Below are 115,343 nucleotides of genomic sequence, written 5' to 3' on the forward strand. Positions count from 1 at the left end.
GCAGCACGGAACTGTTCGGATTTGGTCCAGGCCTCAAAATCTTCGCGGCTGTCCCAGATCACATGGCTGGAATAGAGATGGTGGTCTGCGCCTTCCGGGCCTTTCAGCAGGCGGAATTCGCGGAACCCCTTCAGCTCTTTCAGGCGGCTTTCCCGCTGTTTCCAGATGGTCTCAAAATCGGCTTCGCGGCCCGGGCGGATCTTGAAACGGTTCATGGCGATGTAGCTCATGCAGGAGCCTCCTTGTCGGTGTGGTGAAATGCAGGGAGGCTGGCGCAGGCGAGGGGCCGGCGGGCTGGCTTGACGATGCAATAACGGTTTTTCCCGCTGCCGGTCAATCGGGGAGGGCAATCGGGCAGGTCAATCCAGCAATCCGGACCGGTTCAGGCCGGATCGGCGGCATAGCTTTGCAGAATGCTGAGCGGCACAATCTCCAGTGCCTGCTGATGGGTGGCTTCCAGATGCACCTTGGGGGCGCAGCCCTCATCCGCTGCCTGCAGGAATCGTGCCGCGCACAGGCACCAGCGGTCGCCAGGCTGCAGGCCGGCAAAGCCGAACTCGGCCCGCGGGGTCGACAGGTCATTGCCGACGTATTTGCTGAACGCCAGGAATTCCGCAGTCATCACCACGCAAACTGTATGGCTGCCCTGATCCTCGGCGCAGGTGTTGCAATGCCCATCGCGGAAAAATCCGGTCACCGGCGCAGTGGAGCAAGGCGCCAGCGGGCCGCCCAGAACATTGATGCTGTCGTCTTTTTCCATGAGGTCCGTCCTTGGCGCGTTCAGGGTTAAGGATAGCGCGTTTGCGCCGCCGGTCCCGTAGGTTCCGGCTTGAAATGCCTGGTTTGCACAGGATTGCCCCAACTGGCTGTAAAACGCAAACCGCCCGCCAGACGGGCTGGCGGGCGGTTGAAAATCAAGGCTGCAATCCCCGGGTTACTTGCTGAACAGGAAGTGCAGCACATCGCCGTCTTTGACGACGTAGCTTTTGCCTTCCGCCCGCATCTTGCCGGCTTCCTTGGCGCCTTGCTCGCCATTGCAGGCGATGAATTCGTCATAGGCGATGGTCTCGGCGCGGATGAAACCCTTCTCGAAATCACCGTGGATCACGCCGGCCGCTTGCGGCGCTGCGGTGCCGCTGCGGATGGTCCAGGCGCGGGCCTCTTTCGGGCCGACAGTGAAATAGGTTTCCAGGTGCAGCAGCTCGTAACCTGCGCGGATCAATCGGTCGAGACCGGCCTCGGCCAGGCCCATCTCCTCCAGGAACATCTGGGCTTCGTCGGCGTCCAGCTGGCTGATCTCTTCCTCGATCTGGGCCGAGATGATCACATGGGAGTTGCCCTGCGCCGCGGCCATTTCGGCCACTTTGGCAGAATGCGCGTTGCCCTCAACCGATTCCGATTCGCCAACGTTGCAGACGTACAGCACCGGCTTTGTGGTCAAGAGCTGCAGCATCTTCCAGGCCTTAGCGTCATCGGCGTCAACCTCGACCAGACGGGCGGGCTTGCCGTCTTCGAGCATCGCCTGGGCCGCAGCCAGCAGCCGGTCCTGCTGCAGTGCTTCCTTGTCGTTGCCCTTCAGCTTGCGCACCAGATTGGCGCGGCGTTTCTCGATGCTTTCAAGGTCCGACAGCATCAGCTCGGTCTCGATCACTTCGGCGTCAGCAACCGGGTCGACACGGCCTTCCACATGGGTCACGTCGCCGTCTTCAAAACAGCGCAGCACATGGGCAATTGCATCTGTTTCGCGGATGTTGGCCAGGAACTGGTTGCCCAGGCCCTCGCCCTGCGACGCGCCCTTGACCAGGCCGGCGATGTCGACAAATGTCATCCGGGTCGGGATGATCTGCTTGGAGCCGGCAATCGCCGCCAGCTTGTCCAGACGCGCGTCCGGCACGCCGACCTCACCCACATTGGGCTCAATCGTGCAGAACGGAAAATTGGCCGCCTGCGCCGAGGCGGTTTTGGTGAGCGCATTGAACAGCGTCGATTTACCCACATTGGGCAAGCCGACGATTCCCATCTTAAAGCCCATACCGGCCTCCTGATACCACTTGGGAGCTGCTTCTAGGCAGCATTGAGCCTGCACGCAAGGCAAGGATGGCTGACATATGTGCCACAATCTCTCTCTGTGCGGGGTCGCACAGTGAACCCTCATATTGCTTTTTCGTGAGGTGACTAGGAAAAGCAGCAAATTAAAATATCTTGGTGCAAAGAAAATAATTCTGCGAGGGGCTAGAAATGAAACAGACAGCTATGCTGGCAGCCGCGTTTTGTGCTGCCGCAGCCATGCCTGCCGCCGCCCAGGAAGTGACGCTGGGGCTGGGCTATTCCAATTATTCCCGTGCGGGTTCCGAAGACAGCGCGCTGTTTGCAGCGGAGTATCTGCATGCGCCGTTCCACGAGGGGCGGCTGCTGTCGACCCGGTTCGGCGCGGTGCTGGAGGTGCAGGAAACCGGCGATGTGTTCGCAGGCGTCGGCATCAGCGGCGTGGTTGACCTGAAGAACAACTGGTTCATTGAGACCAGCGTGATGCCGGGCGCTTATCACGAAAGCTCGCTGGGTAATGATCTGGGCTCTACCTTTGAAATCCGCAGCCTGCTGGCGGTTGGCAAGCGGTTTCACAATGGCAAGGCGGTGTCGCTGGCGCTTAGCCACAAATCCAACGCCTCGACCGCGGACCAGAACCCGGGCGTGAATTCGCTGACGCTGCGCTGGCACATTCCGCTGAACCGCTGACCGGTGCATTCCCGGGCCTGCGCGCGGCCCGGGATTGATTTCCCGCGCAACATTCGGCACACCATGGCGGAAACCTGAATAAAAGGCCCGCCCATGACCCGCATTGATGCCAAATTCGCCGACCTGAAAGCCGCCGGAAAGAAAGCCTTTGTCACCTATGTGATGGCGGGCGACCCCGACTATGACACCTCGCTGGAAGTGGTCAAAGGGCTGCCGGGCGCCGGTGTGGACATTATCGAGCTGGGCCTGCCGTTCACCGATCCGATGGCTGACGGGCCGACCATCCAGCTGGCGGGTCAACGCGCGCTGGACGGCGGTATGACGCTGGAGAAAACACTGCAGCTGGCGGCAGATTTCCGCAAAGGCGACGACACCACGCCGATCGTGCTGATGGGCTATTACAATCCGATCTATAACCGTGGCGTGGATACCTTTCTGGAAGACGCCAAGGCGGCCGGCATAGACGGGCTGATCGTGGTGGACCTGCCGCCGGAAGAAGATGACGAGCTGTGCATCCCGGCGCAAAAAGCGGGGCTGAACTTCATCCGCCTGGCCACCCCCACCACCGATGACGCGCGCCTGCCCAAGGTGCTGCAGAACACTTCGGGCTTTGTTTATTATGTGTCGATCACCGGCATCACCGGCGCGGCAGAGGCCGAGGCCACCGACGTCGGCCCCGAGGTTGCCCGCATCAAGGCGGCCACCGATCTGCCCATTATCGTGGGCTTTGGCATCAACACGCCCCAGAAGGCGCAGAACATCGCCACGATCTCGGATGGCGCCGTGGTGGGCAGCGCCATTGTCAGCCAGATCGGCGCAGGCAAGTCGCCGGATGAGGTGCTGGCATTTGTGAAGTCCCTCGCGGATGGTGCGCATAAAGGCTGAGGTTCTGCAGCAAACAGGTTTGAAAAGCCGCGCCTTCGGGTGCGGCTTTTTGCGTCTCAAGGGGTGCGGCAATCGCGGCGTTGCCTTTGCTTCGACGAATTGGTAAGAAAACTTTACCACATGAGATCGGGAGAGAATCCAGTGCCGGTGATCACAAATATCAACGACCTGAAGCGCATCTATGAACGCCGTGTGCCGCGGATGTTCTTTGACTATGCCGAAAGCGGCAGCTGGACCGAACAGACCTTCCGCGAGAACACCTCAGATTTTGAGCAGATCCGCCTGCGCCAGCGGGTGGCGGTGGACATGACCCGGCGCACGACCGCGGCCCGGATGATCGGCCAGGACGTGGCGATGCCGGTGGCCTTGGCGCCGGTGGGGCTGATGGGGATGCAGCACGCCGATGGCGAGATCAAGGCGGCGCGGGCCGCCGAGGCATTCGGCGTGCCGTTCACGCTGTCCACCATGTCGATTAACTCGATCGAGGAAGTGGCGGAAGCGACCTCCAAGCCATTCTGGTTCCAGCTTTATACGATGAGGGACGAGGACTATATCCGCCGCCTGATCCAGCGCGCCAAGGATGCCAAATGCTCGGCGCTGGTGATCACGCTGGACCTGCAAATCCTGGGCCAGCGCCACAAGGATCTGAAAAACGGGCTGTCGGCGCCGCCCAAGCTGACCCCCGCGACCATCGCCAACCTGATGACGAAATGGACCTGGGGCTTGCAGATGCTGGGTGCCAAGCGGCGCAATTTCGGCAATATCGTCGGCCATGTGCACGGCGTTTCCGACACCTCGCAGCTGGGCGCCTGGACGGCCGAGCAATTCGACCCGGCGCTGGATTGGGGCAAGGTCGAAAAGCTGATGGAGCTATGGGGCGGCAAGGTGATCCTGAAAGGGGTTCTGGACGCCGAAGACGCGAGGATGGCCGCCAAACTGGGCGCCGATGCCATCGTTGTGTCGAACCACGGCGGGCGGCAGCTGGACGGCGCGCTGAGTTCCATCCGGATGTTGCCGGAAATCATGGATGCTGTGGGCAGTGACGTCGAGGTGCATCTGGACAGCGGCATCCGCTCTGGCCAGGACGTGCTGAAGGCACTGGCGCTGGGCGCCACGGGCACCATGATCGGCCGCGCCTTTGTTTACGGCCTGGGGGCAAGGGGCCAGAAGGGCGTCACCGAGGCTCTGGAAGTGATTCGCAAAGAACTGGACACCACCATGGCACTGTGCGGCGAACGTTCAGTTGATGGTCTGGGGCGTCATAATCTGCTGGTGCCGCAGGATTTCGGCGGGCGCTGGCAGGAATAACGCGGCACCGGAACCGGGCAGGGGGCTTTGCCCCTTCCCAAATTGCCGCAAGCGGTCTATAGGCACGGCTTCACGCGGGGTGACAGCCTTGGAGGCACTCCGCCCTAGATACATTGGAGAATTGACATGGCAAAAGAGATTCCTGATCTCGTCGCCGAAGTACGTGCGGGGACGGGCAAGGGCGCCGCTCGCGCTGCGCGCCGCGCAGGCATGGTACCGGGCGTTGTTTACGGTGGTGACGTGGATCCGGTTGCGATCCAGATCCCGTTCAACGTTCTGCTGAAAAAGCTGAAAGCCGGCCAGTTCAAGTCCACCCTGTGGAACCTGAAGGTCGAAGGCCAGGACGACGTGCGCGTGATCTGCCGCGACGTTCAGCGTGATGTGGTGAAGGACCTGCCGACCCACCTCGACCTGATGCGTCTGCGCCGCACCTCGAAAGTCAACCTGTACATCCCGGTTGAGTTCATCAACGAGGACGAAGCACCCGGCGTTAAAAAAGGCGGCATGCTGAACGTGACCCGCCCCGAGGTTGAGCTGGTTGTGACCGCTGGCGACATCCCCGAGAAGCTGGTTGTCGATCTGGCAGGCCTGAACATCGGCGACGTTGTCACCATCTCGTCGATCGAGCTGCCGGCCGGCGCCAAGCCGACCATCGACCGCGACTTCGTGATTGCCAACATCGCATCCCCGGGCGGCCTGACCGCTTCGGATGACGAAGAAGGCGAAGAAGGCGAAGCCGAAGCAGTGGCTGCCGAAGAATAAGAACCGCGCCCATCCGGGTTTGGTTTGCGGGCTCCCATCTGGGGGCCCGTTTTTGTTTGTCCGCCCCGCGGGCAAGTGATTGACTTTTCCCTGCGCCACTGCCCCATTTCCGCCCGAGGACAGGGGAGGGACGGGCATGGCGGATTTTGACATTGCCATAGCGGGCGCAGGCGCGGTGGGGATGAGCTGTGCGCTGTGGGCGCAGATGCGCGGGCATAAGGTGCTGCTGATGGACCCGGAGCCGCCCGGATCCGGCACCAGTTACGGCAATGCATGCACCCTGGCGACCTATGCCTGCCTGCCGGTGAATGACCCGTCGGTGCTGACCAGCCTGCCGCAGCTGATGTTCTCCAGGGACAGCCCGCTGTCGTTGTCTTATGCCCATGCGCTGCGCAATCCGCGTTGGATGCTGTCCTTTCTGGCCAATTGCCGCGCCGCACCTTCGCGCCGGATAGCGGGCCATCTGGCGGATCTGCTGGCCCATGCCGATGCCGGAATAAACCCGCTGATCGAGGCCGCAGGCGCCGGCGATCTGGTGGTGGAGCGCGGCCAGCTGTCGGTGTGGTCCGCGGCAGCAGCGGCTGATGCTGCCACAGCAGGGCTGGAACGCCGCCGGGCGCTGGGCGTGCCCTGGCGCGAGGTTGACCCGGAAGAAGCGCTGGAGATGGAGCCGGGCCTGCACCTGCCGGTCAAACGCGCGGTGCATTTTCACGCCGCCCGGCACTTGCGCGATCCGCTGGAATTCATCACCCGGATGCATCGGGCCTTCACGGAACTGGGCGGCACCACGCTGCGGGCCAAGGCGGAGATGGTCCGGGCCTCGGACACAGGGGTGGAACTGCAGGCAGGCGGGCAGAGCCTCACCGCCGGCCACGCGGTGATTGCCAGTGGCGCGTTCTCCACACAAATCAAGGGCGCGGGTACGCAGAAACTGCCGCTTGGCACCGAGCGCGGCTATCATGTGATGTATGAAAGTGAGGGGCATCGGGTGACGCGACCCGTCGGCTGGGGTGAAGCCGGGTTTTATGCGGTGCCGCACGCGGAAGGTTTGCGGCTGACCGGCACGGTGGAGATCGCCGCGCTGGACGCGCCTGCAAACCCGCGCCGCCTGGACTATCTCGTCCGCAAGGGGGCAGAGATGCTGGGGGAGCTGCCGGACCCGGACAGCGACTGGCTGGGCTACCGCCCGACCATGCCGGACTCGCTGCCGGTGATTGGCCGCAGTCCGCAGTCGGACCGGGTGATCCACGCCTTTGGCCATCAGCACATCGGCCTGACCCTGGGCGGCATCACCGGGAGGCTGGTTGCCGATCTGGCGGAAGGCCGGCAGCCCAATATTGATCTGGCGCCATTCGCTGCAGACCGGGCCTTTGCCTGACGCTGGAGACCACTGGATTCCGGGCGTCAAATAGGGCATCAAACGGGTCTACTGAAACGCAGATCGGGCAGAACCCATGAAACTCTTTGTCGGCCTTGGCAATCCCGGCCCGAAATACGAGCGCAACCGCCATAACATCGGCTTTATGGCGCTGGACAATATTGCCGGCGATCACGGGTTCAGCCCCTGGAAGTCGAAGTTCCAGGCGATGATCTGCGAGGGCAATCTGGGCGGCGAAAAAGTGCTGCTGCTGAAGCCGCAAACCTTCATGAACCTGTCCGGCCAGTCGGTGGGCGAGGCGATGCGGTTCTATAAACTGACGCCTGCCGATGTGGTGGTGCTGCATGACGAGCTGGATCTGGCGCCGGGCAAGGCGCGCATCAAGCAGGGCGGCGGCCATGCCGGCCACAATGGCTTGCGCTCGATCCATTCGCATATCGGCGCGGACTATGCGCGGGTGCGGCTGGGGATCGGCCATCCGGGCCACAAAGATGCGGTGGCGGGCTATGTGCTGCGTGACTTCCCCAAAGCGGATGAGGGCTGGCTGGACGATGTGATGCGCGGCATCTCGGACGGCGCGGCGGACCTGGCCCGCGGCGATGGCGGCAAGTTCATGAATGCGGTGGCCCTGCGCGTGGCGCCGCCGCGCAGCTCCACCACCAAGCCCAAGGCGGAGGCGAAACAGCCCGCCAAGGCAGAGCCGGCGCCCGACACCCGCTCAGCGATGGAAAAGCTGATGGACAAGTTCAAGTAAGCCGGGAGGCAAGCAGATGGTGAAACTGATTATCGACACCGATCCGGGCATCGACGATGCGATGGCGATCTTCTATGCCGCCGCGGCGCCGGATATTGATCTGCTGGGTCTGACCACGATCTTTGGCAATGTCACGACCGCCACCGCCACCCGCAATGCGCTGCGCCTGCTGGAGGCCGCCGGGCTGGATGTGCCGGTGGCCGGCGGCGCCACCACACCGCTGGTGCTGCCGCCGTTCAAACCCTCGGCCTATGTGCATGGCGAGGAGGGCTTTGGCGATATCCCCGCCGCCGAGCCTGAGGGCCGGGCGCTGAACGAGGAGGCTGCGGATTTCCTGTGCCGCATGGCGCGCGAGCACAAGGGCGAACTGGTGGTCTGTCCGATCGGACCGCTGACGAACATTGCGCTGGCAATGCAGCGCGACCCGGAGTTCATCGGGAACGTCAAATCCATCGTGGTGATGGGCGGCTCGCTGGAAGAGGGCGGCAATATCACGCCCCACGCCGAGGCCAATATTTATCACGACCCGCATGCGGCGGACGTGGTCTGCCAGGGCGGCGCCAAAGTGGTCTTTGTGGGGCTGGATGTTACCCACCGGATCCTGTGCCGGCCGGAGGATTTTACCGCCATCGCCGCCAAATCTCCGGACCTGGGCGGCATGCTGCAGCAGATGTCGCATTTCTATATCAAGTTCTACAGGGAGGTTGCGGGCCTCAACGGCTGTTCGCTGCACGACCCGGCGGCGGTGATTGCCTGTACCCACCCGGATCTGTTCGCAATGCGCGACGTGCCGCTTGAGGTGTCCTGCGAGGGCGAAACCTCCGGCGCGACCCTGGCTGCACCGGACAGCGGACGGGCGCCGGTCAAGGTCTGCATGACGGTGGAGGCGGATGCGGTGAAATCACTGTTTCTGCGGCGCCTGGCTCTGTTGCCCTAAGCAGGGACCGGACCGGGGGGAACTCCACTGTTGGGCTCTGCCCCCTGAAAACTGGACCGTTTAAAGCTGGAGTTTCCCGAAGAGAACCCCCAGCTGGGAGAGTGAGGCGGATCAGGAAACAGTCCAGAGGACTGTTTTCCCGCTGAACCGGAAACGCCTGAAGGCATCAAAGTTCACGGACGCGCAGAAGGCGTTCATCATCAAGCAGACGGAGGACGGCAGGCCCGTTGCCAAGGTTTTCCCAATATCGATGCAGGCCCTCGGCCCGATTGAAGGCGCGCTTCGGTACTCTGTGTGGCCACCGGCCAGAGCTGCCTGGAATCTGCTGAAAACCCAAAACGCTCGACAGCCTTGCGGTTTCAGATTGCCGTTCCCTCAGATTGGTGTTCGAGGCCAACGTATGCCCCCTCAAGGGCGCGCACCTGCCAGTTGCTGACTGTGACGTTTGATCGTTGATGCTCATAACCAGCCCTCCGTTCTCTGTCTTGCCATCCGTGTGGATCGCAAGCTGAACTCAGGCACCGTCATCGATGTCTTGAGCGGCCTGTTCATTCTGCGCGGGGTGCCGTCGTTCATTCGTTCAGACAACGGTCCGGAGTTTGTTGCTCAGGCCGTCCAGAACTGGACCAAGGCTGTTGGCGCGAAGACCGCATACATCGAACCAGGGTCTCCATGGGGGAACGGATATTGCGAGAGCTTCAACGCACGGTTCAGGGACGAGTTCTTGAACGGCGATATCTTCTACAGCCTGCGCGAGGCGCAAATCCTCATCGAAGAATGGAGGAAACACGACAACACCAAACGCCCTCATAGTGCTCTGGGCTATCGCCCACCGGCGCCGGAAACCATCGTCCAGATGCTCCTGGCCGGTTATGCTGCAACGGCGTAAGATCTCACGCCGCCTCTCAGCGAAAACAGCATCCGTTCTTGCATGTGGTAAAAGAGCCAAGGTGAAGCGTGATGAGATCACCGCGCTCGCCGATGCCCACCAACGTGGTGTCGAGGATCGCGAGCGCTTCTTCCATGGCAGCGCTCGCCTTGGCGGCTCTCATTACGGCTGGAGCAGGGGGAATCAATTTCAGGCCGGTTGCCGTGAACATCATGCGAACACGGCAGCACGGGTTTTGCACGCGAATCACGTGCAGTTCCGTAAAAGTTCCCGGAAAATCGGGGAAATCTCCCTGTTTTTCTGGCGTGGCAAAAATTTAAAAAAACGCCTTGTTTCTCTAGGCTCTGGCAAATATACGGGTCAGCGGAGACGTGGCCGAGTGGTCGAAGGCGCTCCCCTGCTAAGGGAGTAGGCCCGGAAGGGTCTCGAGGGTTCGAATCCCTTCGTCTCCGCCACTTACGAACAAAAGTGGGAGCTGTGGAAGCGATCGCTTCGCCGCTCACTATGGCTCGCTCAAATTGTGACCTGCGACCCAAAATCGTAGTTTGATCAGCACCTACTTTGATCTCGTCAATGATCGCCCGAAGGAATCCCCGCTTTCCTGCTATTGATGGCTGCGCAAGGGCCTCCTGGATCCCGGAAACAAACGCTGAGACCTTTTGATGGCTGACGCGAGCGTCAGGAGTGAGCTCAGCGGCGACCTGATCCCGTTCCCTTTGGGCGCGCAGGTGATGTTCCTTCGCTGACAGGAACCTTTGCTTGAAGTCTTCTTCGGCAAGGTCAACCAGCCCGTGCCGGATCATGTCGTACAAGGCGTCGAGGCTCTTCTTGGCCGCGTGTACTTCGGTGTCACGAGTTGCCAGCCGCTCCGCTTGATCCACTTCGGCTTTCTCTTGGCGTGTGCGCAATGGGCCGAGAAGTGCGTTCGCCTTCTCGGAGGTAAGCAGATCTTCTCGAACATGCTGAAGAACCAGTTCGTCAAGAGCGCCCATAGGTACACGATGCCCTCGGCACCCGGTTTTCCCTGATCGCATATGATTGGAGCAGGAATAATAGCGATAGCGACCGCCCTTTCCTGTTTGCGTGGTCATCCCATTGCCGCAATGCGGGCAAGCAACGAGACCCGTAAGAAGGACATCTCCGGTCACGACTCTCGGCGGGGTCTTCTTCGGATTCCTGGCATCAAGGAAATCGCGCAACTGCAGGAATTCATCTTCGGATACGATGGGCGGCACCCGCAGTGGGATTTCAACCCCACCGTTTTCTCCGCTGCGGAACGTAAACTCACCCGTGTATGTCCGATCGGTAAGGTGGCGATGAACACCGCTCAAGGCCCATTTCTTACCTCTTCTCGTGCGATACCCTCTTTCATTAAGCCAGCAAACGATTGCCTTGATGCCCATGGGTCCGGAAGACCCGTCACCCTTGTGGGCAAGATCGAACATGCGGCGCACCACGATTGCATCGGGTTCATCAATCACTAAGCCCCTTTTCCGGGTCTTTCCGCGCCGTTCGACTTCTACAACTTTGTACCCGAAGGGCGTGCTGCCGCCGTTCCAGAAACCTTGCAGGGCGTTTTCGTGGAGGCTGCGCCTGACATGTTTTGCTGTTTCGAGTGATTGATATTCATCGAAAATAGCCAGGATGCGCCGCGTCAAATTGCCTTCAGGGCTTTCATCGGTTTGAACCGCACCGGGTTTGCCGGAGACTGATTTCAGTTAGTTACGCGGCAATGTCCTCAGTTTCCAGAGCGGCGTAGAAATGGGCCTCTGCTTCTGCCGGCGGGATGTGCCCAATGGGTTCAAGCAGGCGGCGGTTGTTGAACTGAACCAATCCACCCATCCGAGCGTTGCGTATTCCACGTCTTCGAAGTTGCGCCAAGGGCCGCGGCGGTGAATGACCTCGGCTTTGAACAAACCGTTGATCGTCTCGGCCAGGGCGTTCTGCGCCTTCAAATGATCCCCCGGATCATTTGATCCGCTGCGCGGATCTGCTTGAACTCATAGCTGTCTCCGACGCTGCCCGCAGAGGGCTCGATACCAGCTTCGCCCAACCGCTCTGTGTATTTGATCGAAAGGTATTGGCTGACCCACTGCGTGACAGGCGATGCCAGCATCGCCGAGAACGGCGGCCGGAGTGATGAACAAGCCCCATCGCCTTTGCCGGCCGCCGCTCGTGAACAGCCTGCTCCAGAGCATCCATTGCCCGGCAGGCGCATGCGAAGCATGCTGCCGAGAGGGGAGAACGAACCCGGCATGCGCCGAGGTGCTGACACGACCCATTGACCGGCAGGCGATTTGGCAAAGCCAAATCTGCCGAGAGGGGGCCAACGATCTTGCGGGCATAGGCATCGATAAGCGAGCCATTGAAGGCGCCATTGGTTCGAGCCCAATGGCGAGCGGCGACATAGGCGAACCCTTTCCAGGTGGCAACATAGGTGAAATCGCTGACCCAGAGCATGTTGGGCGCGGGGACACGGAATTGCCGGTTTACCTTGTCCATCCACTGCCCGGCAGCACATGCGCAGCATGTGCGAGAGCGGGCACGGGGCCTTTTTGCCGGGCATCGTGGTTTTGTGCGGCTTGCCCCGGAGCGAGCTTTTGTCCGCCATTGGTCCGAGGACAATGGCGAGCGCCTTGAATACCCATGCTCTTCATCAGCCGGGCGACCGTGCAGCGGGCAACAGTGAGACCCTCCCGCTGCAATTGCCGCCAGATCTTCCGCACGCCATAGACCCGCCAGTTCTCTTCGAAAACACGCAGGATCCCGGGCCGCAATGCCGCGTCACGCCGGGCACGGTCCGGCAACCGGGCCGGATCGGCCTGCTGCGCCAGATGCTCGTAATACGTGGAAGGGGCAATCGGCAGGAATGAGCCATGTCGCGCCATTGGTCCGAGCGGCAATGGCGAATGCAGATCGGCTCGACCCCATGCTCACCGCGATGCATGTCCCCTCTCGCGCATGCTGGCATGCGCTGCCGGGCAGCGGATGAATGACACCATCCCTTCGACCGGCGGCCGAGCTCCGCCATCGCAAAGCTGACCGTAGGAACGCCACTGGTCCGGGTGACAAGGTCAACGCCGATGCCTTGCGGAGAATCTCGTTCACCTGGCGCAGCTCGCGGTTCTCCCGCTCAAGCGCCTTCGTTTGGGCGGTCAAATGATCCCCCGGATCATTTGACCGCTGCGCGAACGACCCGCACTGCCGGCGGCATCAGTTGGAACACCCGCCCGCTTGCCGCTGTCGACTTCCGCCTTCTTCACCCACTCATTCAGCCTGTGCGCCGAACAGCCGATCTTCGCAGAGATCGGCATGATTGCCTGCCAGCGGGAACTGTACTGGCCGTTTGCCATTGGGCTCGGACCAATGGCGCCTCCAATGGCTCACTTGTCCAGCACCAGACGCACCGCACGCTCGCGGACCTCAGGAGAATACTTGTTGGTTGTCTTGCTCATGGTGACTTCATCCTACTCAGGAGTTGAAGCCTCCGGCAAACCCGGTGCGGTTCAGATCGGATGCTGATCCATGTTGAGCGCGGCAAGGGCGGCAAGGATCGCGACGTGATGCTGGGGCAGCACCGCGGCTTCAGGGCACAGGCCTCACAGTCTGGTTTGCGGGCCCGGTAGCGCAGGGTGCCGTCCTTATTGTCGCCTGATCTGGGTGTCGTGAACGCGCGCCGGTATTGCTTGAGCTCCTTGCCGCCAGGGCAGATGCAGGCGTCGTTCCCGGCATCGTAGGTGAAGCCGGCCCTTTCAAAGGTGCCGTCCTTGCGCCCGGACTTGTCCCCTCTCTGGACATTGCTGCGCAATGCCCTGCCGGGCAGTGGATCACCGGGATATGCGGTGCGATCCCGCGCTGCCGGTCCAGCCAATCGAGCATTTCGCCCGTGCCGTAAGCGGTATCGGCGATCAGGCGGCCAGGTTTCAGGTCGAAGGCATCGCTCACCCGATCCACCATTGTCCGCACGGCACCGGCCCCGGCTTGCCGGATCGAGCGGGTCGCCTCGACATCAAGGATCACGCCATTGCCGGTGTCGATCAGGTCGTTCGTGGAATAGGCAAAATAAGCGGGTCCACCCCGTGCGCCGGTCCATTGCGAGGCCGGATCGGAATGCGAGGTGAACTTCGGCTTTACCGGGCTGGCCGCGCCGAAGGCCGCATCGCCGAGCGCCGCCAGATCCTCCCTGACAGCGCGCGGCGCGTTCTCGGGGTTGATCTTCTCGGGGGCCCAGTCCGCTTGCGGCGGCGAGTTCTGCCGGTTGGCATCTTGGCATCGGCCTGGATCAGGCTGGCATCCGCCGCAAAGCGCTGACCACTCGCCAATCCTTCCTCGATGCAGCGCGCGGCCACCGTCTCGAACAGATGCCGCAAGAGATCGCTATCGCGGAAACGGCCGTGCCGGTTCTTTGAGAAGGTCGAATGGCCGGGCACTGGGCCGGTCAGATCAAGGCGGCAGAACCAGCGATAGGCGAGGTTGAGATGCACCTCCTCGCAGAGCCGCCGCTCCGAGCGGATGCCCATCGTGTAACCGGCCAGGAGCATCCGGATCATCAGTTCCGGATCAACCGGCGGCCTGCCGGCCGAACTGTAGAAAGGAGCCAGGTGCCGCCGGATGCCAGACAGGTCGACGAACCGATCTATCGCCCGAAGCATGTGATCCTGCGGGACATGATCCTCGATCGGGAACTCATAGAACAGCGCGCCCTGCGCTTCCTGCCGTGGCCCCATCATTGCCACGCACCTCCGCTTGCCTCGCGGAAAGTGAATCAGCACTCAACACCCAAAACAACCCGGGTTTTTCAACAGAACAGGCCCATGGCATCTTGATCCCGGATGAGGCCTGTGAAAGCAAAGTTGACCCCATGATAATGGCTGCCTTATGTGAAACCCTGGTCCACCTTAAACAGGCTGCAAACAGGTCAAAAAAGCGGGGCCATTTCTGGACGCAAGGGTTGCAGAAAACCGTCCACTCCGAGGTTCCGCGCAGCTTTGGTTGACACCGCTGCGCGGAAGGGCTCCAGGGCCTTTGCTGCCGGGGTCAGAACCGCAGGGACAGGCAGGACATGCCGCCGTCCAGTTTGGCGCAGTCGGTGTTGTCGATTTCAACAATCTGGTAACCCGCCTTGTCGAGCATGTCTGCAGTGCGCGGGAAACCTGCTGCCATCAGCACCAGATTGTTGAACCTGATGGCATTTGCCGCCGCTTCCTCACCTTCGGCCACATGCAGCACACGGTAGCCTTTGAAGCAGCCGGAGGCGTCAAGGCGCTTGGTCGACAGTATTGTCTCGGCATCCATCAGCGAACAATCGGTCTTGAAGTGCAAGACGCCTTCCGGGGTGAAGACTTCGCGCAGTGTATGGCCCCAACCGGCGGCGATTTCAGCAAGTTCGGCTACACCTGCGGCGTCGGTGCGGTCGGAGCGGCCAACCAGGATTTCCTTGCCGGTCACCAGGATGTCGCCGCCTTCAATATGGCCGGGGCCTTTGATTTCGCGGATGTCTCCGTAGCAGCCGCGCAGGGTGGGGGCCATTTCAGCCACTTCACCCAGCCGCGACGGAGCACCGGGGTGCATCAGGATGGCGCCCTGCGGCAGGCACAGGGCGGTGTCCTCGACAAACTGCGCGTCGGGGAAGGCGTCCAGCGGATCCAGTTCGATCACCTCGGCGCCGGTGCTGCGCAGGGCCGTGACATAAGCCGAATGGGCAGCCAGCATGCTGTCCAGATCCGGGTTGCCGATGTCCTCGGCGCGCAGCCCCTTTGCAATGGAGGCGGCGGGGCGGCGGGTGATGGCGCGGGTGAACTCAAATGTGGGGTTTTGCATGGGGGTTACTCCTGTTCCGGAACGGGTCCGGTAATGTCGATTTCAAGAAGGGAGGGGGCGCCACGGCTGCTGGCCTCGCGGAGTGCGGCGGCAACGGTTTGCGGATCCATCGAGACGCGGGTGAAGGGGATGCCAAAAGACTTGGCGGCGGCCTCAAAATCCGGCGGAGTCGGGTCGCAGCCCACCACCGGAACGTCCACGGCTTCCATTGAGGTAGCGATTTCGCCGTAACCGCGATTGTTCCAGAGGACAAAGGTGATGGGCAGGTCCTCGTCCACGGCGGCCATGATCTCGGGCAGGGAGAATTGCGCGCCGCCGTCGCCGGCAATGCAGATCACTGGTGTGTCCGGCGCGGCGATGGCGGCGCCGATTGCAGCGGGAATGCCAAAGCCAAGCGCGCCGTATCCGGTGGCGGCATTGAACCAGCCGCCGGGACGGTCGTGGTCGTAGTAGAGGTTGCCGGCATAGATCGGCTGGGTGGAATCGCCGACCATCAAGGAGCCCGGAACCGCGGCGCGCATGGCGTTCAGCACCTCGACCTGGCGGCGGTAGTCCGGTCCGATTTCCTCATAGGCAGCGGCGCGGGCGTGTTGTGCACGTTCAGCGCCCTGGCCTTGTTTCGCCGGTCCGGGCAGGGCGGAGAGAAGTGCCTCGGCGGCGTCTTCTGCGCGGCCCGTGATGTCCAGCGCGCTTTCATGCCGGGCAAGCTGGTCGGGGCAGATATCCACCCGGATCAGCCCGGCCATCCGGGGCATGCTGCCGGTGGCGTACATGTCATAGTCGGTTGGTCCCAGCTCGGTTCCCAAGGCAAGCACGCAATCTGCGTCCTCGATCAGGGCGCGGGTGGCTTGCAGGCTGGGACTGGCTGGAACGGTCAGTGGGTGGCCGTGCATCAGGCCGCGGGCGTTAACGGTTTGCACGACGGGGGCGTCCAGTTGTTCGGCCAGGGCCTGGAGGTCTGCATCCGCCGTTTTTATGCCGCCGCCGGCTAGGATCACGACATTTGCTGCCGCGGAGAGCCGGTTTGCGGCTTTGGTGATCAGGTCCGGGTCCAGCTGCGGCGGCGCGGGAGGCAGTGCATTTGCGCCGTCGTCTGATGCGGCGCCTGCGACGTCCAGCGGGACCTGTATGTGCGTGGGGCCGGGGCGGCCGGCGGAGAAGGGGGCAAAAGCGTGGTCCAGCGCTGCCTCCAATCCGGCAGGGTGCGCCACGTGTTCTGACGCCAAAGCCACGGTTTTTGCCAGGGCGTGCTGGTCTGGCAGCTCATGCAGGTGGCCGAGACCCATGCCGAGGGCGCCGCTGGCGTTGACGCCTGAGACCACCAGCATCGGCACCGAGTCCGCCCGAGCCTGGGCCATCGGGGTCAGCGTGTTCGTAAGGCCGGGGCCGGTGATTACAAAGGCGACGCCCGGCTGGCCGCAGACGCGGGCATAACCGTCAGCCATGAAACCTGCGCCTTGCTCGTGGCGGGGGGTGATGTGGCGGATGCCGGAATCTGCGAGGCCGCGGTAAAGCTCGACCGTGTGAACGCCGGGGATGCCGAACACGCAGGTCACACCGCGTTTCTGCAGCCCTGTGACCAGGGCTTCACCCACTGTTTTTGCGGTCATGCGACGCTCCTTGCCTTGCGGTTTGCGTGGGCAGCGATCCGATCCAGCGCGGTAGCAAAGCTGCTGTCGTCGATTGTAAGCGCGACGCGCACCCAGTTTTTGAGGCTGCCGCCAAAGGCGGAACCGGGCATCACGGCGACGCCGCTGTCCAAAAGGTCCCAAGCGTAGGCATCACCGTCCAGGCCGGTGGCCGAGACGTCGATAAGGGCAAACATGCCGGCTTCGGGGCGGTGGACGCGCAATTCGGTCTCGCCGTGCAAGCGCTGGACCAGCAGATCGGCGCGGGCTGCAAAACGGGCGGCCATGCCAGGGGCCACGGGGGAGCCATCGCGCACGGCTTTTTCGGTCATGTCGGCGATAAAGGGCTGATTGCCGAACAGCATGGTTTCCGATACCGGCAGCAGCGCGGTGCAGAAGGCCGCAGGCCCGGCGCACCAGCCGCTGCGAAAGCCCGGTGCGGCGTGGGATTTGGAGATCGAAGAGACCGCAATCACCCGATCCGCCAGGGCAGGATCAGAGAGCGGCGAGATGAACTCTGCGCCTTCGAAAATCAGATGCTCGTAGACTTCGTCAGAGATGATCCAGAGGTCATGCTTGATTGCCAGCGCGCCGATGTCGCGCAGGTCATCACCCGTCAGGATGGCGCCGGTGGGGTTGTGCGGGGTGGTCAGCAGGATCGCGCGGCTGCGGGGTGTGATGCGCGCGGCGATGTCGCTGGCCTGCATCCGGAACCCGGCCTCAGGGCGCAGCGGCACCGGAACCATATCGGCACCGGAAGCGCGGACCACGCCCTCGTATGTCGCATACATCGGGTCGCCGACCAGCACCTCGGTGCCGGGTTCCGCAACACCCTGCAGAACGGCATAAAGCGCTGTCTGGGTGCCGGGGAAGCAGAGGATGTTCTCCGGCCCGAAATGACGCCCGCGGCTGGCAGTATAGGCACCGGCCAGCGCGGCGCGCAGGCGGGCTTCGCCGCGCCCGTCGGAATAGCCGGTGCGGCCGGCCTGCATTGCCTGCGCGGCGGTCTGGATCAGGTCCGGCGGGGTGGGCACGTCAGGCTCGCCGATGGTCATCTCAACCAGATCGGCACCGGCTTCGGCCAGTTGGCGCGCCTTCAGGTGCACTTCCCATTTGCCACCGCCCAATCCGGCGAGCCGCTCGGTGATTGCTGTCAGCTTCATGACGTTCCCGCCCCTTGTTCCAAATCAAGTCCTGTCATTGCGGCAATTGATTGCCGCCCGATTTCTGCCAGTTCCCCCGGTGCAAAAGCATCGGGCAGGGCACCGCCCTCCAGCCACAGCCCGTCAATCAGCGCGTTGCAGGCAATTGCCAGCTGGCGCAGCCGTGCGGGCGGGGCCGGGCGGCCGGCTTCGGCCAGCGCGGCGGTGATCAGCGCCTCCAGCTGGTCGCGGAAATAGGCATAGGTGCGTTCGTGCGTCGCCTTCATCTGCGGATCCTGCTGCACCTTGTTGAGGAAGCTGGCCCAAAGCGCGATGGCGCGCGGGTCCACCACCGGCGGTGTCAGCGAGGCATTCACAAAGGCGGCGAGCCGCGCCAGTGCAGACCTCTGAACGTCCGATGCCGGGGCAAAAGTCTGGTCGGTCATGAAGGTCATGTGGTGTTCATAGGCGGCGGTGATCAGCTCTTCCTTGGAAGTGAAATAATGCCGGATCAGCCCCTGGGTCACGTCGGCGCGCTCGGCAATGCCCCGCACCGTAGCCCCGCGCACGCCGTTTTCCGCCACCAGTTCCAGTGTGGCCAGAATCAGCGCTTCCTTCCGGGATTCGGCGGATTCACGTTTGAATTTGCGGCGCTCGTCGGTCACCTCAGCTCCTGTTATTTGCCTGGCATAGAAATTATACGCTTGCATAATTACGCGAGTCGCGGCTTACTGCAATCGGAAAATTCGGGAAGACGCAACTATGGACACAGCCGCTGCCGCCTCATCAGCTTTGGAAACTGACGCGCGCCGGGAGGCGATCCGGGTTGAGGATCTGCACAAGTCGTTCGGCACTCTGGAGGTGCTGAAAGGCGTGTCGCTGACCGCCCATCAGGGCGATGTGGTGGCGATCATCGGCGGGTCCGGGTCGGGCAAGTCCACCATGCTGCGCTGCATCAACTTTCTGGAGACGCCGAGCTCGGGCAAGATCGTGATCGGCGGCGAGGACGTGGCGATGCGGGGCGACGGCACCCCGGCCAATCAGAAGCAGATCGAACGCATCCGGACCAAGCTGGCGATGGTGTTTCAGCAGTTCAACCTGTGGACTCACCGGACGCTGCTGGAAAATGTGATCGAGGTGCCGGTGCATGTGCTGAAAGTGCCCAAAGCCGAAGCCATAGAGCGTGCCCGCGAACTGTTGGAGCGGGTAGGGCTGGGCGGCAAGGAAGACACCTTTCCCGCCTATCTGTCCGGCGGCCAGCAGCAGCGGGCGGCGATTGCGCGGGCGCTGGCAGTGGACCCGTCGGCAATGCTGTTTGACGAGCCGACCTCAGCCCTGGACCCCGAACTGGTGGGGGAGGTGCTGACGGTGATCCGCGATCTGGCCGCCGAGGGGCGCACCATGCTGCTGGTCACCCACGAGATGAAATTCGCGCGCGAAGTCGCAAACCACGTTGTCTATCTGTACCAGGGCCGCATCGAAGAGCAGGGACCGCCTGCCGAGGTCTTTGGCAATCCGCAATCAGAGCGGCTGAAGCAATTTTTAAGCTCGGTCGCCTGATCCACTACCACTACAATAATAATCAACTGGGAGAGAAAAATGAAACTGAAAGCATTGCTTGCCGCGGCCACCGCAGCCGCCGCCCTGACTGCTGGCGCCGCTGCTGCGGAACAGGTAAAGATCGGCATCGCCGCCGAGCCTTATCCGCCGTTTGCGTCGCTCGACAGCTCCGGCAACTGGGTCGGCTGGGAGGTCGAGATGATCGGTGCGGTTTGCGCCGCGGCTGAGCTGGACTGCGTGATTACACCTGTGGCCTGGGACGGCATCATTCCGTCGCTGACCGGCCAGCAGATCGACGCCATTATGGCCTCGATGTCGATCACCGAGGAGCGGCTGAAGACCATTGATTTCAGCGATCCTTACTACAATACTCCGGCGGTGATCGTGGCGGATAAGTCGATGGATATCGAGGCGACCCCGGACTCGCTGGCGGGCAAGATCGTTGGCATTCAGGCCTCAACCATTCATCAGGCCTATGCGCAGGAATACTTCAAGGACGCCGAGCTGAAGGTCTATCAGACCCAGGATGAGGCCAATCAGGATCTGTTTGCTGGCCGTATCGACGCAACCCAGGCGGACAGCATTGCAATGGCGGACTTCGTGGGTTCGGATACTGGCGGCTGCTGCGAGATCAAGGGAGCGGTTGCTGATGATCCGGCGATCCTGGGCCGCGGTGTCGGCGCTGGTGTGCGGCAGGGCGACGATGCGCTGCGCGAGGCGCTGAACAAGGGTATCGCCGCGGTTCTGGCCGATGGCACCCATGAGAAGATCACTGCCAAGTACTTCACCACCAGCATCTACTAAGCTGCTGAGATGACCGGACTGTTCGAATTACTGGGCCTCGGCGCCAGCGCAGAGCTGCTGTCGCTGTCGGGCTGGGGAGGCAACCTGCTGCGCGGGCTTGCCAATTCCTTGCAAATCGCCATTGGCGCCTATGGGCTGGGGCTGGTGATCGGGCTGTTCGGAGCCTATGGCAAACTTTATGGCGGGAAGGTCACGCGCGATCTTCTCGCCATTTACACCACGGTGATCCGGGCAGTGCCGGAACTGGTGCTGATCCTGATCCTGTATTACGTGGGCAGCGATATCATCAACAAAATCTCCGAAGGTTTGGGCGGCGGCCGGGTTGAGATCAACGGTGTTGCCGCCGGCATCTGGGTTTTGGGCGTGGTGCAGGGGGCCTATGCCACCGAAGTGCTGCGCGGCGCCATCCAGGCGGTGCCGGTGGGGCAGATAGAGGCGGCGAAATCCTATGGCATGCCTGCTTTCATGATCATGCGGCGGGTGACGATCCCGGCGATGATGAGCTTTGCTGTGCCGGGGCTGGCAAACCTGTGGCTGATCGCCACCAAAGACACCGCGCTGTTGGCGGTTGTCGGCTTTAACGAGCTGACACTGGAGACCCGCCAGGCGGCCAGCAGCACGCGGGCTTATTTCACCTTCTTCCTGGCGGCCGGGTTCCTTTATCTGATGGTGACGCTGTGTTCCGGCGCGGTCTTTGCGCGGATTGAAAAATGGGCGCGGCGCGGCCAGCCCTCGCTGAGGGGGGGCACGTCATGACCGGCCTCAGGGACCTGATGCAGCCGCACCGTATTGTGATGATGCTGATCTTTGCGGCGCTGGTGATCTGGTGCGCGGTTTCGCTGCGCTGGGATTGGTTGCCGAAATATGCGCCGCTGGCGCTGGAAGGGCTATGGACCACAATCTGGATTCTGGCGGCATCCCTTGTCATCGGGTTCCTGCTGGCGGTGCCGCTGGGGTTGGCACAGGCCGTTGGCCCCTGGTATCTGTCTATTCCTGCGCGCACCTTCTGCACCATCATTCGCGGCACGCCTTTGCTGTTGCAGATCTGGCTGCTGTATTACGGGCTGGGCTCGTTGTTTCCGCAGTTCCCTTGGATCCGCTCGTCTGAGCTGTGGCCGTATCTGCGCCAGGCCTGGCCCTATGCGGTGCTTGCGCTGTCGCTGTCTTATGCGGGCTATGAGGGTGAGGTCATGCGAGGCGCGTTTTCCAGTGTTGCCAAGGGGCAGCTGGAGGCGGCGAAATCCTTTGGCATGCCGCGCTTCACCATGTTCCGCCGGATCTGGCTGCCGCAGGCGATCCGCAATGTGCTGCCTACGCTGGGCGGTGAAACCATCCTGCAGCTGAAGGCGACACCGCTGGTGGCGACAATCACGGTGGTCGAGATCTACTCGGTATCCTCCCGCGTGCGGTCCGATACATTCATTGTCTATGAGCCGTTGTTGCTTCTTGCCGTGGTCTATATGGCGATTGCGGGTGTGATAACCATGGCCTTCCGGCGGTTCGAGAAAGGCTGATCTGCCGGGTGGTTAGCCTGTCTTCCGGACCGTGGCCAATCGGTCCGGAATCTCTGATTTATCTGACATACATCAAATAACGGCACGGAAGTTACCTCTAGTGTCAGCGGCGAATGCAGCAAGAGAATCTTGTAACAGATGCCGCGCCCCTTTTTCATATCGTTCGTCTGCCGCGCCGGGTTTCTCCGGCGGCTGACGGGGCTGTGCGCCATCTTCATGCTTGTTCTGCAATTTACCTTTCCGGGCGCTGGGCAGGCTGCGGCGGGCGGTGATTGGATTGAGATCTGCGGCGAATTCGGCGTGGTGGAAATTCAGATCGCTTCCGTGGACAGCAGCAAAACGCAGGATTGTCCCAAATGCAGCACCTGTCCGCTGTGCGCTGCTGAAAACGGGGCGGGGCCTGCAAGCGTCCTGCGCTCTGGCATCAGCCGGGCTGCCGACTGCGGCGTGCTGCTGCCTGCGGGAATCGCGGTGCAGCCGAACCCGGCGCAATACTGGCATGAGGGCCGCGGGCCTCCGTTGGTTACAGAAATAGATTCCGAACGCGCCCTGCGCGCGTCCGTGGCAGCCACTCTAACGAAAGGAGAGGCGCCATGGTCCTGACACGCGCCTTCCGGGGCTGGATATCAGCCCTTGTAATGACATTAGCCGCCGTTTTTTCCGCGGTGGGTGCTGAGGCAGACAGCCTCGACTCTTTCCTGACAGAATTGACACCTGCAGACTTGGTGCCTGGCGCTGAGGCGTTTGGTCCGGTGCGCAGCGATGTGCCGGTGGCGCCGGTGCTGAAGGCGGGCGAAACAATCGCCTATGCCTTTCTGACCTCGGATTTTGTCGGCACCACAGGCTACAGCGGCAAGCCGATCCATGTGGTGGCCGCGATTGACACCGACGCGCTGCTGACCGGCGTTAAGCTGGTCAAACACTCGGAACCGATCGTGCTGATCGGCATCCCGAACGCCAAGATGGTCAAGCTGACCGAAAGCTACGCCGGGCTGGACCTGAAGGCCGAGGCGGCGGCGGGCGGCGATGCCCATGATCTCGACATCATCTCGGGTGCGACGGTGACCATTATGGTGATCGACGACAGCCTGGTGCGCGCCGGGATCAAGGTGGCGCGGGCGCTGGGGCTGGGCGGGCTGTCGCCGGTGCAGGCGGACGGGCCGAAGCGCGAGGTCGATATGGCCCGCGCGGAAGTCGCGGATTGGACCGCGCTGGCAGGCGACGGCTCGGTCCGGCGGATGACGCTGGACGTGGGCCAGATCAACGCGGCCTTTGAGGCCACCGGCGACCAGCGCGCGATCAAACGGCCTGAGGCCGGAGCGCCGGACGATACTTTCATCGACATGCAAATGGCGCTGGTTTCGGTGCCGTCGATCGGCAAGTCGCTGCTGGGCGAGGCCGAGTACCGGAACCTGAAGGCCTGGCTGAAGGAGGGTGAGCAGGCCCTTCTGGTGATGGGGCGCGGCAGTTACAGCTTCAAGGGGTCAGGCTATGTGCGCGGTGGCATTTTCGACCGGATCCAGCTGATCCAGGGCGATGCCTCGGTGCGGTTTTTTGACAAGCAGCACAAGCGGCTGGGGGGATTGGCCACTGGCGACAGCCCCAGCTTTGGTGAACTGGACCTGTTCAAAATCCCGGCGGATGCGGAATTTGATCCGGCCGAACCGTTCCGCCTGCAGCTTTTGGTGCAGCGGTCGGTGGGGGCGCTGGAGCGGGCGTTCCTGACCTTTGATCTGGGCTACAAGCTGCCGGAGCAATATCTGCTGCCTGCCGCGCCTGCACCCAAGATGGTGGCGGATGACACCGGCGAGGCTGCGGCAAAGGCAGCCCTGTGGCAGCGGATCTGGAAAGACCGCACACTGGAGATCGGGGGGCTGGGTGTGATGCTGCTGGTGCTGACAGGGGTGTTCTTCTTCCAGTTCCAGGCCACCGCGAATGCGCGTGTCTTTTACTGGTTCCGCATCGGATACCTGACCGTCACCCTGGTGTTTCTGGGCTGGTACGCCAATGCGCAGCTGAGCGTGGTGAACCTGATGGCGCTGGCAGGCTCCTTGCGGAGCGGGTTTTCCTGGGATGCTTTCCTGCTGGATCCGCTGGTGTTCATCCAGTGGTTTGCCGTGGCCGCCGCGCTGTTGTTCTGGGGGCGGGGTGCCTATTGCGGCTGGCTGTGCCCGTTCGGGGCGCTGCAGGAGCTGACCAACAAAATCGCCCGTGCGTGCCGTGTGCCGCAGATCACTTTGCCCTGGGGCCTGCATGAGCGCCTGTGGCCTGCAAAATACATGATCTTCCTTGGCCTGTTCGGCGTCTCGATGGTGTCGGTTCCGCTGGCGGAAACCTATGCCGAGGTGGAGCCGTTCAAGACCGCGATCATCCTGAAGTTCGTGCGCGACTGGCCGTTTGTGGTCTTTGTGCTGGTGCTTCTGGGGCTCGGTCTGCTCGTTGAGCGGTTCTATTGCCGCTACCTGTGCCCGCTGGGGGCAGCTTTGGCGATCCCGGCGCGGGTGCGGATGTTCGACTGGCTGCGCCGCTACAAGGAATGCGGCAGCCCCTGCCAGACCTGCGCCAACGAATGCCCCGTTCAGGCCATTCACCCCACCGGTGAGATCAATCCGAACGAATGCGTGGACTGCCTGCATTGCCAGGTTCTGTACCAATCCGAAACCAAATGCCCGGTTGTGATCAAACAGCTGAAACGCCGGGCAAAAACCGGCAGCCCGGCCCCCGACGTTGTTTTGGGCCAGCCGCCGGCCAACCACCCCAACGCGAACAGGACAAAAGTTTCCTGAAGGAGGACATCATGTCTGAAGAACTGAAAAACAAAATGCCGGTGACCCGCCGCGGACTGCTGGGGGCCACGGCAACCGGCGCAGCCCTTGCCGCAGCCGGCGTGGGCACCTCGCTGCTGGGCGCAGGTCCGGCAAAGGCGGCCAGTGATGGTATCAACCTGGCCCCCGGCGAGCTGGATGAATATTATGGCTTCTGGTCGTCCGGCCAGACCGGCGAAATGCGCATCTTGGGCTTCCCGTCCATGCGTGAATTGATGCGGGTGCCGGTGTTCAACCGCTGCTCGGCCACCGGTTGGGGCCAGACCAACGAAAGCCTGAAGGTGCTTACCGAGGGCTTGCAGCCCGACACCAAGGAATTCCTGGCCAAGCGCGGTCTGAAAACCTATGACAACGGCGACCTGCACCACCCGCATATGTCGTTCACCGATGGCACCTATGACGGCCGTTATATCTTCATGAATGACAAGGCCAACACCCGCGTTGCCCGGGTGCGCTGCGATGTGATGAAATGCGACAAGATCACCGAGATCCCCAACGCCAAGGCAATCCACGGGCTGCGTCCGCAGAAATTCCCGCGCACTGGATATGTGTTTGCCAATGGCGAAGATGAAACACCGCTGATCAACGATGGCTCGATCCTGGATGAGCCTGATAAGTATGTGAACATCTTCTCGGCGCTGGACGGCGACAGCATGGAAGTGGCCTGGCAGGTGATTGTCTCGGGCAACCTGGACAATTGCGACTGCGACTATCAGGGCAAATATGCCTTCTCGACCTCCTACAACTCGGAAATGGGCATGAACCTGGCCGAGATGACCGAAAACGAGATGGATCACGTCGTGGTCTTCAACCTCAAAGAGATTGAAGCCGGGATCGAAGCAGGCGACTATCAGGAGCTGAAAGGCGTCAAGGTTCTGGACGGCCGCAAAGGCCAGAACAAGAACTATACCCGCTACATCCCGATCCCCAACTCGCCGCACGGCATCAATACCGCGCCGGACGGAAAACATGTCTGCATCAACGGCAAGCTGTCACCCACCGTGTCGGTGATGGATGTGACCAAACTGGACGCGCTGTTTGACAGCGATGCCGATCCGCGCTCCTGCATTGTGGCCGAACCCGAACTGGGATTGGGTCCGCTTCACACCGCCTATGACGGCAAGGGCTTTGCCTATACCACGCTGTTCCTCGACAGCCAGATGGTGAAATGGAACATCGCCAAGGCGGTCCAGGCCTATGCGGGCGAAGATGTGGATCCGATCGTGTCGAAGGTCGACGTGCATTACCAGCCGGGCCACAACCACAGCACCATGGGCGAAACCAAGGAAGCCGATGGCAGGTGGCTGATCTCGCTGAACAAGTTCTCCAAAGACCGGTTCCTGAATGTGGGTCCGCTGAAACCCGAGAACGAGCAGATCATCGACATCTCAACCGATCAGATGAAAGTGGTGCACGACGGTCCGACCTTTGCCGAGCCGCATGATGTGATCATGGTCCGCCGCGATATCGTCAACCCGGTCAACATCTGGGACCGCAATGATACGATGTGGGAAGATGCGCGCAAACAGGCCGAAGCGGACGGTGTGGATCTGGATGACTATCAGGACACTATCATCCGCGACGGAGACAAGGTGCGGGTCTATATGTCCAGCCAGGCGCCTGCGTTCAGCCTTGAAAAGTTCACCGTCAAACAGGGTGACGAGGTCACGGTTTATGTCACAAACCTGGATGACATTGACGATCTGACCCATGGCTTCTGCCTGGGCAACTATGGCGTCGCCATGGAGATCGGCCCGCAGGCGACTGCCTCGGTCACCTTTACCGCCGACCGTCCCGGCGTGCATTGGTATTATTGCCAGTGGTTCTGCCACGCGCTGCACATGGAAATGCGCGGCCGGATGCTGGTTGAGCCGCGGAGCGCGTAACCGATGAAACGGCTCCTGCCTATAACTCTGGTTGCGGCCCTGACCGGCCTGGCGCCCGCGTGGGCGGCGGATTGGGAGGTGCCCAACCGGGCAGGGGCCATCGCTGAAACCCTGGCGCAGGCGGCGGATGGCGACACCCTCCGCCTCGCCCCCGGCGAATATGCCGAAACGCTGGTTCTGGGCCGTCCCGTCATCCTTGACGGGCAGGGCCATGCCACACTGGACGGCCGGGGGCTGGGGTCGGTCATCACGGTGACCGGCCCTGGCGTTACTGTGCAAAACCTGACTGTCATTGGCTCCGGCTCCTCGCATCAGGAGATTGACAGCGGCATCAAGCTCACCAAGACGGCGAAGGCGCCGCAGATCCTGAACAACGTGCTGCTGGGAAACCTGTATGGCGTGGATATTCACGGCGCCAAAGACAGCCTGGTGCAGGGCAACCGGATCGAAGGCCGCTTGGACCATCACATGAATTCCCGCGGCAATGGCGTCTATGTCTGGAATGCGCCGGGCGCGGTGGTGGATGGCAATGACATCCAATACGGGCGCGACGGCATTTTTGTGAACAACTCCAAGAAAAACACCTTTCGCGATAACCTGTTCCGCGATCTGCGTTTTGCGGTGCATTACATGTATGCCGACAATTCCGAGGTTTCGGGCAATGTCTCGGTCGGCAACCACCTTGGCTATGCGGTGATGTTTTCCACCCGGGTCAAGGTGACGGGAAACGTCTCGCTCAACGACCGTGATCACGGGATGATGCTGAACTACGCCAATCAGGGCGAGTTCCGCGGCAATTATGTAAAGGGCGCCAAGGGGAAATGCACTTTCCTTTACAATGCGCACAAGAATGATTTCTCCGGCAATTGGTTTGAGGGCTGCGGGATCGGCATTCATTTCACCGCGGGCAGTGCCGGCAACCGGATGGTCGGCAACGCCTTTGCCGGCAACCGGCATCAGGTGAAATTCGTCTCCAGCAAATGGGTGGAATGGAGCGAAGACGGGCAAGGAAATTACTGGTCCGATTTCGCAGGTTTTGATGTGGACGGGGACGGCATCGCTGACGCGCCGTACCGCCCGAATGACAGTATGGATCATGTGCTGTGGACCCAGCCGGCGGCGAAGCTGCTGATGGGATCACCTGCGGTGCAGCTGGTGCGGTGGTCGCAATCGGCCTTCCCGGCGCTGTTGCCGGGCGGGGTGATCGACAGCCACCCGCTGATGCGGCCGGAACGGCCAGAGGCCGCCAGAAAGGTTGAACAGGATGGATGACGCAAACAGCCCGCTGCAGATTCGCGCGCTGGACAAGTTCCGCGGCAAAACTCAGGTGCTGAATGGCATCGACCTGGATATCGCACCGGGCGAGCGGCTGGCTTTGCTGGGCCACAACGGCGCCGGTAAGTCGACGCTGATCAAAGCGGTGCTGGGCCTGATCCGGCATGAGGGCGGCAGCATCCGCATCTGCGGCGCAGCACCCGGCAGTGCGGCAGCGCGTTCCGCCACCGCCTTTCTGCCCGAGGCGGTCAGCTTTCACCCGGCACTGACCGGGCATGAGCAGCTGTCGCTGTTTGCCCGCCTGACCGGGGAGCGTGCGGATATTGACGGGTTACTGGAGCGCGTTGGATTGGGTGAGGCCATGCACCGCCGCATCGGTGCCTATTCCAAGGGGATGCGGCAGCGGCTGGGTTTGGCACAGGTGCTGCTGGGCCGCCCGAAGCTGGCGTTGCTGGATGAACCGACCAGCGGTCTGGATCCGATCTCGCGCCAGGACCTCTATGCCATCATCAATCAGCTGGCAGAACAGGGCGCCGCAGTGCTGATCGCCAGCCACGCGCTGACCGAGGTGGAGGCGCGCACCGACCGTATCGCCATTCTGCGCAAAGGGGTGAAAGTGGCGGATGACACGCTGGCAGGCCTGTCGGCGCAGGCCGGGCTGCCGGTCAAGCTGCGGGTGCAGGCGAGCGCGTCGCAAGCGGACCGGATCGCAATTGAAACCGGCGGGCGCCGTATCAATGGCGCCTCGGTCGAGATCCTGTGCAACCCGCAGGACAAGATGGCCGAGCTGCGCAAGATTGCGGCCATGGGCGATGCAGTGGCGGATATCGACATGGTGCCGCCGCGGCTGGAAGACCTTTATCGCCATTACTCAGGGGAGGACCGCAAATGAGACGCGCCTTTGCCATTGCCCGCGCCGAGATGCTGATCCTGCGCCGCAACCGCTGGCTGTTCATGGCCACGCTGATCATGCTGGCCTTCGCGCTGGCGCTGTCCTTTGCCGGCTCGGCGCCGACGGGGACGCTGGGAGTGGATATGCTGACAGTGTCCGTCGCCTCAATGACCACGCTGTCGGTCTATCTGGCACCGCTGCTGGCGCTGATGATGGGGTTTGATGCGGTGGCCGGAGACCGGGACAGGGGCAGCCTTGGGCTGCTCCTGGCCTATCCCGCGGGGCGGGCAGAGATCCTGTTGGGAAAGCTGATGGCGCATCTGGCTGCGCTGGCGATTGCGATGATCATCGGTTTTGGCGCGGCGGGGGCTGTTGCCGCCTGGTTCGGCGGCGCGGGGCCTGAAAGCCTGCTGGCGCTGGGGCGGCTGGTGCTGACCTCGATCCTGCTGGGAGCCGTGTTCCTGGTGCTGGGCTATGCGCTGTCGGCGCTTTCCAGCGGCGCCACTGCCGCGGCTGGCCTGTCGGCGGGCGTGTGGCTGGTGTTTGTGGTGCTTTATGACCTCGGGCTTCTGGGTGCCGTGGTAATGGACAGCGGCGGAGTGTTCACCCAGAAAATCTTTCCTTGGGTGATGGTCGCCAACCCGGCGGATGCGTTCCGGCTGTGGAATGTCGCAGCCTCGGAAAGCGTCGCGCTGTCCAGCGGCATGGCAGGCGCTGCCAGTGCCTTGCCCGGTTGGGCGGCACCGCTGTCATTGCTGCTGTGGCCGGCGCTGGGCTTCGGTCTGGCCTGCGCCGCGTTCCGAAGGGTGGAGCCATGAGACACCTGATCCTGGCTGCCGCGCTGGCCCTGTCCGCCTGCCAGGAAGAGGAGGCCAAGGCGCCGCCCGCGCCGGTGGAGCTGACGGAGGTGGCGCTGAGCTATTTCTGCCAGATGAATGTGTCCGAACATGGCGGACCCAAAGGGCAGATCCACTTGGACGGCTTTCCGGCTCCGCTGTTTTTTGCCCAGGTGCGCGATCTGGCGGCCTATGTCAAAAGCCCGGAACGGGATGCAGAAATCACCGCCATCTATGTCAGCGACATGGGTGCTGCGCCCAGCTGGGCGCACCCCGGCACCATGAACTGGATAGATGCCAAGGGCGCGCATTTCGTCGTAGGGTCGAATGTGGCTGGCGGCATGGGGGCACCGGAGGTGGTGCCTTTTGCCGCGCCTGAGGACGCCGCCCGGTTTACCGAGCGTTATGGCGGTACTGTCGCCGGGTTTGAGGCCATTCCCGACGACGCGGTGATGGGGCCGGTCGATCTGGACCGGCAACTGGAGACACCTTCCTGAACGCAATGTGCCCCTATGCTGGATAACTTCAGACCGTTTCCGGCAGCAGCCGCAGTTCGGCGGCGATGGCATGGCCCTCCATGCCTTCCATCCGGCTGATGCGGGCGGTGCGCTGGGCCAGCTCATGCGAGGCGGCGGCGTTGCAGCGCTGCCAGGTCACCGTCTTGGTGAACTTGTGCACCGACAGCCCGCCAGTATAACGCGCGGCACCGCTGGTCGGCAGCACATGGTTGGGGCCTGAGGTCTTGTCGCCAAAGGACACTGTGGTCTCCTTGCCCAGGAACAATGAGCCATAGGCCGACAGGCGGTCCAGCCACCAGCCAAGATCTTCCGCCTGCACTTGCAGATGCTCGGGGGCGTAGCGGTCGGCCACCTGCGCGGCCTCTTCGCGGCTATCGCAGAGGACCACCTCGGCGCGTTCGTGCCAGGCGCGGTGGGCGGCAGAGAGATTGGGTTCAGGCAGTTTGTCGATCAGCGCTTGCACCCGGGCTATGACACCCTTGGCCAGGGCCTCATCGGTGCTGACCAGCCAGACCGGGCTGTCTGCGCCATGTTCGGCCTGGCTGACCAGATCCCAGGCGACGGTTTCCAGATCGGCGGTGTGGTCCGCAATCACCAATGAATCGGTAGGGCCTGCAAACATGTCGATGCCGACCTCGCCGAACAGCATCCGCTTGGCCTCGGCCACATAAGAATTGCCGGGGCCGACCAGAATGTCGGCGGGCTGGGCGCCGAACAGACCCTGGGCCATTGCTGCGATACCCTGCACGCCGCCCAGGTTCAGGATCAGATCAGCGCCACTAAGGTCCATTGCATAAAGGATCGCATCGGGAATGCCGGTGCCGGGGCGGGTTGGCGAAACCGCCGTGATGTGGGGAACGCCGGCCACCTTGGCGGTGGTGATGGTCATCAGGGCGCTGGCGATATGGCTGTAGCGGCCGCCCGGAACATAGCAGCCGGCACTGGAAACCGGGATCTGCTTCTGGCCCGCGATCAGACCTGGAATAATCTCTACCTCGCATTCGCCCATGGTGGCCTTCTGCGCTTCGGCAAAGCGGCGGACGTTGGCATGGGCGAACTGGATGTCCTCTTTCATCTGCTGTGAAACCCGATTGCAGGCCGCGCGGCGCTGGGCGCCGGTTACCACAATGGGGCCGGTCCAGCCGTCCAGCTTTTCCGCGTAGCGGCGCACCGCGTCTTCGCCTTCACGTTCGATATTGGCCAGCATCCCGGCGACTGTATCGCGGATACCGCTGTTTTCGGCAGCGGGGCGGGGCTGGGCCTGCTTGAGGTAGGTGATTGCCATTGGGGTCAGCTCATTTCCATTGGAGGGCCGCCGGATATGCCGGGGCAGCACGGTGCGGGTTGCGCCTAAAACAGCGCCGTGCCGGCCGCTCGGTCAAGCTGCGGCTTGCAGGTTTCGAAAAACACGAATGTTTGTTTCTAATTGCCGGACAGCCTAATTCCCTTTTGCAGGGAGGGTGCGGAATTCCTCGGCCAGCCAGGGGAAGCGTGCGCTGATAGGATCTGTAAAATGGTGGCGCAGGGATTTCTGCAAGGCCTGGTGGATCAGTTGCGAAGTGGCCGCAGGATAGACGCTGGTAGTGAACAGCGACACCGTGCGGGCAAAGCTCTTACCGGGGAAGCGCACAACCTTGACCTTGCCGTGAAAGCGCTGGGCGCGGTGGTAACTGGCAGCGGTGGTGACGGTCCAGCCGCTGCCCTCGGAGACCAGACCGACAATCGACTGGTTGCACTCCAGCTCAAACCGGTTGGGAAGAGAGATCTTGAGCCGGGTCAGCTGGGTTTCAATCTGTTTGCCGATGGTGTGATCGCGGGAATAACGCAGGAAGGGCAGAGACGCATCGGCTTTGGTCAGTTCTTCGACGCTGCCGGAATACCCGGTGGGGACCACCAGAATGAAGGGATCGCGCATCAGCGGGTATTCGATCAGATCCGGCAGCAGCCCGGCCGGGCGGGTGGCGACGCCAGCGTCCAGTTTCTGCTCCTGCAGCTTTTCAATGATCTCGTGGCTGGGCCGGGTGTAGTGGCGGAAGCTGCAGCGCGGCAGCGCGGTAGACAGGAACTGAAACAGTTCCGGGCCGACCTCGTTGTCGAAATCATCAAGCAAAGCCATCCGCAGGTCGGTGGCATGCTGCCAGCTGCCGGAGCGGATTTCCGCCTCGCCGCGTTTGAGAGTCATCAGCCCGTCAAATACGTAGCGGGCATAGACAACGCCTGCAGGCGTCAACCCCATTGGACGGCGGGTGTGGTCCACCAGATCAACACCAAGCGCGCTTTCCAGGCTGCGCAGGTGATTGGACACGGTGCTGATCGACAGGCCGGTTTCCGCGGCGGCCTTCTGTATTGATCCCGATTTGGAGATCAGCTGGAACACTTCCAGCCAGCGTAGACTCAGCGTCTTTTGCATATGCCGTCCTCCCTTGCGCTTTGCATATGCTATCCACAGGTTTGCGCCAATATATCCGTAAAAATCAAATCTAAGTTTTACTTTGGTCGCAAGAGTAATTTTCTGCTATAGCGAAGCGGCTTCCCGGATATGGTTTGCCGTGTAAAAATCAAAGCCATGAGGCCCGCAACGAACGGGCCCGGCGAATTAACTGGGAGACCTTATCAATATGATCAAAAAGTATCTGCTTTCAACAATCTGCGCCGCCGCCGCCTCCATCTCTGCTGTGAATGCCTCTCATTTGGATGAGATCACCGTGGCCTATTTCCTGGAATGGCCAATGCCTTTCCAGTTTGCCAAGGCCAATGGCACCTATGAGGAGGAACTGGGCGTCAAGATCAACTGGGTGTCGTTCGACACCGGCACCGCAATGTCGGCGGCGATGGCATCCGGCGATGTGCAGATTGCCGTGAGCCAGGGCGTGCCGCCATTTGTTGTGGCAACGTCCGCCGGGCAGGACATTCAGATTGTGGATGTGGCCGTCAGCTATTCCGACAACGACAATTGCGTGGTGGCTGAGGCGCTGGAGATCGACAAGACCAGCGCTGGTGAGCTGGCCGGCAAGAAAGTGGGCGTGCCGATCGGCACCGCTGCGCATTACAACTTCCTGTCGCAGATGTCGCATTTCGGTGTTGATATCGGCTCGATGGAAGTCGTCGACATGGCGCCCGCGGACGGTGCCGCAGCTTTTGCCCAGGGCAACCTGGACATGGTCTGCGGCTGGGGCGGCGCGTTGCGGCGGATGGTGGAGCATGGCAATGTGCTGCTGACCGGCGCCGAGAAAGAAGAACTGGGTATTCTGGTGTTTGATGTAACCAGCGCACCGGCGGGGTTCATCGCTGAGGACAGCGAACTGCTGAGCAAATTCCTGAAAGTGACGGCAGATGCCAACGCCATGTGGAACTCGGGTGATCACAAGGACGAGATGCTGCCGGTGATTGCCAAGGATGCCGGTATGGACTTGGGCGATGCCGAGGCCACAATAGCCACCTTCAACTTCCCCTCGGCCGAGGATCAGCTGTCCGAAAAATGGCTGGGCGGCGGCGCTCAGAACTTCATGAAGGGCGTGGCGGATGTGTTTGTGAATGCGGGCAGCATCGAAGCGGCGCTGGAGTCCTATGACGGCGCCGTGGACAGCGCACCGCTGGACGCCGCTCTTAACTGAGCCGCAACTGAATAACTGAGATGAGCGGCCCGGTTACCGGGCCGTTTGCATCCGCGGCTGAAGCAGGAAGGGGGAGAGATGTCAGGATTGGACATCAAGGGTGTCTCTATGCGTTTTGATCTGCCCAATGGCAGTTCGGTACAGGCGCTGAAAGACGTTTCATTGAATTTGAAGGCGGGTGAGCTGATGTCGGTGCTGGGGCCTTCGGGCTGCGGCAAGACCACTCTCTTGAATATTCTGGCCGGGTTTTTGGCCCCGACGGAAGGGGCGATTGAACTGAACGGCCATGGTGTCACCGGGCCGGATGCCGAACGCGGCATGGTGTTCCAGAAAGGCGCGCTGTTTGAATGGATGAACGTGCGCGACAACGTGGAATTCGGGCCGCGCATGAAAGGCATGGCGCGGGCGGAACGGGAAAAGATATCTGACCGGCTGCTGGATATCGTCGGCCTGCAGGATTTCAAGGAAAAGGCGGTGTATGAGTTGTCGGGCGGGATGCAGCAGCGTGTCGCCTTGGCCCGCTGCCTGGCAAATGAGCCGGACGTGATCCTGATGGACGAGCCGCTTGGCGCGCTGGACGCGCTGACGCGGGAGAAGATGCAAGGCCTGGTGCTGAAGCTGTGGAAAGAGACCGGCAAAACCATCATTCTGATCACCCACTCGGTGGAGGAGGCACTGCTGCTGGGCGAGCGTTTGATCGTGATGGCGCCGCGCCCCGGCCGCATTCACCGCGAATACCAGCTGCCTTTTGCGGAACGCGGCGTGAATGCCGATCTGCGCGATGTCAAGAAATCCGAAGGCTTTGCCGAGACCCGAGATGAGATCCTCTCGATGATCTGGGAGATGGAAGAGGAGATCATGGGCCGGACGGAGCAAGTGGCATGACGGTACTTCTGTTCTATATCGCGCTGTTTGCCGGTGCTTTCTTTCTGGTTCAGCTGATCCGCAAGGGGATGCAGTCGCAGCAGGATTTCACCAGTTTGAAAACGGTAACGTTTGGTGATGAAAGTGCCGTGACGCCGGACCGGGCGGCCTCGATCATCTCGGTCCTTGTGATCTTTGTGATCTGGGCGGCCTTTACCGGCTCCAAGCTGCTTCCCATTCATGTGCCGGGGCCCTTCACCGGCGAAACCGCATTCACCTACACTTTGGAGAATGCCGACGGGGCAACTGATGACGCAGACATCACAGTCAGGGTGGCCGGGTTTGGCGAGGAAAGCCCCAAGTTTGAGGTGGAGCCGGGCGACGGTTTTGCCAAAAACGATGCCCTGGCGGCACAGGCCGGGCGCTCCACCACTCTGATTTTTGACCGTAATGACGAGGTCAAGCGCAAGGAAGGCGCAAGGATCGTCGCAATCAATGGCAAACCCATCGGCCCCGGAACACAAGTGGACGCAGGCGACGGGACGGTGACGCTGACCGGCAAAGGGGCGATCAGTTTTGCCCCGCATAGCGGGCTGCAGATGAACCCGATCTGGCTGCCAGCACCGGAAACGGTGGTGGCGCGGTTCTTTGAGATTGCCTCGGAAGGCTATCAGAACTTTTCGTTGTGGCAGCATTTGGGCTGGTCGCTGACACGGGTGATCGTGGGTTTTGTGACCGGGGCGATTGTCGGCATTCCGCTGGGCTATGCCATGGGCCTGTCCGGCTGGTTCCGCGGCTGGTTCGACCCGATTGTCGAGTTCATGCGTCCGGTGCCGCCCTTGGCGCTGATCCCGCTGGTGATCATCTGGTTCGGCATCTGGGAAACCGGCAAGATCGTGCTGCTGTTCCTGGCTGCACTCTGGATCATGACGATTGCGGCGCGGGCGGGGGTTTCCGGGGTGAACATCTCGAAAATCCACGCTGCCTATTCGCTGGGTGCCTCCAAGTGGCAGATTATGCGTCATGTGATCGTGCCGAACTCGCTGCCGGAGATCTTTACCGGCGCGCGGGTGGCGATGGGCGTTTGCTGGGGCACCGTTGTGGCCGCCGAACTGGTTGCTGCGCAGAAGGGCGCAGGCATGATGATCATTGCCGCCTCAAAGTTCCAGCTGACGGATATCGTAATCATGGGGATCGTGCTGATTGGCATCATCGGCTATGGCATCGACATTCTGATGCGTATGGCCGAGAACTGGCTGGTTCCGTGGAAGGGCCGCAGCTGAACCTGTGCCGTGCCGCGCAAAAAGAGACGCCCGGGGATTTCCCCCGGGCGTCTCTTTTTGTTTGGGTGTGGCGGCGGGCGATGCGTTATCCGCGGATGCGGGCAAAGTCCGGATCATAGGGGGAGGGGGCGATGACCCTTGCCCCCACCAGATCGCCGTACATGTCGATCTGCATTGCGCTGTCTTCCTCTGCCAGTTCCGGCTCGACAAAGGCATAGGCCAGGTTCATGCCCACCCGGTGGCCCCAATCGCCGGACGTCACGGTGCCCACGACCTTGCCATCTTGCATCAGCGAGGCGCCGCCATGGGCCGGGGCGTGGGTGGCGTCGATCTGCAGCGTGACCAGCTTCTTGCGCAGCCCTTCGGCTTGACGCCTCAGCAACGCCTCCTTGCCGATGAAACCGCTTTTTTCCATCTTCACGAAACGGTCCAACCCGGTTTCAAACGGGTCGAACTCGGTGATCAGGTCGGCTTTCCAGTGCAGAAATCCCTTTTCCATCCGCATCGACTCGACTGCGCGGGCGCCAAACAGCTTCAGGCCGTGTGCCTCGCCCGCCTTCCGCAGCGCCAGGTAGGCCGCATAGAGCGAGGCGTTGGGGACGTGGATTTCATAGGCCAGCTCGCCGGAGAAGCTGACGCCCATCACCGCGGCAGGCGCAAAGCCGATGAAGCATTCGCGCACCGACAGCCAAGGGAAGGCGTCACGCGACCAGTCGCCCCGGGCGCAGGCTGAGAGCACGTCCCGCGCCCGGGGGCCGGCCAGGACCAGGATGGTCTGGTCGTTGGTGAGAGAACGGATCTGCACGTCTTCATCGCTGCGGATGTGCGCCTGCAGCCAGTCCATGTCATGGTATTCGCTGGCCGCCGCCGAGCCGTACCAGACCCGCTCCGGCCCGCGGTCCGAGGCAGGGAGGTTGGCCACTGTGGCTTCGCCCTTGATCATGCCGTGGTGGTTCAGCAGGTATCCAAGCCCGACCCGACCCGCGCGTTTGGTGACGGTGCCGCAGAACATCCGGTCAAGGTAGCTGTGGCGGTCAGCGCCGGTGATCTCGAACCGGTTGAAGCCGTTGACCTCGGCAAGGCCGGCGTTGTCCTGAACGTTCCTTACTTCCGCCGCGATCACCTCGAAGGCTTCGTCAAAGTTGAAGGACAGTGAAGGATGGAAGTCTGGTGCTGGCTTGATGTAGTCGACACGCTCCCAGCCGTTCACCACGGTGAACTCGGCGCCTTCGGCCGCCATCACCGGGGTCAGCGGTGTGGTCTTGGCCGGGCGGCCCGCCGGGCGGTGCTCATGCGGGAAGTGGAAGCGGAATTCGTTCTGGTAGTCTTCGATCGCCTTCAGCGCGGTCAGCTCGACATTGGTGTGGCCCGTGAAGCGGCGGGGATCAATGCACCAGGTGTCGTACTGCGCCTCGCCATGCACGATCTGCTGTGCCAAAAGCCAGCCGTGGCCGCCACCTTCGCCCAGGCCCGCCCGCAACCCGATTATGCAGAACGCGTTGCGCTTGCCTGGAATCTGTCCGACCAAGGGTGCCCCGTCGATGGTATAGGTGATCGGGCCGTTGACCACGGTATGGATGCCGGTGTCCATCAGCGCAGGCATCCGGGCAAATGCGCCCTCCAGCACATCCGTGACCCGGTCCAGATCATCGGGGCAGAGCGCGTTCACAAAGTTCGGATCAATCCCGTCCAAACCCCAGGTTTTGCAGTCCTGTTCGTAGAAACCTACCAGCAGGCCGTTCTTTTCCTGGCGGCAATAGTAATCGCTGATCGGGCAGCGCAACAGCGGCATCCGGTGTCCTGCGTCCTTGATCGCGGGGATCTCCTCGGTCAGGAAATACTGGTGCTCCATCGAGGCAACGGGGTGGTGCACGCCCATCATGGCGCCGACCTCGTTCACCCGGTAGCCGCAGGCGTTCACCACGATGTCGCAATCGATATCGCCGTGTTCTGTATGCACCGTCCAGGTGTCGTCCTGGTGCTGGGTGAGGGCGGTCACCGGCGTGTTGCGGTAGACCTCGGCACCGGCCTTGCGGGCGCGCCGCGCCAGCGCCTGGCACAGCTGGGCCGGGTCAATGTCGCCATCCAGCGGGTCCCACAAGCCGCCGATCAGATTGCCGGTGGAGATCAGCGGATGGCGGCGGGCGCATTCCTCGGCGTCGATCACCTCGAACGCCACATCCATACCGCGCGCCATGGAGGTAAAGTGGCGGTAGCCCTGCATCTGTGCTTCGGTATTAGCCAGACGGATACCGCCGTCGCCGTGGTGGTAGTTGATCGGGTAATCCGGGTCTTCAGCCAGTTCCTTGTACAGGTTGATCGAGTGGGTCTTGAGGCCGACCATGGTCTGGTTCATGCCGAAATTCGTGACCTGGGCCGCTGAATGCCAAGTGGTGCCGCTGGTCAGTTCGTTGCGTTCGACAAGAACGACGTCGCTCCAGCCTTCCTGAGTGAGGTGGTAGAGGGTGGAGCAGCCTGCGATGCCGCCGCCGATCACCACAACCTTGGTGCGCGATTTCATGAAAGGGACCTCCCGATGGATTTTGCATGACTAAGCGCCCAGTCAGCGCAGGCTGCAATGCAGGGGCCTGTCATTCTCAAAAATTAGAAAACTTTGTTGAATAAATTGGGAGTATTGATCCGCTGATTGCCAGCCTGCGGCTGTGGCGGGATCATTGGGGCAAGGTTTACCTCAGGAGGTCACACTAATGGCAGAGCAGCGAGCCAAACGGGGCGGGCGCCGGGAGCGTTTGGCGCTGAGGGCGGCAAAGCCTGCCGTGGATCCCTGTCCGCCGGGCCAGATCGGCGGAGCCTATAAGCCGCTGACGCCTGAGGAACTGGAACGGGTTTACTCCACAGCACTGGAATTGCTGGCCAAGCTTGGCATGGGGGAAGTTCCGCCCCGGCTGCACGCCGATCTGCTGGCGGCAGGGGCGCAGGACAACGGTGCCGGGCGGGTATTGTTCCCGCCGCAACTGGTGGAACAGGCGATTGACCAGGCTGCCAAAACCTTTGTTCTGCACGGGCGCGATGACAGCCGCTCAATCACGGTGGGCGGCAATGCGGTGCATTTCGGCACCGGCGGCGCGGCGGTGCAGACGCTGGATATGGAAAGCGGGGTGTACCGGCCTTCGACCCTGGCTGACCTGCATGACTTTACCCGGCTGCAGGACACGCTGGCCAATGTCAGCTGGTTCACCCGCTGCTGCGTGGCGACAGATGTGCCGGATAATTACGATCTGGACGTGAACACGGTCTATGCGCTGCTGAAGAACACCACCAAACCGGTGGCGACGTCGTTCACGCTGGCTGAGCATGTGGCGCCGATTGTGGAGATGCTGGATATCGCTGCAGGCGGTCCGGGGGAGTTCTCCAAACGCCCTTTCGTCAAGGCGCATATCAGCCCGGTCATCTCTCCTATGCGGTATGGCGAGGATGCGGTGGACGTTGTCTATGAATGCATCAGGCACAACATTCCAATGTCCTGCATAACTGCGGCCCAGGCGGGGGCAACGGCGCCTGCTACATTGGCGGGATTTCTCGCGCAATCGCTGGCCGAGACCCTGGCCAGCCTGGTGATGGTCCACGCGATCCAGCCGGGTTTCCCGATGGTGTTCTCCAACTGGCCTTTGGTGATTGACCTGCGCACCGGGGCGTTCTCTGGCGGCAGCGGCGAGACGGCGGTGCTGAATGCGGCGTCGGCGCAACTGTCGAACTGGCTGGGTCTGCCCTCGGGCGTGGCATGCTCAATGACCGACGCCAAAGCGATTGACGCGCAATACGGGGCTGAAAAGGGGCTGACCTCGCTCGCAGCGGCGCTGGCCGGGGGCAATCTGATTTATGAAAGCTCGGGCATGACGGCGTCGCTTCTGGGGGTAAGTTTTGAAGGTTTCGTGCTGGATGACGAGATGCATTCCCACACCTACCGCGCCCTGCGCGGGATTGAGGTGAGCGAGGAAAACCTCGGGTTCGAGGCGATCTGCGCGGTGGTGCTGGGCGAGGGGCATTTCCTGGGCGGTCAGCATACTTTGGCGGCGATGGAGCGGGATTATTTCTACCCGGCGATAGCGGACCGGGATGAGCCACGCACCTGGGCGGAAAAGGGCGGGTTGGATGCCTGGGCACAGGCACGGTTGCGGGCGCAGGAAATTCTGCGGACCCATCAGCCCGCGTATCTGACTGCAGAGCAGGACCGGGAGATCCGGGCGCGGTTCAAGATCTATTAAGAGGCCGGGCGGTCAAGAGATCAGGGTGAAACTGTCCGCAAGCCAGGGCGCGCTTTGCTGGAACGGTTTGATTGCGTGGTCAGCAATCAGTGTGCGCATCCGGCTGTCGACCAGATCAAGGATCGAGCGCGAGCAATCCGGCGTCGAAACGATGGCCAAAGTGCGCGAGAAGCTTTTGCCCGGAAAAGCGACCATGCTCAGCTTGGGCTGGAACAGCTTGGCGCGGGAAAACAGCAACGGCGTGGTGATCGTCCAGCCGGCACCCGCTGCCACCATGGCCATCAGTGTCTGATTGCTGGCGCATTCGAACCGGTGCGGCAGCGACAGGCCCATCCGCCGCAACTGGGTTTCGATCTGGCGGGAAATGATCTGGTTGCTGGCAAAGCGCAGGAAGGGCAGCGTGCTGCGGCCTTCGATAACCTCCTGCAGCATGGGTTCGTCTGATTTGGACAGCACCGCAACAAAGGGATCGCGCAGCAGCGGCCTGTCCTGCAGATCGCGCAATCGCTCAGACGGGGTGGTGGTGATACCCAGATCCAGCTGCCGGTCGCGCAGCATGGCCAGGATCGCATGGCTGGAATCGGTCTGATACATGAAATCGCAGCGCGGCATGCTGGTCGACAGGTATACGGCCAGCTCAGGGATGATGTCGCTGTCAAAATCCTCGATCGTGCCAAGCCGAAGGTAGCTGGCCTCGGAAATGTTTCCGGCAGAAGCCTCGGCCTTGGCCTTGCGGATCGTGTGCAGCGCATCGCCGATGCTGCGCAGGAAAACCTGGCCTTTGGGTGTCAGAACCATGGGGCGGCGGCTGTGGTTGAACAGCTCCACACCCAGATGATCCTCAAGATTGCGCAGATGGTGCGAGATGGTGCTGACCGACAGGCCGGTCTCCTCGGAGACTTCCTGCAAAGACCCTTTGCGGGCGGTGATCTGGAACAGTTCCAGCCCTTTCAGGCTCAGATCTTTGCGGGTGGAGTGGCTGGGCATCGAATATGTCTCCCACAATTCCGCGGCTGCGTCATGAGGGGTTTTTCAGATTTCCGCCAATTCTTGCCAATAACCTGGACACTATAGCCGGGCCGGATGCGGTTGGGCCGTTACGCGGGCAAACCGCTCCTTGCGCAGCTGCTTCGTGCGCCCGCGCGGGAAATGCCGCTGCCTTGTAAAGGGTTTATGAACATTGACGCCTCGCGCCGACGAGCGCACACTGCAGCCACAGCGATGGTTTTTCAGCCGATGCATTGTCGTGGAGGATATTTAACTGCACCGAAACTGGCGTTATGCAAAGCCGGATTGCGAAAGTTCTGGCCTTATCAGTTTTGGAAACTGTCACTGTAGGCGGGGCGCATGACTCCGCAAGGTTTCACGGTTGAAACAATAAGAACAACAAACAACAGTCCAAAGGGAGATAACTGGATATGACAGCAAAGACTTCAATCAGCCGCCGCACGGTGCTCAAAAGCGCAGGTGCTGCGGCACTGGCAGCGCCGCTTTACTCAAAAAGCGCGCTGGCGTCTTCCGGCGAAGTGAACATTCTGATGTGGTCGGACTATCTGCCGCCGGAGTTCATTTCGGGTTTCGAGGCCAAGACCGGCATCAAGGTGAATTACACCGGTATCGGTTCCAACGAAGAAATCATCAACAAGATGAAGGCCACCAAAGGCCAAGGCTTTGACATCGTTTCACCGACCAACAACCGCTCGCTGCAGTGGGGGCCGCTGGAACTGCTGAAGCCGTTCGACATGAACAAAGTCAACGTTGACGCGGTGAACCCGGCGATGGCCAAGATCGGCACCGACGCCTGGAACTTTGGCGGTTCGGGCGTGCATTGGCTGCCGCATATCTGGGGCACCGAGGGCATTGCATACCGCACTGACAAATGGCTGCCGGCGGGCGACGCGCCGTCTTATGGCGACGTCTGGTCGGAAGAAAATGCCGGCAAGACCATGGGCCGGGCGCATTCGATGATGCTGGGCGCGGGTCTTTACATGGAAGCCTCGGGCGAGATGGAGCCTGGCTCGATCTGGGCGGCTTACGACGACGAGGAAACCATGCGCAAGGTCTGGGGCCAGGTCACCGACTGGTGTGTGGCGCGCAAGAACCGGATCAAGCTGATCTGGAACGATGCGGACACCCAGAAAAACGGCCTGTTGAACGAGGGTGTTGTGGTCGGTCAGACTTGGGACGGCCCGCCGCTGGCGCTTAAGTCCGCTGGCGAACCTGTGCACTATCAGGCACCGGTCGAAGGCTCGATGGCTTGGGTCGACGGCATCTCTATGCCGGTTGGCGCCAAGAACGAAGAGCAGGTTTATGCCTTTGTCTCTTACGCTTACGAGCAAGAGCCGGCAGGCAAGGCAATCGACAGCCATGGCTACAACTCGCCGGTTCTGGGCGCCGACAGCCACTCGGGCGATGTCTACAAGAAGAACTTTGCCGAAGCCTATCCGGGCAACTCGCTGGCCAATCTGAACCCATGGCCGGCCGAGGCGCCGTGGTATGCGGACGTGCGGACCGAGTTCGTCAACAAGTTCAAAAGCGCCTAAGCGAAGCGCCTGATCTTGCGGGCCTCCGGGAGATCTATCCCGGGGGCCGGTTTCGTGCCGCTGGCAGCCAGCCGGAACGGCGCAATCAACAATAATACAAGGGAAGCAGGTCTTGCGGGGCCGGTGGAGCGCCACCGGAATGGGGATCTGCACCCTGGGGAGAAGCCAAATGAGTGCTGGGGTCGGCGTTGATCTCGAGAATCTTTGGATCCGGTTCGGTGACTTTGTTGCCGTGCGCGATGCCAATGTGAACATCAATGGAGGGGATTTCTTCTCCTTCCTGGGGCCCTCGGGCTGCGGCAAAACCACCATCCTGCGGGCGGTCTCAGGCTTTCTTGAGCCAAGCGATGGCCGGGTGCTGATTGGCGGCAATAACATGAAGGGGATCGGACCGAACAAGCGCCCGACTGCGCTGATCTTTCAGAATCTGGCGCTGTTCCCGCTGATGAAGGTCTGGGAAAACATCACGTTCTCCATGGAGATCAAGGGCGCCTCGGCCAGGGAACGGCGCAAGCGCGCGGATGAGCTGTTGGACATGATCGCGCTGCCGGGCCAGGGCGACAAACTGCCCTCCGAATTGTCTGGCGGCCAGCGTCAGCGGGTAGCGATTGCGCGCGCCTTGTGCGCCGAACCGGATGTGCTGCTGCTTGATGAACCGCTGTCGGCGCTTGACCTCAAGTTGCGCCAGCACATGCGCACCGAGCTGCGCGAGATTCAGCAGCGGGTCGGCATCACTTTTATCTACATCACCCACGATCAGGGCGAGGCGCTCACCATGTCCGACAATATCGCGGTGATGAAGGCCGGGGTGATTGACCAGATCGGTGATGGCAAAACCATCTATAACGATCCGGCCACCGCTTTTGCGGCGTCTTTCGTGGGCGAAAACAACGTCTTCCGCGGCAAGGTGAAACGGGTGATGGGCGACGAGGCCCTGATCGCCACCAACCGGTCAGGCGATCTGGTGGCGCGGGTTTCCACCGCCAATCAGGGCCGCATGAAAGAAGGCGACGAGGCGATGATGTTCATCCGTCCCGAGGCCTTTGCGCTGGCGCCCGAGGGCGCGGCGGGCGACCATTTCGTGACTGCGCGCGTCAACCACGAGGAGTTTGAGGGCAATAGCTTCAACATCTTCATGGAAGGCGACGGCGGTAAGGAGCTGAAGGTCTCGATCCCCAATCTGGGTCAGTCTTTTGATGACCACACCGGTCAGAACATCACCCTGGAATACCAGACGAAAAACGCCGTCTGTGTTCCGGCTGGTGAGCTGGCCGCAGAATGAGGAGGCCCACGCTATGCCAAGCTTCCTGAGGGAGTTCTTTAAACGCAACGGTGTCGGCATGGGCAGCCTGATGCTGGGCCTGGTCCTGTTCTGGACCATCGGCCTGATCATCCTGCCGCAGCTGTCGATGCTCGACTTTTCCTTCCGTCCCAACCTGCCGCCGCCAGAGATCGGCGGCCCCAAGGACGTCTATACGGTCGAAAACTACAAATATCTGGTGTTCGGACCGGAAGGCGGCAGCCAAAGCTACAACGCCGTCGACCTCAATGTGTTCTTCCGTACCCTGGTGGCAGCGGTCTGCGTCACTATCTTCAACCTGATCCTGTGCTACCCGATCGCCTATTACCTGGCCCAGACCAAAGGCAATCACATCCGCATCTTCGCGTTGATGCTGATCATCCCCTACTGGATCAACGAGATCCTGCGGGCCTTTGCGCTGCGCATCATCTTCGGCGAGACCGGGGTCCTTAACAACTTTCTGGTGGGGCTGGGGGTTTTCGACACCCCGTTTGACTTTATCCGCAATGACATCGCGCTTTATGCGGGTCTGGGCTATGCCTACATCCTCTTGATGATCTTCCCGATCTACAACGTGATCGAAAGCCTCGACCGCAACCAGATTGAGGCGGCGCGGGACATGGGGGCAAGCTGGACGAAGATCCACCAGCGGGTTGTGATCCCTTACGCCAAGCCGGGCATTTCCTCGGGCTGCACCATGGTATTCATGCTGTCCGCCGGTGCGTTGGCGGCGCCGCAGATCCTTGGCGGACCGTCTTCCCTGTGGTTCACCCAGCTGATCTATCAGCAGTTCAACGACAACTCCGACTGGCCGCAGGGCGCCGCTTATGCGGTGGTTCTTCTGGTCACCTGTATCCTGCTTGTTTTGGCGATCATGCGCCTGTTCAAGGTGAACATGGGGGATATCGGCAAATGAAGAACTTCTCCTTTATGCGCGTAAGCCTTTGGGTCTATCTGGCGATCTTTTTTGCCTATCTGCTTGGCCCGCTGGTGATCATGTCGGCGACCGCATTCAACTCGCCTTCGTTCCCGCGGATGACCCCTTGGGAATGCCTGACGTTTGAATGGTTCTCGGCTCTGTTCCAGGACGAGCGGATCCTGAACGGGATCTGGAACTCGGTCCTGGTGGGGGCGGGCACGATTGTGCTGTCGGTGTCGATGGGGCTGGCAGGGGCGCTGATGCTGACCCAGATCTGGCCGAAATTGCGCGCGACCTATTACACCATCATCATCGCGCCGATCCTGATCCCCGGCGTGGTCATTGGCATCTCGACCCTGGTGTTCTGGGACCGGATCAACCGGATGCTGGGACTGGGCGCGGACAGCTGGCTGTCGAACGGTCTGTTCCTGACCATCATCGGCCAGTCCACCTTTATCGCCAGCTACTGCATGCTGGTCTTGGTGGCGCGTCTGCAGCGTTATGATATCGCGCTGACCGAGGCAGCGCTGGATCTGGGCGCCACCCATGCCCAGGCTTTCCGCAAGGTGCTGCTGCCGTTCATGCGGCCTGCCATCGCTTCGGCCGCGGTGCTGGCGTTCCTGGCCAGTTTCGAGAACTACAACACCACCACCTTCACCTTCGGCGAATACCCGACGCTGACCATCGAGCTGGCGCAGAAGGTGCGCTATGGCATCACCCCGGCGATCTCGGCGCTGGCCTTTATCATCGTGGTGCTGACGGTGATTGCGGCGCTGTTCAACGAGGCCGGCATCCGCCGCCGCGAACTGGTGGCGGCGGCGCGCAAACAGGCCACGGTGGAGGAACTGGAAAGCGGCAAGCTGCGGCTGCCGGGGTTCCTCAGCTCCAATGTTGCAGCGGTGGGGCTGGTGATAGTGGCCTGCGCGACGGTGGCGGTGGTCGGCACCGCGACGGTCTACAGTCCGGCGCAATGTATCGCGAACGTTCAGGAGCAGAAGCAGCTGGAAGCCCAGGAACGCATCCAGGAGCTACGCCGCCAGCGGGATCTGCGCCGTCAGCAGCAGCAAGAGCAGCAGGGCGAAACCCCTGCGCAAACTGCGCCTTCAGGTAGCAACAACTCCGGCTTTGGCGGCGTCTTTGCGCCGGGCAGCCTGTCGGGGGATGAAGAAGATGGCGCGGAGGCAGAGCAGGAGCCGCAGGGCAACAGCTCCGGTTTCGGCAATGTTTTTGACCCCGGTGCCCTCTCCAACGACGGCGAGGAAAGCGGATCAGACAACTGAACCAGCTCCAAACAAACAAAAGGCGGCTTTAGGGCCGCCTTTTTCATGAATGACCCAGTTTGTCTTCAGGCGGCGGAACCTGCCGGGTGGCTGTCCGCGTAGTATTGTTTGCGGAAAGCCTGCGGGCTGGTCTTGTATTCCCGCTTGAACCATTCGGTGAGGTTGCTGCGCGAGCCAAATCCGGTAGCGGCGACAATCTCGGCCAGCGGCAGGGTGGTGTGCAGCAGCAGCTGACGGGCCTTCTCAATCCGCAGCTTGCGATAGGCAGCCAGCGGGCTGGTGCGGGTCTTTTGCTGAAAGCGGCGCTCCAGCTTGCGCGGAGAAACGCCGGCCTGCTGGGCAATGTCGCGGATCAGCAGCGGCTCTTCCAGGTTCTGTTGCATCAGGTCAAGGATCTTGACAATCAGCGCGTCGCCGCCGGCGGTCTGGCGCAGTTGCAGCGATATTTTTGACTGTTCCGATGCCGGGCCAAAGGCCAGGCCGAGGTAATCACAGACCGCATCGGCGATGAACGGTCCACGGTCGGCGCGCAGGAAACCGGCCAGCAGGCGCAGGGCGGCGAAACTGCTGACGGCAGTGTTGATGCGTCCGGCGGCAGTTGTCAGCGTGCCTGCCGGGGCGCAGGTCAGCTGCTCTTCCTCTGCGGCGGCAGCGAAATTCGAATGCACGGCAGTCTCGAAGGCCGCCTGCAGCCCGGACTCGGCCAGCAGAAAGATGGCACTGCCGGCAAACAGGCAGCGTTGGGCCTGGCGGCAGATCCGCTGCAGGCTGGCCTTTTCACCTGAGTTCAGCGGCCAGCGGCTGGAGATACCGCCGAGGAAAATGACGGTTTGCGGTTTCCACCCCGCGGGCACGGCGCGCATTTGCGAGCTGAGGTTGCGCACGGCAGTGCGGTATCCGCTGTCGGGAAACAGATCATTGGCGGCGCGGAAAACTTCGCAAATCATTTGCGCCGCGGCAGGGGGTTCTGACTGCGGCAGGATGATTTCGACGTCGTGGAAGCGGGCGTGTGCCGCGCTGTCAGCAGAGCGCTGGAAAGCTGGCACGGTCAGCGGTTCGAGACGGGACATCATTCTCTCCTCTGAGCGGGTCATGCGGGGGTGCCCTGCCGGGCGGGGCCGGCAGGGCACGGAGCCTGAAAAAATCAGGCTTCGTTTTCTTCGTAGTCCGACATCGGCGGGCAGGTGCAGATCAGGTGGCGGTCGCCATAGGCGTTGTCCACCCGGTTCACAGCCGGCCAGTATTTGTCGACACCAAGGTTGCCCGGAGGGAAGCAGGCCTGTTCGCGGCTGTAGGGACGGTCCCATTCACCCACCAGGTCGCGCACCGTGTGCGGCGCGTGCTTAAGCGGGTTGTTTTCAGGATCGATCTTGCCGTCGATGATGTCCTGCGCCTCCGAGCGGATCGACAGCATGGCCTCGCAGAAGCGGTCCAGCTCGTCCTTGGGCTCGGATTCAGTCGGCTCTACCATCAGCGTGCCGGCCACCGGCCAGGACATGGTCGGGGCGTGGAAGCCCGAGTCGACCAGACGCTTGGCGATATCGTCCACGGTGACGTGGCCTTCCTCATCCAGCGGGCGGGTGTCCAGGATGCATTCATGCGCCACACGGCCCGTTTCCGAGGTGTAGAGGATCTTATATGCATCCTTGAGGCGCGCTGCGATGTAGTTGGCGTTCAGGATCGCAACCTTGGTCGCCTGGGTCAGGCCCGAACCGCCCATCAGCAGGCAGTAGGCCCAGCTGACCGGCAGGATCGAGGGCGAACCGAACGGAGCCGCCGAAACCGGCCCCACGGCAGTGCCGTATTCCGGGTGGCCTGGCAGGTGCTCGGTCAGATGCGCCTTGACGCCGATCGGACCCATGCCGGGGCCGCCGCCGCCGTGCGGAATGCAGAAGGTCTTGTGCAGGTTCAGGTGCGAAACGTCGCCGCCGATTTTGCCCGGCTGGGCCAGGCCCACCATGGCGTTCATGTTGGCGCCGTCGATATAGACCTGGCCGCCGTGATCATGGGTGATCTGGCAGACCTCCTGCACGGTTTCCTCGAACACACCGTGGGTCGACGGGTAGGTGATCATGCAAGCCGCGAGATTGTCGCTGTGCTGCTCGGCCTTGGCACGGAAGTCGGCGACATCGATGTTGCCGCTATCGTCCGCTTTGACCGGGATCACCTTGTAGCCCACCATCTGCGCCGACGCCGGGTTGGTGCCGTGTGCGGAGGTCGGGATCAGGCAGATGTTGCGGTGCGCTTCGCCGCGCGACGCGTGGTAGCTGCGGATGGTCAAAAGGCCCGCATATTCGCCCTGCGCCCCGGAATTCGGCTGCTGGGAGATCGCATCATAGCCGGTGATCTGGCACAACTTGTCGTTCAGATCGTCGATCATCTGGTGGTAGCCCTGCGCCTGGTCTTCTGGGCAGAAGGGGTGCAGGTTGCCGAATTCCGGCCAGGTGACCGGGATCATCTCGATGGTCGCATTGAGCTTCATGGTGCAAGAACCCAGCGGGATCATCGCACGGTCCAGCGCCAGATCGCGGTCGGCCAGGCGGCGCATGTAGCGGGTGATTTCAGCTTCGGCCCGGTTCTTGTGGAAGATCGGGTGGGTCAGATATTCGCTTTCGCGCAGCGCATAATCGGGCAGGCGGTAGGCGCGGTTTGCGACGCTATCGTCTTTCTTGTCGATGCCAAAGGCCGCCCAAACGGCTTCGATGGTCCCGGCGCGGGTCTGTTCGTCCAGCGAAATGCCGATGCGGTCTTCACCCACTTTGCGCAGGTTCACGCCGCGGGCGACAGCCGCTTCCATGACGGTTTTCTGCAGCGGGCCAACGTCGACGGTGATGGTGTCGAAGAAGACTTCCGGTTCCACCTTGAAACCGTTCTCCTCCAGGCCGGCGGCCAGGCGCGAGGTCTTGCGGTGCACCGACTGGGCAATCGCCTTGATGCCGTCGGGGCCGTGATAGACCGCATACATCGACGCGATGACGGCCAGCAGCGCCTGTGCGGTACAGACGTTGGAGTTGGCTTTTTCGCGGCGGATGTGCTGTTCGCGGGTTTGCAGCGCCAGGCGGTAGGCCTTGTTGCCGCGCGCATCCACGGACACACCAATAATGCGGCCGGGCATGGCGCGCTTCAGCTTATCGGTGGTCGCCATATAGGCCGCGTGCGGGCCGCCGTAGCCCATCGGAACGCCAAAACGCTGGGTTGAGCCGATGGCGATATCCGCACCCATTTCACCGGGCGATTTCAGCAGCGCCAGCGACAGAATGTCGGCGGCGACAACGGCGATCCCCTTGTGCTCGTGGATGGCTTCGATTTCCGATGTGAAATCGCGCACATGGCCGTAGGTGCCGGGATACTGGAAGATGGCGCCAAAGACTGCGCCGGGATCCAGATCATCGGGATCGGCAACCACCACGTCGATGCCCAGAGGCTCGGCGCGGGTCTGGATCACGGCGACGGTCTGCGGGTGGCAGTTCTTGTCGACGAAGAAGGCGGCGTTGTTGGCCTTGGAGCGCGAGCCGCGGTGCGCCATCGACATGGCTTCGGCGGCGGCGGTGGCTTCGTCCAGCAGCGAGGCGTTGGCGATGTCCAGGCCGGTCAGGTCGCTGACCATGGTCTGGAAGTTCAAGAGCGCCTCGAGACGGCCCTGGGAGATTTCCGGCTGATAGGGCGTATAGGCGGTGTACCAGGCCGGGTTTTCCAGGATGTTGCGCAGGATCGGCGCCGGAGTGGTGGTGCCGTAATAGCCCTGGCCGATCAGTGTGGTCAGAACCTTGTTTTTGGAGGCGATCTCTTTCATGTGGAAGAGGGCGTCGCGCTCGGTCATTGCCGGGCCCCAGTCCAGCGCCTCTTTCTGGCGGATGGCGGGCGGCACAGTGGCGTCGATCAGCTCGTCCAGGGTTTTGAAGCCGATCACCTGCAGCATGTCGGCCATCTCTTGCGGAGACGGGCCGATGTGGCGCCGGTTGGCGAAGTCATAGGCTTCGTAATCGGTAAGTTTGAAGGCCATTTCATAGGTCCTTGTCTGGGGCAATGGACCCCGCCGGGGGTGCCGGCGGGGAGGGGGTGCTTAACCGATCAGGGCTTTGTAGCCGTCCAGATCCATCAGATCGTCCAGCTGGGACGCGTCCGACAGTTTGATCTTGTAAATCCAGGCGTCGGCTTCCGGGCTTTCGTTCAGAGCGCCGGGGTTGTCGGCCAGGGTTTCGTTCACCTCGACCACTTCACCGTCCAGCGGCGCGTAGATTTCGGAGGCTGCTTTCACCGACTCGATCACACCGATTTCGCCGCCTTTTTCGAACTCGTCGCCGGTTTCGCGCTGCTCGACAAAGACGACTTCGCCCAGCTGATCGGCGGCGTGCTGGGTGATGCCCAGGGTTGCCACATCGCCTTCAACGGTGATCCATTCATGGTCTTCGGAATAATAGGTGGCCATTTTGACTCTCCTGATGATGTCTTAGCGTTTGTAGTTCTGTGTGACGAAGGGCAGGGCGACGATCTCAGCCGGCTGTGCCTTGCCGCGGATGATGAGGTTCACCTTGGTGCCTGCCGCGCTATGATCTGCCGCAACATAGCCCATGGCAACCGGGCCTCCGACGGTGGGGCCGAAGCTGCCCGAGGTGATGGCACCAAGAGTATCGCCGCCTTCGCTCTGGACTTCCACGCCCTGGCGGGCCGGTGCACGGCCTTCGGGTTTGATGCCGACCAGCTTTTTGGCCGTGCCTTCGGCCAGTTCTTTCTGGATGCGGGCCGCACCGGGAAAGCCGCCTTCTTCGCGGCGGCGCTTTTGGATGGCCCAGTTCAGCGAGGCCTCGATCGGGGATGTCGACTGGTCGATGTCGTTTCCATAGAGGCACAGACCGGCTTCCAGGCGCAAGCTGTCGCGGGCGCCAAGGCCTGCGGGTTCGCAGTCGTCATGGGCCAGGAACAGTTTGGACACACGGATGGCGTCTGCTTCGGGGATCGAAATCTCGTAGCCGTCTTCACCGGTGTAGCCGAGGCGCGAGATGCGGCATTCGACGCCGCCAATATCGGCCAGGACAGTTTCCATGAACTTCAGATCGCGGGCAGCGGGGCACAGTTCGCCCACCACGTCCTCGGCCTTGGGGCCTTGGACGGCAACCAGCGCGCGGTCGAAGATCTCGGTTACCTCAATGCCGTCCAGGTTGGCCTGCATGTGCGGGATGTCCTGGTGGCGCAGGGCGGCGTTCACCACGACAAAGTAGTGGTCACCGGCATTGGAGACGATCAGGTCGTCCATGATGCCGCCATCATCATTGGTGAAGAAGCCGTAGCGCGCCTTGCCCTCTTTCAAAGTGGCAAAAGCCTGCGGGCAGAGCGTTTCCAGCTTCTCGCCCACATTGTCGCCGCGCAGGATCACCTGACCCATGTGGGAGACATCAAACAGCGCGGCTTTCTCGCGGCACTGCTTGTGCTCACCCATGATGCCCATGGGGTACTGAACCGGCATTTCCCAGCCGGCGAAATCGACGATCTTGCCGCCAAGCTCGACGTGCAGGTCATAAAGCGGGGTGCGTTTGGGTGCATCGGTCATAGTCTTGAGCCTTTCAAGCGGGATCAGTCGCGGACAACCATAACGGTGCAATGCGCATTGCGCACCACACGAGCCAGGTTCGGGCCGATTTCATAGTTCGGGAAGTCGCCCTTGGCCGAGGCCATGACGATCATGTCAAAGCCTTCTTTGTGGGCAAGCTTGAGAATTTCGCGGTAAACGCTGCCTTCTTCGATATGCACCGGCACATCGGAAGCGCTGGCGTTGTCCAGGATCGCCTGCACGGCCTTGCGCACATGGTCCTTGGCGCCGGCGCCATAGTTGGCGGGCAGGTTGGGCAGTTGAATGATCTCGGGGATGACCGAAACAGCGTGCAGCTCCGCGCCGTAGAACTTGGCCTGCTCCAGAGCAAGCGGAAGCGCCTTTTTCCAGGACCGGTCATCGTTGTGATCAAGTGTCAGCAGGATTTTCGTGGCCATCTGTCATCACCTCAGGTGGTAAAATGAGTGCAAGGGGCTGGGGGGCCGTTACAGCCCCCCAAGGAGGTCGGTTACTTGGCAGCTGTGCCAGTACCTTCGGACGCGCCGCCCGAGGCAAAGAACGCTTTCGTCAGTTTGAAGACGATCGGGCTCAGCAGGGCCAGGGCGATCAGGTTCGGAATGGCCATCATGGCGTTCAGCGTATCCGCCAGCAGCCAGACAAAACCGAGGTCCGCAGTTGCGCCAAAGTAGATCGCAACGATCCACAGCACGCGGTAGGGCATCAGCGCTTTGGCACCAAAGAAGAAGCCCACGCATTTCTCGCCGTAGAAAGACCAGCCGAGGATGGTAGTGAAGGCAAAGATCGACAGGGCAACTGCGATCAATGCTCCGCCAATTCCGGGCAGGGAGGTCTCAAAGGCCAGCGAGGTCAGCGCCGCACCGGATTCACCGGACGTCCAGGCACCGGATGCGATGATCGCCAGACCGGTGATCGAGCAAACGATGATGGTGTCGATGAAGGTGCCGAGCATGGCAACCAGACCCTGGTTCACTGGGCCGGCAGTCGAGGCTGCAGCATGCGCAATCGGGGCAGAGCCCAGACCGGCTTCGTTCGAGAACACGCCGCGGGCCACACCAAAGCGGATCGCCGCCCAGACCGCCGCACCAGCAAAACCGCCTTCGGCAGCAGAGGGGGTGAAGGCATGGGTGAAGACCAGGCTCAGCGCGTCGCCGATAGCGCCTGCGTTGATCAGCAGAACCAGCAGGCCGGCGATGATGTAGCTGACGGCCATGAAGGGCACCAGTTTACCAGCCACAGCACCGATGCGGGTGATGCCGCCCAGGATCACGGCTGCGGTCAGAACCATCAGGATCACGCCGGTCACCGAGGTGTTCACGCCAAAGTTCGAGTCCAGAACCTGCGCCACGCCGTTGGCCTGCACACCGTTGCCGATGCCGAAGGCTGCGATGGCGCCAAACAGCGCAAATGCACCGCCAAGCCAGGCCCATTTGGCGCCAAGGCCGTTCTTGATGTAGTACATCGGGCCGCCGACGTAGTTGCCCAGCTCGTCCTGCTCACGGTATTTCACCGCCAGAACAGCTTCGGCGTATTTGGTGGCCATGCCGACCAGAGCGGTCATCCACATCCAGAACAAAGCACCGGGACCGCCCAGGAAAACGGCGGTCGCAACACCGGCAATGTTGCCGGTGCCGATTGTGGCCGACAGCGAAGTCATCAGCGCGTTGAACGGGCTGATCTGGCCTTCACCGCTTGCTTCACGGCCTTTGAACAGCAGGCTGAAGCCCATGCCCAGTTTGAGGATCGGCATGAATTTCAGGCCGACCTGCAGGAAAAAGCCAACGCCCAGAATGAGAACCAGCATAAGCGGCCCCCAAACAATCCCGTTGATCCAGCCTACTGCATTACTTAACGCTTCCATGGGTCTCCTCCCGATAACGTCTTGGTTAAATGCCCTTCGCCAAGGCCATCTGACGGGCCTCTTTCAGGGCGGCAAAGTCTTCATCCGCGTGGAACGAGGAACGGGTCAGCGGCGTGGCCGACACGTGAAGAAAGCCCTTGGACCGGGCAATCTGTTCCAGCTGCGCGAATTCTTCCGGCGACCAGAAGCGGTCGATCGGGTGATGCTTGGGGGTGGGCTGCAGGTACTGGCCCACGGTCAGGAAATCGACCTGTGCCGCACGCAGATCATCCATCACCTGGCGCACATCGTCCAGTGTCTCGCCAAGGCCGACCATGATGCCCGACTTGGTGAACAGCTGCGGGTTGGCGCGTTTGGCGTCGTCCAGCAGCCGCAGCGAGGTATAGTAGCGCGCACCGGGACGGACGCGCGGGTAGAGGCGCGGTACGGTTTCCAGGTTGTGGTTGAACACATCAGGCGCTGCTTCAAAGACCGTATCCGCCGCTTCACCCTTGCCCAGGAAATCCGGGGTCAGCACCTCGATTGTAGTGCCCGGGTTCTGATGGCGGGTAGCACGGATGGTCTGGGCGATATGTTCAGCGCCGCCGTCGGCCAGATCATCCCGGTCAACTGAGGTGATCACCACATGGCGCAGGCCCAGCTTTTTGACGGCCGCCGCAACCCGGCCCGGCTCAAACGCGTCCAGCGTGTCCGGCCTGCCGGTGGTTACATTGCAGAAAGAGCAGCCGCGGGTGCAGACCTCGCCCATGATCATCATGGTGGCGTGGCGCTTGGACCAGCATTCGCCGATATTGGGGCAGGCGGCCTCTTCGCAGACGGTTGCCAGATCGTGCTCCCGCATCAGCTTGCGGGTTTCATAGTACTCAGGCCCTTCGATCTTCTTCTTGCGGATCCACTTCGGTTTGCGCGGGATCGCGCTGTCGGCCTTATGGGCCTTTTCCGGGTGGCGGGGTCTTAGCTGGATCGTCATCTGGCATATCCCTCCGGATCAGGCGTGGATGGCGCGGCCAAGTGCATCAAGGCAGGCTTCTTTCACCGCCTCACCCATCGCAGGATGCGCATGGCAAGTCCGTGCAACCTCCTCGATAGTAGCACCTTTTGTCATCGCAAGCACCAATTCGGCAATTAAATCACCGCCATGCGCGCCGCAGATATGGGCGCCCAGGACCTTGCCATCGGGCGTGGCCAGCACTTTTACTGCGCCGTCGGTCTCGCCGGTGGAGCGCGCGCGGGAGTTGGCCATGAAGGCAAACTTGCCTGTGATGTAGTCGGTGCCGGCCTCTTTCAAGGCCTCTTCGGTCAGACCGACCGAGGCAACTTCGGGATCGGTGTACACAACGCCGGGGACGGTGTTGTAATCCACATGGCCATGCTCGCCGGCCAGGAGTTCCACACAGGCAACGCCGTCTTCCTCAGCCTTGTGGGCCAGCATCGGGCCGGGCACGCAGTCGCCGATTGCAAAGATGCCGGGCACTGAGGTCTGGAACGTTTCATCCACCTCGACAAAGCCGCGGGCGTTGATCGAGACACCGAGGTCTTCCAGACCCAGACCGCGGGTCACCGGGCGGCGGCCGATGGCGATCAGTACTTTGTCCGCCTCAATCTGCTCTTCCTTGTCCTTGCCGACACGGTCCAGCGTCAGGGTCAGGCCGTCTTCACCCTTCTCAATGGTCTTCAGCGCGCGGCCCAGCTGGAACTTCAGCCCGCGCTTGGACAGCGCCCGCTGGGACAGCTTGGCGATCTCGCCGTCGATGCCGGGCAGGATACGGTCGAGGTATTCCACAACCGTCACTTTGGATCCGAGGCGTGACCAGACCTGACCGAGTTCAAGCCCGATCACGCCGGCGCCGATCACCACCAGATGCTCTGGCGCGGCTTCAAGCGCCAGTGCACCGGTGCTGCTCAGCACGTCCACCTCGTCGATGTCCACGCCGGGGAGGGCGGCGGGTTCCGAACCAGTGGCAATCAGGATGTTCTTTGCTGTGTAGCTGTCTTCGCCGACCTGCACCTGGCCGGGGGCGGGAATGCTGGCCCAGCCTTCGATATGGTCGACACCGTTCTTTTTGAACAGGAAGGCGATGCCCTTGGTCAGGTCGCCGACAATCTTGTCCTTGCGCGCCATCAGCGCCCCCAGGTCCAGGCTGACCTCCCCGGCCGAAATGCCATGCGAGGAGAGATGGGAGAGTTCGGCATATTTGCCCGAGGAAGTCAGCAGGGCCTTGGAGGGAATGCAACCAACGTTGAGGCAGGTGCCGCCCAGCGACCCGCGGCCTTCGACGCAGGCGACCTTAAGACCCAGTTGTGCAGCACGGATTGCTGCGACATAACCGCCCGGCCCGGCCCCGATCACAATCAGATCATATGCGCTCATGTGGATTCTCCTCCGAAATGCGGTTCAGGACCGGCACGTACGCTTCCGTATACGACGTTTCGTCTCCTATAGGAAACTTTTTCCCCCTTGCAAACAAAAAGTTCCATCACGGAAATTTTGACCCCTGAATACATCAAAGCTAAGCTGTTTGCGGAACAGGAGAATTTGCACGAATGGAACCAATTCCCTCAGAAGAAACAGGACTGGGCCCGGAGGCGATGGAGGCTCCGGACGGTGAAGTCCTGGGGAAAATGATTCGCGATGCCCGCAAGGAAAAGGGGCTGACGCTGGAGGAAGCAGCGCGCGCTGCGGCCATTGGTCGGTCGACTTTGTCGAAGATCGAGAACAACCAGACCCGCCCCAGTTTCGAGATTATCCGCCGCCTGATGCAGACGCTGGAACTGGAAACGCCGCAGTTGTTTGTGCAGTCCGGGCAAAGCGGTGTCACCGGGCGGCGGGATTTCACCCGCACCGGATTGGGTGAGCACAAGGAAACTTCGACCTATGATCATGAACTGCTGTGCAGCGAGCTGACCAGCAAGCGCATGGTGCCGTACATCAGCACCATCAAGGCGCGCGACGTGACGGAGTTCGACAATTGGGTCCGCCACCAGGGGGAAGAGTTTATGTTTGTGCTGAGCGGCCAGCTGATCCTTTACACGGAACACTACCGGCCGCTTCGCATGGGGGCGGGGGACTCAGTCTATTATGACAGCGGTATGGGCCACGGCTGTGTGTCGGTCAGCAAAGAAGACGCCAGGGTGCTGTGGGTGTCGCTGGAAGTGTGACGGCCAAGCCGCCGGAAGTGGTGCAAATCCCTTTGCTGGCAGCTAAGCCGCTTTTCCGGACGGGCAGGTTCGCATACACCTGTCTGAAAGGAGAGGCATTGCGATGAAACTGGACCCGATTGATACCTCAACAGCAGCTTCGGCTTCCGCTGCAGTGTTTGAGGCGTTGCGCAGTGCGATCATCGATGGCCGGCTGGAAGAGGGCGAACCGCTGCGCCAGGAGGAAATCGCACGCCGCTTCAACACCAGCCGGATCCCGGTGCGGGAGGCAATCTCGCGGCTGGAGGAATACGGGCTGGTCAAGACACAGCGCTTCAAGGGCGCGGTTGTTGCCGGGCTGTCGGCGGATGAGGCGGCAGAGATCTTTGATTTCCGCGCGCTGCTGGAGCCGGAGATCATCCGTGATGCGGTCCCGCGGATGTCACAGGAACTGCTTGCCAGTGCGCGGTTGCATTGCGAGGCCTTTGCCGGCTGCAAGAACCCGATGGAGTGGGGTGTTCTGAACCGGGAGTTCCACGACGCGCTCTACAGTGCCAGTGCGCTGACCTATTTTCGCGAAGCAGCCCGCAGCGCGATGGACCGGATCGACCGCTACATCCGTGCGCAGTTGGTCATGAGCGACGGTATGGAGCGCGCCGAGCAGGAGCATGTTGCGATCCTGACGGCCTGCGAAGAGGGCGATGCCACTCGTGCTGCAGAACTGACCAAAGCGCATGTTCAAGCGGCCAAAACCTCGTTGCTGGTGCATTTCCCCGTTCTGATCCGGTCCTGACACCTGTTCTCAGACTGCCGTTGCTGGTGATGTCTGGGCAAGCAGCCAGTCGCTGATTGCGCTGGTGGCATTTTCATTCGGGCCTGCTTCCGGCCGGACCAGGTAATAGGCGCGGTTCTCGCTGACGGTTGTATCGAACAACTGCACCAGCACCCCGCTTTGCAGATCGGTGTTGATCAGCGGGATCCACCCCATCACGATACCCTGCCCGGACGCAGCGGCCTGCAGTACCACATTTGTGTCTTCAATGACCGGACCGGGCAACGGGCCGTCCAGCCGGACCCCGGCCTGCATGAACCAGGCGTTCCAGCCCAGGGTGTCACGCTGGTGGATCAGCGGAAAGCGCATCAGGTCGGCGGGTGACTGCGGATGCCCCAGCCGGTCCAGCAGGGCCGGGCTGGCAACCGGTGCCGACAGCACGCTGACCAATGGTTCGGAAATCATGCCGGGAAAGCGCCCGTCGCCCCAGGTGATAAAGATATCGGCGTCCACATTCTGCGGCGAGACCATCAGCGGGGTCTGCACCAGCTTCAGTTCTACATCGGGGAATTTTGTACAGAAATCGGCAAAGCGGGGCAGCAGCCAGCGGGTGGCAAAGCTGGGGCCCAAGGCAATGCGGATCGTGGTTTTCTCGGGCCACCGGGCCACTGAATTCACTGTGGCCTCCAGGATCCTGAACGCCTGCGAGGCGCCATCCGCCAGCCGCGCGCCTTCGTCCGTCAGATGCACCTGGCGGCCATCACGGGTGAAAAGCCGGATGTTTAAATAGGCCTCCAGCCCGCGAATGTGATGGCTGACAGCGGTGGGCGAGACGCCAATCGCCTCAGCCGCCGCGCGGAAGCTGCCGAGACGGGCCGCGGCCTCAAACGCGCGCAGGGCGGGGAGGGAGGGAAGATTGACCATGCTTGAGTTGAATGAGTTTTTCTCATCAGTAGCAAGAGAAACTTGTTTTTGTGCCGCGGGCGGCGGCTGCGTAGCCTAAGCGCAAAGGAATTCCGCCAGGGGAAGACAATGGCTGCAAGAGCGCGCCGCCGCGGCAGAGAAGCCCGGATCGAAGCCGAAAGCGCACCGGCACAAGGCAACCCGCCGGTCTGGGGCGGCATTGAGGGCGGCCGGTTCCGGCCTCTCAGCGACGCAGATGAGGCTGAGATCAACGAGGCGGTGCTGTCGCTCTTGGAAACGCTGGGGCTGAGCCAGGCAACACCTTCGATGATCGAGAAAGTCTGCGCTGCGGGTGGCAGCTATACGCAAGACAAGCGGCTGCTGTTCCCGCGGGCGCTGGTTCTGAAAACCATCAAGGAAGCCCGCCGCGATGTGGTGCTATTTGGCCAGTATCCGCACCATGATCTGAACCTGTCCGGCAAACGTGTCCACATGAGCTCGGGCGGCGGCGCGCCCGGGGTTTTTGACCTTGAGGACGGGCGCTACCGGGATAGCACGCTGAAAGACCTCTATGACGCGGCGCGCATTTGCGATGCGATGGAGAACATTCACCATTTCAGCCGCTCGGTGGTGGCCCGCGATGTCGGGGATGTGGCGGATATGGACCTGAACACTGCCTATGCCTGCCTGATGGGCACCTCCAAACATGTGTCGGTGTCGGTTTCCGAACCGCAGAATGTGCAGCAGCTGGCGGAGATGTGCTATGCGCTGGCCGGATCCGAAGAGGCCTTTCGCGCGCGGCCCTTCCTGACCGTGATGGTCTGCCACGTGGTGCCGCCGATGCGCTTTGCCGAGGAGGCGCTGGACACGCTGGAGGCCGCGGTTCTGGCGGGCTTTCCGGTGCAGCTGATCTCGGCAGGCCAAGCGGGCGCCACCAGCCCGGCAACTATTGCGGGCTCGCTGGTGCAGGCTGTGGCGGAAACCCTGGCCGGGCTGGTGTTTGCCCGGCTCGTCGACCCGGATGCCGCCGCGATCTATGGTGCCAAGCCGCTGATTGCCGACCTGCGCACCGGGTCAATGTGTGCAGGCGGCGGCGAGCAGGCGATCCTGATGGCGGCCGCGGCACAGATGGGCCGGTTCTATGATCTGCCCGTGACCTCGATTGCCGGCATCACCGACTCCAAGACGCTGGATGCCCAGTATGGCAGCGAGAAGAACCTGGCCGTGTCTTCCGCCGCCCATGCCGGTTCCAACCTGATCACCCAGGCCTGCGGCATGCAGGCAAGCCTTCTGGGCGTGTCGCTGGAGGCTTATGTGGTTGACAACGACATGATCGGCAACATCCTTCGGACCCTGCGCGGAGTAGAGGTGAATGCGGAGAATATCGGCGCCGAGGTGATTGCCGAGGTCTGCCGCGGTGAAGGCCACTATCTGGGCCACCGCCACACCTTCAGCCGGATGAAGTCCGACTACTTCTATCCGCATCTGGGTGACCGCCAGACCCCGAGGGAGTGGGAAGAGCAGGGCGCGCGCGCGATTGGCGAAGTGGCCAGGGACAAGGCGCGGGAGCTGCTGGCCGGCCACTTCCCCGCCCATATTCCGGACGGCAAGGACCAGGAACTGCGCGCGCGGTTCAATATCCGTCTGAGCCGGGCGCAAATCGGGCGGGCGTGATGCTGGACCACCCGCTTTTCCCCCGGCAACTGGACCTCATACCGCATCGCTGGACAGACGGCGCGGCCGCCGGTTGGTGCATTACCGAATGCCGGGACGCGGATACCACTCAGGTCATGCGCATTGCCCGCAAGGCAAAGGCCGGGCAGCTGTTCGTCAATGGCTTCCAAAAAGGCGGCGGCACCATCCCCTTCGGCGGTGTCAAGGACAGCGGCTTGGGGCGTGAAAAGGGGTTTCCCGGCATCAGTGCCTATTGCGCCGTGAAATCCATCGTTTTGAACCACTAGGAGCCGGCATGAACACCAGCCAATCCCTTGCTGAGCGCGCCCGCCTCGTCATGCCGGGCGGGGTCAGCCATGAGCTGCGCTACAAGACCCCGCATCCGGTCTATTTCACCCGCGCCAAGGGGGCTGAGAAATGGGACGCGAACGGCAAGCGCTATATCGATTTCAAGCTGGGCGCGGCCAGCCAGATCCTGGGCCATGCCCACCCTGAGATCGCCGCCGCGGTGGCAGCCCAGATGGGGCGCATGCCCTATACTGGCGATTGCCACCCGCTGGAGGTGGAATGGGCCGAGTGGCTGAACCGTCTGTTCCCCTCGGCGGAGCGGGTGCGTTTCACCGGGTCCGGCACCGAGTCCACTATGCTGGCGCTGCGGCTGGGCCGGGCGCACTCGCGCCGCGACAAGGTGCTGCGCATCGACGGCCATTTCCATGGCTGGCACGACATGCTGATCAAGGGTGCCAAACCCGGCACCACTACCGTGCCCTCGCTGGGGGTGCCGCAGGCGGTCTGCGACCTGACCGTGGTGGCCCCGCCGGATCTGGACGCCATTGCTGCGCTGTTGGATAGCGACCCGCAGATCGGCACGGTGTTTGTCGAGGCTTCGGGCGCCAACTACGGCTCGGTGCCGCTGCCCGAAGGGTTCCTGCAAGGCATCCGCGCGCTGGCTGATCAAAGCGGCCATGTGCTGATCTTTGACGAGGTGATTACCGGCCTGCGCTGGTCGCCCGGCGGACGCCAGGCGCGCGACGGGGTGGTGCCGGACCTGACCACCCTGGCCAAGGCCGTAACCGGTGGCCTGCCCGGCGGCGCGGTGGTGGGCAAGGCAGAGATCATGGAACTGTTGAACCCGGGCGAGACCCGCGACGGGCTGTCGCCGCCAGTCAGCCACAAGGGCACCTTCAACGCGGCACCCATGGTGGCAGCGGGTGCGATCAAGGCGATGGAGATCCTCTCTGCCGGCGATGTCCAGACCCACGCTGATGCCATGGCGGCGCGGCTGCGCGACGGCTTCAACGCTGTATTCGGCGATCTGGAGGTGCAGGCGCTGGCCTATGGCGACAGCTCCACCTGCCATATCTATTTCGGCGGCACTTCGATTGACGGGCTGGACGCGGCAACCATCCGCAAAACCCCGCCCGCCATCGTCAAGGGCCTGCGCGACGGGCTGCTGGAACGCGGCGTGGACTTCATGTCCTTCACCTCTTGCGTGACCGGCCTGCCGCATACCCCGGACCTGATCGACGAGGCCGTGGAGCATTTCCGCGGCACCCTTTCCGCGCTCATCCGTGGCGGAGTACTGCAATGAGCCTTCCTTCTCACGCCCGCACTGTCATCATCGGCGGCGGCGTCATCGGCTGTTCCATCGCCTATCACCTGGCCCGCGAAGGGCGGAAGGATATCGTGGTACTGGAGCGTTCGAAACTCACCTCCGGCACCACTTGGCACGCCGCCGGGCTGGTACGCCGCCTGCGGCCTTCGGCAACGCTGACCAAGCTGATCGACTATTCCATTGATCTGTACAGAGAGCTAGAGGTGGAGACCGGCCAGGCCACCGGCTGGACCCAGACCGGCTCGCTGACTTTGGCCACCAACCCCGACCGGCTGACCAACATTAAACGCCAGGTCTCGCTGGGCCGCGCCTTTGGTCTGGAGGCGGAAGTGGTGGATGGCGCCCGCGCCAAGGAGCTGTGGCCGCTGATTGAAACCGATGATGTGATCGGCGCGGTCTGGTCGCCTGCCGATGGCCGGGTGAACCCCTCGGACGTGGCTTTGGCGCTGTCCAAGGGCGCGCGGGCGCGGGGGGTGCAGTTCTTTGAAGATACCGCCGTCACCGGGTTGCAGAAGAAAGGCGGACGCATTTCCGGCGTCGAAGTGGGCGAGCATCTGATCGAGGCCGACGAGGTGGTCATCGCCTGCGGCCTCTGGTCCCGCGAGGTTGCCGCCATGGCGGGCGCCCATATGCCGCTTTACGCCTGCGAGCATTTCTACATCCTGACCAAACCCTTGCAGGAGGTGCAGGCGCTTGGAAAGGGCGCGCATCTGCCGACGCTGAATGACCAGGACGCCTTCCTCTATGCCCGTGACGATGTGGAGGGCCTGCTGATCGGTTGTTTTGAGCCCCACGCCAAGGGCCTGCCCCTGGACCGTCTGCCCAAGGACTTCTCGTTCGACCTGCTGGACGAGGACTGGGACCATTTCATGCCGATGATGGAAAATGCCCTGCGCCGCATACCGGCGTTGGAGAAGGCCGAGGTTCGGATGCTGCTGAACGGCCCTGAGAGCTTCACCCTCGACAGTCAGTTCATGCTGGGTGAAAGCCCCGAGGTGCCAGGGCTGTTCCTGATGGGCGGCATGAACTCCACCGGCATCGCGCTGGCCGGCGGCGCGGGGCGCGCGATGGCGGAATGGATCATTGCGGGTGAGCCGGCGATGGAGCTGAACGAGGCTGACATCCGCCGCTTCAGCCCCGAAATGAACGTGCTGGGCGCGCTGGAGGCGCGGATCCCCGAGGTGCTGGGCCGCCATTACGACAATCCCTATCCGGGCCGCTCGATGGAGACCGCCCGCGGCCAGCGCCGCTCGCCCATCCACGCGGGTCTGGTTGCGGCGGGTGCAAGGTTTGAGAGCCGCGGCGGCTGGGAGCGCGCTGTGCACTTTGGCGGTGCGGACGCGCATCTGCCGCTGACCTTCGGCGTGCCTGCCTGGCGCGATCAGGTCGGCCGAGAGGTAGACGCCTGCCGCAACGGCGCCGCCATTCTGGACCAAAGCGCATTCGGCAAGATCATGATCCAGGGGCCAGATGCCTGCGCCTTCCTCAACCATCTCTGCGCGGCGCAGATGGATATCGCCGAGGGCCGCATCGCCTATACCCAGATCCTGAACCGCAAAGGCAGGGTGGAAAGCGACATCACCGTGCAACGGCACGGGGCAAACGCTTACCTCATGATCGTCGGCGCCGGTGAGGTGGTGCGCGACCTGAAGCGGATGCGTGAGACCAAAGATGCGTTTCACGTGGAATTCACCGATGTCACCAGCGGCTACGCGATCATCGGTCTAGCAGGCGCAAAGGCTCGCGAGGTACTGCAAGCGACCTCGAACAGCCCGGTGCCGGATTTGAAACGCTTCCAGTTCGCCCCTGTTGAGATCGGCCTGGCGCGCGGCTGGGCCGGGCGGCTGAGTTTCACCGGCGAGGAGGGGTATGAACTGTACATCTCCGCCGACATGGCCATGGCCGCCTATGAGGCACTGTTGGCAGCAGGTGCAAGCCATGCAGGTCTGTACGCCAGCGGGTCCTTGCGGATCGAAAGCCGCTTTTGCGCCTTTGGCCATGAACTGGGGCCCGGCATCACGCCGCAGGAGGCGGGCCTGGGTGCTTTCTGCGCCTTTGGCACCGGATTTGTAGGCGAAGAAGCATTGATGTCGCACCCCCCGAAGCGCCGGATTGTCTCAATCCTGTTTGATGATCCGGAGGCCATCCCGATCCACGACGAGCCGGTCTATTTCGGCGGCGATGTAGTGGGGCAGATCACCTCGGCCGCGTGGAGCTATCGCTACGGGCGTTCGTTGGCATTGGCGATGATTGATGCCCCCCTGGGCCTGCTTTCCAAAAACACCGTTGTCCCGGGTTTTGAGGTTGAAATCGCCTGCACCCGCTATGGCGCCAAGGCATCTCTGAAATCCGCCAAAGAGGCGTTTGCGCATGACTGACACCACCCGCACCACACAGGTTGCCATCATCGGCGGCGGCATTATGGGCGTGGCTGCTCAGTTCCAGCTGGCCGAGAACGGCTGGACCGACACGATCCTGTTCGAGAAGGCGGAACTTACTTCCGGCTCCACCTGGCACGCGGCGGGGCAGATCGCCCATGCGGTCGGCTCGCGCCTGGCGGGTTGGATCAACAAAACCTCGATCGAGACCTACAAGCGGGTTGAAAAGGAAACCGGCCAACCCATCGGCTGGCATGAGGTCGGCGGCTTCCGCATTGCCACCACCGATGACGAGGTTGATTGGATGAAGTCCATCATGGGCGTCGGCAAACTGCTGGACCTGCCAATGGAACTGGTCGGCCCGAAGGAGGTCGCCCGTGTGAATCCTTTCTACAAGACGGATGACGTTAAGGCGGCAGTGCGCACCTATGAGGACGGCCATATCGACCCCTCGTCCGTCACCATGGCGCTGGCCGCGGCCACCCGCGCGCGCGGGGCCAGGATTGAACGCCGCAATCAGGTTCTGGGCGCCTCCCGCAAGGGAGACATGTGGCTCTTGCGCACGGAAAAGGGCGATGTGCTGGCCGAACATGTGGTGATTGCCGCCGGGTCCTATGCCAATCAGGTGGGCGAGTGGTTCGGGCTGAGGATCCCCTCGGTCAGCTGCCTGCACCACTATCTGGTCACGGATACGGTGCCGGAGTTTACCGGCCGCCCGGAACTGCCGGTGATGCGCGACAACGCCTATGGCGGCTATATCCGGCAGGAGCAGAAATCCGGCCTGATCGGCATCTATGAAGGCCACGTCTGCCCTACGGTCTGGGAGATGCCGGGCGGCGCGCCTTGGACCGCAGAGAATGAGCTGTTTGGGGCGGATTACGACTCCATCGGTGATTTTCTGATGGTGGCGTTTGAGAAGATGCCGGTGCTGGCGGAGCTGGGTATCAAGCGCGTGGTGCGCGGCGCCATCACCCATACGCCGGATGGCGGCATGCTGGTGGGGCCGTCGGGCGCGCCAAATGTCTGGCTGTCCTGCGGGTCTTCCATTGGCCTCGCCTGGGGCGGCGGTGCTGGCAAGGTGCTGGCCGACTGGATGGTGCATGGCGAGACCCCGATCAACACCCGCAGTCTTGATCCGCGCCGTTATGGCAATTTCTCGACCGATCATTTTATTGTTGAGCGCACCAAGGATGAGTTCATGCGCCGCCATGATACCCCGTGCCCCGGCAAGCAGTTCAACAGTTTGCGCCCGCTGAACCGCCATGTGCTTTATGACCGGCTGGCCGCCAAGGGCGCGGTTTTCGGCGAGGTCGCAGGCTGGGAGCGCCCGCGTTACTTTGGCGAGGTGGGCGAGACCGAGCAGATCGGCTGGGGCCATCAGCCCTGGCACGCCAATGCCATGGCAGAGGCCAAGGCGGCGCGGGAGGCAGCCGGCGTCATCGACCTTTGCGCCTTTGCCCAGTTCGAGATCACCGGCAGGGACGCAGGCGCGCTGCTGAACCGGCTGTCGGCCAACAAGATCCCCGCGCGCGACGGGCGGATGAGCCTCAATCACCTGCTGACCGAAAAGGGCCGGTTTGAGACCGAGATCACCATTTGGCGGATGTCTGAGGGCCGCTATTTCACCGGTTCGCCCATTGCCCGCGCCAATCCGGATTTCGACTGGATCAAGTCGCACATCTGCGATGGCGAAGACGTGCAGATGATCAACCGCACCCACGATTGGGGCATGCTGGCGCTCTCCGGCCCGGCCTCGCGCCGGATCCTGGCGGAGCTTACCGATGCAGACCTCACGAACCAGGCTTTCCCCTGGCTGTCCGGACAAGAGATCACCGTGGCGAGCATTCCCTGCTATGCGTTGCGGGTCTCTTTTGTGGGCGAACTCGGTTGGGAGCTGCACGCGCCGCTGGAGCAGATCGGTGAACTCTATGACGCGCTGTTTGCCGCTGGAGAGAAATACGGTCTGACCAATCTCGGCTCCTATGCTTTCAACGGGATGCGGATGGAGAAGGCCTACCGCGCATCGGGCGAGCTGACCACCGACGTGGGGCCGCTGGATGTGGGGCTGGAGCGGTTTGTGGTGACAGAGGGCCGGACCTTCCTGGGCAAGGAGGCCCTGCTGGTCCGCGATCCGGGCTGGGAGCTGTTCTACGCCGAACTGCATGCGGAAGGCATCGGCATCCACGGCGGTGAGCCGGTGCTGCTGGATGGCAAACCAGTCGGTCTGACCACCTCGGGCGGCTATGGCTTTACCGTCGGCAAATCGCTGGGCTGGCTGTTTGTCCGCAAGGGCACCCCGCGCGAGGGCCTCTGTGTGCAGATCCTGAACCGCGAATTTCCCGTGACCGTCCACCAGAACGCAATTTTTGATCCGCAGAACCTGCGGCCCCGATCCGAGGATTAACACCATGACCATGATCAACACCAAGATCACCGGAGGCGAGGCAGTCTACCGCGTGCTGCAGGCGAATGGCATCGACACTGTGTTCGGCCTGTTGGGCGGCTCGATGCTGGAACTTTACGACGCGATGTATCAGGGCGGCGGCATCGGCTATGTCGGCGCGCGGGATGAGCGTGCGGCGGGTCATATGGCCGATGCCTGGGCGCGAATGACCGGTAAGCCCGGTGTGGTGCTGGGGGCGCAGGCAGGCCCCGGCGTGGTCAACATTGTGACCGCGGTAGCCGAGGCGCAGCTGGCCTATTCGCCGCTGGTGGTGATCGCCGGGGCCATCAGCCGCTGCGATCAGGCCAAGGATACCTTTCAGGAGGTTGACCAGGTGGCACTGTTTGCACCGATCTCGAAACGCTCGGTCATGGTCACCGATCCCGCGCGCCTGGCACCGATGCTGGAGGACGCGATCCGGCTGGCCAACTCGGGCCGCCGCGGGCCGGTGGTGCTGCATGTGCCGCGCGATCTGTTTGCCGTCGGCGTACCCGCCATCGACCCCAAGCCAGTGAGCATCGCCCGCCCGGGGCCTGCGGCGCCGGAAGACATCAGCGCCATCGCAAATCTGCTCGCAAGCGCGCAGCGCCCGGTGATCTTTGCGGGCGGCGGCTTCAAATGGGGCAAGGGACGCGAGGCGCTGACCGCTCTGGCTGAAACGCTGGAGGTGCCGGTGGTGGCCTCGACCGGTCATGCCGACGTGATGCGCCACGGCCATTCGTGGTTTGCAGGCCAGGCCGGTCCGCGCGGCAACCGGGTGGCCAGCCGTCTGACCAAGGAAGCCGACGTGATGGTGGTGCTGGGCGCGCGGCTGGGCTTCAACTCCACCTTTCACAGCAACGATTATGTCGGTGCAGACACCCGCATCGCCCATGTGGACATCGACGGCTCTGCCGTTGGGCGCTACTTCCCGGCGGAAATTGCGGTGCAGGCCGATGCCAGGCTGACAGCCGAGGCGCTGGCCACTGCGGCGTCGAAACCTGCCGCGGATGAATGGCGCGCGGCGTTCAAGGCGGATATGGCCAGCCTCGCTGCAGAACGCGAAGAAGAAGCGCAAATCGCCACCCTGCCGATGCACCCGCGCCGGGCGCTGGGCGAAATCCGCGCAGCACTGCCCAAAAACGCAATCGTCACCCTGGACACCGGCAACACCTGCCTGCAGGCCGCCGACCGGCTGGCGCATTACGACCCCCTCAGCCTGATCACCCCGCTGGACTTTGGCCTGGTGGGCTTTGGCCTGGCTGCTGCGATCGGCGCCAAGGCTGCCGCGCCGGACCGTCCGGTGGTGGCAGTAATGGGCGATGGCGCTGCCGGTTACACGATGATCGAAATCCAGACCGCCATTCAGCACAAGCTGCCAATTGTGGTGGTGGTCTTGGACAACGAGGCCTGGGGCGCCGAGAAAGCCTATCAGCAGGAGTTCTATGGCGGGCGTCTCTTGGGGGCTGAGATCACCTCGCCGCGCTATGACAAATTTGCGGAGCTTTGCGGCGGCAAGGGCCTCTGGGTTGATGGCCCCGGTGAAATGGGCCCGGCGCTGGAGGCCGCACTGGCCAGTGGCGAGACCACCATCATCCAGGGAAAAATCGACCCCGGTGCGCTGATGACTCTGCGCAAGGACCTGTTCAAGGCGCCAAAGTAAGCGAGATGATGAGCAATCCCGATATCGTTGTGGCGGGCGGCGGCAATGCCGCCCTTTGCGCTGCGATCACCGCGGCGGAGGCGGGCAAGCGCGTGCTGATGCTGGAGGCCGCGCCCATGCCCTACCGCGGTGGCAACTCGCGCCACACCCGCAACTTCCGCTGCATGCATGACGGGCCTCTGTCGGTGCTGACCGGCACCTACGGAGAGGATGAATATTACAACGACCTCTTGCTGGTGACAAAAGGCAAGACCGACGAACACTTGGCCCGCATGGCGATCCGCGGCAGCCAGGAGAGCCAGCCCTGGATGGAGGCGCATGGGGTACGGTTCCAGCCCTCGCTGTCGGGCACCTTGTCGCTGAGCCGCACCAACGCCTTTTTCCTTGGCGGCGGCAAGGCGCTGGTCAACGCCTATTACCGCACCGCGGAGGCGCTGGGGGTTGAGGTACTCTATGAGGCGCCAGTCACCCATATCGAACTGGACAGGGACCGGATTGCCAGGGTTGATTTCACCCATGGCGGCGCGCGCCACAGTTTCAGCCCGCCCGCGGTGGTGGCGGCCTCTGGCGGTTTTCAAGGCAATATCGAACGGCTGGTGGAGGCCTGGGGGCCGGAGGCGGAGAACTTCCTGATCCGCGGCACGCCTTACAACCGCGGCGATGTGCTGTTCAATCTGCTGGGGCAGGGGGTGCAGTCCATCGGCGATCCGACCCAATGCCACGCAGTGGCGATCGACGGCCGCGCGCCCAAGTTCGATGGCGGCATTGTCACCCGGCTCGACTGCGTGCCGTTCTCAGTGGTGGTGAACAAACACAGCGACCGTTTCTACAATGAGGGCGAGGACGTTTGGCCCAAGCGCTATGCGATCTGGGGACGGCTGGTGGCTGCCGAGCCGGAGCAGGTGGCCTATTCGATCATCGACTCGAAGTCCAAGGACCTGTTCATGCCCTCGGTCTTTCCGCCGGTCACTGCGGACACGATCCCGGAACTGGCGGGCAAGCTGGGGCTGGAGCCGCAGAAACTTACGGAGACTATCGAAGCCTTTAACGCCGCCTGCCGCCCCGGCAATTTTCACCCGGCTGAGCTGGATGGGCTGGCGACCGAAGGCCTCACTCCTCCCAAGACCAACTGGGCCCGCCCGATCACCGAGCCGCCGTTTTACGGCTTCTCGCTGCGCCCCGGTGTGACTTTTACCTATCTGGGATTCAAGGTGGACGAGACCGCCCAGGTGCAAGGTGCGGATGGACCGGTGGAAAACCTCTGGGCCGCGGGCGAGACTATGGCCGGCTCGATCCTGGGCCAGGGCTATCTGGCCGGCTTCGGCATGGCCATCGGCACGGTATTCGGCCGCATCGCAGGCCGGGAGGCCGCCCGATATGTTTGAACGGAGCCAAATGGAGCGCAAGGCGGCGGCCCGGATCGACGAAGCCCGCCGCCAGATCGAGATCTGCAATGCCTGCCGTTACTGCGAGGGCTATTGCTCAGTCTTTCCGGCAATCATGCGCCAGCGCAGTTTTGCCGAAACCGATATTACCCAATTCGCCAACCTCTGCCACAACTGCCGCGGCTGCTACTACGCCTGCCAATACACCGAACCGCATGAGTTCGACCTGAACCTGCCCGGTATTCTGGCAGAGGTGCGCACCGAAAGCTGGGAGCGCTTTGCCTGGCCCAGCCCCTTGGCCCGGCTGTTCCAGAGCAGTGGCACGGCGCTGGCCGTGGCCCTGATGCTGGGGTTTGCAGTGCTGTTCTGGGCCGCACAGACGCTGCGCCCCGAAAGCGGTGAAGGTTTTTATGCGGTGATGAGCCACGGGCTGATGGTCTCGGTGTTCATGCCCGCCTTCCTGCTGCCGCTTCTGGCGCTGTTTGTGTCCTTGCGCCGATATTGGCGCCATGTGGGCGGGCAGGGGGTTTGGATGTCCCAAATCCGTCAGGCATTGAGCCGTGCCGCATATATGAAGGACCTGTCAGGCGGTCAGGGGCAGGGGTGCAATTTTGAAGACGAAGACCGCTTTTCCAACGCACGCAGATACGCACATCAGGCGGTGGTGTGGGGGGTCTTCATGTGCTTCGGGTCAACCGTATCGGGTACCCTTATGCATTACGTTTTCGATTGGCCCGCGCCCTACGGGCTGCTCAGCCTGCCTAAGCTGCTGGGCGTTCCAGGCGGGCTGCTGCTGACAGCAGGCTGCCTGGAACTGGCCCGGCTGAAGCTTAAGGCTGATCCGGCCCTGGGAGCCAGACGGGTATGGGCCGGAGAAATGGGGTTTGTGCTGCTGCTGGGGTTCGTATCGCTCAGCGGCTTGTTGCTTTATGCTTCTGCGGGCACTGCGGCGGTTGCGGTTTTGCTGCCGTTGCATCTTGGCGCGGTGCTGACCTTTTTTTTGCTGATGCCCTACACCAAGATGGTGCATGGGTTCTTTCGTCTTGCGGCACTGATCAAGGACGCGGCAGGTAATTAGCAGTCTGAAAGACCGAGTAATCGCAACGCGCTGGACGATATCCTGGCCCGTTTCATTTGAACGCAGCGCAAGCTTAAGAATGTGTGCCGGAAGCAGGTTCGCCAAAAAGGGCATTAAGGAATAGTTTTCAACTCAAAGGCCGCTCGCATCACCGGACTGGCCTCCGTGATTATCGAAACGGTCAATGTCTCCGGTGCGCCGGCGGGCGAGTTGCCTTATCATTTTGGCCTTACGCGCATTGCCGGACCTGCGGCAATATCCATAAAGAGGTTGCTGAAGAAGTCTGGCTTCAATGCGGTTCCATAAACATAGTTCTCTCTTAGCAGAATGACTACGGAGGAAATTATGCGCGGAACAGGGAAGATGAGCGGAATTCTGTTCAACAATGCCGCCATGGAAAAGCAGAGTCCTGAGCGGTCTTCTTTGCGCATCCGCTGTCGACTGTCCCCGCCGGGATGACTGCTGCCGAAACAGCGGATGCGCAAGCGGGATACCCGCACCTCCGGTCACTATTGTGGTAATGTGCCGTGTCCCTTGGGGCGGCCAGATTACATCAAGGTTTTATTTTACACTGGAACCCAGAGCAGGAAACCGCGTATTTGCTGTCCGCGCTGAAGGGGCTGGGTGAAGGACATCTGAATGCTCTTTGGCCCTGCAGGCACCGGGCGGGGTGCAATCGTGATCTGCCTTTCCTTGTATAGTGCTGCCTGCCGCGGGAGGGAGCAATATAACAATCAGGCCGTTTCCCGTGCCAGTCCGGCCTCAAGGTCGATTGTGAAGCGGATTGTGGTGCCTGCGTCCACCTCTGGATCGCACCAGATCGTTCCGTTGTGACGCTTGGCGATCTTGGCGCAGGTCGCTAGACCCAAACCGCTGCCTGGTTGATCACTGCCACGCTGCAGCCGCTTGAACGGCTCAAAAATCTTTTCCCGGTATTGCGCTGGAACGCCGATTCCGTTGTCGGCAACGGATATCATCAATCCGGACCCGGCACGTTCCGCAGTCACGGAAATCTCAGCGGTTTTGCCACCGCTGTATTTGATCGCATTGCCGATCAGGTTTTGCAGCAATTGCACGATGTCCGGCGGGAAGCACAAGCCGGCCAGCCCGCCGGAATGCCATCGTATCCGGACGCCGGATTGCACAAGATCCTGCGCCATGACTGCCCGCAGGCTGTCAAAGAGGCTTTCGACGGTCACATGGGCAGGCTTGCCATTGCTGTGCGGGTTGATATGGGATGCCAGCCCTTCGATCAATTCAGACGTTTTGCGCACCGATTTTTTCATCAGTTCGAATTGCCGGGCCACTTCCTCAAGATCGCCGTTCTGGTAGTCCTCGTGTATCTGATCGCTAAGGAATTTTATGGCCCGGATTGGCGCCCGCATATCATGTACCAGCACATCGGAGAAAAGGCGCAGCTCGTTCTGCTGTTCCTGGATTCGCCAGCGCATGTCTGCAACTTTCTGCCCGTTCTTGATCATCCGCATCAGGGCTTCAGAAGTGATCGCAGATTTTGGGATGTAGTCACTTGCGCCGGCCAAAATGACACTTTTGGCGATTTCCTCATCCCCCTGACCGGTCGTCATGAACAAAACCGCCCGCGGCCAGGTTTCGGTCAGCCGCGCAATCAGGTCGAGTCCGGTGCCATCCGGCAGGAGATAGTCCAGCAGGATCACTTCCACAGGAAGGCCGGAGTGAGACAAGGCGGCCTCTCCGCAGTCGGCCTCAATTACATTGGCATCCGGATACAGATGCTGCAGCAGTCTGCGCGCTAGTTTCCGGTCACCGGCGTCATCATCAATGACCAGAATGTTGAGGACCGTCATCGGACACCTTTCTGACGTGGATATCGGGCAGTTCTACTATGCGCCAGTAGTTGTCGAGGGTTGCCATCAAGTCGACAAACATGCCACCGGCATTGGATTTGAGAATGTATCCAGCGACATTGTTGGCGTAGGCGGCGGAAATATCCCGTTCGTCGGCAGAGGTTGTCAGCACGATAAAAAGGACCTTGTGCAGCACCGGATCAGCGCGGATTTCCTTCAGAAGCTCAATCCCGTTCTTGCGGGGCATATTGATATCGCTCAACACAACAAAGTTGGGCGGCGGCACTTGGTGCATTTCACCGCGCAGAAACGCCAGAGCCTCAACTCCGTCCACGAACCGTTTGATCGGGTTGGCAATCCGGGCCCGGTCGAATGCGCGGTTCAGGGCTTTTGCATCACCGTCGTCATCTTCGACAAGGATAATGTTCAGGGCCGGGCGGCTGGCGGTTTGGGAACTGGAAATCATGTCGCCATGTCCTTTATTGTCGTTTCCTGCGGCTACTTCACCCTGCAGAATGCCCCTCTGGGCCGTCCTGGTTGAGGCCCGGCATCATAGCAGCCAGACTCTGAACCCGGCATTTTGGAACGGGGTGGCCGGCAAGGGAATGTCGCGGGCGAGTGACCCGGATGGCACGAAAGAAAATGAACACAGCTTTGACCTTCAGTTTCATGAACGCCTTGGACATATCTAAGGTTCTTTTGTGCAGACCCGTGAAGCGGAATGTTATTGGAGCAGGCTGGGATTCGCCTTCGCAGTGATTTCCCGGGTGTCTGAAATGACGCTGTCCAGGTCATCCATGAACACAACCAGATCTTTGCAGCTTCGCTCAAGAAGTGAGACGTCGGACAGAATGGCGGAAGGCACGGTGTCATCCTGCCGGGCTTGTGTCTTGATCATTCGGACACCGGCAAGTGTGCGGCTCAGCAGCAGCCGAAGGTCTGGGCCGCAGCCGACAATGAAGCGCTTGAATATCCGCCGGAGCTCTTTTTCAGATGCACGCGCGCTGCTGAGCTGGCCATAAAGCGCCCGGCGTTCAATCGCGGAGGCGATGGATTTGATCAGCGTGTCGGCGGACAGCTCTTCCTTGACTATGTAGTCGGCGCAGCCGCGCCGCATGGCTTCAACGGCAATTTGATAGTTAGTCATGCTTGTCAGCATTATCGGCACGGCCTGGACTTGCTCTTCATGCGTCAGCAGAATTTTGAGTGCGTCAAGCCCGGTGTCCATGCCAAGGTTATGATCCAGAAACACCAGATCAAATTGTTCTATCTCCAGCTGCTGGCGCATTTCTTCCAGGTTGGCAGCCTCAAAGAATTCAGCTTTCATCCCGGCTTTGCGGCATAGTTTACTTAAGCGTAGCCTGTCGATTTCATCATCATCCACAGACAGGATGTTGAGTATGACCGGCTGCAGCACCGGCGGGGCAGTCATGTCCGAATAGCTAGCATTTCTCATTATCTTCCCCTTGTGAAACACATTTTGCCCGGGGGTGTGAGTATCCGGGTCCACTCGTATAAGGGTAACTTACCACATGTTGACTGTCGCATAGGTTAATTACCCTGACGAATTTGACTTAAGAAATCCGAAGCTGTGGATAGAGTTCGGGTTTTTTTGCGCCAAATTGCGTTGTGACAGCCCATTTTGTGAAATCTTTGCGTTTCGGAATGTGAGCGGATTGGAAACAGCTCTGCTGCCGAGCGAAAATGGGGAGGGTTTTCTGCAATTTGGACAGAATTGCCTTTGCAAGGACGGCCTCGCCCGTTTGATTGAGCACTGTTCAGACTTGTGCAGTCGGAATGCGAGCCCGCGGGTTACAGTTCTTTGGGCAGAAAGCGGCATGCCCGAAGTCCGGACACACCGCATTTGACAGGCGGGAACACATGAAGTCAGGCCTTTGCCGGCCTTCATGGTACTCTGTTCTTTTCGGCTGGGGTTAGAAATTCTCCCACTTGGCGATACCGTCCGTTCCTGTTGCTGCAGACGGGGCTGGCTGGTCTGTGGCGGCCATATCCGCCGCAGCGTTGTCAGCGGAAGTGCTGTTCCGGACGGGTAGCTGAATGCCCTGTGCAGCCCGGGATTGGCTGTTGATCGTGAAATGCGCCACAAGTTCTGCCAATTTGCCCGCATCACTGTTCAGCATGTGACCTGCGGCGGTTGCCTGTTCCACCATTGCCGCGTTTTGCTGGGTCACCTGATCCAGCTGAGTAACACCAGTGTTGATCTCATGCAGTCCTGTCGATTGCTCCGCAGCCCCTTCGGCAATGCCGGAGACAAGCTCTGTGATTTGAGCAACCCGCGTGACAATGCTCTGCAGCGCCTCGCCGGCCTTGCCGACCAGATCGACCCCGCGCTTCACCTGTTTGGAACTGTCGCCGATCAGCGTTTTGATCTCCATTGCCGCGTCCGAAGACCGCTGCGCCAGCGCGCGCACTTCAGAAGCGACCACGGCAAACCCCTTGCCGGCTTCGCCTGCCCGCGCGGCCTCGACGCCTGCATTCAAGGCCAGCAAATTGGTCTGGAAGGCGATGTCGTCGATGACGGAAATGATCTGGGAAATGTGGTTCGAACTCTGCTCGATCTCAGTCATTGCGGAAACGGCGTTCTGTACAACCGAGTCGCTGGTCTCAGCTTCCGAACGCGCTTCGTCCATGGTGGACTCGACGCTGCGGGCGCCGTCTGCGGCGGATTTCACCGACGCAGTCAGCTCATCCAGCGCCGCGGCTGTCTGTTCCAGCGTTGCAGCCTGGCTTTCGGTGCGGTGCGACAGATCATCAGACGCTTGACTGATCTCGGCAGCGCCGCTGCGGATACTGGCAGCAGCTTCGACAACTTTCTGCACAGTCTCGTTCAGGGTTTCGAGCGTCAGATTATAGTCATGGCGCAGTTGCTCGTGATCTTTGGGGAACGTTTCAGTTATTGGGCGGGAAAAATCCCCGGCCGATAGCCTGACCAGTCCGGCGCTGAGGCTTTCGACCACCATTTGCTGTTCCAGCTGCAGTTTGTTGCGATGCTCCTCGGCGCTGCGGGCCTGTCTAAGGTCTAATTGCATCGAGACAAGCGTCTTGCCGATTTTGCCAATCTCATCGGACCGGTGGGCCGCTTCGACATCGGTCTCCAGGTTTCCTGACGAAACCGCTTCCATATCGGTGCAAATACGGTCGATCGGCTTGGTGACTGAACGCGCCAACAGCCAGCCCGCCACTGAAACCAATGCTGCACAGCTGAGGGATATCAGGATCATCAATCGCCGTTGCGTTACTGCCGGGGTCAAAATTTCGGCCCGGTCAAGCTCTGCGACCAGCGCCCACTGGAGGTTGCGGAAAGCCACCGGCATTGAAACCGCAGCAATTTCCCGGCCATCGGCCTTGGCAATAGAAGGGTAAAATGTTCCGGCAGATGTGATTTCTTCGTCCGCGGCCGGCAGGGGCGCTGCGGCAAAGGCACCTTGTATATGGGGCAGAGGCGGCAATTCCTCCAGCAGAGCATGCCCGTCTTCAAGCCGGGAAGGAGTCCGTGCCTTGAGGTCTTGCCCGGCAAGGTAGACGTCCAGCGTGTTCAGCTCCCCAGCATAGCTGGAGGTGATCCCGGCGATGCCGTCAATTGCGGCCTGCAGCGCAAAGACACCGATGTAGCGCCCGCCGCTGTCCACGATACGGGTGGCAGCAAATGCCGCGGGAGCACCAGCACTGGGCTCATAAGATGCGATGTCGGAAAAATACACCGTGTCTTTCTCCCCGGCCGCAGCCAGCTGGAACGCATGGGCAAGACCAGACTCCTTGAAGGGGCCGGCAGACAAGTTCGTCGAGTAATCGGCTTCCTTGGCGACAGAAAAGATAACGTCGCCCGACGGGCTGATCAGGAATATGTCGTAAAACCCAAGCCGCTCCATCATCTTTTTGAAGGCTGGGTGGTTGCGTTCGAAGTGAATGTCATAAGGCGACGCGGCAGAGGCAAACATCGAAAGGTTCTGAACCTCTTCTTGACCGGATCCTTCCCGGGTGGCCCAGGTCACGCTTAGGTCTTTCATTGCCTTGGCGGTTGATGGGACTGAAGAAATTGTCAGGATCGCGGCCTCGATAGAGGCGAGATAGGATTGAAGCGCCGCCTCGCGGTCCTGTATCATCGATTGCATGAATATTTCGGCATCGTGAACAACACTGCGACGGAAGTAGCTGCTGCTGAAAGCAATCAGGACAATTGTCAGGGTAAGTGCAGAGCCGATGACAAGCATTGGCAGCTTGTGAGCCAGTTTCAAGGAACGGAACATTTCTAACTTTGCGACCTCCGGAATGCATCCGCCGGGCAGTGGATGCAGGCATTGATATTGCCCCTGATACAACGCCAGATAGATTTTCGATCTGTTAAGACACCTGCAATTTCCAGAAATGAGCTGGGCAGGCAGCATCGGTCCCGGACAGATCGCGTTAACCATTTGGGCGGTCTCGCAGCCAGCGGGCTGATGTGCCCAGTGCACCGTTCTGCTTCGAAAACATGGAAAACGTTAACGTATCAGAGAATTGGGAGCCTCGATTCGGGGGGGTGCAGTCCAGATCCAGGGGGCTCAAGCCGGTGAACGGCTGCGGAATTCTCTTTGTTTGTTCATGGTTTGGAAAAAATATTAACGAATTGTTTACTTTCCCTGGCGCTGCGGGGGGCTTTTTTGCCATGGTTAAGCATCAATAACCGGGGGGGTTAGGGAATTGTTAACGCTGCCACATTCTGTCCATGAATCCGTCTCAGCCTGGCAACATTGGGCCTCATTCCAGCCGCACGCCTGAATAACGATGCGTCTGTGGGAAGCTGGAGTGGATAATGAGACTTCTTATTGCTGCGATTGCGGCGTGCCTGTCATTGGGCATGCCCGATGGCGTGGCTGCGGATGATTCGCGGTCCAACGTCAGATCAATGGAAGGGTGGGAGGCCGTGGGACGGCTGAACATCTCCAACAAAAACATGTGCACCGGGGCGCTGGTTGCACCGGACTTGGTGCTGACAGCGGCGCATTGCCTGTTCGATCCCAGGACGGGGGCGCGGGTTGACCCGTCCACGATCCGGTTCGAAGCGGGCCTGTCCGGGCGGCAGGCCGTGGCCCTGCGGCAAGTGGTGAAAGCGGTGATGCACCCGCAGTACCGGTACCGGCCTGCAGGCACCCATCAGATCGGCAGCGATCTGGCGGTGCTGAAACTTGACCGGCCGATCAGCGGCAGCCAGGTTCAGCCGCTGACAATGTCCAGCGGTGCGGCGCGGGGGGATATCCTGGGGGTTCTGTCCTATACCCGCAGGCATGCGACCCGGCCAAATCTGGAGCGGTCCTGCAGCGTCCTGGCGCGGCAGAGCCGGACCTTGGTGATGTCCTGCCTGGTGGATTTCGGTGCTTCAGGCTCACCGGTGCTGGAAATGCGCCCGGGATTGCCGCCGCGGCTGGTTTCGGTCATCTCGGCCAAGGCCGCTATGGGCAACCGCCGGGTGTCGATTGGAACGGCGCTGGATTCAACGCTGCGGGATCTGATGCGGCGGGCGGGCTAAGGACCCCAGCAGAACAAAGCGGAGCTTTCCGCCTGCCGCCGGAAACGGAGGCAGGCGTCTTCCTTTGCATCAAGGCTCGCGCAGGGCTTCGCGGGACTTGTAAAGCGGTTTCAGCAGATACTGCAGCACGGTCTTGGCGCCGGTCTGCAGTTCCGCTGTTGCCCGCATTCCCGGGCGGATTTCGATGGTTTGCTGGCGTTCGGTAAAGCCGGATTTGTCGACCCGGACGGTTACCCGGTAATAAGGTTCGGCGCGTGGATTGCGTTCGTCCTCGAAAGTGTCGGCGGAAACGAAATCCACCTTGCCGCGCAGGGAACCGTAGATGGTGTAATCATAGGCTGAAAGCTTGATCGTGGCGTCCTGGCCGGGCTGCACACTGGCAATGTTCTCCGGCTTGATGCGGGCCTCGACAAACAGCTCTTCGCCCAGCGGGATGATCTCCAGAATTTCTTCGCCGGGACGGATCACGCCGCCGATGGTGGTGACGGACAGGCTGTTGACAATACCGGCCATCGGCGAGGTGATGATGGTGCGGTTCAGCTGATCCACCGCCAGCCGCTGTTCCTGGCGCAGGGTGGTCAGCTCGCGCAATGTCCGGGAGTATTCCTCAGCCTGCTCCAGCTCTGCCTGGGTGCCGATCTCATTGTATTTGGCGCGGGCGTCGGTGGACAGTTTGCGGGCCTTGTTCACTTCGATCAAGGCCACGATCTTCTGCTTGTAGAGCCGCTCCATATTGGCCAGCTCGGCATTTTGCTGGTCGAGGATCTGCTTGGCGCTGTCACGGCGGCTGGTGAAATCGGTCTGGCGGGCAGTCAGCAGTCCGCGTTCAGAGGACAGGATGCCGGGGGAGCGCTGCGCCAGCATCTCCGGCACGGCAAATTCAAAGGCGCCCTTCATTTGCGCCTCCAGCCGGTAGCGTTTGATTTCGAGCGCATCGATCTGGTTTTGCAGCTCATCAGCCGCGGCGCGGAATTTGGTGTCCTGCAGCTTGGCCAGCACCTGGCCTGCGGTGACGATGTCGCCCTGGCGCACCTGGAGTTCAGCCAGAATGCCACCTTCGAGGTTCTGCACGATCTGGGCGCGGGATGATGACACCACCTGGCCTTCGCCGCGGACAATTTCGTCAATTGAGGCAAAAGCGGCCCAGATCAGGAAGGTGAGCAAGGCGGCAAGCACCAGATAGATGATGCGGCTGGCACTGCGCGGAGGCTCGGCGTTGCCGTAGGGGTCATGCAAAGACATGGTCATTTGCCCTCTCCAGCGGCCAGATGGGCCAGGACCTGGTCCCGCGGCCCGTCCACAACCATCCGGCCCGACTGCAGGATCAGGGTGCGGTTGGTCAGTGACAGGATCGGCATCCGGTGGGTGGCGATCACTGCGGTCCGGCCGTCCAGCCAGGTTTCCAGGCGGCTGACAAGGGTACGCTCCAGTGTTTGGTCCAACGCAGCGGTGGGCTCGTCCAGCAGTACCACCGAAGGATCCTGCAGCCACAGCTGTGCCCAGCCGATGGATTGGCGCTGGCCGATCGACAGACCATGGCCGCCATCGCTGATTTCCAGATCCAGACCCTTGTGGTGGTTGCGCACATGGGCGCCGAGGCCGGCAAATTCCAGCGCTTCCATCAGCCGGTCGTCATCACGCTCCAGCTGGTTAAGGTTCAAGTTGTCGCGCAGGGTGCCGGCAAACAGGCGCACGTCCTGGCTGAGATATCCGATGTTTGCGCGCAGGTCGCGCGGGTCGATCTGCGCCATGTCAGTGCCATCCAGCAGGATCCGGCCATGATCGGGCGCATAAAGCCCCGACAGCAGCTTGAGCAGGGTGGATTTGCCTGAGCCATTGACACCCAGCACCGCAACCCGCTGACCGGGGGTAACTGCCACCGCCTGCACATCCAGCGTCGGTGCGGCGTCGTCCTCATAGCGAAACAGGATCTCGCGCAGGTCGAACCGGCCCTCGATTTTCTGACGGCGCAGGTAGGTGCGTTCCTTCTCCTTCTCCTGCGGCGCCTGTGCAATCGCATCCAGCCCTTCGAGTGCGGCCTTGACGTTGCTCCAGCGCGCCAGAGTGCCGGCAAACTGCGTCAGCGGTGCCAAGGTGCGGCTGGTCAGGATGCCGGTGGCGATAATGGTGCCGACGGTGAATTCACCCGCGAAAACCAGCAGCGTGCCCAGCACCACAGCGGTGATATAGGTGGCCTGCTGCACCCCTTGCGACCAATAGGTGAGGGCGCTGGACAGCTTGCGCTGCTCAGTCGCGGAATGGGAGGACAGCGTGTTCAGCTCATCCCACAGCCGCAGCACCCGTTCCTCGCCGCGCTGGGTTTTGACGGTGTCGAGTTCCGTCACCACCTCATGCAGCAGCCGCCCGGCCTTGGCATTGGCGCCCTGGGTCTGGCGGGTCAGGGCGATCATCTTCTTCTGCATGAAATAGGCAGGCAGCAGCATCAGAACGCCGCCCGCGACAATCACCCAGACCACCGGCCCAGCGATGGAGGCAACCAGCAGCAGGAAGACCGCGATAAACGGGATATCGGCCAGGGTGGAGATGGTGGAGGAGGTAAAGAACTCCCGCACCGAGCCGAAATCGCGCATCGCGGCAAACAGGCCGGACGGCGGCAGCGGCTTCTTGTCCGAGCGCATGCCGATCAGGCGGCGCATCAGGTTGTGCTGCACCGACAGCTCGATCTGGCGGCCGGCGGCATCGGTCAGCCGGGCGCGGGCCAGCTTCAGCATCGCCTCCAGCGCAATTGCCAGAAAGGCACCGACTGCAAGCACCCACAGTGTGGCTTGCGACTGATGCGGCACTACGCGGTCGTAGACCTGAAGCGAGAACAGCGCGACCGAAACCGCCAGGATGTTGGCGACCAGCGATCCCAGCATGATCTCGCCCACCTGGCGGCGGTATTTCGGAAACTCGCTCCAGAACCAATGGCCGGGGTCGATCTGCGGCGTGTGTTTCGCCGCCATCTGCTTGAGCGAGGGGCGGGCCGACAGCACGGTGCCGGTGAAATAGGGGCCGAATTCACCCAGCGGCACTTCGGTGCGGTTGTCCGCGCAGGCGGTGTCGTAGATGGTCAGTGTTTCTTCGGTCTGGCTCAGCACCAGCACGCATTGGCCGCCGGACATGACCGCAAGCGCGGGCCAGAGGGCTGGGTTCAAGGTTTGCTTTTCCAGGATCTTCGGCTGCAGCCCGGTCGTGTGCAACGCCTTGGCCAGTGAATGCAGCGACAGGTCGCCCGGTGTTTCACTCCACAGGAAGGCGGCGACGTCGCTGACCGGCACTTCGCTGCCCTTCAGAGCGGCCAGGGTGGCAATCAGGCTGGCGCGGTGCTGAATGCGCGTTGCTGCGCCCTCCAGCAACGAGCCGACTTCAGGCTGGGTGTCCTGCGGCGGGGCTTTTGGCAGCGGATTGGCGTCCGGAGCGGGGACGGGCGCAGAGGCGGGCGTGTTGGCCGGCTGCATCGCCTCCGGTGCTCCGGTTCCGGATACAGGCACCGCCCGCAGCACCGGCTTTTTGCCGGAAGCGGGCAGCGGGCGGGGCGGCTTTTGGGTCGTGTCGGTCAAATCTTGTCCCCATCGGCCAGCAGCCCCAGGTCACGTGCCAGCTGCAGCTGAATCAGCACCGCCTCATATTTCGCGTCGATATAGGCTTGTTCACGGCGCACCAGCTCTTCGTAGACCTGGATCACCTCCATCACCGGGCGCTGGCCCGCTTCGAACTGCTTCTGGAACAGGCCGTAGGTCTCGCGGCTGCGGCGCACCAGCGCGGCGGTCTCACCCTCCTGGCGCTGGTAGGATGCAATTTGCTGGACCTGGCGGCTGTAGGTGCGGCGGGCAATCTCTTCGGTTTCGCCAATCTGGCGGGTGGCGGCCTCCTCGGTGGCCTCCAGCGCTTGAATGGCGGCGGGTGTGCCCAATCCCAGCGGCTGGCCAACGCCCAGCGTCAGCCCGGCACCGGATCCGTCGGAGGTTACATTGCCCGATGCCGCGATCTGCGGCAACAGCCCGGCGCGGCCGGACTTGGCCTGGGCAATGGTGCGGTCCGCTTCGGCGCTGGCCTTCAGCACGGCCAGGAACTGCACCTGCTCCGGCGGCGTGGCTATGCCCAGATGCGAGGGTTTCTGCGCAAAGGACTGGCCGGTCATCGCCTGCAGTTCCGCGCGTGCGGTGGCGGCGGCGTCACGGGCGGTGGCCGTGGCCGTGCGGATGCCGCTGATCTTGCTGTCCACCACATTGAGGTCGGCGCGGTCCGACACGCCGCCATCGACACGGCCCTGCACGATGCGGCGGAATTCCTGCATCCGGCGCAGGGCGCGGTTGCCATAGGCGGCCTTTTCATCGCCGCGCAATGCCGCTGCATACAGCCCGACAGCGGTTTCGACGCGGCTGTTCATGTCCTCGGACAGGCTGACGGCGGCCACTTCGACATCGGCGGCGGCAAAGGCGCGCTCGGCCTTGCGGCGGCCATTGTCAAACAGGACCTGCTCAATTAGCAGGCCTGCCACCAAATCCCCCAGATCGGTCAGGCTGACGGATGGGCCAAGGGTTGGCAGCCAGTTCTTTGAGGCCGCCTCGGCGCGCAGTTTGGCGCCGATCAGTTCTGCTTCGGCAGCGCGGGAAGAGGCGGCAATTGCGGCCTCGGCCACTTGCCCATAGGCGCTGTCCTGCGCCAGCAGGGAGCGGCGCTCCATCAGCTTGTGGATCACCTCTGAGGAGGCCTCGCCGGATTGTGCGAAATTGCTGCGCGGCGCGGTTTCTGCGCTTTCTCCGCCGCCGAACGGCAGCGTATGGGCGCAGGCCGACAGGCTGCACGTCACTGCGATGGCGCAAAAAAAGCGTCCCGGTTGCATCCTGCCATATGCCCTTTTGTTTTAGGCTTTTGATGTATTGGGCCCGGCGGCAATGACCGCCGGGCCGATAGATCAGATCACAACGTTGACGTCTTCATCCACGGACAGCGTGGTGCCGTCATCGCCGATTGTGTAGACATTGTACGTCTCGCCATCGACAGTCTCGGTTCCCGCGGCGGTGGCCCCGGTTATGGTGAGCGTGTCGTCAGCTTCCCCATGCACAGTGAGCTTGTCGGAATTGCCTGACAGCGCATTGATATCGGCCTCGGTCAGGGTCAGGTCGACGGCGTCGGCATGAACCAGGTTCAGCTCGTCGATGTTGAACTGCGAGAGGCCCGAATGATCCAGCACAGATGCGCCGGCGCCGTCTTCGAGCACCACCATTGTACCAGAGCTGTTGCCGGCGTCATCCACCCGGTTCACAACAAGATGCGAGCCGTCCGGCACGTCTGCATCGAAGTCGTACAGGGTCTGGCCGTTGCCAAGATCGGTTTCGGTGCCGCTGACATCCGAGACACTGCCAGTGCTGGTCAGCTCATGGATTGTGTCGCCGGCCTCGAAATCGTCGCTGAAAACACCGCTGACACTGGTGCCGGTGCTGATCACATCGCCAATGTTGGGGGCATCATATTCGGTGTCGACGCTGAAGCCCTCGGTCAGGGTCTGCGTGTTGCCTGCCGGGTCCGTGGCCGTGATTTCGGCTGTGGCCTCATAGGTGCCCTCGCGCAGGTCGCCGGGGTCAAACTCGGCAGTCCAGTTGCCGTCCGCATCCACCAGCGCGTCCCGGGTTACACCTTGAATGGTGACTTGTACTGCCGATCCGGGTTCGACGGTGCCGGACATCGAGAGGCCCGCAGCACTTTCCGCGAGGCTCACCACATCATCATCGGTCACGCTGTCCGAGGTGAAAGGCACCACCTCGGTGTCGATGGCCAGGGTGTCAGTGATTTCCGACGTATTGCCCACGGCGTCCGTGGCGGACACAACCACCGCTGCATCGTAGCTGCCCTCGGCAATGTCAGCGGCAGCAAAGGATGCGCTCCAATTGCCATCGGCATCAACTGTGGCAGTTTCGGTTGCATCACCCAGTTGCACGACAACCGTCGAGCCGGGCTCAACCGTGCCGGTCAGGGTCACCCCGTCGCTGCGTTCGGCCTCGTTGACGATATTGTCGCCTTCGATGCTGCCGGAATTCAGGGTGAGGGGATCGACCACAGTGTCCACATGCAGATCCGCCGTGGCGGTTGCCGTGTTGCCGGCTTCGTCGGTGGAGGTCACGCTGACAGTGGTGTCGTATTCACCGGCAGGCAGGGAGCCGGCTTCGAAGTCTGCGGCCCAGTTGCCGTCTGCATCCACGGTTGCGGTGCGGGTCACGCCCTCAACGGTGACGCTGACACTTGCCCCGGCCTCGCCGGTTCCGGTCAATGTCAGACCAGCGGTAGCTTCGGCGTTGCTGACAATGTCATCGCCGCCCGCTTGGCCATTGTCGATGTCTACGGCCGTGGTCGTGTCTACGCGGATTGTGCCGGTGACGCTGTCCGTATTGCCGAAAGCATCGGTCGCGGTGACGCTGACTTCTGAGTCGTATTCCCCGGAGGCAATTTCCGAAGCTGCAAAGTCAGCGCTCCAAGTCCCGCTTTCGGTCGCGGTAACCGTCCGGGTCACACCCTGGAAAGTGACTTCCACTGTGGCACCCGCTTCGGCGGTTCCGGTCAGGGTAACGCCATCAGCTGCTTCGGCGGCATTGATCATGTCGTCGCCGCCTGCCTGGCCCTCGTCGAGGCCGACAGTGGCAACCGTGTCGATTACGACGGCGGGACCATCCAGATCGAACTCAGTCCCGTTCGGGTCAACCACATGCACAGTTGTGTCATAATTGCCGTCCTCCGGCAGATCATCGACCGGGAAGCTGACGCTCCAATTGCCGTCGTCATCAACGGTTGTGGTGGCTGTGGAGGTTCCGACATTGACAGTCACATCGGATCCAGGCGCACCGGTGCCGGTGATAACGACCGGTTCGGTGGTGGAGTCAGAAACCGGGTAGCTGGCATCGGGGTTGTCGACCGTTGGCACAATGCCACCTGTCCCTTCGCCGCCGTCACCGCCGCCTCCGCCGGCAATTACAGCCGCACCAACGACGCCCGCCGCGGCCCCGGCCGCACCCAGCCCGCCGAACAGCGGCGCGGCCAGCGGTGCAACCACCGGTTCGATGCGGTCAACGTCCAGGAACACCATCTCATCGTAGGCGCTCCACTTTCCGGTCAGATCCAGCGGCTCGTATGTGGCAAAGAGCATGCCGCTGGATTTGTCTTCCAGGACAACTTCGGTGAATTCGCCCTCCTGGCTGAGGAACAGGTTCTTCCCGCCGGATGAGCCGTAGGAATAGTAGTTCTCAATCACAAGTTCCTGGCCATCGGCCAAGGCGATGTGCAGGTTGCCGCCCTGGCGGGAATAGCTTTCGACATCCGCAGGGCTGAGGTTCAGCGAGATATCCTTGGCATGGGCGGCGTCAATACGTGCCGGGGTGCCTTCGGAAAAGTTCCCATGCTGTGTAGTGCCCGCCATATCGCGGGTAATAAATGCGACCGTGCTCATTGTAATACCACTCATCTGTGCGCTGCGCCGCCGTAATCTGGCGGGTGCCGCGTCGTTCCGTTGCCTGTACGTTTGCCCATCGGCCGTCTTTTGCGGCCATTTTGAGGCCATACTGTGATGATTTTTATTGTCCTGTCCAGTGCATCAGGGACGGGATTCATGCAGTTTGGGCGGCAACCGTGTCCTGAGTGCCGCAGAATTTCTAAGGTTTTTCACGCAGCCGTGATATGGGGCGGACGTATGGCTGGCGCGGGAGAATTGGCCGTCTTACCTTGCCGTATGCACTGCTAACCCTGTTGCCTGGACTTCAGAAGCAGAAGGGGAAAGCCCCCTGCATCTCTCTGATCAACAGTGGACGCGCGGCTGGAGGCTCTTGATTTGCCGCGGCGCGCAAGGCGGCCGCAACAACAGTGATCGCCTCGATGTGATGAAAATTTCCCGCAAAAGTTTCTGGCAATTAATTAAAAGTACACCACTTTCAGATAGTAAGAAGTACGTAATTGGTGTAAGCTTGAGAGTAAGCAACACGCCGCCAGCCTGGTATCCGGGCGCAGGCCGCCGCAAAGAGCGGCCAGCCGGACGTAGAACGCCAGAAACGGCGCCGAGCAGAAATCAGAACTCAACACTAACGCGGACATCCATGCCCACGTACCGGGCGCAGTCTGTCTGTTCGCGAGCTAAAACGCCAGGAGGAACGGCGCCAGATAACCAGGAGGCTTGATTCAAGATGAAAGACATTGCCGAACTTTTTGCAGAGCAGTACGGCGAAACCCGCGAGCAGGAGATGCCGCTGCAGGATTATTTGAACGCCTGCCGCGACGATCCAAGCATGTACGCCAACGTCGCCGAGAGGATGTTGAAGGCAATTGGCGAAGAGGAACTGGTAGACACGTCCAAGGACGCGCGGCTCGGGCCGATCTTTCAGAACCGGACAATCAAGCGCTACAGCGCTTTCCACGACTTCTACGGCATGGAAGACACCATCGAACGGATCGTCGGCTATTTCCGCCACGCCGCGCAAGGCCTGGAAGAGCGAAAGCAGATCCTTTATCTCTTGGGCCCGGTCGGCGGCGGCAAATCGTCTCTGGCGGAGCGGCTGAAGCGCCTGGTCGAAGAACAGCCGATCTATGTGCTGAAAGCCGGCGATCAGATCTCGCCGATTTTCGAAAGTCCGCTGGGCCTGTTTGATCCTGTCCGCATGGGCAAGGTTCTGGAAGAGGAATACGGCATTGTCCAGCACCGGCTGCCGGGGCTGATGTCGCCATGGGCCGTCCAGCGGCTGGATGAATTTGAAGGCGATATCAACAAGTTTTCTGTTGTTCGCATGTACCCTTCCCGCCTGCGCCGCATCTGCGTGGCCAAAGTGGAGCCGGGTGATGAGAACAATCAGGACATCTCCACCTTGGTCGGCAAGGTTGATATCCGCCAGCTGGAGCATTTCAGCCAGGACAACCCGGATGCCTACAGCTTCTCCGGCGGCTTGAACCGGGCGAGCCAGGGTGTTCTGGAATTTGTCGAGATGTTCAAGGCGCCGATCAAGATGCTGCACCCGCTGCTGACGGCGACACAGGAAGGCAACTATATGGGCACCGAAAGCTTTGGTGCGATCCCCTTCAACGGCCTGATCCTGGCGCACTCCAACGAGAGCGAATGGCAGTCGTTCAAGAATAACAAGAACAACGAGGCCTTCATCGACCGGGTGTCTATCGTCAAGGTGCCGTATTGCCTGCGGGTCTCGGATGAATCCTCAATCTACGAAAAACTGATCGAGTTCAGCGAATTGCGGGATGCGCCCTGTGCGCCGGAGACGCTGAAGATTCTTAGCCGCTTCTCGGTGCTGACCCGCCTGAAGCCGCATGAGAACTCAAACCTTTACTCCAAGATGCGGGTCTATGACGGCGAAAGCCTGAAGGACACCGACCCCAAAGCCAAGACCGTGCAGGAGTATCAGGACCGCGCTGGCGTGGACGAAGGGATGAACGGCATCTCAACCCGCTTCGCCTTCAAGGTGCTGTCCACTACTTTCAACTTCGACACGGACGAAGTGGCAGCGGATCCGGTGCATCTGATGTATGTGCTGGAGCAGATGATCAAGCGCGAGCAGTTTCCGCAGGAGACCGAGCAGAAGTACCTTGAGTTCATCAAGACGGAACTGGCGCCGCGTTATGAAGAGTTCATCGGCAACGAAATTCAGAAGGCGTACCTCGAAAGCTATACGGAGTACGGCCAGAACGTCTTTGACCGCTATATCTCCTACGCTGATGCCTGGATCGAAGAGCAGGATTACAAGGATCCTGATACCGGTCAGCTCTATAACCGCGAAGTGCTGGATGCGGAGCTTTCAAAGATCGAAAAGCCGGTTGGCATCGCCAATCCCAAGGACTTCCGCAACGAGGTCGTGAAATTTGCTCTGCGCCATCGCGCAAACACTGGCAGAAACCCGGCCTGGAACTCCTATGAAAAGCTGCGCGATGTGATTGAAAAACACATGTTCAGCCAGGTCGAGGAGCTGCTTCCGGTGATCAGTTTCGGCAGCAAGAAGGACAGCAAGACCGAAGGCAAACATCAGGAGTTCGTCGAGCGTATGCGCAGCCATGGCTATACCGACCGCCAAGTGCGGCGTCTGGTCGAATGGTACATGCGCGTTAACAAGGCGGGCTAAAGAGGAGCGCTGTGGCATATGCATCATTTCATCGACAGGCGCGCCAATCCGAAGGGCAAGAGCCTCGGGAACCGCCAGCGGTTCCTGCGGCGGGCCCGGGAGAACATTAAAGAACGCGTCGATCAGTCGGTCCGGGGGAAATCGATCCAAAGCGGAAGCGGCGTCCCGGACGAAGGCGAAAAGGTCACTATCCCGACCAGAGGGCTGAAGGAGCCGCGGTTCTTTCACTCTTCCAAGGGCGGCATGCGCCGTCATGTTCTGCCCGGCAACAAGGATTTTGTTGTCGGCGACACCATCAAACGCCCGGACGGCGGTGCGGGCGAGGGCGGCCGCAAGGCCTCCGAGGACGGGGATGGTGCGGACGAATTTTCTTTCACACTCACGCAGGAAGAATACCTGGAAATCCTGTTTGAAGGGCTGGAGCTGCCGGACCTGGTGGAAAAGGCCACGGTGGAGACCGAAACCATCGGCACCCGCCGGGCGGGCCTGACCACTGCGGGCACACCCAACAATCTCAATCTGGTGCGCACCATGCGCAATTCTCTGGGGCGCCGGATCGCATTGCAACGTCCGACCACCAAGTCGCAGCGGGATTTGGAAGAGCAGATCGCCGAGCTGGAAGCGCTGGAGGAACGCAGCCCGCCGCAAGAGGCATTTCTGGCCGAATTGCAAAAGAAACTCGAAGGCATTCTCCGCAAGCGCAAGGTCGTGGGTTATATCGACCCGCTGGATCTGCGGTATGATACCTTTGTACCGGAAAAGATCCGCAATTCCCGGGCAGTGGTATTCTGCCTGATGGATGTCTCAGGCTCCATGCAGGAGCGGGAGAAGGATCTGGCCAAACGGTTCTTCCTGCTGCTGCACCTGTTCCTGGAGCGTTGCTATGAACACACCGAACTGGTGTTTGTGCGGCACACTCATCACGCCCAGGAAGTCGACGAGGAAACCTTCTTCTATGCCAGGGAAACCGGCGGCACCATTGTGTCCACCGCGCTGGAGAAAATGAAGGAGATCATCGAAGAGCGCTACCCGCCGGATGAATGGAACATCTACGGGGCGCAGGCCTCGGATGGCGAGAATTTCGGCAATGACTCGGTGCGCTGCAAAAATCTGCTGCTGAACGACCTGCTGCCGGTCAGCCAGTTTTATGCCTATGTGGAAATCGTCGATGAGGCGGCGGAAATGCTGCTGAACAATCCCGAAGCAGGCGAAGACCTGTGGCAGAACTACCGTGACGTGAAGGGCCAGGCGCAGCATTTTGAAATGCAGCGTGTCTCGCAACCCGGCCACATCTATCCGATTTTCCGGGAGTTCTTCCTCCCCAAGGTGAAAGGGGCGCAGTATGCAGGCAGCTGAAAAGGCGCGCAAGCCGCTGTTCGACGGGCCGGAATGGACCTTTGAATTGATGGAAACAGCGCGCGACGCGATCGAGGAGATCGCGCTGGGCGACCTTGGGCTGGACGTTTATCCCAATCAGATCGAAATTATTTCGGCCGAGCAGATGCTGGATGCATACTCATGTGTCGGCCTGCCGCTGATGTATCAGCATTGGTCATTCGGCAAGCATTTCGCCCGCGACGAGGCGCTGTACCGCACTGGCCGCCAGGGTCTGGCCTATGAAATCGTCATCAATTCGAACCCCTGCATCAGCTACAACATGGAAGAAAACACCATGGCGATGCAGACGCTGGTGATGGCGCATGCGGCATTCGGGCATAACCATTTCTTCAAGAACAATTACTTGTTTCAGCAGTGGACAGATGCCGCTGGTATTCATGATTACTTGGCTTTTGCTAAGAATTACATCGCCGCTTGCGAAGAACGGTATGGCCCTTGTGCGGTCGAAGAGATTCTGGACGCGGCCCATGCGCTGCAATCCCAAGGCGTGTTCCGCTACGGACGCCCGCCCAAGCCGACCGCGGAAGAGCTGGTGGCGATGCAGAAGGTGCGTGAAGGGTATGAAAGCAGCCAAAGCGTGCTGGATATCTGGACCGACACGACCCTGGGCCGCGACAAGCTGGAACTGGTTGAAGATGCTGATTTCAGTGCGCGCCGCAAGCAGATGAATCTGCCGCAGGAGAACGTGCTTTATTTCCTGGAAAAGCACAGCCCGGTGCTGGAGGCCTGGCAGTGTGAGCTGCTGCGCATCGTGCGGATGCTGGCGCAGTATTTTTATCCGCAGAAACAGACCAAAGTGATGAACGAGGGCTGCGCGACCTTCGTGCACTACTACATCATTAACAAGCTTTATGAGCAGGGCCAAATCACCGAAGGCGCCTTTATGGAGATTATGCACAGCCACACCAATGTGGTGCTGCAGCCGGAATTTGACGATCCGCGTTTCTCCGGTCTTAATCCTTATGCGCTGGGGTTTGCGATGATGCAGGACATCCGCCGGATCTGTCAGGACCCGACTGATGAGGACCGCGAATGGTTCCCCGATTTCGCCGGTGATCCCGACTGGCGGAAAGTGATGCGCGATGCATGGGCGAATTACCGCGATGAAAGCTTTATCCAGCAGTTCCTGTCGCCGCATCTGATCCGTAAGTTCAAGCTGTTCACGCTGACCAATGACGCCGACCTGCCCAACCTGGTGGTAAGCCAGATCCATAACCGCGCGGGATACAAGGCGATCCGCCGCGATTTGGCAAAGCAGTATGATCTGGCTTACTTGGAACCTGATATTCAGGTGACAGACGCGGATCTGCGCGGTGATCGGGAATTGAAGCTGACCCATACTGTGCGGGATGGCATTCATTTGGATGAGGAGGATCAGGAAGAGGTGCTGAAGCACTTGCGCCGTCTTTGGGGGTATGATGTCAGCTTGGACGCGGTGGAGACCGCCTTCGAAAACTGACGCTCTCCACAGGGCCGGATCCGGCTTTTGGCGGCAGCTTTTCAGCCTTGCCGCGGAAACGAAAACGCAGGCCCCAGGGCCTGCGTTTTGCTGTTTGCGAACTGGATAGGGCTTAGAATTCCACCACGGCGCGGATGGATTTGCCTTCGTGCATCAGCTCGAAGCCTTCGTTGATCTGATCCAGCGTCAGCTTGTGGGTGATCATCGGATCGATTTCGATTTTGCCGTCCATGTACCAGTCCACGATCTTGGGCACGTCAGTACGGCCCGAGGCGCCACCGAAGGCGGTGCCGCGCCAGGACCGGCCGGTGACCAGCTGGAACGGCCGGGTCGAAATCTCGGCACCGGCGGGCGCCACACCGATGATGATGGATTCCCCCCAGCCCTTGTGCGCCGCTTCCAATGCGGTGCGCATGACGTTGACGTTGCCGGTCGCGTCAAAAGTGTAATCGGCACCGCCGCCGGTCACCTCGACCAGATGCGCCACCAAATCGCCCTCGACCTCAGCCGGGTTGACGAAATCCGTCATGCCGAACTTGGTGGCCATCTCGACCTTGCCGGGGTTCAAGTCGACACCGACGATCTGGTCAGCCCCGGCCAGCCGCAGGCCCTGGATCACGTTGAGGCCGATGCCGCCGAGGCCGAACACGATGGCCCGCGAGCCGATTTCCACCTTGGCAGTGTTGATCACTGCACCGATACCGGTGGTGACGCCGCAGCCGATGTAGCAGACCTTGTCGAACGGTGCGTCCTCACGGATTTTCGCCAGCGCGATTTCCGGCACCACGGTGTGGTTGGCGAAGGTCGAGCAGCCCATGTAGTGGTGGATCGGGGTGCCGTCCTGCATTGAGAACCGGGTGGTGCCGTCTGGCAAGAGGCCGGCGCCCTGGGTCGAGCGGATCGCCTGGCACAGGTTGGTTTTCGGGTTGAGGCAGTAATCGCACTCGCGGCACTCGGGCGTATACAGCGGGATCACATGATCGCCCGGCTTCAGGCTGGTGACGCCTTCGCCGACCTCAACCACGACGCCTGCGCCCTCATGGCCCAGGATCGCCGGGAAAATGCCTTCGGGGTCATCGCCCGAACGGGTGAATTCGTCGGTGTGGCACAGGCCGGTTGCCTTGATTTCCACCAGAACCTCGCCCGCTTTCGGGCCTTCGAGGTTCACTTCCATGATTTCCAGCGGTTTGCCGGGGGCAACCGCAACGGCGGCGCGGGTCTTGATCATGTGACTGGTCCTTCGTCCAAATTCTGCGGGGCCGGGCCGCCGCGAAGCGGATCCGGTTGAATGCGTAGCCAGCAGCAAGGCCGCGGGCCGGAATGACCCAGCGTTACATTTGCAGGCTGGCACACGCAAGCTTTGCCTCGGCACACTATCAGGAGCAGGGTACCGGGCCTTGCCCTGAATGCGACAGCCGGCCAACGGTCCGCGCCATTCCCGCGTGATGAAAAACTGCCGGTTCCCAGCAGCTTGCTGGAAAGATTCCAGTTATGGGAAGGAAATTGAATGCCGGGTCTTGACCTTCCCCTCGCTGGAACCCTCATATCTCTTGTCAACGGACCAGAAGCGGCAGGATTCCGATGTCTGAACTTAGCAGGATTTCACTGAATATCACCGGCCTCAGCTGTGCGGGCTGTGCAGGGCGTGCTGAGCGCGCCTTGGCGGCGGTCGAAGGCGTGCAGAGCGCCTCCGTCAACCTTGCCAATGCCACCGGCCAGGTGGAGGCTGCCGCGGAGGTTCCGTTGATGGATCTGACCAGCGCCTTGGCCTCTGCGGGTTATCCGGCGGCAGAGGCGCAAGCTTCCCTGGTGATCAGCGGCATGAGCTGCGCGTCCTGCGTGGGCCGGGTGGAACGGGCGCTGCTGGCGGTGCCGGGGGTGCTATCGGCCAGCGTGAACCTGGCGAATGAGACGGCACAAATCCGTTATTTAACCGGCATGGCCCGCGCCGCCGATCTCGCCCGCACATTGTCGGATGCCGGTTATCCGGCCCGTCTCAGCGGCGCGGCGGAGGATGAAGCGGAGCAGGCCGGCCGCCGCAACGCGGATGAGATTTCCGCACTGGGCCGGCAGGTGCTGATCGCCGCGCTTCTGACTCTGCCGGTGTTCCTGATCGAAATGGGCGGCCACATGGTCCCGGCGCTGCATCATTGGGTTATGGAAAATATAGGTAAGCAAAACAGCTACTTGCTGCAATTCGCCCTGGCTACCGCGGTGCTGGCCGGGCCGGGCCGGCAGTTCTATACTAAGGGTTTTCCGGCCTTGCTCCGCGGCGCTCCCGACATGAACGCGCTGGTGGCGCTGGGGACCTCCGCGGCCTATGGGTTCTCGGTGATTTCCACCTTCGCGCCCAGGCTGCTGCCCGCGGGCACCGCCAATGTCTATTACGAGGCGGCGGTGGTGATCGTCGCCCTTATTCTCACGGGCCGCTTCCTGGAGGCCCGCGCCAAGGGCCGCACCGGCGCCGCGATCCGCAAGCTGGCCGGGCTGCAGCCGAAAACCGCCATGGTGGTCTCGGGCGGGGATGCAATTGAAACTCCGGTGGAAGAAATCGGCCCAGGCGACCTGATCCGGGTCCGTCCGGGAGAGCGCATCGCGGTGGATGGCGAGATCACCTCCGGCAGCTCCTACATCGACGAAAGCATGATCAGCGGCGAGCCGGTGCCCGTCGCCAAGTCCCGCGGTGATGAAGTGACGGCGGGCACCATCAACGGTAATTCTGCGCTGGAATTCCGGGCCACCCGTGTTGGCCGCGACACGGTGCTGGCGCAGATCATCCGCATGGTCGAGCAGGCGCAGGGCGCCAAGCTGCCGGTGCAAGGGCTGGTCGACCGTATCACCCTGTGGTTTGTACCCGCAGTGATCGCGGTTGCGGCGCTGACCGTGCTGGCGTGGTCTCTGTTCGGCTCTGCGCCGGCCCTGCCGCTGGCCCTGGTGGCCGGTGTTTCGGTGCTGATTATCGCCTGTCCCTGCGCCATGGGGCTGGCGACGCCGACCTCTATCATGGTCGGCATCGGCCGCGCGGCGCAGATGGGGGTTCTGTTTCGCAAGGGCGATGCGCTGCAGCACTTGCAGGAAGCACGCGTGGTGGCGCTCGACAAGACCGGCACTTTGACTGAGGGCCGGCCGGTGCTGACCGAATTGATCTGCGCCGAAGGATTCACCCGCGACGAGGTGCTGCGCCTGACCGGTGCCGCTGAGGCGCAGTCGGAACACCCCATCGCCCGCGCTATCACGGCAGCGGCGGGCAAGGGGCTGCCCAAGGCGGGCGCTTTCAAGGCTATCCCGGGCTTTGGCCTGTGCGCAGAGGTCGAGGGGCGCGTGGTGCTGGCCGGCGCCGCCCGGCTGATGGCGCGCGAAGGCATTGTGCTAGGCGCGCTGGAGGCGGAGGGGCTGAAACTGGCAGAGCGCGGCGAAACCCCGCTTTTCGCTGCCGTTGACGGCCAGGCGGCGGCAGTGATTGCGGTGGCGGATCCGATCAAGCCGGGTACCACGGCGGCGATCAAAGCCTTTCATGACCAAGGATTGAAGGTGGCAATGATCACCGGTGATGCTTTGGGGACGGCGCAGGCGATTGCCGCGCGGCTGGGTATTGATGCAGTGAAGGCCGAATGCCTGCCTGCTGATAAGGTTGCCGCGATCCAGGAGCTGCAGGCAGAGCATGGCGCGCTGGCATTTGTGGGCGACGGCATAAACGACGCCCCGGCGCTGGCGGCGGCGGACGCTGGAATTGCCATCGGCACCGGCACCGATGTGGCGATCGAGGCGGCGGATGTGGTGCTGGTCTCGGGTGATCTGCGCGGGGTGGTGAACGCACTGACCGTCAGCCGCGCCACCATGCGCAACATCCGCCAGAACCTGGGCTGGGCTTTCGGCTATAACGTCCTGCTGGTGCCGGTGGCTGCCGGGGTTCTGTACCCTCTTGGGGGGCCTCTTTTGTCGCCGGCACTTGCGGCAGGCGCAATGGCACTGTCGAGCGTGTTTGTCCTGTCCAATGCCCTGCGCTTGCGCCGCCTGAAACCGGCCCTGGATGAAGGGCAGGCCTGGCCGGCGGCCCTTGCGGCCGGCAAGCAGGAGGCGCGCGCATGAATATCGGAGATGTATCCCGCCGCTCCGGCCTGCCAGCCAAGACCATCCGCTATTATGAGGACATCGGGCTGATCAAACCGCATCGCAGCGCCAATGGTTACCGCTGCTTTGCCGGGACTGATCTGCATAAGCTGGCCTTTTTGGGCCGCGCCCGGGCGCTGGGCTTCACCATCGAGGACTGCCGCACCCTGATGGCGCTTTACGAGGACGAAACCCGCGCCAGCGCCGATGTGAAGCAGTTGGCGCTGGAGCATCTGGCAAAGATCGAGGAAAAGATCGCCGATCTGCAGGCGATGCGCGGCACATTGAGAGAGTTGGTCAAAGGCTGTGCAGGCGACAGCCGTCCGGATTGCCCGATCCTCAAGGATCTTTCCGGCGGGAGTTGACCGGCGCCAGTTGGCCAGCCAGGCAGAAGGGGGGCTCCCGCGCCCGCGGCTGCCCTGACGGGCCGCCTGGCGGCCTTGGGCGTGGCTTCGGCCCTGCGGCCCGAAGCGGGCGGCATCAGCCGGGCCGGAGTTCCAGGATCTCGCGGGCCTGCTGCCAGGTGGCGACAGGGCGTTCGTAGGATTCGCACAGCGCCGCTGCCCGCCGCACCAGCGCGGCATTGGAGGGCGCAAGGGTGTCGCGGTCGAGCCGCATATTGTCCTCCAGCCCGGTGCGGGTATGGCCGCCCGCGGCGACCGACCATTCGTTGACCAGGATCTGCCCCGGCCCGACACCGGCGCCGCACCACTGGGCCTCCGGTGCCAGCCGCTGCATGGTTTTGACATAGTAATCGAACACATCCCTATCGACCGGCATCGCGTTCTTCACCCCCATCACGAACTGCACGTAAAGCGTGCCGCCAATGCGCCCCTCGCGGTTCATCTTCACCGCCTGGTGGATGTGCGACAGGTCAAAGGCCTCGATCTCGGGTTTTACTTCGTAAGTGCGCATCTCCGAGGCCAGCCAGTCCACCAGATCGGGAGAGTTCTCATAGACCCGGGTAGGGAAGTTGTTGGAGCCAACGGACAGAGACGCCATATCAGGGCGCAGGGGCAGCATGCCGCCGCGCTCGTGTCCAGCGCCGGAGCGGCCGCCGGTCGACAGCTGCACGATCATGCCGGGGCAGTGCTTGTGCAGGCCTTCCATGAGGCGGGCGAACCGCTCCGGGTCCGAGGTCGGCGTCTGGTCGTCGTTGCGCACATGGCAATGAGCGATGGAGGCGCCGGCTTCAAACGCCTCCTGGGTGCTTTCGATCTGCTCGGCGATGGTGACGGGCACTGCCGGGTTGTTTTTCTTGGTCGGAACCGAGCCGGTGATGGCTACGCAGATGATGCAGGGTTTACTCATGATTGCTCCCCTTCAGATGTCGAAAAACACTGTTTCATCGTCGCCTTGCAGGCGGATGTCGAAGCGGTAGATCGCCAAACCGTCCCGCTCGCTTCGCCTGGCAATCAGGGTGGCGCGGCGGCGCTCCCATTCTATCACATTCAGCACGGGGTCGGTGGCATTGGCCTCTGCCTCGTCCTCAAAGTAGACCCGCGTGTTCAGCCCCACGTTGATGCCGCGTGCCACGATCCACAGGTTGATATGCGGCGCCATCATCTGGCTGTTGCGGCCCATGACCGGGCCAGGTTTCACGGTGCCGAACCCCCATTCTCCGGTTTCAAAATCGGAGATCACCCGGCCCCAGCCGCGAAAGCCGTCCTCAACCGCGCCGCCATGTTCGGGGTGGGCATAGATGCCGTTCGCATTGGCCTGCCAGACCTCCAGCAGCACGTCCTTGACCGGCGAGCCAGTGCCGTCGACGACCATGCCCTCGACCCTGATCTGTTCTCCCTCGGCGTTGGGGCTGGCAATGTCCCAGCCAAGTTCCTGATCGTAGATCCGGAACCCTGCAGCACCGGGTGCGAGGCCGATGTGGACATAAGGCCCGGCGGTTTGCGAGGGGGTTTCTTTCAGATAATCAAAACGCCGACGCATCAATTCCCCTCCAGCCGGTTTTCAAACAGGGTGGACCGCCGCCCGCGCAGCACAATGTCAAAGCGGTAGGCGATTGTGTCGAGCGGAATGGTTGCATTCATGTCGAGCCGCGCGATCAGCATTTCCACCGCCTCCGGGTCCGGGATGGTGTTCACGATCGGGCATCGGGCAATCAGCGGGTCGCCCTCGAAATACAGCTGGGTGATCAGCCGTTGGGCAAAGCCGGTGCCAAAGACCGAGACGTGGATATGCGCGGGCCGCCAGTCGTTCACCCGGTTGCGCCAGGGGTAGGCGCCGGGTTTCACGGTGCGGAAGTGGTAGCAGCCGTTTTCATCCGTCAGCGTCCGGCCGCAGCCGCCGAAATTCGCATCCAGCGCGCCGAGGTAGGTGTCCTTTTTGTGCCGGTAGCGGCCGGACGCATTGGCCTGCCAGATCTCCACCAGCGTATTCGGCACCGGCCGCGCGTTTTCATCCAGCACCCGGCCATGCACGATGATGCGCTCACCGATCGGGCTTTCACCAGGCTGGGCAAAGTTGGTCAGCAGGTCATTGTCGGTGGCAGCGATGTCATTGTGGCCAAACGCCGGGCCGGTGATCTCGCTGGCGGTGTTTTCCAGGCTGATCAGCGGATATTGCGGCGCGCGGGTGACCGAGGTCTTGTAATCCCGCGACAGCGCGGGCGGATGCCAGCGGCGGTCGCGCTGGTAGAACTCCCCCTGTTCCGGCGGTGTGCTCATGCGGTTCTCCCTCCCTCAGCGGCCATTTTGGCATAAGTTTCCTTGGCCAGCTTCAGGGCACGGTTTGCGCACGGCACCCCGGCATAGATGGCCGCATGCTGGAAGGCCTCCAGCACATCTTCCTGGCTGGCGCCGGTGCGGGCGGTGGCGCGGATGTGCATCGGAATCTCGTCGAAATTCCCAGTGGCAGCCAGCAGTGCCAATGTCAGCATGGACCGCTCCCGCAGCGAAATCCGGTCAGAGGCCCAGACCGTGCCCCAGGCCGCTTCGGTGATCAGCTCCTGAAAGGGGGCGTCCAGCGCGGTTTTGGCGGCTTCGGCGCGCTCCACATGGGTGTCGCCAAGCACCTTGCGCCTGATTTGCATGCCTTGGCTGTACCGGTCCTGCTGCGTCATCCTGGTCTCCCCGTGCTGGATAAAGTATCGCATACCGGAGCTGATCTGTATAATCTTGAATTATACATGTAATCATAACCGGAGTGATATGCGGCTATCGTCTTCTTTGAAACTGCGCCATCTTGAGGTGTTCGTCGAAGTGGCCCGCAAGATGAGCGTCACCCAGGCCGCGGGGGCCTTGGGCATGACCCAGCCTGCGGTGACACGGGCGCTGCGCGAACTGGAGGAAGTTTGCGGCAAGCCGCTGGTCGAAAAACATGGCCGCGGTATCCGGCTCAGCGGGTATGGCGAGCTGTTCCGGGACCATGCCGGGCGCAGCCTGGCGCTGGCTCGCGACGGGGTGGCGCTGTTGCGTGGCCTGGACGCGGCAGATGGACCGCTGGTTTCCATTGGCGCACTGCCCACCGTCGCCGCCGATCTGGTCCCTGACACGCTGGCGCAACTGCGCTGCGGCGGCGCGCCGGGGCGGTTCATGGTGATGTCCGGAGGCAATCAGTACCTGATCGACCAGCTGCGCCGGGGCGGGCTTGATTTGGTGGTTGGCAGGATGCCTGCGTCGGAAGCCATGGCGGGCGTGGAATTCGATCCGCTGTACCGCGAGCGGGTGGCCGTTGTTGTCGCGCGGAACCATCCCATGGCTGGCGCCGTGCATGTGCCGCCTACAGCATTTGAGGACTACCCGGTGCTGATGCCGTCTGAAGGATCGATCATCCGGCCGATGGTTGAGCGGATGTTTCTTGAGCAGGGACTGGCACTGCCCAGGTTTCCGATCGAAACCGTTTCCGCCACATTCGGGAGGCGCTTTGTCCTGGCGCATCAGGCGATCTGGATCATCAGCCACGGTGTGGTGCGGCCGGAGCTGGAGGCTGGCAGCATGGCAGCGCTGCCTTTGAATACGGACAGCACCCTTGGCCCCGTGGGTTTGTGTGTCCGGCGGGAGCACCGGCTTTCGGCCGCCGCCCAGCGGTTTTGTGCGGCCCTGCGCAGGGCTTGCACCGCGCAGGGGCTGGCTTAGAAGCCGCCAGTACTCCGGCATGCCGGGTTGCGGCATCGTCGTGTGTTTCCCTTAGTGCCGTGATGAAGTAATATTCATCAAACATTATTTGTGCATTTGATTGCGCGGCGATAGTGAAAGGAAACGGTATGGGGTTCACCAGGCGTGATTTTGGCTTGTCGGCTGCAACGGGGCTGGCTGCTGCTGCTGTCCCCGGCTGGGCTTCGGCGCGGATCAGTTTGGGCAACAAGTGGATTGAGACAGTTTCAGACGGGTATCTCACTCTGCCGCCGGAGTTTCTGTTTGGCGGGCTTGAGCCGGACGCTTTGCAGCAGGCGTTGGAGCAGTACGGGCTTCCAGCCGGGCCGCTGACGCCGGAGGTGAATGTAACTTTGCTGCGCGAAGACAGCAGAGTTGTCCTGTTCGATGCCGGCGCGGGGCCGGGGTTTCAGGATAGTGCGGGAAATCTGTCCGGCGCGCTGGAGGTTCTTGGTGTCACACCTGACCAGGTGACGCATGTGGTCTTTACGCATTGCCATCCGGATCACCTGTGGGGGGTGCTGGATGATTTTGACGATCTGCTGTTCCCTGACGCGGCCTATCTGATGGGGCAGGGAGAATGGGAGTACTGGCTCGACCCGCAGACTGCAGACAGCATCGGCAGCAGCAGGACAGCCATGGCCATTGGGGCCCGGCGCCGGATGGAGCAGCTGGAAGACAAGGTGCAGCTTTTCCGGGACGGCGAGGAGATCCTGCCGGGAGTCGCTGCTCATGCCACGCCAGGCCACACTCCGGGGCATATGTCATTTGAAGTCCGGGATGGCAGTAACAGTGTCCTGGTTCTAGGGGATGCAGTGGGCAATCATCATGTGAGCTTTGCTGACCCTGGCAGGCCGGTTGGTGCTGACCAGGAGCCGCAAGCGGCTGCTGCGGCACGTATGCGTTTGCTGGACCGGCTTGCCGCCGAGCAAATGCAGCTAATCGGCTATCATCTGCCCGGTGGCGGTATCGGACGGGCAGAGCGCATTGGCAGCGGCTACCGCTTTGTGCCAGCGGTTTAGGGGCAGGTACCAAAACAACACAGGCTGAGGGCTTGATAATTGATACCGGCAGTCAGTCCCGTTGTTCCAATTGGATAATGAATTACAGTTTTTGCGTGTGTGGTTGTTCTTTTCAGCTGATCAGATCATGGTTGTTGCAAAGGACCTGCACTGCTGCACTGTTGCACTAAAGCAGTCTGCTCCATGTGGCCGGTTTACTGTGCCTTGACGTGTGCGCTGTTATGATCGCCGTCAGATGCGCCCGAAGGTTGTCAGGTGTTGCTTTTGAAATGAATTGCGAAGTTAATGCAATCAGTAATTGCAAAACACATTGCGGCAATGCAATGTAACGTTACTTTAATTTCAAGTGCGACACGGATTATTGTGGGGTTTACGGATGACGGTCTTTCTGAAGATATGCCGGTTTGGCGCGTTTGGCGTCTTTCACGCAGATGGAACCAATGTTCAGCTTGGGGCGAAACATCAGGCGCTGCTGGCGCTTTTGTCCTCAGCTGATGGCGGGATCCGCACGCGGGCGTTTCTGGAGAAGACATTGTGGTGCCTGGCGCAGCCCGAACAGGCAAAGGCCAGCCTGCGGACAGCCTTGTCGACGTTGCGACGGCATCTGGGTCCCGAAGCGGCCAAGCTGCTGTATGCAAACCGGGAGCGGGTTATCCTCGACCTGACACGGGTGGAATTGGACAGTTGCGCAGGCAATGCGAATTTCATGGAAGGGTTTGAACTGCCTCATGAGACCGCTTTTAACGCTTGGCTGAACGAAGCCCGGGCGGAGTTCGCCCGTGGTGCTGCCCGGCCTGGACCGCAGGCAGGAACATCGCCGGGCCGTGTAATCCTGGATGGGCTGCTGCCTTCCATTGCGGTGCTGCCCTTTGTGCATCGTGCCCCGGGCGACGCGGTTGTGCCGCTGGGGTCGCTGATGTCTGAAGAATTGTCACGGTACTTGTCGCGCAGCTGGGCGTTTTCGGTCACCTCATATCTGGCTTCGCGCCAGTTTGATCCGGAAACAGTGCGCCCAGCCGAAGTGTCTTCAGTCGCGGGCGTTGATTACTTGGTGTCGGGCACCGTCAGCTGCGACGGCAACCGGTTCCGGGTTGAGATCGATCTGCATGATGCAATCCGCGAAAAAGTAATCTGGTCCCGCAGTTTCGAGGGCAGCAAAGGCAGCCTGATGGAAGGCCGCAGTGCCGTGCTGCGCAATGCCACCCAGCAAATCGGACAGACCGCTGCGGGTGAAGCTGTCCGGCTGGCGGGTTTCAAGCCGCTGTCCACCCTGGAAAGCCACACCCTGTTGATGGCGGCGATTTCACTGATGCAGGAAATGGACGCGCGCAAATTCCAGCAAGCACATGAGATCCTGTCGCATCTGCTTGAACGGGAGCCAAAACATGTTCTGCCGCTGACTTGGATGGGGTTCTGGCACGTGATGCGGGTCGAAAAGGGCTTGTCTGTGAACCGTGGAGAGGACAGCCGCCTGGCCAGCCGGATGGCAGAGGCCGCCATCGAAGCTGCACCGGGTTTCTCACTGGCTCATACGCTCAAGGGGCTTATCTCCAGCCACCTGACGTTCCGCTTTGATCTGGCACAGGACGCCTATGACCTGGCGCTGCGCGACAATCCAAACGAAGCGCTGGCGCTGCTTTTGAAAGGGGCGACGCTGGCCTATCAGGACATGCCGGATGAGGCGGTGCAAATGACCGACGCGGCCCGGCGGCTGACGCCTTTAGGACCGCAGCGGTACTATTTTGATGCGCTCTCGGCGCTGGCGTATTTGTCTGCCCGCAACTTTGCCCGTGCAATTGAACTTTCCGAGCGGTCGCTTGAAGCCAAGGGCGCCTTTCCAGTGCCGCTGCGGTCCAAGGCGATCGCCCTGCAAATGTCCGGCCGGGGCGCTGAAGCCCGCAGCACAGTCCAAAAACTGCTTGAGGCCGCGCCGGAGTTCTGCCTGTCGCAGTTCCAGCGCGACAATCCTGCAGCGATGAGCCCGGCGGGACAGGAATGGGCTTCTGCCTTGCGGCAGGCGGGCGTGCCGGAATAGCCGGTCAGGCGATTGTGCAAAAGCCACGGTGACGTTGTGTAACCTGTATTCCCATAATATCTTTTGTGCAGGCAGCAGTTGTGCGTGCTAGGCTTTGCCGGAACCAGCAGCAAACCGGGCAGTTTAGCCCTGAACCAAGGTCTAGGAGGCGGAGTGCCGGAAAATCTGTCTTTCGAACGCCGGTTTTCGGAATTCGGCCCGGGCGTGCAGCCAGAGGAGCGGACGCAAGAGATCCTGGACGTTGTTGAGGATTTCATGCACCGCTGGGGTTATTCGGTGCAAAACCTTATCGGTGCCGATCTGACGGTTGAGCATCTGGGAGGCGGGCCAAGCGAGGTGCCGGATCTGATCTTCAGAATGGCAGCGCTGGACTACTTCGAGATTGTCATCCGCAGCGGCAGCGGGGCCGTCAGCTATGGCGGCTGGTTGACAGGCACTTTGCCGGTTACTGTTTCCAGCCAGCAGGTGAATGGCCGTCCGGTGCTGCTGACCACTTGCCGCGAGGGCGGGCAGATCCGGCATATATTTGATCCGCTTTCCGGTTACCGGCCTGTTACCGAAACCACAAATTTACCCCTGCACGCGGCGCGCCGTCTCTCCGGAGAGATCTGACCGGTAGTGTTGAAACGGCCTTTGCAGCGGGCTGCTTTCTCTGCCAGTCGATAAAATTCAACAGATTTCCCGATTGCCGCTCATATTTTTTTTACGTTCTTGCGTCCCTTTTGTTTGGGAGATGCGGGCAGCTGTGCGGCAGCGGCCCTGCGCCATTGAATGCCTGACCAGCCGATAACGGCGGTGGGGCCGGCTGCTTGTCCGGTCTTGGCACGGAATATGGGCGGATGCCTTGGGTGATACTATGACTGCAAAGAAAAAATTTCCCGCCAAGCGCGGTTTCCGTTTGTTTTCCAGCATTGGCGCAAAAATCACGCTGATCCTGATGGCGATGGGGGCTGCTATTGCTGTTGGCGGTGTCATGGTTACGCTGGTCTTTTCCCAGACCGGCCGCCAAATGGAGGTTTTGACGGAACAGAAGGTGCCCCGGCTGGAGCTGAGCGGCCGTCTTGTCAAGGCGGGAAGCCGGGCAAAGGATGCGATGATTGCGGTCTTGCAAGCTGGATCAGTTGACGAGCTGGTCCAGGCCGAGACTGAGGCGGTTGCAGCGATTGCACATCTTGAAAACAGCCTGGCTGAACTGCCTGCGGCAGAGCGGGCCATGTTCAGGCAGGAGGCTGACGCGGCCTCCGAAATGCTCAGCAATCTGATCGCCGCCCGCAAAGGCGCCTTTCGAAATCAGGCCTGGATCGACTCCCAGACCGGCAGCCTGCAGACACTTAGCCAAACGGTGCAGGCGAAGCTTGTGCAGGTCGCGTCCGAGGCCAGCGACAGTTTGATGGCAGGCGGCGAAGACACAATCGGCCAGGTTGATGAGGTGCTCAAAAACCTGGTTGAGCAACAGTTCGGCAGCTTGCAAACGCTGCTGGAAACCCGCGCTGATATCAGCATTTTGTCTGGTGCGGCCCTGGCGCTGGGCCATGTGCGCGACGTGCCCACCAAGCGGGCGCTCAAAAAAATGGCCAATGACGCTTTGAGCCGGCTGGAGCCGGTCATGGGGCGGCTGGAAGAGCTGGGCCTGGATGCCTTCAGGGCCAAGAAGGTCCGCGCGGGTGTGGAACTGTTCCGCTATACCCTCACCGCGAGCCGAAAGGAGCTGAAGGACAGCCGCAAGGAAGTTCTGAGCGCCCGCAATGCCAGCGTGCGCCCGCTGACCCAGGCGATGGAGCGTATGGTGTTCACCCTGTCTGTTGCGGCAACCCAGGCCAGTTCCGATAACCGGACGGCGATCCAGGGGCTGCTGGACAACCAGGTTGGCGTGCTGCAGCAGCTGCTGGAGATCAATGGCTGGATCAGCGCCTTCCAGGTGGCGGCGCTGGATGTGGCGGCTGCGCATGACATTGATGCCGCAGATGCCGCTGCTGCCCCGCTTCAGGACGCTGCCAAGGCGCTGCAGGGTTATGCCGGTTTCAATAACGGGGTATTTGCGCAGGAGCTTAAGGATCTGGTGGGCCTGGCCGATCCGTCCGAGGGATTGCCGGTCTTCAAGGTGGCGTCGCTGGAGGCCACAGCTGCGGCTGCTGCGGCGTCGCAGGCAACTGTGGATGCGGTGCTGGAATTTGCACATCACGCAACCAGTCTGGGGGCCGAAAGCCGGCTGGAGATCGCGTCCATTGCGGGCGGTCTCGCGGCTGAGGTGAAGGCAGCGCAGCAACAGCTGCAAATCCTGGCGGCTGTGGCTGCCGGTGTCTTCCTGGCGTCTCTGGTTCTGACCCGGATCCTTATCCTGCGCCCTCTGGCTGATATCAGCGGCACTACCGAGCGGCTGGCTGCCGGCAATCTGCGCCCGGTAACAGGGTACGACCGGGCGAGTGATGAAATCTTCCGGATTGCCACGGCGCTTTCGGTGTTTCGCGACGGGCTGGTGGAGAAGGCAGAAGTCGAGGCCGCAGCGGATGCGGAACGTGACGCCCGCCTGGCAGAGCAGACGGCGGCAGTGACGGCCATTGGCGAGGGTCTGGAGCAGCTGTCGCAGGGTGATCTGACAGCCCGGATCCACGGGGAAATGGGCGAGGGCTATACCAAGCTGCGGGATGATTTCAATGCGGCGCTGGAAAAACTGGAGGCCTCTGTCAGCAGCCTTAGCACCAGCGGCCAGTCGATTGCCGGCGGCAGCACCGAAATCTCCTCGGCGTCCCGCGATCTATCCGAACGCTCGGAGCGTACTGCGCAGACGCTGGCAGGCACGGCTGCTGCCGTGAACCAGCTCTCGGTTTCCATTACCGGCACCGCCCAGGCCTCGGGAGAGGCGTCCGCTTCTGTTGAAGCGGCACGCGAGAATGCCAGCGCCAGTATTGAGGTGGTGAAGCGGACCTACGGCGCAATGGAAGCAATCAAGGAAAGTTCAGAAAAAATCTCACGGATCATCGGCATGATCGAAGCGATTGCCCAGCAGACCAACCTTCTGGCGCTGAATGCCGGGGTTGAGGCGGCACGTGCTGGCACTGTTGGCAAGGGCTTTGCGGTGGTGGCCTCGGAAGTGCGGACCTTGGCGCACCGGTCGAAAGAAGCTGCGACTGAAATTTCGGCTCTGGTGGATGAAGCCGGCCAGAATGTCGAACTTGGTGCGGATCTGGTTGAACAGACCCGCACGGCAATTGGTGAAATCTCCGCCTCTGTCGACAGCGCAGCAGATCTGATGAAAACTATTTCCCAGGCCTCTTCCGAGCAATCCGGCAGCCTGCAGGAGATCAATTCGGCAATGTCCAATCTTGACGATGCCACCACCCGCAATGCGGCCCTGTTCGAGGAGGTCACCTCCTCAAGCCTGGGTCTGTCCAAAGAAGCACAGGCCATGGCCGGGGCCATCGGCGCCTTCAGGACAAATGCAGGTTCCGATGCGGTTTCAGGTAGTCTGGAACAGGAAGACCCCTGGAGGCTGCAAGCCTGACAATCTGCAGCCTGCCGGCTGGCATTTTGGGTCTGCCCCGTTACCTGTTGCGCAGCCTGCGCATACCTTCGCTGGCGATGCCCTGCAGCTTTGCCCCCCAGCCATAGTGCCGGCTGGCCAGCACGGCGCCGATACCGTCATAGAAATCCAACCGGGCACGGATCTTGCCGGCTGCTTGTGCCATCTTTCTGACAACCGGCGAATTTTTCGCCAGGCCAAACGTTTTGGCATCCGCAAGTCGCTGTTCCAAGACGGCCAGTTGCCCTTTCAGCATCCGCGTCCGGCGCTCCTGATTGGTCAGAGTGCTGATCTTCTTGGTCAGCTGGGCTGAGATGCCGACGTCTTCTTTGTAGGTCACCAGCTTCTCGGGAATATAGTGCAGGCCGTCCTCCAGCAGGGCGCGGAAGCCGAGAATCAGATCCTCATAGGCACGGTCTTTGGGAAAGCCGCCGTATTTGCGATAGAGGTCTTTGTGCCATGCAGCAGTTGCCCCCAGGTAGAGCGAAAAGGCGGTGGCCGCATCCTCGGTGCTGAAGTCCTTGTAGAACAGGGCGCGGCGGTAGGCGTTCTCGCCGGGCTCTCCGTCCGGGCCGACGGTTTCCGCATCCGAATAGAGCAGTTTGGCGCCGGTTTGCCGGTGGCTGTCGATAATCCGCTGGGCGCGGTTGGGGGCATTGCGGTCATCGCCGGCGGTCCAGATCATCAGGTCGGAGGTGGCGAGGGAGATAGCATGTTCGATATGCCGATTGACGCCCATATTGGTTTCATTCCGCCGGGCCACAATCCTGTGCGGACCGGAAAAGCTGCCGGCCAGCTGCTTGATCTTCTCAAACGTCCCGTCGGCGGAGGCGTCATCCGAGATGATGATCTCGATTGGTTCGCAATTTTGGTCCAGCAAGGACTGCACCGCTTCAGTGATAGTGTTTTCCTGGCAATAGGACAGCAGAATGAAACTGGCGGCGGGGGGCTGTGTCATTGCATGTCCTCAAAGTCGGCCGGGATGCTGTGCCGCAACCGCAGCACAGGTGATGGCAGGCGGAAACCCTGTGTCAGGTGAGTTGCCAGCGGTACTGCTGATACACCGTGCTGCGGGCGCCGAACATCTCTTTTTGTTTGGCCAGCCCGGTATTCAGTTCCCGCCCCTGATCAGTGGTGGATATGCCAAAGTCAAACCACGTCCTGCCGGTAAAAACAGTGTCCAGCAAGTGGTGAACAATCATGTCTACACCGCCTTTCTGGCGGCCCAGGTCCGATGAGGCGATATATTGCACATGAACAGTCTGGCCGCAGTCAAAAATCACCAGAGCAGAGATCATCTGATCACCGTCAAAGGCCCCGAAAAGCCGGACCCGATCAGGAAAACGGCCCGCAAGCAGCCGGATCTCCGCTTCGCTATGCACAGGCCTCGCTTTATGCCGGTCGTCCAGAACTTGGCTAAGCAAAGCCCAGCAGGCGCTCCAATCGGTGCTTTCGCGGATTTCCAGACCGGCTTTACGCGCCTTGCGCAGCCCGTCTTTTTTGCCGCTGCCAAAGGGCAGGCGGTGCGGTACTGCGATGGTGGCTGACACATCCGTGCGTACAACCTGCGCGCCTTGCCGGAACAGCGCATAGATGTCTTCATCGGCTGGCTGGCGGTGATAGATATAGGGGATGGCTTTGTAGTTCACTTCGGTGAACCCGGCGGGGCGCAGATAGGCGGCAAGCGCGTCAAAAACCATAAGCATTCGCTCCGCACTCATCTTGGTGCCGGAAATTACCCCGCCATAGGTCAGCCCGCCATGGGAATTCAGCGCCGTGCCATCGGCATTGGCGGGCAGCACCGCCAGCAGCTTGCCGTCTTCGTGGATCATCAAAGAATGATCCTGAAACCGGTCGGCGTGATAGTCCATGAACCCGCGTTGCAGCAGAAAGGTACCGTTTTTCGACGCCGTCAGGAATTCATCCCATTCGGTGGCGCTGCCGGCTGCGTAGCGCTTTATCTCAATCGCCACCGCTCAATCCTCAAGCATGGCAACACCCACGCCGGTCGCGCCCATGTTGTTGCCGTTGTAAAACAGAAAGCTGCGGCCCTGACTGGTGTCGATCCGTGCCGGATAGCAGGTCATCTCGCCGTCCCAGGAACCTGCGGGGCCGCGCGGCAGTTCCTCGGCGCTGGTCCGGACAAAGCTAACCCCGTCAGGAGAAGTGAACCGGAAGCTGGCATATTGCTTTGACAGAGTGTCGGAGGTCGCGCGCAATTCCCACGAGCCGTCCGGCAGCCGGTTTGCCCGCGGGCGGCCGATGCGGTATTCCTCCGGGGCAGGGGGGATGATCCGCTGCGCCGAGGCATTTTCAAAACGCACGCCGTCTTCGCTGGTCAGTGTCCAGCAGTCATATTGCGGGAACAGCCGGCCGCCGATGTCCTGCCAGCCAAAGCCGCGGGATATCCAAGCCCGGTAGGAGCCATCGGGAAGCGTGGCGATGGAATGAAGCGCACCGATGAAGGGACCTTCGGGGCAGCGGTCGATGACCGGTGTCTGCTGCACCCGTTCGAAACTGTCGCCCCGGTCGCGGCTGATGGCTAGCCCGCTGAAGGCCAGGAACTTGGCTTTTTCCACCAGCTGAAAGCCGACATAATACAGCCGCAGCTCATCCTCTGCGACCTCCAGGACATCGCCCAGGATCATGCCGTTGTCATCGAACATGCCTGGCGCCCCCAGCCCGATCGCAGGTTGTTCGGACACAGCCTTGACCTGCAAGGGGTCGGAGGCATCGACGTCGATCCAGCCAATCCGGCTGATCCCCTGATCATCCCGCATCCCGCCGAACAGACGGATGGTGTCCGCGTCCCGCTGCCAGGGGCAGGGTGTCATGAAGGAATGCTTGGCCCAGTCCTGGCTTCCGTCCGGGGCAAATACCAGCCCTTTCTTGACCCAGCCCATCTTACTGTTTGATCCGGAAATAGCGGTAGGAGGAGACTTTGGCAGGCTCGGCCGGGTTGCCGTTCAGGATCAGGCCTGGCGTGTCAAAGCTCTTGTTCACGGCGGCGGCCATGCCGACAAAGCTGTCCTCGCCGATTTTCACATTGTCAGCAAAGGTCGCATTGACCCCGACAAAGCTGCGCGCGCCGATATCGCAATAGCCCGAGACCACCACATGCGACGCCAGGAAACAGTGCTCGCCGATCCGGGTCTGGTGGCCGATATGGTTGCCGGACCACAGGACGCAGCCGCTTTCAATCTTGACGCCATGCTGCACCACGTTGTTTTCAAAGATGAAAACATTGTCCCCCAGCTCTGCCGTGCGCCAGACCATGGCATGGGGGCTGATGAAATTGGCCAGCGTGTATCCCTTGCTGCGGGCGGTCTCGATCAGCCGCGCACGGATCCGGTTCAATTTGGTTGAGGTCACGGCCACATGTGCCTCAACCTCGGAGGCGGGGAGCATGGTTTCCACGGTTTCCAGTGCGACCACCGGCAGGCCGAATTTCTCGTCCTCGGTCAGAAACTCAGCCTCCACCGCAAAACCCGCGACCTCATAGTCGCTATCGACGGTAAAGTATTCATAGGCGATGTCGGCGAATTCACCCGCACCGATGATCAGTAGCTTTTTGCTCATGGGAGGGACGTTGTCCTTGATTGAGGCGGCCCTGGCGGCCGGCGCTGCTTGCTGGTCCGGTTCAGATATGCATATACACAAGGGACATTCAAATGCGAAGGCGGTTTCCGTGCCTCTGACTGACTGCAAAATCATTGACTTGCCCAAGATAACAGATGTGCGGGGCAACCTGACCTTTGTTGAGGGCGGCAACCATATCCCCTTTGATATCAAACGGGTATATTATCTGTATGACGTGCCGGGCGGGGCTGACCGCGGCGAGCACGCGCATAAGGCGCTGCATCAGTTCATTATCTGCATGTCAGGCAGTTTCGACATCCTGCTGGACGACGGTTTTGAGACCAAGCGTTTCCACCTGAACCGCTCCTACTACGGGTTGTATGTCTGCCCGATGATGTGGCGCTACCTCGACAACTTCTCCTCCGGGGCGGTTTGCATGGTGCTGACCTCCGAAGTTTATGACGAAGCGGATTACATCCGCGATTATAATGAATTCAAAGCTGCGGCAGGTGCAGCGTGAAGGTTCCTTTCCTCGATATTGCGGGTGCCCATGCCGAAATTCAGGACCAGCTGGAGGCAGCTGTGCTGCGGGTTGCGCGGTCCGGGTACTTCATTCTGGGTCCTGAGGTTGAAGCATTTGAGGCCGGTTTTGCCCGTTACACCGGTGCGCCGCATTGCCTGGGCACTGGAAACGGCCTGGACGCGCTGATCCTTGCGCTGAAGGCAATGGGGATCGGCCCGGGCGATGAAGTGATCGTGCCCGCGAACACATATATTGCGACCTGGCTGGCAGTCAGCTTTTGCGGAGCAACCATCGTTCCGGTGGAACCGCTGGAAGCCACCCACAACATCGGCCCGGAGGCGGTGGCCGCTGCCATCACGTCCCGCACCAAGGCAATCATTCCGGTCCATCTTTATGGTCAGCCAGCCGACATGGATCCGCTGATTGAGCTTGCCGGACAGCACGGGCTGCACCTTCTGGAGGACGCCGCCCAAGCGCATGGCGCCAAATACAAAGGCAAGCGGATCGGCAGCTTCGGCGAGGCCGCTTGCTGGAGCTTTTACCCGGGTAAGAACCTGGGTGCGCTTGGGGATGGCGGCGGGTTTACCACCACCTCGCCGGAGCTGGCAGAGCGGGTGTCTATGCTGCGCAACTATGGCTCGGCGGTTAAATACGAGCATGAACTGGCTGGCCAGAACAGCCGTTTGGATCCGATGCAGGCAGCGGCGCTGCAAGTGAAACTGCAAGTGCTCGATGATTGGAACACCCGCCGCCAGGCCATTGCCGCCCGTTACCTGGACGCACTGTCAGTGGCCGGACTGGTACTGCCTGCGGTGCCGGAATGGGCGGATCCGGTATGGCACCTCTTTGTGGTGCGCCATCCGGACAGGGATGCTTTCCGCACCCGGCTGGAGGCTGCAGGAGTCGGCACAGTCATCCACTACCCCAAACCGCCGCATCTGCAGAACGCCTATGCCGGGCTTGGCTATGGCAAGGGTGCGTTCCCTGTTTCTGAGACGTTGGCTGCACAGGTGATCAGCCTGCCGATCGGGCCTGCTCAGACTGAAGCGCAGACCGAATATGTAATCGAGCAGGTGCTGAAACTGGCGTGACCGGCCGCCCGGATTTTCTGATACCTCGCGCATTGGAGCTGCTCGCGGGTTAGGATGGCGGACGGGAGAGCTGGCTGGCCATCGCATCAATTGGCAGCCGAAACTGACCATTGCAAAGCCAGCAGTTGGATCATTGTCTGCGTTTGGGGGGCAGCTGTGTGGAAATTGTATTGCGAAGTCGGGGTCATCACTTGTAAAATGTTGCATGACAATTTGGCATCCTGATCCCTCCGCCTTGACCTCCCCCCTGCATGCGAGCCTTGCGCTGGCCATTGCCAGGGCAATCTCAGACGGCAAGCTGCCGAAGGGGACGCAGCTGCCGACCCATCGCAAAATGGCCGATGATCTTGGCCTCAGTGTCCACACCGTCAGCAAGGCATATGAAAGTTTGCGGCGGCAAAGGCTGATTGATGGCCAAGTCGGCCGGGGCAGCTACGTTCTGGATCCTGACAAGTCCAACGATCAGCCGTTTCAGCTGAGCTCTGAACGCGGTGGCGGTTTCGACCTGTCGATTTCACGCCCGGCATTCTCGCAGCAACATGCTGAGCGGTTCGAACAAGCGCTGAGGGAACTGCCGGAGGGGTTGGACCCGAGCTACTATCTGTCCTGCCGCCCGAATATCGGTCATGACGCCCACCGTGCCGCCGGATCGCAATGGCTGCGGCATTGCGGTTTGGAAGTGCCGCCGGAGCGGATCATTATGACGAATGGGGTCAGTCACGGCATGTCAGCGGCGCTGTCGGCGCTGACCCGGCCTGGCGACACGGTAGTGTCAGACAAGGTCACGCATCATTTGCTGGTTTCGGGGTGTTCTTATTTGGGTTTGAACCTTGCGGGGGTTGATGTGGATGCGGATGGTATCCTTCCGGATGCGCTTGAGCGGTTTTGCCAGGAAAGCAACCCTAAAGTGTTGTTTTTGCTTCCGTCCTTGGCCAACACGACAGCGGGTATGATGACTGAGGAACGCCGCCGCGCGCTGGTGGATGTCGCCCGCAAACACGATCTGCACATCATCGAAAACGATGCCTTTGGTCCGGTGGCCGAGGGACGTCCGGTGGCGGTTACTGCTCTTGCGCCGGAGCGTTCAATCTATTTGACTACCTTTACCAAATGCACTGTGTCGGGGCTGCGCGCAGGATACATGGCGGCGCCGGAGCATCTGCTGCCGGCATTGACCGGGCGGATTGTCGTGTTTGGTTGGATGGCGACGCCGCTGATGTGCGAACTGGCCACCCGTTGGGTGCAGGACGGCACCGCGTTGGAGCTGGCGCAGTGGCAGCGATCTGCGCTGGCCGAGCGTCATGGCATCGCCGCTGAGGTGCTGAAAGACTGGCACTGGCAGGGCCACCCCTCGGCGTTGCATCTATGGCTGCCGCTGCCCAAGGGCTGGAGCACCAGCAGTTTCGTGTCTTACGCGCGTGAGTTGAAAGTCGCGGTGGCGCCGGATGCACCGTTCCTGCCCCCTAAGACGCCGCCGCAGAATGCTGTGCGTCTGTCGCTTGGCAGCATCCAGGATCTGGGGCGTTTCAGGCAAGCGTTGGAGTTGATCGCCGGAATGCTGGGCCGCCCGCCGGAGGGGATTGCGCCTTTCACATACTGATTGTCCTGCAACAATAAAAAAATTGACATGCAGTACAATTCCTCTCAAACCTGTCGCAGCGGTGCGCAGGCACCCAAGAGACTTGGGAGGAAAACATGGCTCAAACTGTCAAAATCACCTTCGGTGCCCTTGCGGCAGCGGGGATTGCCCTGGCAGGCAGTGCCGCGCAGGCGGACACCTGGCGCTATGCCTTTGAAGAGGCAATGACCGATGTGCAGGGTGTTTATGCGCAGAAATTCAAGACAGAGATCGAGGCGAACTCGGATCACGAGATCCAGCTGTTCCCCTATGGCACATTGGGTGAATCGGCCGACATCATGGAGCAGACTCAGGACGGCATCCTGCAGTTTGTGGACCAATCACCGGGCTTTACCGGCTCGCTGATCCCGGAGGCACAGGTGTTCTTTGTGCCATACCTGCTGCCAACCGATCAGGATCACCTGGCGCGCTTTTACAAGGAAAGCAAGGCGATCAACGGCATGTTCAAGCCGCTTTATGCGGATCAGGGGCTGGAGCTTTTGAACATGTTCCCCGAGGGCGAAGTGGCGATGACCACCAAGACTCCGGTGACCACCTGCGCCGATCTGGACGAGGTGAAGTTCCGGGTGATGACCAACCCGCTGCTGGTCGAAAGCTACAAGGCCTTTGGCGCCACCCCGACACCGCTGCCCTGGGGCGAGGTTTACGGCGGGCTGCAGACCAATGTGATCCAGGGGCAGGAGAACCCGACGTTCTTCCTCTATTCAACCAAGATCTATGAGGTCACAGATTACATCACCTACGCCGGCCACAACAATTTCACCACCGCGGTGATGGCCAACAAGGACTTTTACGACGGCCTCAGCGCCGAGGATCAGCAACTGGTGCAGAACGCGGCGCAGGCCGCCTATGACCACACCGTGGTTTATCAGCAGCAAGCGGCGGAGACTGAGCTGGCCAAGATCATGGAAGCCAAACCGGAAATGCAGGTGACTGTGCTGAACGACGATCAGCGCAGCTGCTTCATGGCAGCAGCGGCTGAGGTTGAGGCCAAGTTCATTGAGATGACCGGCGACAGCGGCGCCGCGATCCTGGAACAGTTGAAGGCTGACCTGGCGGCCACTGCCAACTGACGCCTCTCCTGCAAACAGTGCTGAGCGGGTCCTGCCTGCTCAGCAGCTTCCGGGCCTGGGGAGGAAGGAATGCAACAGTCACACGAGTCAGCGCTGCCTGGGTTTCTGGGTGTGATCGACAGCGCCATCAGCCGCATTGAATCATTTCTGCTAGCGGCAGGGGTTCTGCTGATGGCCGCCAATACTGTGGCCAATGTTGTTGGGCGGTTCGTGCTGGGGAACTCCATCTTCTTTACCGAGGAGCTGAACCGGATCCTGATCATCCTGATCACCTTTGCCGGCATCAGCTATGCCGCGCGCAACGCCCGCCACATCCGCATGTCGGCGATTTATGACCTGCTGCCGCCGCATCTGCGCAAGGTGATGATCGTGGTGATTTCCATAATCACCGCTGGTTTCATGTTCCTGCTGTGCTTTTACGCGGTGAAATACATCGGCTCGCAGGCCGCGCGCGGACGGGTGCTGCCCGCACTGCAGATCCCGGTCTGGGTCATCCTGGTCTGGGTGCCTGCCGGGTTCTTCATGACCGGCGCCCAATACCTGCTGACCGCCGTGCGCAATCTGACGTCTCCCGGCATCTATCTCTCGACGCATGTGCAAGAGGGATACGAGGACGCAGAAGAAATCGAAATCTGAGGGCGAACCCGTGGCTGCAACAATATTTTTGACCATGATCACCCTGCTGCTGCTGGGCTTTCCGATGATGATCCCGCTGATTGCCGGCGCCTTTATCGGGTTTCTGATGCTGTTTGGCGATCTGGCCCGGACCGAGACAATGGTACAGCAGATGATGGCCGGTATCCGGCCCGCCTCGCTGATTGCGGTGCCGATGTTCATCTTTGCCGCCGATATCATGACCCGCGGCCAGTCGGCGGGGCGGCTGATCAATGTGGTGATGGCCTATATCGGCCATATCCGCGGCGGGCTGGCGATCTCCACCGCAGCTGCCTGCACCATGTTCGGGGCGGTTTCCGGATCGACCCAAGCCACCGTTGTGGCGATCGGTTCGCCGCTGCGCCCGCGGATGCTGCAGGCGGGTTACAAGGACAGCTTTGTGCTGGCGCTGATCGTGAACGCCAGCGACATCGCCTTTCTGATCCCGCCGTCGATCGGCATGATCATCTATGGCGTGGTCTCCAGCACCTCGATTGCCGAGCTGTTCATTGCGGGCATTGGTCCCGGCCTGCTGATCCTGCTGCTGTTTTCCACCTACGCCTATATCTACGCCGTGCGTAACAACGTGCCGACCGAGCCCAAGGCCACCTGGCGCCAGCGGCTGCAGACCATGCGTGCCGCACTTTGGCCGATGGGGTTTCCGGTGATCATCATCGGCGGCATCTACGGCGGCGTCTTCAGCCCAACCGAGGCCGCGGCGGCCTGCGTTCTCTATGCGCTGATCCTGGAGGTCGCCGTGTTCCGCTCAATGGCGCTGGCGGATGTCTATGAAACCGCAAAATCCACCGGGCTGGTCACCGCCATCGTGTTCATTCTGG

Annotated in this window: 94 protein-coding genes, 1 tRNA gene and 4 pseudogenes (2 of these 99 only partly in view); 55 read left to right on the plus strand and 44 right to left on the minus strand. The window is 61.5% G+C overall.

The annotated features are described in order from the left end of the window. The 3 genes from K3557_RS02160 to ychF all read right to left on the minus strand — a co-directional run. Nucleotides 1-230: the 5' portion of an antibiotic biosynthesis monooxygenase gene (locus K3557_RS02160; protein ID WP_259987239.1), read on the minus strand. It extends 91 nt beyond the left edge of the window; 230 of the gene's 321 nt are visible here — the first part of the coding sequence; it begins with the start codon at nucleotides 228-230; its stop codon lies beyond the left edge, outside the window. Nucleotides 231-382: 152 nt separating this feature from the next. Beyond that, nucleotides 383-760, minus strand: coding sequence for a DUF2237 family protein (locus K3557_RS02165; protein ID WP_259997382.1), 378 nt, complete (start codon nucleotides 758-760; stop codon nucleotides 383-385). 174 nt (nucleotides 761-934) lie between these two features. Then, entirely contained in the window at nucleotides 935-2,032 is a 1,098-nt protein-coding gene (gene ychF, locus K3557_RS02170) for a redox-regulated ATPase YchF (protein ID WP_259997384.1), read from the minus strand. A 206-nt stretch (nucleotides 2,033-2,238) separates the two neighbouring features. Here ychF and K3557_RS02175 point away from each other — a divergent pair, with 206 nt between their 5' ends. From K3557_RS02175 to K3557_RS02210, 8 genes and pseudogenes are all read left to right on the plus strand, one after another. Beyond that, the gene (locus tag K3557_RS02175) at nucleotides 2,239-2,736 is read left to right on the plus strand and encodes an acyloxyacyl hydrolase (protein WP_259997386.1); all 498 of its coding nucleotides are present in this window, start codon (nucleotides 2,239-2,241) and stop codon (nucleotides 2,734-2,736) included. Nucleotides 2,737-2,829: 93 nt separating this feature from the next. After that, nucleotides 2,830-3,621, plus strand: coding sequence for a tryptophan synthase subunit alpha (trpA, locus tag K3557_RS02180; protein ID WP_259997388.1), 792 nt, complete (start codon nucleotides 2,830-2,832; stop codon nucleotides 3,619-3,621). 141 nt (nucleotides 3,622-3,762) lie between these two features. Next, nucleotides 3,763-4,929, plus strand: coding sequence for an alpha-hydroxy acid oxidase (locus K3557_RS02185; RefSeq protein WP_259997390.1), 1,167 nt, complete (start codon nucleotides 3,763-3,765; stop codon nucleotides 4,927-4,929). Nucleotides 4,930-5,055: 126 nt separating this feature from the next. Beyond that, complete coding sequence (locus K3557_RS02190; protein ID WP_129371936.1) at nucleotides 5,056-5,691, plus strand: 50S ribosomal protein L25/general stress protein Ctc; 636 nt, start codon at nucleotides 5,056-5,058, stop codon at nucleotides 5,689-5,691. Between the two features lie 136 nt (nucleotides 5,692-5,827). Beyond that, a complete protein-coding gene (locus K3557_RS02195) occupies nucleotides 5,828-7,069 on the plus strand; it encodes an FAD-binding oxidoreductase (protein ID WP_259997391.1) in 1,242 nt (413 codons plus the stop codon). Between the two features lie 76 nt (nucleotides 7,070-7,145). After that, nucleotides 7,146-7,823: an aminoacyl-tRNA hydrolase gene (pth, locus tag K3557_RS02200; protein WP_259997392.1), complete on the plus strand. Its 678-nt coding sequence runs from the start codon at nucleotides 7,146-7,148 to the stop codon at nucleotides 7,821-7,823. Nucleotides 7,824-7,839: 16 nt separating this feature from the next. Then, nucleotides 7,840-8,760 carry a nucleoside hydrolase gene (locus K3557_RS02205; protein WP_259997393.1) on the plus strand — a complete coding sequence of 307 codons (921 nt, stop codon included), beginning with the start codon at nucleotides 7,840-7,842 and terminating at the stop codon, nucleotides 8,758-8,760. A 481-nt stretch (nucleotides 8,761-9,241) separates the two neighbouring features. After that, nucleotides 9,242-9,649, plus strand: a pseudogene (locus tag K3557_RS02210) (integrase core domain-containing protein); the annotation flags it as partial. Between the two features lie 16 nt (nucleotides 9,650-9,665). Here the strand turns inward: K3557_RS02210 and K3557_RS02215 are convergent. Next, the gene (locus tag K3557_RS02215) at nucleotides 9,666-9,899 is read right to left on the minus strand and encodes a hypothetical protein (protein ID WP_259997394.1); all 234 of its coding nucleotides are present in this window, start codon (nucleotides 9,897-9,899) and stop codon (nucleotides 9,666-9,668) included. A 115-nt stretch (nucleotides 9,900-10,014) separates the two neighbouring features. On the opposite strand from K3557_RS02215, the gene K3557_RS02220 reads away from it, so the two are divergent. Next, nucleotides 10,015-10,104 (plus strand) — tRNA-Ser (locus K3557_RS02220). Between the two features lie 300 nt (nucleotides 10,105-10,404). After that, nucleotides 10,405-10,677, plus strand: coding sequence for a hypothetical protein (locus K3557_RS02225; RefSeq protein WP_259997395.1), 273 nt, complete (start codon nucleotides 10,405-10,407; stop codon nucleotides 10,675-10,677). Here K3557_RS02225 and K3557_RS20545 read toward each other — a convergent pair. The 8 genes and pseudogenes from K3557_RS20545 to K3557_RS02265 all read right to left on the minus strand — a co-directional run. Continuing rightward, nucleotides 10,663-11,094: pseudogene (locus K3557_RS20545) on the minus strand (recombinase family protein); the annotation flags it as partial. The gene K3557_RS02225 and the pseudogene K3557_RS20545 sit on opposite strands and share 15 nt — an antisense overlap. 277 nt (nucleotides 11,095-11,371) lie before the next feature. After that, a pseudogene (locus K3557_RS02235) lies at nucleotides 11,372-12,599 on the minus strand (IS3 family transposase); the annotation flags it as partial. 205 nt (nucleotides 12,600-12,804) lie between these two features. After that, nucleotides 12,805-12,963 (minus strand): hypothetical protein, encoded by a 159-nt coding sequence (locus tag K3557_RS20550; RefSeq protein ID WP_409201181.1) that lies wholly within the window; start codon nucleotides 12,961-12,963, stop codon nucleotides 12,805-12,807. Between the two features lie 233 nt (nucleotides 12,964-13,196). After that, a pseudogene (locus tag K3557_RS02245) lies at nucleotides 13,197-14,379 on the minus strand (IS1182 family transposase); the annotation flags it as partial. A 307-nt stretch (nucleotides 14,380-14,686) separates the two neighbouring features. Next, a complete protein-coding gene (locus K3557_RS02250; protein WP_259997397.1) occupies nucleotides 14,687-15,469 on the minus strand; it encodes an arginine deiminase family protein in 783 nt (260 codons plus the stop codon). Between the two features lie 5 nt (nucleotides 15,470-15,474). After that, nucleotides 15,475-17,079 (minus strand): 5-guanidino-2-oxopentanoate decarboxylase, encoded by a 1,605-nt coding sequence (locus K3557_RS02255; protein WP_259997398.1) that lies wholly within the window; start codon nucleotides 17,077-17,079, stop codon nucleotides 15,475-15,477. Beyond that, nucleotides 17,076-18,260: a pyridoxal phosphate-dependent aminotransferase gene (locus tag K3557_RS02260; protein ID WP_259997399.1), complete on the minus strand. Its 1,185-nt coding sequence runs from the start codon at nucleotides 18,258-18,260 to the stop codon at nucleotides 17,076-17,078. Before K3557_RS02260 ends, K3557_RS02255 begins: the two co-directional genes overlap by 4 nt. Further along, a complete protein-coding gene (locus tag K3557_RS02265) occupies nucleotides 18,257-18,904 on the minus strand; it encodes a TetR/AcrR family transcriptional regulator (RefSeq protein ID WP_259997400.1) in 648 nt (215 codons plus the stop codon). The genes K3557_RS02260 and K3557_RS02265 overlap by 4 nt, the downstream gene beginning before the upstream one ends. A 97-nt stretch (nucleotides 18,905-19,001) precedes the next feature. On the opposite strand from K3557_RS02265, the gene K3557_RS02270 reads away from it, so the two are divergent. The 4 genes from K3557_RS02270 to K3557_RS02285 are packed head-to-tail and all read left to right on the plus strand — an operon-like array spanning nucleotide 19,002 to nucleotide 22,117. Next, the gene (locus K3557_RS02270; protein WP_259997401.1) at nucleotides 19,002-19,799 is read left to right on the plus strand and encodes an ABC transporter ATP-binding protein; all 798 of its coding nucleotides are present in this window, start codon (nucleotides 19,002-19,004) and stop codon (nucleotides 19,797-19,799) included. Between the two features lie 39 nt (nucleotides 19,800-19,838). Beyond that, the gene (locus tag K3557_RS02275) at nucleotides 19,839-20,603 is read left to right on the plus strand and encodes a transporter substrate-binding domain-containing protein (RefSeq protein ID WP_259987122.1); all 765 of its coding nucleotides are present in this window, start codon (nucleotides 19,839-19,841) and stop codon (nucleotides 20,601-20,603) included. 9 nt (nucleotides 20,604-20,612) lie between these two features. Further along, nucleotides 20,613-21,359 (plus strand): ABC transporter permease, encoded by a 747-nt coding sequence (locus tag K3557_RS02280; RefSeq protein WP_259997402.1) that lies wholly within the window; start codon nucleotides 20,613-20,615, stop codon nucleotides 21,357-21,359. After that, the gene (locus K3557_RS02285) at nucleotides 21,356-22,117 is read left to right on the plus strand and encodes an ABC transporter permease (protein ID WP_259997403.1); all 762 of its coding nucleotides are present in this window, start codon (nucleotides 21,356-21,358) and stop codon (nucleotides 22,115-22,117) included. The genes K3557_RS02280 and K3557_RS02285 overlap by 4 nt, the downstream gene beginning before the upstream one ends. A 72-nt stretch (nucleotides 22,118-22,189) precedes the next feature. Here K3557_RS02285 and K3557_RS02290 read toward each other — a convergent pair whose 3' ends face one another. Further along, nucleotides 22,190-22,618 (minus strand): hypothetical protein, encoded by a 429-nt coding sequence (locus K3557_RS02290; RefSeq protein WP_259997404.1) that lies wholly within the window; start codon nucleotides 22,616-22,618, stop codon nucleotides 22,190-22,192. Between the two features lie 92 nt (nucleotides 22,619-22,710). Here K3557_RS02290 and K3557_RS02295 point away from each other — a divergent pair, with 92 nt between their 5' ends. The 6 genes from K3557_RS02295 to K3557_RS02320 are packed head-to-tail and all read left to right on the plus strand — an operon-like array spanning nucleotide 22,711 to nucleotide 30,328. Continuing rightward, complete coding sequence (locus K3557_RS02295; RefSeq protein WP_259997405.1) at nucleotides 22,711-24,903, plus strand: NosR/NirI family protein; 2,193 nt, start codon at nucleotides 22,711-22,713, stop codon at nucleotides 24,901-24,903. Between the two features lie 11 nt (nucleotides 24,904-24,914). After that, complete coding sequence (gene nosZ / locus K3557_RS02300) at nucleotides 24,915-26,828, plus strand: TAT-dependent nitrous-oxide reductase (protein WP_259987113.1); 1,914 nt, start codon at nucleotides 24,915-24,917, stop codon at nucleotides 26,826-26,828. A gap of 3 nt (nucleotides 26,829-26,831) precedes the next feature. Beyond that, entirely contained in the window at nucleotides 26,832-28,100 is a 1,269-nt protein-coding gene (locus tag K3557_RS02305) for a nitrous oxide reductase family maturation protein NosD (protein WP_259997406.1), read from the plus strand. Next, the gene (locus K3557_RS02310; RefSeq protein ID WP_259997407.1) at nucleotides 28,093-28,995 is read left to right on the plus strand and encodes an ABC transporter ATP-binding protein; all 903 of its coding nucleotides are present in this window, start codon (nucleotides 28,093-28,095) and stop codon (nucleotides 28,993-28,995) included. The genes K3557_RS02305 and K3557_RS02310 overlap by 8 nt, the downstream gene beginning before the upstream one ends. Continuing rightward, nucleotides 28,992-29,813, plus strand: coding sequence for an ABC transporter permease (locus K3557_RS02315; RefSeq protein ID WP_259997408.1), 822 nt, complete (start codon nucleotides 28,992-28,994; stop codon nucleotides 29,811-29,813). The genes K3557_RS02310 and K3557_RS02315 overlap by 4 nt, the downstream gene beginning before the upstream one ends. Beyond that, a complete protein-coding gene (locus K3557_RS02320; protein WP_259997409.1) occupies nucleotides 29,810-30,328 on the plus strand; it encodes a nitrous oxide reductase accessory protein NosL in 519 nt (172 codons plus the stop codon). The genes K3557_RS02315 and K3557_RS02320 overlap by 4 nt, the downstream gene beginning before the upstream one ends. Nucleotides 30,329-30,356: 28 nt before the next feature. On the opposite strand, the gene hisD is transcribed toward K3557_RS02320, so the two are convergent. Together hisD and K3557_RS02330 are read right to left on the minus strand one after the other, a co-directional pair. Next, nucleotides 30,357-31,634: a histidinol dehydrogenase gene (gene hisD / locus K3557_RS02325; protein WP_259997410.1), complete on the minus strand. Its 1,278-nt coding sequence runs from the start codon at nucleotides 31,632-31,634 to the stop codon at nucleotides 30,357-30,359. Between the two features lie 153 nt (nucleotides 31,635-31,787). Then, complete coding sequence (locus K3557_RS02330) at nucleotides 31,788-32,759, minus strand: LysR family transcriptional regulator (RefSeq protein WP_259997411.1); 972 nt, start codon at nucleotides 32,757-32,759, stop codon at nucleotides 31,788-31,790. A 208-nt stretch (nucleotides 32,760-32,967) separates the two neighbouring features. On the opposite strand from K3557_RS02330, the gene K3557_RS02335 reads away from it, so the two are divergent. From K3557_RS02335 to K3557_RS02345, 3 genes are all read left to right on the plus strand, one after another. Continuing rightward, nucleotides 32,968-33,963, plus strand: a complete 996-nt coding sequence (locus K3557_RS02335; RefSeq protein WP_259997412.1) for an ABC transporter substrate-binding protein — start codon at nucleotides 32,968-32,970, stop codon at nucleotides 33,961-33,963. Nucleotides 33,964-34,041: 78 nt separating this feature from the next. Beyond that, the gene (locus K3557_RS02340) at nucleotides 34,042-34,848 is read left to right on the plus strand and encodes a taurine ABC transporter ATP-binding protein (RefSeq protein ID WP_134830455.1); all 807 of its coding nucleotides are present in this window, start codon (nucleotides 34,042-34,044) and stop codon (nucleotides 34,846-34,848) included. Continuing rightward, nucleotides 34,845-36,110, plus strand: coding sequence for an ABC transporter permease (locus tag K3557_RS02345; RefSeq protein ID WP_259997413.1), 1,266 nt, complete (start codon nucleotides 34,845-34,847; stop codon nucleotides 36,108-36,110). Before K3557_RS02340 ends, K3557_RS02345 begins: the two co-directional genes overlap by 4 nt. A gap of 85 nt (nucleotides 36,111-36,195) precedes the next feature. Here K3557_RS02345 and K3557_RS02350 read toward each other — a convergent pair whose 3' ends face one another. After that, entirely contained in the window at nucleotides 36,196-38,631 is a 2,436-nt protein-coding gene (locus K3557_RS02350) for an FAD-dependent oxidoreductase (protein ID WP_259997414.1), read from the minus strand. Nucleotides 38,632-38,818: 187 nt separating this feature from the next. Between K3557_RS02350 and K3557_RS02355 the strand changes: the two genes are divergently transcribed. Then, nucleotides 38,819-40,336: a trimethylamine methyltransferase family protein gene (locus tag K3557_RS02355; protein WP_259997415.1), complete on the plus strand. Its 1,518-nt coding sequence runs from the start codon at nucleotides 38,819-38,821 to the stop codon at nucleotides 40,334-40,336. A 12-nt stretch (nucleotides 40,337-40,348) separates the two neighbouring features. On the opposite strand, the gene K3557_RS02360 is transcribed toward K3557_RS02355, so the two are convergent. Next, on the minus strand, nucleotides 40,349-41,323 hold the full coding sequence (locus K3557_RS02360) for a LysR family transcriptional regulator (RefSeq protein WP_259997416.1): 975 nt from the start codon (nucleotides 41,321-41,323) through the stop codon (nucleotides 40,349-40,351). 431 nt (nucleotides 41,324-41,754) lie between these two features. Between K3557_RS02360 and K3557_RS02365 the strand changes: the two genes are divergently transcribed. The 4 genes from K3557_RS02365 to K3557_RS02380 all read left to right on the plus strand — a co-directional run bounded on the left by K3557_RS02365 (nucleotide 41,755) and on the right by K3557_RS02380 (nucleotide 46,378). Then, nucleotides 41,755-42,879, plus strand: coding sequence for an extracellular solute-binding protein (locus tag K3557_RS02365; protein WP_259997417.1), 1,125 nt, complete (start codon nucleotides 41,755-41,757; stop codon nucleotides 42,877-42,879). A 169-nt stretch (nucleotides 42,880-43,048) separates the two neighbouring features. Beyond that, nucleotides 43,049-44,161, plus strand: a complete 1,113-nt coding sequence (locus K3557_RS02370) for an ABC transporter ATP-binding protein (RefSeq protein ID WP_259997418.1) — start codon at nucleotides 43,049-43,051, stop codon at nucleotides 44,159-44,161. 13 nt (nucleotides 44,162-44,174) lie between these two features. After that, entirely contained in the window at nucleotides 44,175-45,095 is a 921-nt protein-coding gene (locus K3557_RS02375; protein WP_259997419.1) for an ABC transporter permease, read from the plus strand. Further along, the gene (locus K3557_RS02380) at nucleotides 45,092-46,378 is read left to right on the plus strand and encodes an ABC transporter permease (protein ID WP_259997420.1); all 1,287 of its coding nucleotides are present in this window, start codon (nucleotides 45,092-45,094) and stop codon (nucleotides 46,376-46,378) included. Before K3557_RS02375 ends, K3557_RS02380 begins: the two co-directional genes overlap by 4 nt. Nucleotides 46,379-46,443: 65 nt before the next feature. Here the strand turns inward: K3557_RS02380 and K3557_RS02385 are convergent, their stop codons facing one another. The 8 genes from K3557_RS02385 to lpdA all read right to left on the minus strand — a co-directional run bounded on the left by K3557_RS02385 (nucleotide 46,444) and on the right by lpdA (nucleotide 56,176). Beyond that, complete coding sequence (locus K3557_RS02385; protein ID WP_259997421.1) at nucleotides 46,444-47,448, minus strand: GlxA family transcriptional regulator; 1,005 nt, start codon at nucleotides 47,446-47,448, stop codon at nucleotides 46,444-46,446. Between the two features lie 74 nt (nucleotides 47,449-47,522). Beyond that, nucleotides 47,523-50,381 carry an aminomethyl-transferring glycine dehydrogenase gene (gene gcvP, locus K3557_RS02390; protein WP_259987051.1) on the minus strand — a complete coding sequence of 953 codons (2,859 nt, stop codon included), beginning with the start codon at nucleotides 50,379-50,381 and terminating at the stop codon, nucleotides 47,523-47,525. A 60-nt stretch (nucleotides 50,382-50,441) separates the two neighbouring features. Next, the gene (gcvH, locus tag K3557_RS02395) at nucleotides 50,442-50,807 is read right to left on the minus strand and encodes a glycine cleavage system protein GcvH (RefSeq protein WP_237455378.1); all 366 of its coding nucleotides are present in this window, start codon (nucleotides 50,805-50,807) and stop codon (nucleotides 50,442-50,444) included. A 21-nt stretch (nucleotides 50,808-50,828) separates the two neighbouring features. Further along, nucleotides 50,829-51,926: a glycine cleavage system aminomethyltransferase GcvT gene (gcvT, locus tag K3557_RS02400; RefSeq protein WP_259997422.1), complete on the minus strand. Its 1,098-nt coding sequence runs from the start codon at nucleotides 51,924-51,926 to the stop codon at nucleotides 50,829-50,831. A 23-nt stretch (nucleotides 51,927-51,949) separates the two neighbouring features. Beyond that, entirely contained in the window at nucleotides 51,950-52,363 is a 414-nt protein-coding gene (locus K3557_RS02405) for a universal stress protein (protein ID WP_134830447.1), read from the minus strand. Nucleotides 52,364-52,434: 71 nt separating this feature from the next. Beyond that, nucleotides 52,435-53,805, minus strand: coding sequence for a sodium:alanine symporter family protein (locus K3557_RS02410; protein WP_259987042.1), 1,371 nt, complete (start codon nucleotides 53,803-53,805; stop codon nucleotides 52,435-52,437). A 25-nt stretch (nucleotides 53,806-53,830) separates the two neighbouring features. Next, entirely contained in the window at nucleotides 53,831-54,775 is a 945-nt protein-coding gene (lipA, locus tag K3557_RS02415) for a lipoyl synthase (protein ID WP_259997423.1), read from the minus strand. 18 nt (nucleotides 54,776-54,793) lie between these two features. Continuing rightward, on the minus strand, nucleotides 54,794-56,176 hold the full coding sequence (lpdA, locus tag K3557_RS02420) for a dihydrolipoyl dehydrogenase (protein ID WP_259997424.1): 1,383 nt from the start codon (nucleotides 56,174-56,176) through the stop codon (nucleotides 54,794-54,796). Nucleotides 56,177-56,349: 173 nt separating this feature from the next. Here lpdA and K3557_RS02425 point away from each other — a divergent pair, with 173 nt between their 5' ends. After that, on the plus strand, nucleotides 56,350-56,964 hold the full coding sequence (locus tag K3557_RS02425) for a helix-turn-helix domain-containing protein (RefSeq protein ID WP_259997425.1): 615 nt from the start codon (nucleotides 56,350-56,352) through the stop codon (nucleotides 56,962-56,964). A 103-nt stretch (nucleotides 56,965-57,067) separates the two neighbouring features. Next, nucleotides 57,068-57,736 carry a GntR family transcriptional regulator gene (locus tag K3557_RS02430; protein WP_259997426.1) on the plus strand — a complete coding sequence of 223 codons (669 nt, stop codon included), beginning with the start codon at nucleotides 57,068-57,070 and terminating at the stop codon, nucleotides 57,734-57,736. Nucleotides 57,737-57,745: 9 nt separating this feature from the next. Here K3557_RS02430 and K3557_RS02435 read toward each other — a convergent pair whose 3' ends face one another. Continuing rightward, nucleotides 57,746-58,639, minus strand: coding sequence for a LysR substrate-binding domain-containing protein (locus K3557_RS02435; RefSeq protein WP_259997427.1), 894 nt, complete (start codon nucleotides 58,637-58,639; stop codon nucleotides 57,746-57,748). Between the two features lie 108 nt (nucleotides 58,640-58,747). On the opposite strand from K3557_RS02435, the gene K3557_RS02440 reads away from it, so the two are divergent. From K3557_RS02440 to tcuB, 8 genes are all read left to right on the plus strand, one after another. Next, entirely contained in the window at nucleotides 58,748-60,292 is a 1,545-nt protein-coding gene (locus K3557_RS02440) for a trimethylamine methyltransferase family protein (protein ID WP_259997428.1), read from the plus strand. Nucleotides 60,293-60,408: 116 nt separating this feature from the next. Beyond that, a complete protein-coding gene (locus tag K3557_RS02445; RefSeq protein ID WP_259997429.1) occupies nucleotides 60,409-60,579 on the plus strand; it encodes an aldehyde dehydrogenase family protein in 171 nt (56 codons plus the stop codon). Nucleotides 60,580-60,587: 8 nt separating this feature from the next. Further along, nucleotides 60,588-61,883 carry an aspartate aminotransferase family protein gene (locus K3557_RS02450; protein ID WP_259997430.1) on the plus strand — a complete coding sequence of 432 codons (1,296 nt, stop codon included), beginning with the start codon at nucleotides 60,588-60,590 and terminating at the stop codon, nucleotides 61,881-61,883. Continuing rightward, nucleotides 61,880-64,285 carry an FAD-dependent oxidoreductase gene (locus K3557_RS02455; RefSeq protein ID WP_259997431.1) on the plus strand — a complete coding sequence of 802 codons (2,406 nt, stop codon included), beginning with the start codon at nucleotides 61,880-61,882 and terminating at the stop codon, nucleotides 64,283-64,285. Before K3557_RS02450 ends, K3557_RS02455 begins: the two co-directional genes overlap by 4 nt. Continuing rightward, nucleotides 64,278-66,689, plus strand: a complete 2,412-nt coding sequence (locus K3557_RS02460; protein WP_259997432.1) for an FAD-dependent oxidoreductase — start codon at nucleotides 64,278-64,280, stop codon at nucleotides 66,687-66,689. Before K3557_RS02455 ends, K3557_RS02460 begins: the two co-directional genes overlap by 8 nt. Before the next feature lie 4 nt (nucleotides 66,690-66,693). After that, entirely contained in the window at nucleotides 66,694-68,370 is a 1,677-nt protein-coding gene (locus K3557_RS02465; RefSeq protein WP_259997433.1) for a thiamine pyrophosphate-binding protein, read from the plus strand. Between the two features lie 8 nt (nucleotides 68,371-68,378). Then, the gene (gene tcuA, locus K3557_RS02470) at nucleotides 68,379-69,755 is read left to right on the plus strand and encodes an FAD-dependent tricarballylate dehydrogenase TcuA (RefSeq protein WP_259997434.1); all 1,377 of its coding nucleotides are present in this window, start codon (nucleotides 68,379-68,381) and stop codon (nucleotides 69,753-69,755) included. Continuing rightward, nucleotides 69,748-70,833, plus strand: a complete 1,086-nt coding sequence (tcuB, locus tag K3557_RS02475; protein ID WP_259997435.1) for a tricarballylate utilization 4Fe-4S protein TcuB — start codon at nucleotides 69,748-69,750, stop codon at nucleotides 70,831-70,833. The genes tcuA and tcuB overlap by 8 nt, the downstream gene beginning before the upstream one ends. Before the next feature lie 218 nt (nucleotides 70,834-71,051). Here tcuB and K3557_RS02480 read toward each other — a convergent pair whose 3' ends face one another. The 5 genes from K3557_RS02480 to K3557_RS02500 all read right to left on the minus strand — a co-directional run bounded on the left by K3557_RS02480 (nucleotide 71,052) and on the right by K3557_RS02500 (nucleotide 77,092). Beyond that, nucleotides 71,052-71,264 carry a hypothetical protein gene (locus K3557_RS02480; protein ID WP_259997436.1) on the minus strand — a complete coding sequence of 71 codons (213 nt, stop codon included), beginning with the start codon at nucleotides 71,262-71,264 and terminating at the stop codon, nucleotides 71,052-71,054. Nucleotides 71,265-71,567: 303 nt separating this feature from the next. Then, a complete protein-coding gene (locus K3557_RS02485) occupies nucleotides 71,568-72,659 on the minus strand; it encodes an ATP-binding protein (RefSeq protein ID WP_259997437.1) in 1,092 nt (363 codons plus the stop codon). Beyond that, nucleotides 72,631-73,125, minus strand: coding sequence for a response regulator (locus K3557_RS02490; protein WP_129371885.1), 495 nt, complete (start codon nucleotides 73,123-73,125; stop codon nucleotides 72,631-72,633). Before K3557_RS02490 ends, K3557_RS02485 begins: the two co-directional genes overlap by 29 nt. Nucleotides 73,126-73,383: 258 nt before the next feature. Next, nucleotides 73,384-74,091 carry a response regulator gene (locus K3557_RS02495; RefSeq protein WP_259997438.1) on the minus strand — a complete coding sequence of 236 codons (708 nt, stop codon included), beginning with the start codon at nucleotides 74,089-74,091 and terminating at the stop codon, nucleotides 73,384-73,386. Between the two features lie 502 nt (nucleotides 74,092-74,593). Further along, nucleotides 74,594-77,092 (minus strand): HAMP domain-containing methyl-accepting chemotaxis protein, encoded by a 2,499-nt coding sequence (locus K3557_RS02500; protein WP_259997439.1) that lies wholly within the window; start codon nucleotides 77,090-77,092, stop codon nucleotides 74,594-74,596. 380 nt (nucleotides 77,093-77,472) lie between these two features. Between K3557_RS02500 and K3557_RS02505 the strand changes: the two genes are divergently transcribed. Next, a complete protein-coding gene (locus K3557_RS02505) occupies nucleotides 77,473-78,186 on the plus strand; it encodes a serine protease (RefSeq protein WP_259997440.1) in 714 nt (237 codons plus the stop codon). A 69-nt stretch (nucleotides 78,187-78,255) separates the two neighbouring features. Here the strand turns inward: K3557_RS02505 and K3557_RS02510 are convergent, their stop codons facing one another. The 4 genes from K3557_RS02510 to K3557_RS02525 all read right to left on the minus strand — a co-directional run bounded on the left by K3557_RS02510 (nucleotide 78,256) and on the right by K3557_RS02525 (nucleotide 85,630). Continuing rightward, nucleotides 78,256-79,434: an HlyD family type I secretion periplasmic adaptor subunit gene (locus tag K3557_RS02510; RefSeq protein WP_259997441.1), complete on the minus strand. Its 1,179-nt coding sequence runs from the start codon at nucleotides 79,432-79,434 to the stop codon at nucleotides 78,256-78,258. Next, nucleotides 79,431-81,749 carry an ATP-binding cassette domain-containing protein gene (locus tag K3557_RS02515; RefSeq protein ID WP_259997442.1) on the minus strand — a complete coding sequence of 773 codons (2,319 nt, stop codon included), beginning with the start codon at nucleotides 81,747-81,749 and terminating at the stop codon, nucleotides 79,431-79,433. The genes K3557_RS02510 and K3557_RS02515 overlap by 4 nt, the downstream gene beginning before the upstream one ends. After that, nucleotides 81,746-83,035 (minus strand): TolC family protein, encoded by a 1,290-nt coding sequence (locus K3557_RS02520; protein ID WP_259997443.1) that lies wholly within the window; start codon nucleotides 83,033-83,035, stop codon nucleotides 81,746-81,748. The genes K3557_RS02515 and K3557_RS02520 overlap by 4 nt, the downstream gene beginning before the upstream one ends. A gap of 72 nt (nucleotides 83,036-83,107) precedes the next feature. After that, nucleotides 83,108-85,630: an Ig-like domain-containing protein gene (locus K3557_RS02525; protein WP_259997444.1), complete on the minus strand. Its 2,523-nt coding sequence runs from the start codon at nucleotides 85,628-85,630 to the stop codon at nucleotides 83,108-83,110. Between the two features lie 727 nt (nucleotides 85,631-86,357). Between K3557_RS02525 and K3557_RS02530 the strand changes: the two genes are divergently transcribed. The 3 genes from K3557_RS02530 to K3557_RS02540 are packed head-to-tail and all read left to right on the plus strand — an operon-like array spanning nucleotide 86,358 to nucleotide 91,149. After that, nucleotides 86,358-88,292, plus strand: coding sequence for a PrkA family serine protein kinase (locus K3557_RS02530; protein ID WP_259986913.1), 1,935 nt, complete (start codon nucleotides 86,358-86,360; stop codon nucleotides 88,290-88,292). Nucleotides 88,293-88,310: 18 nt separating this feature from the next. Then, entirely contained in the window at nucleotides 88,311-89,648 is a 1,338-nt protein-coding gene (locus tag K3557_RS02535) for a YeaH/YhbH family protein (RefSeq protein WP_259997445.1), read from the plus strand. Then, nucleotides 89,635-91,149, plus strand: coding sequence for a SpoVR family protein (locus tag K3557_RS02540; protein ID WP_259997446.1), 1,515 nt, complete (start codon nucleotides 89,635-89,637; stop codon nucleotides 91,147-91,149). Before K3557_RS02535 ends, K3557_RS02540 begins: the two co-directional genes overlap by 14 nt. A 112-nt stretch (nucleotides 91,150-91,261) precedes the next feature. On the opposite strand, the gene K3557_RS02545 is transcribed toward K3557_RS02540, so the two are convergent. Then, nucleotides 91,262-92,374 carry an S-(hydroxymethyl)glutathione dehydrogenase/class III alcohol dehydrogenase gene (locus tag K3557_RS02545; RefSeq protein ID WP_259999527.1) on the minus strand — a complete coding sequence of 371 codons (1,113 nt, stop codon included), beginning with the start codon at nucleotides 92,372-92,374 and terminating at the stop codon, nucleotides 91,262-91,264. Between the two features lie 356 nt (nucleotides 92,375-92,730). Here K3557_RS02545 and K3557_RS02550 point away from each other — a divergent pair, with 356 nt between their 5' ends. Further along, complete coding sequence (locus K3557_RS02550; protein WP_259997447.1) at nucleotides 92,731-95,238, plus strand: heavy metal translocating P-type ATPase; 2,508 nt, start codon at nucleotides 92,731-92,733, stop codon at nucleotides 95,236-95,238. Continuing rightward, on the plus strand, nucleotides 95,235-95,624 hold the full coding sequence (gene cueR, locus K3557_RS02555) for a Cu(I)-responsive transcriptional regulator (protein WP_259997448.1): 390 nt from the start codon (nucleotides 95,235-95,237) through the stop codon (nucleotides 95,622-95,624). The genes K3557_RS02550 and cueR overlap by 4 nt, the downstream gene beginning before the upstream one ends. Nucleotides 95,625-95,739: 115 nt before the next feature. Here the strand turns inward: cueR and K3557_RS02560 are convergent, their stop codons facing one another. The 4 genes from K3557_RS02560 to pcaC are packed head-to-tail and all read right to left on the minus strand — an operon-like array spanning nucleotide 95,740 to nucleotide 98,335. Continuing rightward, on the minus strand, nucleotides 95,740-96,570 hold the full coding sequence (locus K3557_RS02560; protein WP_259997450.1) for a 3-keto-5-aminohexanoate cleavage protein: 831 nt from the start codon (nucleotides 96,568-96,570) through the stop codon (nucleotides 95,740-95,742). 12 nt (nucleotides 96,571-96,582) lie between these two features. Beyond that, a complete protein-coding gene (pcaG, locus tag K3557_RS02565; RefSeq protein ID WP_259997452.1) occupies nucleotides 96,583-97,203 on the minus strand; it encodes a protocatechuate 3,4-dioxygenase subunit alpha in 621 nt (206 codons plus the stop codon). Next, entirely contained in the window at nucleotides 97,203-97,940 is a 738-nt protein-coding gene (gene pcaH / locus K3557_RS02570) for a protocatechuate 3,4-dioxygenase subunit beta (RefSeq protein WP_259997454.1), read from the minus strand. Before pcaH ends, pcaG begins: the two co-directional genes overlap by 1 nt. Beyond that, nucleotides 97,937-98,335: a 4-carboxymuconolactone decarboxylase gene (pcaC, locus tag K3557_RS02575; protein WP_259997456.1), complete on the minus strand. Its 399-nt coding sequence runs from the start codon at nucleotides 98,333-98,335 to the stop codon at nucleotides 97,937-97,939. Before pcaC ends, pcaH begins: the two co-directional genes overlap by 4 nt. 88 nt (nucleotides 98,336-98,423) lie before the next feature. On the opposite strand from pcaC, the gene pcaQ reads away from it, so the two are divergent. The 5 genes from pcaQ to K3557_RS02600 all read left to right on the plus strand — a co-directional run bounded on the left by pcaQ (nucleotide 98,424) and on the right by K3557_RS02600 (nucleotide 105,927). Further along, a complete protein-coding gene (gene pcaQ / locus K3557_RS02580) occupies nucleotides 98,424-99,350 on the plus strand; it encodes a pca operon transcription factor PcaQ (RefSeq protein WP_259997457.1) in 927 nt (308 codons plus the stop codon). A gap of 128 nt (nucleotides 99,351-99,478) precedes the next feature. Beyond that, entirely contained in the window at nucleotides 99,479-100,390 is a 912-nt protein-coding gene (locus K3557_RS02585) for an MBL fold metallo-hydrolase (protein ID WP_259997459.1), read from the plus strand. 376 nt (nucleotides 100,391-100,766) lie between these two features. Then, nucleotides 100,767-102,425: a transcriptional regulator gene (locus tag K3557_RS02590; protein WP_259997461.1), complete on the plus strand. Its 1,659-nt coding sequence runs from the start codon at nucleotides 100,767-100,769 to the stop codon at nucleotides 102,423-102,425. A 153-nt stretch (nucleotides 102,426-102,578) separates the two neighbouring features. Continuing rightward, a complete protein-coding gene (locus tag K3557_RS02595; RefSeq protein WP_259997463.1) occupies nucleotides 102,579-103,037 on the plus strand; it encodes a hypothetical protein in 459 nt (152 codons plus the stop codon). A gap of 244 nt (nucleotides 103,038-103,281) precedes the next feature. Then, nucleotides 103,282-105,927, plus strand: coding sequence for a methyl-accepting chemotaxis protein (locus K3557_RS02600; RefSeq protein ID WP_259997465.1), 2,646 nt, complete (start codon nucleotides 103,282-103,284; stop codon nucleotides 105,925-105,927). Nucleotides 105,928-105,967: 40 nt separating this feature from the next. Here the strand turns inward: K3557_RS02600 and K3557_RS02605 are convergent, their stop codons facing one another. From K3557_RS02605 to K3557_RS02620, 4 genes are all read right to left on the minus strand, one after another. After that, nucleotides 105,968-106,903 carry a glycosyltransferase gene (locus K3557_RS02605; protein ID WP_259997467.1) on the minus strand — a complete coding sequence of 312 codons (936 nt, stop codon included), beginning with the start codon at nucleotides 106,901-106,903 and terminating at the stop codon, nucleotides 105,968-105,970. Nucleotides 106,904-106,976: 73 nt separating this feature from the next. Next, complete coding sequence (locus K3557_RS02610) at nucleotides 106,977-107,918, minus strand: GNAT family N-acetyltransferase (protein ID WP_259997469.1); 942 nt, start codon at nucleotides 107,916-107,918, stop codon at nucleotides 106,977-106,979. A 3-nt stretch (nucleotides 107,919-107,921) separates the two neighbouring features. Next, nucleotides 107,922-108,848 (minus strand): hypothetical protein, encoded by a 927-nt coding sequence (locus K3557_RS02615; RefSeq protein ID WP_259997471.1) that lies wholly within the window; start codon nucleotides 108,846-108,848, stop codon nucleotides 107,922-107,924. A 1-nt stretch (nucleotide 108,849) separates the two neighbouring features. Beyond that, the gene (locus K3557_RS02620) at nucleotides 108,850-109,524 is read right to left on the minus strand and encodes an acetyltransferase (RefSeq protein ID WP_259997473.1); all 675 of its coding nucleotides are present in this window, start codon (nucleotides 109,522-109,524) and stop codon (nucleotides 108,850-108,852) included. A 67-nt stretch (nucleotides 109,525-109,591) separates the two neighbouring features. On the opposite strand from K3557_RS02620, the gene K3557_RS02625 reads away from it, so the two are divergent. From K3557_RS02625 to K3557_RS02650, 6 genes are all read left to right on the plus strand, one after another. Beyond that, the gene (locus tag K3557_RS02625; protein ID WP_259997475.1) at nucleotides 109,592-110,044 is read left to right on the plus strand and encodes an FdtA/QdtA family cupin domain-containing protein; all 453 of its coding nucleotides are present in this window, start codon (nucleotides 109,592-109,594) and stop codon (nucleotides 110,042-110,044) included. Then, complete coding sequence (locus tag K3557_RS02630; RefSeq protein ID WP_259997477.1) at nucleotides 110,041-111,138, plus strand: DegT/DnrJ/EryC1/StrS aminotransferase family protein; 1,098 nt, start codon at nucleotides 110,041-110,043, stop codon at nucleotides 111,136-111,138. The genes K3557_RS02625 and K3557_RS02630 overlap by 4 nt, the downstream gene beginning before the upstream one ends. A gap of 205 nt (nucleotides 111,139-111,343) precedes the next feature. Beyond that, nucleotides 111,344-112,738, plus strand: a complete 1,395-nt coding sequence (locus K3557_RS02635) for a PLP-dependent aminotransferase family protein (RefSeq protein ID WP_259986845.1) — start codon at nucleotides 111,344-111,346, stop codon at nucleotides 112,736-112,738. Nucleotides 112,739-112,833: 95 nt separating this feature from the next. Beyond that, on the plus strand, nucleotides 112,834-113,850 hold the full coding sequence (dctP, locus tag K3557_RS02640) for a TRAP transporter substrate-binding protein DctP (protein ID WP_259997479.1): 1,017 nt from the start codon (nucleotides 112,834-112,836) through the stop codon (nucleotides 113,848-113,850). Nucleotides 113,851-113,919: 69 nt separating this feature from the next. Continuing rightward, nucleotides 113,920-114,486 (plus strand): TRAP transporter small permease, encoded by a 567-nt coding sequence (locus K3557_RS02645; protein WP_259986833.1) that lies wholly within the window; start codon nucleotides 113,920-113,922, stop codon nucleotides 114,484-114,486. A 10-nt stretch (nucleotides 114,487-114,496) separates the two neighbouring features. Continuing rightward, nucleotides 114,497-115,343: the 5' portion of a TRAP transporter large permease gene (locus K3557_RS02650; protein WP_259997481.1), read on the plus strand. Its footprint extends 440 nt past the window's final position; 847 of the gene's 1,287 nt are visible here — the first part of the coding sequence; it begins with the start codon at nucleotides 114,497-114,499; its stop codon lies off the right edge, out of view.

This window comes from Leisingera sp. M523, from assembly GCF_025141335.1.
Taxonomy (GTDB): domain Bacteria; phylum Pseudomonadota; class Alphaproteobacteria; order Rhodobacterales; family Rhodobacteraceae; genus Leisingera.

Excerpts from the sequence above, each read along its gene's own strand:
- K3557_RS02165 (WP_259997382.1), bottom strand. The coding sequence starts at position 760 with ATGGAAAAAGACGACAGCATCAATGTTCTGGGCGGCCCGCTGGCGCCT.
- ychF (WP_259997384.1), bottom strand. The coding sequence starts at position 2,032 with ATGGGCTTTAAGATGGGAATCGTCGGCTTGCCCAATGTGGGTAAATCG.
- K3557_RS02175 (WP_259997386.1), top strand. The coding sequence starts at position 2,239 with ATGAAACAGACAGCTATGCTGGCAGCCGCGTTTTGTGCTGCCGCAGCC.
- trpA (WP_259997388.1), top strand. The coding sequence starts at position 2,830 with ATGACCCGCATTGATGCCAAATTCGCCGACCTGAAAGCCGCCGGAAAG.
- K3557_RS02190 (WP_129371936.1), top strand. The coding sequence starts at position 5,056 with ATGGCAAAAGAGATTCCTGATCTCGTCGCCGAAGTACGTGCGGGGACG.
- K3557_RS02195 (WP_259997391.1), top strand. The coding sequence starts at position 5,828 with ATGGCGGATTTTGACATTGCCATAGCGGGCGCAGGCGCGGTGGGGATG.
- pth (WP_259997392.1), top strand. The coding sequence starts at position 7,146 with ATGAAACTCTTTGTCGGCCTTGGCAATCCCGGCCCGAAATACGAGCGC.
- K3557_RS02205 (WP_259997393.1), top strand. The coding sequence starts at position 7,840 with ATGGTGAAACTGATTATCGACACCGATCCGGGCATCGACGATGCGATG.
- K3557_RS20550 (WP_409201181.1), bottom strand. The coding sequence starts at position 12,963 with ATGCCGATCTCTGCGAAGATCGGCTGTTCGGCGCACAGGCTGAATGAG.
- K3557_RS02250 (WP_259997397.1), bottom strand. The coding sequence starts at position 15,469 with ATGCAAAACCCCACATTTGAGTTCACCCGCGCCATCACCCGCCGCCCC.
- K3557_RS02255 (WP_259997398.1), bottom strand. The coding sequence starts at position 17,079 with ATGACCGCAAAAACAGTGGGTGAAGCCCTGGTCACAGGGCTGCAGAAA.
- K3557_RS02260 (WP_259997399.1), bottom strand. The coding sequence starts at position 18,260 with ATGAAGCTGACAGCAATCACCGAGCGGCTCGCCGGATTGGGCGGTGGC.
- K3557_RS02270 (WP_259997401.1), top strand. The coding sequence starts at position 19,002 with ATGGACACAGCCGCTGCCGCCTCATCAGCTTTGGAAACTGACGCGCGC.
- K3557_RS02275 (WP_259987122.1), top strand. The coding sequence starts at position 19,839 with ATGAAACTGAAAGCATTGCTTGCCGCGGCCACCGCAGCCGCCGCCCTG.
- K3557_RS02280 (WP_259997402.1), top strand. The coding sequence starts at position 20,613 with ATGACCGGACTGTTCGAATTACTGGGCCTCGGCGCCAGCGCAGAGCTG.
- K3557_RS02285 (WP_259997403.1), top strand. The coding sequence starts at position 21,356 with ATGACCGGCCTCAGGGACCTGATGCAGCCGCACCGTATTGTGATGATG.
- K3557_RS02290 (WP_259997404.1), bottom strand. The coding sequence starts at position 22,618 with ATGCCAGTATTGCGCCGGGTTCGGCTGCACCGCGATTCCCGCAGGCAG.
- K3557_RS02295 (WP_259997405.1), top strand. The coding sequence starts at position 22,711 with ATGGTCCTGACACGCGCCTTCCGGGGCTGGATATCAGCCCTTGTAATG.
- nosZ (WP_259987113.1), top strand. The coding sequence starts at position 24,915 with ATGTCTGAAGAACTGAAAAACAAAATGCCGGTGACCCGCCGCGGACTG.
- K3557_RS02305 (WP_259997406.1), top strand. The coding sequence starts at position 26,832 with ATGAAACGGCTCCTGCCTATAACTCTGGTTGCGGCCCTGACCGGCCTG.
- K3557_RS02310 (WP_259997407.1), top strand. The coding sequence starts at position 28,093 with ATGGATGACGCAAACAGCCCGCTGCAGATTCGCGCGCTGGACAAGTTC.
- K3557_RS02315 (WP_259997408.1), top strand. The coding sequence starts at position 28,992 with ATGAGACGCGCCTTTGCCATTGCCCGCGCCGAGATGCTGATCCTGCGC.
- K3557_RS02320 (WP_259997409.1), top strand. The coding sequence starts at position 29,810 with ATGAGACACCTGATCCTGGCTGCCGCGCTGGCCCTGTCCGCCTGCCAG.
- hisD (WP_259997410.1), bottom strand. The coding sequence starts at position 31,634 with ATGGCAATCACCTACCTCAAGCAGGCCCAGCCCCGCCCCGCTGCCGAA.
- K3557_RS02330 (WP_259997411.1), bottom strand. The coding sequence starts at position 32,759 with ATGCAAAAGACGCTGAGTCTACGCTGGCTGGAAGTGTTCCAGCTGATC.
- K3557_RS02335 (WP_259997412.1), top strand. The coding sequence starts at position 32,968 with ATGATCAAAAAGTATCTGCTTTCAACAATCTGCGCCGCCGCCGCCTCC.
- K3557_RS02340 (WP_134830455.1), top strand. The coding sequence starts at position 34,042 with ATGTCAGGATTGGACATCAAGGGTGTCTCTATGCGTTTTGATCTGCCC.
- K3557_RS02345 (WP_259997413.1), top strand. The coding sequence starts at position 34,845 with ATGACGGTACTTCTGTTCTATATCGCGCTGTTTGCCGGTGCTTTCTTT.
- K3557_RS02350 (WP_259997414.1), bottom strand. The coding sequence starts at position 38,631 with ATGAAATCGCGCACCAAGGTTGTGGTGATCGGCGGCGGCATCGCAGGC.
- K3557_RS02355 (WP_259997415.1), top strand. The coding sequence starts at position 38,819 with ATGGCAGAGCAGCGAGCCAAACGGGGCGGGCGCCGGGAGCGTTTGGCG.
- K3557_RS02360 (WP_259997416.1), bottom strand. The coding sequence starts at position 41,323 with ATGCCCAGCCACTCCACCCGCAAAGATCTGAGCCTGAAAGGGCTGGAA.
- K3557_RS02365 (WP_259997417.1), top strand. The coding sequence starts at position 41,755 with ATGACAGCAAAGACTTCAATCAGCCGCCGCACGGTGCTCAAAAGCGCA.
- K3557_RS02370 (WP_259997418.1), top strand. The coding sequence starts at position 43,049 with ATGAGTGCTGGGGTCGGCGTTGATCTCGAGAATCTTTGGATCCGGTTC.
- K3557_RS02375 (WP_259997419.1), top strand. The coding sequence starts at position 44,175 with ATGCCAAGCTTCCTGAGGGAGTTCTTTAAACGCAACGGTGTCGGCATG.
- K3557_RS02380 (WP_259997420.1), top strand. The coding sequence starts at position 45,092 with ATGAAGAACTTCTCCTTTATGCGCGTAAGCCTTTGGGTCTATCTGGCG.
- K3557_RS02385 (WP_259997421.1), bottom strand. The coding sequence starts at position 47,448 with ATGTCCCGTCTCGAACCGCTGACCGTGCCAGCTTTCCAGCGCTCTGCT.
- gcvP (WP_259987051.1), bottom strand. The coding sequence starts at position 50,381 with ATGGCCTTCAAACTTACCGATTACGAAGCCTATGACTTCGCCAACCGG.
- gcvH (WP_237455378.1), bottom strand. The coding sequence starts at position 50,807 with ATGGCCACCTATTATTCCGAAGACCATGAATGGATCACCGTTGAAGGC.
- gcvT (WP_259997422.1), bottom strand. The coding sequence starts at position 51,926 with ATGACCGATGCACCCAAACGCACCCCGCTTTATGACCTGCACGTCGAG.
- K3557_RS02405 (WP_134830447.1), bottom strand. The coding sequence starts at position 52,363 with ATGGCCACGAAAATCCTGCTGACACTTGATCACAACGATGACCGGTCC.
- K3557_RS02410 (WP_259987042.1), bottom strand. The coding sequence starts at position 53,805 with ATGGAAGCGTTAAGTAATGCAGTAGGCTGGATCAACGGGATTGTTTGG.
- lipA (WP_259997423.1), bottom strand. The coding sequence starts at position 54,775 with ATGACGATCCAGCTAAGACCCCGCCACCCGGAAAAGGCCCATAAGGCC.
- lpdA (WP_259997424.1), bottom strand. The coding sequence starts at position 56,176 with ATGAGCGCATATGATCTGATTGTGATCGGGGCCGGGCCGGGCGGTTAT.
- K3557_RS02425 (WP_259997425.1), top strand. The coding sequence starts at position 56,350 with ATGGAACCAATTCCCTCAGAAGAAACAGGACTGGGCCCGGAGGCGATG.
- K3557_RS02430 (WP_259997426.1), top strand. The coding sequence starts at position 57,068 with ATGAAACTGGACCCGATTGATACCTCAACAGCAGCTTCGGCTTCCGCT.
- K3557_RS02435 (WP_259997427.1), bottom strand. The coding sequence starts at position 58,639 with ATGGTCAATCTTCCCTCCCTCCCCGCCCTGCGCGCGTTTGAGGCCGCG.
- K3557_RS02440 (WP_259997428.1), top strand. The coding sequence starts at position 58,748 with ATGGCTGCAAGAGCGCGCCGCCGCGGCAGAGAAGCCCGGATCGAAGCC.
- K3557_RS02445 (WP_259997429.1), top strand. The coding sequence starts at position 60,409 with ATGCGCATTGCCCGCAAGGCAAAGGCCGGGCAGCTGTTCGTCAATGGC.
- K3557_RS02450 (WP_259997430.1), top strand. The coding sequence starts at position 60,588 with ATGAACACCAGCCAATCCCTTGCTGAGCGCGCCCGCCTCGTCATGCCG.
- K3557_RS02455 (WP_259997431.1), top strand. The coding sequence starts at position 61,880 with ATGAGCCTTCCTTCTCACGCCCGCACTGTCATCATCGGCGGCGGCGTC.
- K3557_RS02460 (WP_259997432.1), top strand. The coding sequence starts at position 64,278 with ATGACTGACACCACCCGCACCACACAGGTTGCCATCATCGGCGGCGGC.
- K3557_RS02465 (WP_259997433.1), top strand. The coding sequence starts at position 66,694 with ATGACCATGATCAACACCAAGATCACCGGAGGCGAGGCAGTCTACCGC.
- tcuA (WP_259997434.1), top strand. The coding sequence starts at position 68,379 with ATGAGCAATCCCGATATCGTTGTGGCGGGCGGCGGCAATGCCGCCCTT.
- tcuB (WP_259997435.1), top strand. The coding sequence starts at position 69,748 with ATGTTTGAACGGAGCCAAATGGAGCGCAAGGCGGCGGCCCGGATCGAC.
- K3557_RS02480 (WP_259997436.1), bottom strand. The coding sequence starts at position 71,264 with ATGCGCAAAGAAGACCGCTCAGGACTCTGCTTTTCCATGGCGGCATTG.
- K3557_RS02485 (WP_259997437.1), bottom strand. The coding sequence starts at position 72,659 with ATGACGGTCCTCAACATTCTGGTCATTGATGATGACGCCGGTGACCGG.
- K3557_RS02490 (WP_129371885.1), bottom strand. The coding sequence starts at position 73,125 with ATGATTTCCAGTTCCCAAACCGCCAGCCGCCCGGCCCTGAACATTATC.
- K3557_RS02495 (WP_259997438.1), bottom strand. The coding sequence starts at position 74,091 with ATGACTGCCCCGCCGGTGCTGCAGCCGGTCATACTCAACATCCTGTCT.
- K3557_RS02500 (WP_259997439.1), bottom strand. The coding sequence starts at position 77,092 with ATGGTTAACGCGATCTGTCCGGGACCGATGCTGCCTGCCCAGCTCATT.
- K3557_RS02505 (WP_259997440.1), top strand. The coding sequence starts at position 77,473 with ATGAGACTTCTTATTGCTGCGATTGCGGCGTGCCTGTCATTGGGCATG.
- K3557_RS02510 (WP_259997441.1), bottom strand. The coding sequence starts at position 79,434 with ATGACCATGTCTTTGCATGACCCCTACGGCAACGCCGAGCCTCCGCGC.
- K3557_RS02520 (WP_259997443.1), bottom strand. The coding sequence starts at position 83,035 with ATGCAACCGGGACGCTTTTTTTGCGCCATCGCAGTGACGTGCAGCCTG.
- K3557_RS02525 (WP_259997444.1), bottom strand. The coding sequence starts at position 85,630 with ATGAGCACGGTCGCATTTATTACCCGCGATATGGCGGGCACTACACAG.
- K3557_RS02530 (WP_259986913.1), top strand. The coding sequence starts at position 86,358 with ATGAAAGACATTGCCGAACTTTTTGCAGAGCAGTACGGCGAAACCCGC.
- K3557_RS02535 (WP_259997445.1), top strand. The coding sequence starts at position 88,311 with ATGCATCATTTCATCGACAGGCGCGCCAATCCGAAGGGCAAGAGCCTC.
- K3557_RS02540 (WP_259997446.1), top strand. The coding sequence starts at position 89,635 with ATGCAGGCAGCTGAAAAGGCGCGCAAGCCGCTGTTCGACGGGCCGGAA.
- K3557_RS02550 (WP_259997447.1), top strand. The coding sequence starts at position 92,731 with ATGTCTGAACTTAGCAGGATTTCACTGAATATCACCGGCCTCAGCTGT.
- cueR (WP_259997448.1), top strand. The coding sequence starts at position 95,235 with ATGAATATCGGAGATGTATCCCGCCGCTCCGGCCTGCCAGCCAAGACC.
- K3557_RS02560 (WP_259997450.1), bottom strand. The coding sequence starts at position 96,570 with ATGAGTAAACCCTGCATCATCTGCGTAGCCATCACCGGCTCGGTTCCG.
- pcaG (WP_259997452.1), bottom strand. The coding sequence starts at position 97,203 with ATGCGTCGGCGTTTTGATTATCTGAAAGAAACCCCCTCGCAAACCGCC.
- pcaH (WP_259997454.1), bottom strand. The coding sequence starts at position 97,940 with ATGAGCACACCGCCGGAACAGGGGGAGTTCTACCAGCGCGACCGCCGC.
- pcaC (WP_259997456.1), bottom strand. The coding sequence starts at position 98,335 with ATGACGCAGCAGGACCGGTACAGCCAAGGCATGCAAATCAGGCGCAAG.
- pcaQ (WP_259997457.1), top strand. The coding sequence starts at position 98,424 with ATGCGGCTATCGTCTTCTTTGAAACTGCGCCATCTTGAGGTGTTCGTC.
- K3557_RS02585 (WP_259997459.1), top strand. The coding sequence starts at position 99,479 with ATGGGGTTCACCAGGCGTGATTTTGGCTTGTCGGCTGCAACGGGGCTG.
- K3557_RS02590 (WP_259997461.1), top strand. The coding sequence starts at position 100,767 with ATGACGGTCTTTCTGAAGATATGCCGGTTTGGCGCGTTTGGCGTCTTT.
- K3557_RS02600 (WP_259997465.1), top strand. The coding sequence starts at position 103,282 with ATGACTGCAAAGAAAAAATTTCCCGCCAAGCGCGGTTTCCGTTTGTTT.
- K3557_RS02605 (WP_259997467.1), bottom strand. The coding sequence starts at position 106,903 with ATGACACAGCCCCCCGCCGCCAGTTTCATTCTGCTGTCCTATTGCCAG.
- K3557_RS02615 (WP_259997471.1), bottom strand. The coding sequence starts at position 108,848 with ATGGGCTGGGTCAAGAAAGGGCTGGTATTTGCCCCGGACGGAAGCCAG.
- K3557_RS02620 (WP_259997473.1), bottom strand. The coding sequence starts at position 109,524 with ATGAGCAAAAAGCTACTGATCATCGGTGCGGGTGAATTCGCCGACATC.
- K3557_RS02625 (WP_259997475.1), top strand. The coding sequence starts at position 109,592 with ATGCATATACACAAGGGACATTCAAATGCGAAGGCGGTTTCCGTGCCT.
- K3557_RS02635 (WP_259986845.1), top strand. The coding sequence starts at position 111,344 with ATGACAATTTGGCATCCTGATCCCTCCGCCTTGACCTCCCCCCTGCAT.
- dctP (WP_259997479.1), top strand. The coding sequence starts at position 112,834 with ATGGCTCAAACTGTCAAAATCACCTTCGGTGCCCTTGCGGCAGCGGGG.
- K3557_RS02645 (WP_259986833.1), top strand. The coding sequence starts at position 113,920 with ATGCAACAGTCACACGAGTCAGCGCTGCCTGGGTTTCTGGGTGTGATC.